This window comes from Sulfitobacter sp. AS59 (genome assembly GCF_038899995.1).
GTDB lineage: Bacteria > Pseudomonadota > Alphaproteobacteria > Rhodobacterales > Rhodobacteraceae > Sulfitobacter.
The window spans coordinates 1-94,436 of sequence record NZ_JBBMQK010000010.1; the positions used below are offsets into that span (position 1 = coordinate 1).

Annotated in this window: 94 protein-coding genes and 1 pseudogene; 50 read left to right on the forward strand and 45 right to left on the reverse strand. The window is 54.6% G+C overall.

Annotation, left to right across the window (positions count from 1 at the left end):
* Nucleotides 1-629 precede the first annotated feature (629 nt).
* Nucleotides 630-1,505: a TIGR01459 family HAD-type hydrolase gene (locus WNY39_RS16480; protein ID WP_342847425.1), complete on the forward strand. Its 876-nt coding sequence runs from the start codon at nt 630-632 to the stop codon at nt 1,503-1,505.
* Between the two features lie 75 nt (nt 1,506-1,580).
* On the opposite strand, the gene WNY39_RS16485 is transcribed toward WNY39_RS16480, so the two are convergent.
* Nucleotides 1,581-2,165, reverse strand: a complete 585-nt coding sequence (locus WNY39_RS16485; RefSeq protein ID WP_342847289.1) for a class I SAM-dependent methyltransferase — start codon at nt 2,163-2,165, stop codon at nt 1,581-1,583.
* Nucleotides 2,166-2,372: 207 nt separating this feature from the next.
* Nucleotides 2,373-3,284 (reverse strand): LysR family transcriptional regulator, encoded by a 912-nt coding sequence (locus WNY39_RS16490; RefSeq protein WP_342847291.1) that lies wholly within the window; start codon nt 3,282-3,284, stop codon nt 2,373-2,375.
* Between the two features lie 881 nt (nt 3,285-4,165).
* Here WNY39_RS16490 and WNY39_RS16495 point away from each other — a divergent pair.
* Nucleotides 4,166-4,609: a GFA family protein gene (locus WNY39_RS16495; RefSeq protein WP_342847293.1), complete on the forward strand. Its 444-nt coding sequence runs from the start codon at nt 4,166-4,168 to the stop codon at nt 4,607-4,609.
* Nucleotides 4,610-4,859: 250 nt separating this feature from the next.
* Entirely contained in the window at nt 4,860-5,945 is a 1,086-nt protein-coding gene (locus WNY39_RS16500; protein ID WP_342847295.1) for an SMP-30/gluconolactonase/LRE family protein, read from the forward strand.
* A gap of 23 nt (nt 5,946-5,968) precedes the next feature.
* On the opposite strand, the gene WNY39_RS16505 is transcribed toward WNY39_RS16500, so the two are convergent.
* Nucleotides 5,969-7,153, reverse strand: coding sequence for a PQQ-dependent sugar dehydrogenase (locus tag WNY39_RS16505; RefSeq protein ID WP_342847297.1), 1,185 nt, complete (start codon nt 7,151-7,153; stop codon nt 5,969-5,971).
* A 134-nt stretch (nt 7,154-7,287) separates the two neighbouring features.
* Between WNY39_RS16505 and WNY39_RS16510 the strand changes: the two are divergent.
* Nucleotides 7,288-7,476, forward strand: a pseudogene (locus WNY39_RS16510) (VOC family protein); the annotation flags it as partial.
* 112 nt (nt 7,477-7,588) lie between these two features.
* Here the strand turns inward: WNY39_RS16510 and WNY39_RS16515 are convergent.
* A complete protein-coding gene (locus tag WNY39_RS16515) occupies nt 7,589-8,518 on the reverse strand; it encodes a LysR substrate-binding domain-containing protein (RefSeq protein ID WP_342847299.1) in 930 nt (309 codons plus the stop codon).
* Nucleotides 8,519-8,630: 112 nt separating this feature from the next.
* Here WNY39_RS16515 and WNY39_RS16520 point away from each other — a divergent pair, with 112 nt between their 5' ends.
* The 5 genes from WNY39_RS16520 to WNY39_RS16540 all read left to right on the forward strand — a co-directional run bounded on the left by WNY39_RS16520 (nt 8,631) and on the right by WNY39_RS16540 (nt 12,810).
* Entirely contained in the window at nt 8,631-9,464 is an 834-nt protein-coding gene (locus WNY39_RS16520; RefSeq protein ID WP_342847301.1) for a transporter substrate-binding domain-containing protein, read from the forward strand.
* A gap of 98 nt (nt 9,465-9,562) precedes the next feature.
* Nucleotides 9,563-10,294, forward strand: coding sequence for an amino acid ABC transporter permease (locus WNY39_RS16525; protein WP_342847303.1), 732 nt, complete (start codon nt 9,563-9,565; stop codon nt 10,292-10,294).
* Nucleotides 10,294-11,163, forward strand: a complete 870-nt coding sequence (locus tag WNY39_RS16530; RefSeq protein WP_342847305.1) for an amino acid ABC transporter permease — start codon at nt 10,294-10,296, stop codon at nt 11,161-11,163. The genes WNY39_RS16525 and WNY39_RS16530 overlap by 1 nt, the downstream gene beginning before the upstream one ends.
* Nucleotides 11,164-11,168: 5 nt before the next feature.
* Nucleotides 11,169-11,924: an amino acid ABC transporter ATP-binding protein gene (locus WNY39_RS16535; protein WP_342847307.1), complete on the forward strand. Its 756-nt coding sequence runs from the start codon at nt 11,169-11,171 to the stop codon at nt 11,922-11,924.
* 19 nt (nt 11,925-11,943) lie between these two features.
* Nucleotides 11,944-12,810, forward strand: coding sequence for a D-amino-acid transaminase (locus tag WNY39_RS16540; RefSeq protein ID WP_342847309.1), 867 nt, complete (start codon nt 11,944-11,946; stop codon nt 12,808-12,810).
* A 15-nt stretch (nt 12,811-12,825) separates the two neighbouring features.
* Here WNY39_RS16540 and WNY39_RS16545 read toward each other — a convergent pair whose 3' ends face one another.
* The 9 genes from WNY39_RS16545 to WNY39_RS16585 form a co-directional block, all read right to left on the reverse strand.
* Complete coding sequence (locus tag WNY39_RS16545) at nt 12,826-13,617, reverse strand: creatininase family protein (RefSeq protein WP_342847312.1); 792 nt, start codon at nt 13,615-13,617, stop codon at nt 12,826-12,828.
* Complete coding sequence (locus WNY39_RS16550) at nt 13,614-14,540, reverse strand: 2-oxoglutarate and iron-dependent oxygenase domain-containing protein (protein ID WP_342847313.1); 927 nt, start codon at nt 14,538-14,540, stop codon at nt 13,614-13,616. The genes WNY39_RS16545 and WNY39_RS16550 overlap by 4 nt, the downstream gene beginning before the upstream one ends.
* An 18-nt stretch (nt 14,541-14,558) precedes the next feature.
* Nucleotides 14,559-15,158, reverse strand: a complete 600-nt coding sequence (locus WNY39_RS16555; RefSeq protein WP_342847315.1) for an NAD(P)H-dependent oxidoreductase — start codon at nt 15,156-15,158, stop codon at nt 14,559-14,561.
* Between the two features lie 2 nt (nt 15,159-15,160).
* Nucleotides 15,161-15,730: an NAD(P)H-dependent oxidoreductase gene (locus WNY39_RS16560; protein ID WP_341235689.1), complete on the reverse strand. Its 570-nt coding sequence runs from the start codon at nt 15,728-15,730 to the stop codon at nt 15,161-15,163.
* A gap of 26 nt (nt 15,731-15,756) precedes the next feature.
* Nucleotides 15,757-17,163: an FAD-binding oxidoreductase gene (locus WNY39_RS16565; RefSeq protein ID WP_342847318.1), complete on the reverse strand. Its 1,407-nt coding sequence runs from the start codon at nt 17,161-17,163 to the stop codon at nt 15,757-15,759.
* Nucleotides 17,160-18,440: a cytosine deaminase gene (locus tag WNY39_RS16570; RefSeq protein WP_342847320.1), complete on the reverse strand. Its 1,281-nt coding sequence runs from the start codon at nt 18,438-18,440 to the stop codon at nt 17,160-17,162. The genes WNY39_RS16565 and WNY39_RS16570 overlap by 4 nt, the downstream gene beginning before the upstream one ends.
* Nucleotides 18,440-19,291, reverse strand: a complete 852-nt coding sequence (locus tag WNY39_RS16575; protein ID WP_342847322.1) for an ABC transporter permease — start codon at nt 19,289-19,291, stop codon at nt 18,440-18,442. The genes WNY39_RS16570 and WNY39_RS16575 overlap by 1 nt, the downstream gene beginning before the upstream one ends.
* The gene (locus WNY39_RS16580) at nt 19,288-20,094 is read right to left on the reverse strand and encodes an ABC transporter ATP-binding protein (protein ID WP_342847324.1); all 807 of its coding nucleotides are present in this window, start codon (nt 20,092-20,094) and stop codon (nt 19,288-19,290) included. Before WNY39_RS16580 ends, WNY39_RS16575 begins: the two co-directional genes overlap by 4 nt.
* A 66-nt stretch (nt 20,095-20,160) precedes the next feature.
* Nucleotides 20,161-21,156: an ABC transporter substrate-binding protein gene (locus WNY39_RS16585; RefSeq protein ID WP_341235684.1), complete on the reverse strand. Its 996-nt coding sequence runs from the start codon at nt 21,154-21,156 to the stop codon at nt 20,161-20,163.
* Between the two features lie 250 nt (nt 21,157-21,406).
* On the opposite strand from WNY39_RS16585, the gene WNY39_RS16590 reads away from it, so the two are divergent.
* From WNY39_RS16590 to WNY39_RS16600, 3 genes are all read left to right on the forward strand, one after another.
* Nucleotides 21,407-21,802, forward strand: coding sequence for a RidA family protein (locus WNY39_RS16590; RefSeq protein ID WP_342847327.1), 396 nt, complete (start codon nt 21,407-21,409; stop codon nt 21,800-21,802).
* Nucleotides 21,803-21,956: 154 nt separating this feature from the next.
* The gene (locus tag WNY39_RS16595; RefSeq protein ID WP_342847329.1) at nt 21,957-22,427 is read left to right on the forward strand and encodes a MarR family transcriptional regulator; all 471 of its coding nucleotides are present in this window, start codon (nt 21,957-21,959) and stop codon (nt 22,425-22,427) included.
* Nucleotides 22,424-23,137: a deiodinase-like protein gene (locus WNY39_RS16600; RefSeq protein WP_342847331.1), complete on the forward strand. Its 714-nt coding sequence runs from the start codon at nt 22,424-22,426 to the stop codon at nt 23,135-23,137. Before WNY39_RS16595 ends, WNY39_RS16600 begins: the two co-directional genes overlap by 4 nt.
* A 47-nt stretch (nt 23,138-23,184) precedes the next feature.
* On the opposite strand, the gene WNY39_RS16605 is transcribed toward WNY39_RS16600, so the two are convergent.
* The gene (locus WNY39_RS16605; protein WP_342847333.1) at nt 23,185-23,649 is read right to left on the reverse strand and encodes an SRPBCC domain-containing protein; all 465 of its coding nucleotides are present in this window, start codon (nt 23,647-23,649) and stop codon (nt 23,185-23,187) included.
* 108 nt (nt 23,650-23,757) lie between these two features.
* Here WNY39_RS16605 and WNY39_RS16610 point away from each other — a divergent pair, with 108 nt between their 5' ends.
* Entirely contained in the window at nt 23,758-24,078 is a 321-nt protein-coding gene (locus tag WNY39_RS16610; protein ID WP_342847335.1) for a helix-turn-helix domain-containing protein, read from the forward strand.
* 129 nt (nt 24,079-24,207) lie between these two features.
* On the opposite strand, the gene WNY39_RS16615 is transcribed toward WNY39_RS16610, so the two are convergent.
* On the reverse strand, nt 24,208-24,354 hold the full coding sequence (locus tag WNY39_RS16615) for a hypothetical protein (protein WP_342847337.1): 147 nt from the start codon (nt 24,352-24,354) through the stop codon (nt 24,208-24,210).
* A 53-nt stretch (nt 24,355-24,407) separates the two neighbouring features.
* Nucleotides 24,408-25,175: a class I SAM-dependent methyltransferase gene (locus WNY39_RS16620; RefSeq protein WP_342847339.1), complete on the reverse strand. Its 768-nt coding sequence runs from the start codon at nt 25,173-25,175 to the stop codon at nt 24,408-24,410.
* 122 nt (nt 25,176-25,297) lie between these two features.
* Here WNY39_RS16620 and WNY39_RS16625 point away from each other — a divergent pair, with 122 nt between their 5' ends.
* Genes WNY39_RS16625 through WNY39_RS16635 form a run of 3 tightly spaced genes read left to right on the forward strand, consistent with a single transcriptional unit; the run spans nt 25,298 to nt 28,326 of the window.
* Nucleotides 25,298-26,434 carry an ABC transporter substrate-binding protein gene (locus tag WNY39_RS16625; protein WP_342847341.1) on the forward strand — a complete coding sequence of 379 codons (1,137 nt, stop codon included), beginning with the start codon at nt 25,298-25,300 and terminating at the stop codon, nt 26,432-26,434.
* 60 nt (nt 26,435-26,494) lie between these two features.
* Complete coding sequence (locus WNY39_RS16630; RefSeq protein WP_342847343.1) at nt 26,495-27,562, forward strand: iron ABC transporter permease; 1,068 nt, start codon at nt 26,495-26,497, stop codon at nt 27,560-27,562.
* A complete protein-coding gene (locus tag WNY39_RS16635) occupies nt 27,556-28,326 on the forward strand; it encodes an ABC transporter ATP-binding protein (protein WP_342847345.1) in 771 nt (256 codons plus the stop codon). Before WNY39_RS16630 ends, WNY39_RS16635 begins: the two co-directional genes overlap by 7 nt.
* A gap of 100 nt (nt 28,327-28,426) precedes the next feature.
* Here the strand turns inward: WNY39_RS16635 and WNY39_RS16640 are convergent, their stop codons facing one another.
* A complete protein-coding gene (locus WNY39_RS16640; protein ID WP_342847347.1) occupies nt 28,427-28,996 on the reverse strand; it encodes a TetR/AcrR family transcriptional regulator in 570 nt (189 codons plus the stop codon).
* Nucleotides 28,997-29,203: 207 nt separating this feature from the next.
* On the opposite strand from WNY39_RS16640, the gene WNY39_RS16645 reads away from it, so the two are divergent.
* From WNY39_RS16645 to WNY39_RS16655, 3 genes are read left to right on the forward strand one after another with little or no spacing between them, the layout of a single operon-like run.
* A complete protein-coding gene (locus WNY39_RS16645) occupies nt 29,204-29,728 on the forward strand; it encodes a PaaI family thioesterase (RefSeq protein WP_342847349.1) in 525 nt (174 codons plus the stop codon).
* A gap of 4 nt (nt 29,729-29,732) precedes the next feature.
* Entirely contained in the window at nt 29,733-30,884 is a 1,152-nt protein-coding gene (locus WNY39_RS16650) for an MFS transporter (protein ID WP_342847350.1), read from the forward strand.
* A gap of 28 nt (nt 30,885-30,912) precedes the next feature.
* Nucleotides 30,913-31,764: an alpha/beta hydrolase gene (locus tag WNY39_RS16655; RefSeq protein ID WP_342847352.1), complete on the forward strand. Its 852-nt coding sequence runs from the start codon at nt 30,913-30,915 to the stop codon at nt 31,762-31,764.
* Between the two features lie 136 nt (nt 31,765-31,900).
* Here the strand turns inward: WNY39_RS16655 and WNY39_RS16660 are convergent, their stop codons facing one another.
* On the reverse strand, nt 31,901-32,452 hold the full coding sequence (locus WNY39_RS16660) for a YaeQ family protein (protein WP_342847353.1): 552 nt from the start codon (nt 32,450-32,452) through the stop codon (nt 31,901-31,903).
* Between the two features lie 250 nt (nt 32,453-32,702).
* Nucleotides 32,703-33,761 carry a prolyl oligopeptidase family serine peptidase gene (locus WNY39_RS16665; RefSeq protein ID WP_342847354.1) on the reverse strand — a complete coding sequence of 353 codons (1,059 nt, stop codon included), beginning with the start codon at nt 33,759-33,761 and terminating at the stop codon, nt 32,703-32,705.
* A 293-nt stretch (nt 33,762-34,054) separates the two neighbouring features.
* Between WNY39_RS16665 and WNY39_RS16670 the strand changes: the two genes are divergently transcribed.
* Entirely contained in the window at nt 34,055-34,921 is an 867-nt protein-coding gene (locus WNY39_RS16670) for a helix-turn-helix domain-containing protein (protein ID WP_342847355.1), read from the forward strand.
* A 105-nt stretch (nt 34,922-35,026) separates the two neighbouring features.
* On the opposite strand, the gene WNY39_RS16675 is transcribed toward WNY39_RS16670, so the two are convergent.
* Complete coding sequence (locus WNY39_RS16675; RefSeq protein ID WP_342847357.1) at nt 35,027-35,524, reverse strand: lactoylglutathione lyase family protein; 498 nt, start codon at nt 35,522-35,524, stop codon at nt 35,027-35,029.
* 98 nt (nt 35,525-35,622) lie between these two features.
* On the opposite strand from WNY39_RS16675, the gene WNY39_RS16680 reads away from it, so the two are divergent.
* Entirely contained in the window at nt 35,623-36,513 is an 891-nt protein-coding gene (locus WNY39_RS16680; protein WP_342847427.1) for a LysR family transcriptional regulator, read from the forward strand.
* 94 nt (nt 36,514-36,607) lie between these two features.
* On the opposite strand, the gene WNY39_RS16685 is transcribed toward WNY39_RS16680, so the two are convergent.
* Together WNY39_RS16685 and WNY39_RS16690 are read right to left on the reverse strand one after the other, a co-directional pair.
* On the reverse strand, nt 36,608-37,501 hold the full coding sequence (locus tag WNY39_RS16685) for an MBL fold metallo-hydrolase (protein WP_342847359.1): 894 nt from the start codon (nt 37,499-37,501) through the stop codon (nt 36,608-36,610).
* A 26-nt stretch (nt 37,502-37,527) separates the two neighbouring features.
* Nucleotides 37,528-38,169, reverse strand: a complete 642-nt coding sequence (locus WNY39_RS16690; protein ID WP_342847361.1) for a DsbA family protein — start codon at nt 38,167-38,169, stop codon at nt 37,528-37,530.
* 96 nt (nt 38,170-38,265) lie between these two features.
* Between WNY39_RS16690 and WNY39_RS16695 the strand changes: the two genes are divergently transcribed.
* The 8 genes from WNY39_RS16695 to rlmF all read left to right on the forward strand — a co-directional run bounded on the left by WNY39_RS16695 (nt 38,266) and on the right by rlmF (nt 47,435).
* Nucleotides 38,266-39,174 (forward strand): LysR family transcriptional regulator, encoded by a 909-nt coding sequence (locus WNY39_RS16695; protein WP_342847362.1) that lies wholly within the window; start codon nt 38,266-38,268, stop codon nt 39,172-39,174.
* 153 nt (nt 39,175-39,327) lie between these two features.
* A complete protein-coding gene (locus tag WNY39_RS16700; RefSeq protein ID WP_342847429.1) occupies nt 39,328-40,275 on the forward strand; it encodes a LysR substrate-binding domain-containing protein in 948 nt (315 codons plus the stop codon).
* Between the two features lie 139 nt (nt 40,276-40,414).
* A complete protein-coding gene (locus WNY39_RS16705; RefSeq protein WP_342847431.1) occupies nt 40,415-41,926 on the forward strand; it encodes an amidase in 1,512 nt (503 codons plus the stop codon).
* Nucleotides 41,910-43,214 (forward strand): TRAP transporter large permease, encoded by a 1,305-nt coding sequence (locus WNY39_RS16710; protein ID WP_342847364.1) that lies wholly within the window; start codon nt 41,910-41,912, stop codon nt 43,212-43,214. Before WNY39_RS16705 ends, WNY39_RS16710 begins: the two co-directional genes overlap by 17 nt.
* 23 nt (nt 43,215-43,237) lie before the next feature.
* Nucleotides 43,238-44,212 (forward strand): TRAP transporter substrate-binding protein, encoded by a 975-nt coding sequence (locus tag WNY39_RS16715; protein WP_341235414.1) that lies wholly within the window; start codon nt 43,238-43,240, stop codon nt 44,210-44,212.
* A 60-nt stretch (nt 44,213-44,272) separates the two neighbouring features.
* Entirely contained in the window at nt 44,273-44,800 is a 528-nt protein-coding gene (locus tag WNY39_RS16720; RefSeq protein WP_342847365.1) for a TRAP transporter small permease subunit, read from the forward strand.
* Nucleotides 44,801-44,871: 71 nt separating this feature from the next.
* Complete coding sequence (locus WNY39_RS16725; RefSeq protein WP_342847367.1) at nt 44,872-46,263, forward strand: FAD-linked oxidase C-terminal domain-containing protein; 1,392 nt, start codon at nt 44,872-44,874, stop codon at nt 46,261-46,263.
* A gap of 242 nt (nt 46,264-46,505) precedes the next feature.
* Complete coding sequence (gene rlmF, locus WNY39_RS16730) at nt 46,506-47,435, forward strand: 23S rRNA (adenine(1618)-N(6))-methyltransferase RlmF (protein ID WP_342847368.1); 930 nt, start codon at nt 46,506-46,508, stop codon at nt 47,433-47,435.
* Between the two features lie 90 nt (nt 47,436-47,525).
* Here the strand turns inward: rlmF and WNY39_RS16735 are convergent, their stop codons facing one another.
* The gene (locus tag WNY39_RS16735; protein ID WP_342847369.1) at nt 47,526-48,647 is read right to left on the reverse strand and encodes a pyridoxal phosphate-dependent aminotransferase; all 1,122 of its coding nucleotides are present in this window, start codon (nt 48,645-48,647) and stop codon (nt 47,526-47,528) included.
* Nucleotides 48,648-48,688: 41 nt separating this feature from the next.
* Between WNY39_RS16735 and WNY39_RS16740 the strand changes: the two genes are divergently transcribed.
* Entirely contained in the window at nt 48,689-49,447 is a 759-nt protein-coding gene (locus WNY39_RS16740) for an N-acyl homoserine lactonase family protein (RefSeq protein WP_342847370.1), read from the forward strand.
* On the opposite strand, the gene WNY39_RS16745 is transcribed toward WNY39_RS16740, so the two are convergent.
* Both WNY39_RS16745 and WNY39_RS16750 read right to left on the reverse strand, forming a co-directional pair.
* Nucleotides 49,444-50,178, reverse strand: coding sequence for an SDR family oxidoreductase (locus WNY39_RS16745; RefSeq protein ID WP_342847371.1), 735 nt, complete (start codon nt 50,176-50,178; stop codon nt 49,444-49,446). The two genes, WNY39_RS16740 and WNY39_RS16745, sit on opposite strands and share 4 nt — an antisense overlap.
* Before the next feature lie 133 nt (nt 50,179-50,311).
* Nucleotides 50,312-50,800, reverse strand: a complete 489-nt coding sequence (locus tag WNY39_RS16750) for an efflux RND transporter periplasmic adaptor subunit (RefSeq protein WP_342847433.1) — start codon at nt 50,798-50,800, stop codon at nt 50,312-50,314.
* Between the two features lie 616 nt (nt 50,801-51,416).
* Here WNY39_RS16750 and WNY39_RS16755 point away from each other — a divergent pair.
* From WNY39_RS16755 to WNY39_RS16780, 6 genes are all read left to right on the forward strand, one after another.
* On the forward strand, nt 51,417-52,175 hold the full coding sequence (locus WNY39_RS16755) for a ParA family protein (RefSeq protein WP_342847373.1): 759 nt from the start codon (nt 51,417-51,419) through the stop codon (nt 52,173-52,175).
* Complete coding sequence (locus tag WNY39_RS16760; RefSeq protein WP_342847374.1) at nt 52,168-52,779, forward strand: hypothetical protein; 612 nt, start codon at nt 52,168-52,170, stop codon at nt 52,777-52,779. The genes WNY39_RS16755 and WNY39_RS16760 overlap by 8 nt, the downstream gene beginning before the upstream one ends.
* A 432-nt stretch (nt 52,780-53,211) precedes the next feature.
* Nucleotides 53,212-54,273 carry a replication initiator protein A gene (locus WNY39_RS16765; RefSeq protein WP_341235626.1) on the forward strand — a complete coding sequence of 354 codons (1,062 nt, stop codon included), beginning with the start codon at nt 53,212-53,214 and terminating at the stop codon, nt 54,271-54,273.
* A 105-nt stretch (nt 54,274-54,378) separates the two neighbouring features.
* A complete protein-coding gene (locus WNY39_RS16770; RefSeq protein WP_342847375.1) occupies nt 54,379-54,939 on the forward strand; it encodes a hypothetical protein in 561 nt (186 codons plus the stop codon).
* Nucleotides 54,936-55,646, forward strand: coding sequence for a hypothetical protein (locus WNY39_RS16775; protein WP_342847376.1), 711 nt, complete (start codon nt 54,936-54,938; stop codon nt 55,644-55,646). Before WNY39_RS16770 ends, WNY39_RS16775 begins: the two co-directional genes overlap by 4 nt.
* A complete protein-coding gene (locus tag WNY39_RS16780) occupies nt 55,630-56,379 on the forward strand; it encodes a protein phosphatase 2C domain-containing protein (RefSeq protein WP_342847377.1) in 750 nt (249 codons plus the stop codon). Before WNY39_RS16775 ends, WNY39_RS16780 begins: the two co-directional genes overlap by 17 nt.
* A gap of 39 nt (nt 56,380-56,418) precedes the next feature.
* On the opposite strand, the gene WNY39_RS16785 is transcribed toward WNY39_RS16780, so the two are convergent.
* From WNY39_RS16785 to WNY39_RS16805, 5 genes are all read right to left on the reverse strand, one after another.
* A complete protein-coding gene (locus WNY39_RS16785; RefSeq protein WP_341235729.1) occupies nt 56,419-56,925 on the reverse strand; it encodes a ferritin-like domain-containing protein in 507 nt (168 codons plus the stop codon).
* 372 nt (nt 56,926-57,297) lie between these two features.
* On the reverse strand, nt 57,298-57,957 hold the full coding sequence (locus tag WNY39_RS16790) for a metal-binding protein ZinT (RefSeq protein ID WP_342847378.1): 660 nt from the start codon (nt 57,955-57,957) through the stop codon (nt 57,298-57,300).
* Between the two features lie 139 nt (nt 57,958-58,096).
* Complete coding sequence (locus tag WNY39_RS16795; RefSeq protein WP_342847380.1) at nt 58,097-60,181, reverse strand: ATP-binding protein; 2,085 nt, start codon at nt 60,179-60,181, stop codon at nt 58,097-58,099.
* A gap of 303 nt (nt 60,182-60,484) precedes the next feature.
* On the reverse strand, nt 60,485-61,543 hold the full coding sequence (gene ugpC / locus WNY39_RS16800; RefSeq protein WP_342847382.1) for a sn-glycerol-3-phosphate ABC transporter ATP-binding protein UgpC: 1,059 nt from the start codon (nt 61,541-61,543) through the stop codon (nt 60,485-60,487).
* 13 nt (nt 61,544-61,556) lie between these two features.
* On the reverse strand, nt 61,557-62,342 hold the full coding sequence (locus tag WNY39_RS16805) for an IclR family transcriptional regulator (RefSeq protein ID WP_342847383.1): 786 nt from the start codon (nt 62,340-62,342) through the stop codon (nt 61,557-61,559).
* Between the two features lie 182 nt (nt 62,343-62,524).
* Here WNY39_RS16805 and WNY39_RS16810 point away from each other — a divergent pair, with 182 nt between their 5' ends.
* The 10 genes from WNY39_RS16810 to WNY39_RS16855 all read left to right on the forward strand — a co-directional run bounded on the left by WNY39_RS16810 (nt 62,525) and on the right by WNY39_RS16855 (nt 74,521).
* On the forward strand, nt 62,525-63,784 hold the full coding sequence (locus WNY39_RS16810; protein ID WP_342847385.1) for an ABC transporter substrate-binding protein: 1,260 nt from the start codon (nt 62,525-62,527) through the stop codon (nt 63,782-63,784).
* A gap of 110 nt (nt 63,785-63,894) precedes the next feature.
* Nucleotides 63,895-64,827: a sugar ABC transporter permease gene (locus WNY39_RS16815; protein WP_342847387.1), complete on the forward strand. Its 933-nt coding sequence runs from the start codon at nt 63,895-63,897 to the stop codon at nt 64,825-64,827.
* Nucleotides 64,827-65,675, forward strand: coding sequence for a carbohydrate ABC transporter permease (locus tag WNY39_RS16820; protein WP_342847389.1), 849 nt, complete (start codon nt 64,827-64,829; stop codon nt 65,673-65,675). Before WNY39_RS16815 ends, WNY39_RS16820 begins: the two co-directional genes overlap by 1 nt.
* A gap of 6 nt (nt 65,676-65,681) precedes the next feature.
* A complete protein-coding gene (locus tag WNY39_RS16825; protein ID WP_342847391.1) occupies nt 65,682-67,763 on the forward strand; it encodes an alpha-galactosidase in 2,082 nt (693 codons plus the stop codon).
* On the forward strand, nt 67,760-69,469 hold the full coding sequence (locus tag WNY39_RS16830) for an IlvD/Edd family dehydratase (RefSeq protein WP_342847393.1): 1,710 nt from the start codon (nt 67,760-67,762) through the stop codon (nt 69,467-69,469). The genes WNY39_RS16825 and WNY39_RS16830 overlap by 4 nt, the downstream gene beginning before the upstream one ends.
* Nucleotides 69,469-70,239, forward strand: coding sequence for an SDR family oxidoreductase (locus tag WNY39_RS16835; protein ID WP_342847395.1), 771 nt, complete (start codon nt 69,469-69,471; stop codon nt 70,237-70,239). The genes WNY39_RS16830 and WNY39_RS16835 overlap by 1 nt, the downstream gene beginning before the upstream one ends.
* 3 nt (nt 70,240-70,242) lie before the next feature.
* The gene (locus WNY39_RS16840; RefSeq protein WP_342847396.1) at nt 70,243-71,166 is read left to right on the forward strand and encodes a 2-dehydro-3-deoxygalactonokinase; all 924 of its coding nucleotides are present in this window, start codon (nt 70,243-70,245) and stop codon (nt 71,164-71,166) included.
* Entirely contained in the window at nt 71,163-71,771 is a 609-nt protein-coding gene (locus tag WNY39_RS16845; protein ID WP_342847398.1) for a 2-dehydro-3-deoxy-6-phosphogalactonate aldolase, read from the forward strand. The genes WNY39_RS16840 and WNY39_RS16845 overlap by 4 nt, the downstream gene beginning before the upstream one ends.
* A complete protein-coding gene (locus WNY39_RS16850; protein ID WP_342847400.1) occupies nt 71,768-72,613 on the forward strand; it encodes an SMP-30/gluconolactonase/LRE family protein in 846 nt (281 codons plus the stop codon). The genes WNY39_RS16845 and WNY39_RS16850 overlap by 4 nt, the downstream gene beginning before the upstream one ends.
* Before the next feature lie 6 nt (nt 72,614-72,619).
* A complete protein-coding gene (locus tag WNY39_RS16855) occupies nt 72,620-74,521 on the forward strand; it encodes a beta-galactosidase (RefSeq protein ID WP_342847401.1) in 1,902 nt (633 codons plus the stop codon).
* 50 nt (nt 74,522-74,571) lie between these two features.
* Here WNY39_RS16855 and WNY39_RS16860 read toward each other — a convergent pair whose 3' ends face one another.
* From WNY39_RS16860 to WNY39_RS16875, 4 genes are all read right to left on the reverse strand, one after another.
* On the reverse strand, nt 74,572-75,858 hold the full coding sequence (locus WNY39_RS16860; protein ID WP_342847402.1) for a malonyl-CoA decarboxylase: 1,287 nt from the start codon (nt 75,856-75,858) through the stop codon (nt 74,572-74,574).
* 13 nt (nt 75,859-75,871) lie between these two features.
* Complete coding sequence (locus tag WNY39_RS16865) at nt 75,872-77,266, reverse strand: M20 family metallopeptidase (RefSeq protein WP_342847403.1); 1,395 nt, start codon at nt 77,264-77,266, stop codon at nt 75,872-75,874.
* Nucleotides 77,253-78,854, reverse strand: coding sequence for a gamma-glutamyltransferase (locus tag WNY39_RS16870; RefSeq protein ID WP_342847404.1), 1,602 nt, complete (start codon nt 78,852-78,854; stop codon nt 77,253-77,255). The genes WNY39_RS16865 and WNY39_RS16870 overlap by 14 nt, the downstream gene beginning before the upstream one ends.
* 375 nt (nt 78,855-79,229) lie before the next feature.
* A complete protein-coding gene (locus tag WNY39_RS16875) occupies nt 79,230-79,886 on the reverse strand; it encodes a GntR family transcriptional regulator (RefSeq protein WP_342847435.1) in 657 nt (218 codons plus the stop codon).
* Nucleotides 79,887-80,034: 148 nt separating this feature from the next.
* Between WNY39_RS16875 and WNY39_RS16880 the strand changes: the two genes are divergently transcribed.
* Nucleotides 80,035-80,598 carry a hypothetical protein gene (locus tag WNY39_RS16880; RefSeq protein WP_342847406.1) on the forward strand — a complete coding sequence of 188 codons (564 nt, stop codon included), beginning with the start codon at nt 80,035-80,037 and terminating at the stop codon, nt 80,596-80,598.
* 10 nt (nt 80,599-80,608) lie between these two features.
* On the opposite strand, the gene WNY39_RS16885 is transcribed toward WNY39_RS16880, so the two are convergent.
* From WNY39_RS16885 to WNY39_RS16905, 5 genes are all read right to left on the reverse strand, one after another.
* Nucleotides 80,609-81,457, reverse strand: coding sequence for a DMT family transporter (locus tag WNY39_RS16885; protein WP_342847407.1), 849 nt, complete (start codon nt 81,455-81,457; stop codon nt 80,609-80,611).
* Between the two features lie 82 nt (nt 81,458-81,539).
* Nucleotides 81,540-82,958: a HAMP domain-containing sensor histidine kinase gene (locus WNY39_RS16890; protein ID WP_342847409.1), complete on the reverse strand. Its 1,419-nt coding sequence runs from the start codon at nt 82,956-82,958 to the stop codon at nt 81,540-81,542.
* On the reverse strand, nt 82,955-83,611 hold the full coding sequence (locus WNY39_RS16895; protein WP_342847411.1) for a response regulator transcription factor: 657 nt from the start codon (nt 83,609-83,611) through the stop codon (nt 82,955-82,957). The genes WNY39_RS16890 and WNY39_RS16895 overlap by 4 nt, the downstream gene beginning before the upstream one ends.
* 113 nt (nt 83,612-83,724) lie before the next feature.
* The gene (locus WNY39_RS16900; RefSeq protein WP_341235419.1) at nt 83,725-84,126 is read right to left on the reverse strand and encodes a diacylglycerol kinase; all 402 of its coding nucleotides are present in this window, start codon (nt 84,124-84,126) and stop codon (nt 83,725-83,727) included.
* On the reverse strand, nt 84,123-85,787 hold the full coding sequence (locus tag WNY39_RS16905) for a phosphoethanolamine--lipid A transferase (protein ID WP_342847414.1): 1,665 nt from the start codon (nt 85,785-85,787) through the stop codon (nt 84,123-84,125). Before WNY39_RS16905 ends, WNY39_RS16900 begins: the two co-directional genes overlap by 4 nt.
* Nucleotides 85,788-86,410: 623 nt before the next feature.
* Between WNY39_RS16905 and WNY39_RS16910 the strand changes: the two genes are divergently transcribed.
* Entirely contained in the window at nt 86,411-88,153 is a 1,743-nt protein-coding gene (locus WNY39_RS16910; protein ID WP_342847416.1) for a sulfotransferase, read from the forward strand.
* A gap of 409 nt (nt 88,154-88,562) precedes the next feature.
* Here WNY39_RS16910 and WNY39_RS16915 read toward each other — a convergent pair whose 3' ends face one another.
* The gene (locus WNY39_RS16915) at nt 88,563-88,877 is read right to left on the reverse strand and encodes a hypothetical protein (protein ID WP_342847418.1); all 315 of its coding nucleotides are present in this window, start codon (nt 88,875-88,877) and stop codon (nt 88,563-88,565) included.
* Between the two features lie 199 nt (nt 88,878-89,076).
* Between WNY39_RS16915 and WNY39_RS16920 the strand changes: the two genes are divergently transcribed.
* Entirely contained in the window at nt 89,077-89,511 is a 435-nt protein-coding gene (locus WNY39_RS16920; protein WP_342847419.1) for a thioredoxin domain-containing protein, read from the forward strand.
* Between the two features lie 135 nt (nt 89,512-89,646).
* Nucleotides 89,647-90,129, forward strand: coding sequence for a bacterioferritin (locus WNY39_RS16925; RefSeq protein ID WP_342847420.1), 483 nt, complete (start codon nt 89,647-89,649; stop codon nt 90,127-90,129).
* Between the two features lie 215 nt (nt 90,130-90,344).
* Here the strand turns inward: WNY39_RS16925 and WNY39_RS16930 are convergent, their stop codons facing one another.
* The 5 genes from WNY39_RS16930 to WNY39_RS16950 all read right to left on the reverse strand — a co-directional run.
* On the reverse strand, nt 90,345-90,905 hold the full coding sequence (locus WNY39_RS16930) for a rhodanese-like domain-containing protein (RefSeq protein WP_342847421.1): 561 nt from the start codon (nt 90,903-90,905) through the stop codon (nt 90,345-90,347).
* A 414-nt stretch (nt 90,906-91,319) separates the two neighbouring features.
* Nucleotides 91,320-91,448 (reverse strand): hypothetical protein, encoded by a 129-nt coding sequence (locus WNY39_RS16935; RefSeq protein ID WP_342847422.1) that lies wholly within the window; start codon nt 91,446-91,448, stop codon nt 91,320-91,322.
* A gap of 107 nt (nt 91,449-91,555) precedes the next feature.
* Nucleotides 91,556-92,377, reverse strand: coding sequence for a phosphocholine cytidylyltransferase family protein (locus WNY39_RS16940; RefSeq protein WP_341235671.1), 822 nt, complete (start codon nt 92,375-92,377; stop codon nt 91,556-91,558).
* Between the two features lie 35 nt (nt 92,378-92,412).
* Nucleotides 92,413-93,180: a CDP-alcohol phosphatidyltransferase family protein gene (locus WNY39_RS16945; RefSeq protein ID WP_342847423.1), complete on the reverse strand. Its 768-nt coding sequence runs from the start codon at nt 93,178-93,180 to the stop codon at nt 92,413-92,415.
* Nucleotides 93,177-94,436, reverse strand: a 1,260-nt coding sequence (locus tag WNY39_RS16950) for an aminotransferase class V-fold PLP-dependent enzyme (protein ID WP_342847424.1), incomplete at its 5' end; no start/stop codon positions are given. The genes WNY39_RS16950 and WNY39_RS16945, both read right to left, overlap by 4 nt.

Below are 94,436 nucleotides of genomic sequence, written 5' to 3' on the forward strand. Positions count from 1 at the left end.
TCCAAGATTAGGTCATGCTCCAACGACACCATGGTGAAAGCCATGAGGTCGGCACGCCCATGATACGTCAGTGCACGGGAACCGGGCAGGGACATCGAGAGGGCACAAATCGAGTTCGAAAGAGCAGCCATCACGTGTGGCTGTTGGTACGTCGTCCGAAAATTGAACGCTTGCAGGCAATATCCAAGAACGCCTGATCCCGCCATATATGAGGTATCAGACGTGCATCATGCGCTGAAAACAGCATCTGATCGGTAATGCGTGTGTTCGAGCAAATTTTCAGGTCGCAAAGAGTGATCAACGCACATTGATCTGGCTGGCGTTGGGTTTTGTCCGAAAATTTCCAGAGAACGGTTCAGACAACCTGATCAGCCACGGTTGACCTTAGAAAAGCTGTCGCGCGCAGGTGTGAAGCGCCCGAAGATAAATCCTTATGGAACAGCGCCTCGAATAGCAAGACGTGGGTTCAATACGCACCATTCGGACCATGCGCTATAGCGTGGTTTGCCTCCTCGCGGCGGGTAACTGAACAATTGTATCAGTGAGCAACGCCGCTGGTAAGGGACAGCTTGAACAATGGACAACAGCGGGCTACGCACCAAGGTCTCATGGAAAAACCTGATCAGCCGATGGATACGTCAAATGGGCTAACCCCATTAAGCGAACTTGTAGATCATTACGACGGTCTGATCTGCGATATCTGGGGTGTCCTCCACAATGGCGTCGCTGCATTTGACGGTGCCGTCGACGCCTTGCGCAAAGCCCGTGCGCAGGGATGTTTTGTTATTCTGGCCACCAATGCCCCGCGTCTGTCCAAGGACGTCTATCCGCAACTGGCGCGTCTTGGCGTGCCGCGCGATGCATTTGATACCATCATTACCTCTGGTGACGTGATAAAAACATTGATTGCAGACCAACCCGACGCCCCCCTTTTTCATTTCGGTCCCGCACGCGATCATTCTGTTCTGGAGAACTTGCCGAACCCGATTGTCGGTCTATCGGATGCCCGGCTTTGCCTTTTGACAGGACCGCTTGATGATACGATAGAAACGGCAGAGATTTATCAGAATGATTTGCTCGAAATGCGCGACAACGCGGTCAGGATGATTTGCGCAAACCCCGACTTGGTTGTTCGAAGTGGGGATCGGATGGTTATTTGTGCCGGATCGATCGCAAAGCTGTATTCTCGGTTAGGGGGGCAGGTGATTTTTGCCGGAAAGCCTGAAGCCGCAATTTACACCGAGGCCTTAGACCGAGCAAAAACAATAGCAGGCCGGGACATAAAAAAGAGCCGATTGCTGGCGGTAGGCGATGGACTGCCAACAGATTTCAAAGGGGCTGCTGATAACGGTTTCGATGCGTATTTCATCGCGGGTGGTATCCATGCCATAGAATTTAATGAACTGGGTGCAGAAGGCGGCGTTAAAATGGCGATCAACACAATCAAAAGCCGATATTCGAACCTGAACCTTGTTGGCGTATGCGATCACTTGCGCTGGATATGAGGTTGCCGAAGTCTGATCACCGGCAAGTGGTTTACGATTGGATCTACCTAGACGCCAACGGGGACGAGATGTTCCTTAACCAGTCATAAAAACATCATATCGTGTCGTTTTGCCACGGATTTGGTGCGAGCATTTCTGAATACCTTCAATCGGATCAGCCTTAGCAGGCCATTTAAGAACCACCCGCTTACTTGCATGTTTGATCGCCAATCGCACCAAATCACCGGCGTCATCGTCGGTGCCGACGATGGCGCGGACCTGACGCAAGTCCTGTCTCACCAGCGCTGAATTTTTTCGTTCAGGATGCATTGGATCAATCAGAATTGCTTCGCCATGAAGATCAGGGATCAAATCCTTGGCGTCTCCTTTCAAGAGTGTCATGCGGCCGATAATCTCGCGAAAATGACCTCCCTCTCGTTCCGCGCGCTCCATCCCTTGGGTCAACAACATATGCATTTCTTCCGAGCGCTCGATCAAGGTCACTTGGGCGCCGAGAGACGCCAAAAGAAATGAGTCCCGTCCCAACCCCGCTGTCGCATCAATAATCATTGGCGTTTTGCCCGCACGCAGGCCCATTGCTTTCGCTAAGTCTTGGCCACGACCGCCACCAAACCGAAGTCGATGCGCTACTGTACCTTCGACGAAATCAACGCGTAACACTGCGGTAGCCCGCTTCAAACTCTATTCATTTTCAATCCCAGATGAGCACCATGCTCATGTTGCTCAAGCAATACAGCTTTTCTGGTTGAACCGCAGCCCCATATTATCAAGGGGTAAAACAACGCGCTGGCGCTGCTGCCATGCTGCACTGTCTTGTTCAGCAATGCTTTGCAGGTGCTGAGTAAAGCTTCCCACGCTTTTAGAGTTTCAAAAAGATGGTTCGAACTTTCTCGTGTGAGGGGCGTCTCGCAGTCCATTATTGGTCAACGGGCTGAAGGCATCGCGCAATGTGGCAATCATAGCTTCGATCGCTGGTGACGATCCTGCTGGGTTACGACGCAGCACCACGCGGGCATTGTCGATGGGCATAAACCCGTCCTCATCCGTCAATTCGCGACAGCCCGGCGGGATGGAGCTTCGCGCCAAGGGCGCGATGGCAATTCCGTTGATGACCGCGCTGCGCATGTTGGCGGACGTGTCGCATTCAAATGCTGGGTGATACGAGACCCCAATCTGATCCAGCGAATGCAAGGCGTAGTCGCGGCACCAGTCTGAACTGAAATAGATCGAAATCGGCAGCGGCTTGCGTAAATGCTGGGCGTGGGCGATGGACGTCACCCAGACAGTTGGATCGACAGCGAGCACCTCCACCTCGTCCGCGCTGTAGCCCTCATAAACCACCGCGAGATCGATTTTATCCGCGTTCAGCGCAGCAAGTTGCGGCGCGCTGAAATCGCAACGGATGGTCACTTGTGTGTCGGGATGGCGTTGCGCAAACGACGCAAGCGCGGAGGGCAGAATACTTTGCACATATTCATCGGGAATGCCGACGCGGACGGGCCCCGACAACGGCTTTTCCCGCAGGGCGGTCGCGGCTTCGTCCAGCAGGCCGACAACACGTTGCGCATAGGGCAAAAGTTGCTTGCCTCTTTCGGTCAGGCTAACGCCCCGTGGTTCGCGAACGAAAATACTCTGGCCCAGACTTTCCTCAAGTTTGCGAATTTGCATGGAGACAGCCGACTGTGTACGCCCCAACTGATCGGCCGCTCGGGTCACGGAACCCGTATCGACGACAGCTAGAAAGCCGCGCATCAAATCACTGTCGAGTGGCGGGAGCATGGTGGCCTCGTATCAGAATTTCTTATGCCATGCATAATTACTATTGGTTTGATTGATGTCAACTAATCGCCGATGCCTGTCCTATCGATTGGAAAGGCAGGCAGAGCATGATTTGGAAATTTTGGAAGCGCTGGCATGTCTTGCGGCGCCAACGGCAATCAATGGGCTGGATGCTGAGACGTAAGGACGACCGGTGGCTGAACGATATCGGGTTAACGCGCAACGATCTACGCAATCTGCTCGAAGAGAGGGAAGCCGAATGTGCGGCACCAGTGGTTAGAATTTGCCATAGCACTCGCAAGTAGCGGACCAGCAAAGCGACCGTTTCGCTGACCCGCTTATTTTATCACATCAGGCGTTGGCTGGCTTATTCCTAATATTAGTTTCGTATTTTTGCCAACGCTCTGCCAGATTCTCGCCGACTTGAGTATCTGACTGCACAGCCTCGAGACCTTCTGCAGACCGAAACAGCCAGTCCATAGAGATATCCATTTCGTCACAAAGCTTGATAGCATTCTCTATTCCGATGCTTTCACCAGCGGCCCATCTTCAGATGGTGCGCTCACTTACGTCCATCGCTGCAGCAAGAGAGGTGAATTTGTTATAGCCACGTTTCGAAATCGCCTTTTTTAGCTGACCACCCCAGTGCTGATCCATTTTGCAAACTCCCACTGCAAATAGGAAATTTTGCGCGCGCTATGGAAGTCTCGAAAGTGGCATTCGAAGCATTTGTGCAGTTATAGGTTATATTTTCGGTGTAAGGTTTTCCCAGATTCCTAGACATCTGATGCCTCTGCGGCTGAAGCTTGGATTTACAAGTGACGGTAGCCAGCCGCCCTATTCCAAAATATAAAGCTATTCAGGACCGGGGAGGAAGGTTCATGAGCGATGTAACAGGATGTCTTGAAGGACACTGTTTGTGCGGCGATGTACGGATCCGCATTGATGGTTTGCACGACCCCCGACCGGGTGTCTGCCACTGCCGCATGTGCCAGCGATGGTCAGGTGGCGTTTTCTTGTGCTTTTATGCGTCCAAAGACGCCGTTTCTATTGATGGCCCAGTGACGCGATTTGCCTCGGCGGATTTCGCTGAACGTGCCTTTTGTGCGACCTGCGGGTCCCATCTCTGGATGCGAAACTTAAAGAGCGACGATCAAGGCTACGACTTGATGCCGGGTTTGTTCGATGAGGCACGGGATTGGCCTCTGCGCTCAGAGATATACACTGACCGCGCGCTGGCTTCGATACGGCTGAAAGGCGATCACAACCGTGCCACACGAGCCGAATATGAAGCCAAGAACCCTCACATTAAAGGAGATGGCTAACGGCTGTATGAGGTGGGGGCATGGGGGAAACCCAAAATAGAATGTGCCCCCCGGCGACAAAATACATCCTGTAATCAATCTTATGTTATATGTATCGCAGCAAGCCGTAGATAATGTACCGTATAATGCAGCACGCTTAGCAAACCGACAAACCCCCACCCACGCATGCTCTTGCTCTGCGTAAACATATCGGCAACCTTGTGATCCGGTCGTGCCTCTTGTGGGCTGTCGTATACGAGGAGACGTGGAAGTGAGAAACACCCTTTGGTTTATAGGATTAGCGATCGTCTGCTTGATCGCCTATCTCGCTTTGTGGCCTGTGTCGGTGCGCCCTGTCGCTTGGGAAGCGCCGGAAAATGCGGGTTATACTGGGGATTTCACACCGAATAATCGCCTGCAAGCGCTTGAGCTGGTCGAACTGGATGGGCGGACGGGCCCCGAAGACGCAGATATCGGGCCAGATGGCCTGATCTATGTCGCGACCCACGACGGAGAGATTTTGCGCATTGGGAAAGATGGCACGGTTTTACCTTTTGCTCAGACACACGGGCGCCCTCTGGGCCTTGAATTTGCTGCGAACGGAACGCTCTACGTGGCGGATGCCTACCGCGGGTTGTTGGCAGTTGACGGGACGGGTCAGGTCAGCTTGCTTACCAACCAAGCGGAGGATGGGAGCCCTATCCACTATGCGGACGACGTTGATGTTGCCGCAAATGGCACCGTTTATTTTTCAGATGCCTCAACCCGATTTGGTGCACAAACAAATGGCGGGACGTTAGCTGCGTCAATCTTGGACCTTGTTGAGCATTCCGCGAACGGCCGTATTTTGAAATATGACCCTACTTCGGGCAAGACGACGGTTTTCGCCGATGGACTGAATTTTGCCAACGGCGTTGCCGTCGACGAGGTGCGCGCTGCGGTGCTTGTGATTGAGACAGGCGCGTATCGCGTCTGGCGCTTCCCTATGGATGGCAGCCCCGGGCAGGTCATTTTGGACAATTTGCCAGGCTTTCCAGACAACATAAACAATGCAGCTGATGGCACATTCTGGGTAGGCCTTGTCAGTCCGAGAAATGCGATCATGGACAAGCTGTCCGGCACTCCATTCCTAAGGCGCGTTATCATGCGGCTGCCGGATACGATGAAACCCGCGCCGACGCGCTATGGCTTCATTCTGCGTATAGACGCTGACGGCCGGGTGCTAGAGACGCTTCAGGATCCCACCGGAAGCTACGCGCTCACCACCGGTGCCGTCACGCTTCCAGATGGAAGTATTGCAGTGACATCATTAACCGAACCGGTTTTAGGCTTACTCCAGTATACCTCGGGTGATTGACGGCATTTGACGGCCGGCGTGCTCTACTTGGCAGGCGTCACCCGGATTAATGCCCCGTTTTCTGCATCAGTGAGGATCACGACCGAACCATCGCTAGCGACATCGACGTCGCGCACCCGGCCCTGCCCTTGAAGGTACCGCGCCTCGCCGGTCACCAGCCCATCCTCCAGCGTCAGCCGCACCAGTGCTTGACTGGCAAGACCGCCTACAAGGATACTACCTTGCCAGCCCGTGAACATGTCCCCATCGTAGAAATCCATACCGCTGGGCGCGATCACCGGGTCCCAATAGTAGACGGGCTGCTCCATCCCTTCTGATGCGGTGATACCGTTGCCGATGGGTCGCCCGCTGTAATCCTCGCCGTATGTGATGACCGGCCAGCCATAGTTGCGGCCGGGCAGGATATGGTTCAGCTCATCCCCGCCTCGCGGGCCATGCTCGATGGCCCAAAGCTCTCCATCAGGCCCGAGAGCTGCTGCTTGTACGTTGCGATGGCCCCAAGACCAGATTTCCGGTGCGGCGCCTTCAATATCCGGATTGCCGGCCGCCGCACCTCCCATAGGGTCGATCCTTAATATCTTGCCAATGTGTGTGGTCACGTCTTGCGCCAGCCTGCGCGCCCCTGGTAGCGACCGCTCGCCCGTGGTGACAAAAAGTGCGCCATCCGCGCCCCAAACCAACCGCGATCCGTAATGCATGGTCGAGGCCCAGCCGGGCATTTGCTGAAATATGACCTGCACGTCGGTCATTGTCCTGCGGTCCTCGGACAGTACACCTGTGGCAACCGAAGTGCCGTTCAGCCCGTTGCCGCGCGGTTCTGCATAGCTCCACCAAACGCGGCTGGTGTTGTCGAAACCGGGCGCAATCAAAACGTCGAGCAGCCCGCCCTGACGTCGGGCGTCTACTTCTGGCAGACCGCGAATAGGCGCGGAGAGAACGCCCGCGGCCGAGACAATCCGCATCCGTCCGGGGCGTTCTGTGATGATCCAGCCACCATCGGGCAGCTGGTCCAGCCCCCAAGGGTTTTGCAGCCCGTCTGCTATGACGACAGATGCCAGAGCTACGTCGTCAGCAATCTCTGGTGCACGGGTCTGTTCTGCGAAAGACGGCCTTTGGTGCGGTGCGTTAGGCGGGGCATCATTAAAGGATTGGGCGCTTGCGGAGCTGGCAATTGCAAGTGCGGCGGCGCTGAGAGTTAGCATCTTCATGTTTTATGTCTCCTCAACGCCATTCGATTTCTGGGTTTACCGACAGCCTGAACCCTTTGCCGGTTTATATAATGAGAATGAAATAGGAGCTAAGCCGCTGGAAGCCAACGTCAAGTCCGGAGGACCTGTGTGAAGCACCTGGAAACTGCGTTCCTGTTTTTGGAATCGCCGATCTGGACACTGCTCGGCAGACGTTAGAGCACGCCAAAGTGAAGTTTGATGGTGAGACAGACGTGGTGGAGGGCATGGTTAAGACGGCAACGTTTTTTGATCCCGATGGCAACGCCCTCATGCTCGCCGAAGATTTAACGGGCGGGTCGTAATGATCCCCAAGGTTTCTTTACGACATCGGCGCCGTTCATTCGCCGACGCCACCGTTATTATATCGTCATGCCGTAATTTTTTGACCGTTCTCAAAAGGTCAAAAAGCTGCCGCTAGGAGATAGTGGCCCCAAAATCTGGGCCGTCTGCCGCGATATCCCATATTTTTTGCATCAGTGCTGAACCCGTGACGGGCTTGCGGACCAGAACAACATCCAGTTCAAGGACAGCACTGCTTTCAGTCAAAATCTGCAGCGTATTTTGCTTCAATTCATCTGCGATCACACTTTTGGGCAGCCACCCAATCCCTTGACCCAAGAGGATCATTCGCTTGAGGGTCTCAGACATCGAACTCTCAAAAACAGTGTGAAACACGACGCGATTTGCAAGGTAATGTTTCGTCAGTATTTCCTGCATCTTTCCGAGAAAACACGCCGGTGAATAGGCAACCAGTGGCAATGTTTCGCCCTCTGTCGGTTGGCCCAATGCCTGCCCCATGCGGTCTGCAATCTGTGGTTTTGCCACCAAGACAAGGGGGTCTTGCATAAGCGTCAGCGTCTCGAACTGCCCAGAGTTCAGATATTGCGGGCCCAGAATATGGGAGTAACAAATGGCCAGCTCGCTTCGGCCCAGTGTGAGGCTTTCGATGCAATCATAGTAATCCGTCGCATTCATTCGAGTCGTGAACGGCCCAATCGATTCTTGCAGTTTTCGGGCGTAGGATGGGTATATGCTGAGTGCTATGGAATGCAGCGCACTGATGCTTAATGTATCAGCGCTTGGGCTATAGAGTTCTCGGCATTCATCGCGCAGCCGATACATATCTTGTGACATCGTGCGCGCATTTTCTAGAACGACTTCACCCGCAGGTGTCAGCCTTACCGGATAGGTACTGCGGTCGATAAGTTGCGTTCCAATCCAATTTTCTAAGGCTTTTATGCGTCGACTGAAGGCTGGCTGCGTAATATGGCGTGCGGCCGCCGCAATCGAAAAATTGCGCGTTGCATCAAGTTCGATCAAGTCTTCAAGCCATGTAATTTCCACACGTTATGCCTTTTTTGCATACCCTATCAATTATCAGCATTAGATCACTTTTGCGTTTCCTGCCAGCATTCTCGGACAAAATTCAAAAAGCACTGCCCAACAGGAGATACGAATGAAAAATGTAACAACACTACTGACAACAGTCGCCGTCATCGCGTCATCGACAAGCAGCGCGTTTGCCGCTTGTACGAACGATACCTGGAACAAGATCATGGACCGCGGCACCATCGTCGTCGGCGTCAAAGCTGATACGAAGCCATGGGGCTTTCTGGACAGCACCGGCGGTTTGGTCGGCATGGAAGCTGATATGGCTGCCGATGTTGCCGAAACGATGGGTGTCGAACTGGAATTGGTCGGCGTCCAATCGTCAAACCGTATGCAGTTCCTAGAACAAGGTCGGATTGACCTGATGATCGCGACGATGTCGGATCGTGCGGATCGTCGCGAAATCGTCGGTGTCGTCCAGCCGAACTATTACACGTCTGGCACAAACATCATGGCCCCAAAGGCGTTGGGCATCACCGAATGGTCCGAACTTGAAGGAAGGCCAGTGTGCGGCAAGCAAGGCGCCTTCTACAACACGATCGTCGAAGAACGCTATGGTGCTGAAATCATCGCCTTCACCGGCAACGCAGAAGCAAAGCAAGCTCTGCGCGACCGTCGCTGCGTTGCGTGGGTATACGATGACAGCTCAATCGCGGCTGACCTTGCATCAGGTGAATACGACGACTTCGAAATGCCACTGAAAACCGAAGACGACAACCCATGGGGCCTTGCTGTCCCGTTGGGCGAAGAATCCTGTGTCTTTGGCAACTTCATGTCAGGGATGCAGTACAACTGGCTCCAATCCGGTCGTCTGCTCGAGCTTGAAGAAAAATGGGGCATCCAGCGCAGCGCATTCCTTGAGGCGCAACAGGACCGGTTCTCGGACTGGCTCGCTGAATAATATAGTCTGACTTGGCGGGTGCTTTGTTACGAAAGCGCCCGCCTTTTATGTCACCCGAGGACCCAATGATCGCATATATTCAAGAATTCTTCCGCAACATGGCGGAGACCTACCCAAAGTGGAATTTTATCTTTTTCCACGACCCGACCCAATGGGAACGTCTGGTCAGCGGGTTGATGGTGACCATTCAACTGTCTGTTGTTTGTGTGATCCTCAGCGTCGTCATCGGCATTATTGGTGCTTGGGCACAAGGGTCGCCGTCGCGCATTTTACGGTGGTGCGTGCAAGGCTATATTCAGTTCTTCCGCAACACCCCACCAATGATCCAACTTTTGTTTTTCTACTTTGCCCTTGGTCAGTTCACGCCAAGCGTTACCGGGGCCGATGGCTGGACACTCCAACCGCTGATCACCAATGTTGGCTGGGCGATTATCTCGCTCTCATTCTTCGCGGGTGCCTTTAACGTCGAGATCTTCCGGTCGGGTATCGAAGCCGTCCCTGATACCACCCTCGAAGCCGCTGAATCCTTAGGTTTCAGCCGGATGAAGACCTATTTATACATCACCTTCCCGCTAGCCTTGCGAGTTAGCTTACCTGCGTTGACGAACAATCTGATCAATCTGGTCAAGACAACGACGCAAGCCATCGCCATTGCGGTACCAGAACTACTGTATGAAATGGTATCGATCTGGAACGACCACTCCTCGGCGCAGAATGCCGCGATGACGGTTCTGTTCTTCACCTATATCGCACTGGTTGGCATCCTTGCCTTTGGGATGCACCGCTGGGAAGCGAAGCTACACGTTCCTGGTTTCGGGAAGGCAAGCTAATGACACATCTCACACGTACCACCACCGATCTGCCGGTCATGCTGGAACCGACATATCATGAGCCCGATACATTGGGGTTCTCGCGCTGGCTGGCGAGTATGCCGGTATGGGTTCTACCTGCCGGCTTGGTCCTCCTGTTCGCATGGCCAACCGTCGTTCACGCACAAACAGTTTATTCTGCTGAGCGGATTGCCGCGATCATGACCAAATGGTTGCCGTTGCTGGTTACCAAAGGCTTTCTGCTGAATGTCATCATTAGCTTTTTCACGATGTTCTTTGGAACAATAGCGGGTCTTTTCTTGGGCTTGGGGCGTGTGTCGAACATCAAGCTGATCCGTGCCGCCTCTTGGCTGATAGTTCAGTTGTTCCGCAATTCACCTTGGCTGGTGCTGCTTTTCATCGTCATGCTGACACTGCCGTTTGAGATCGAAATAGGTGGCACCTATATCCCGGTACCCGATTGGATGAAGGCGGTCTTTGGCCTCAGCCTTCCGATCATGGCCAACCTTGCTGAAATCGTACGTGGTGCGATCCAATCAGTGCCCTCCGCCCAATGGGAAGCAGCTGAAAGCCTTGCGTTCACGCGGCGTCAAATTCTGTGGCAAATCATCCTGCCGCAGTGTTTTAAACGGATGATCCCACCCTGGATGAACTGGTACGCGATCATGACGATGGCCACGCCACTTGTCTCGCTGTTGGGTGTTGCGGAACTTGTGACACTGTCACGCCAAGCGATGGAAGCCGAAGGCAACAACCCCTCGCTTCTGGTTCCGTTCTATGGCTTCGCGCTGATCATCTTCTTCGCATATTGCTACCCAATTGCACGTCTGACGATGCGGTTGGAAAAGAAATTCGCTGTAAAGGGCTAACACGCATGTCAGAGCAAAACTGGACCGACGACCAGCCGATCGTATCGATCAAGGACGTCTATAAATCTTTCGGAAGCCTAGAGGTGCTCAAAGGCATTTCGATGGATATCATGAAGGGCGAGGTGATTTGTATCATCGGGCCATCGGGATCAGGCAAGTCGACACTGATCCGTTGCATCAATGCGTTAAACGACATCCAACGTGGCGCTATCACACTACAAGGCCAGGATGTGCACGATCCAAAGCTCGATAGGCTGGAATTGCGCAAAAAGGTCGGGATGGTGTTCCAACAATACAATCTGTTCCCGCATAAAACCGCGCTAGAAAACGTGATGATGGCGCCGCTTAAGGTGCTCAAAGAACCTAAGGCAGACGTCGAAGTGCGCGCCCGCGCCTTGATTAAAAAAGTGCGTCTCGAAGGTAAGGAAAACAGCTACCCCGGAGAGCTTTCGGGGGGACAGCAACAGCGCGTGGCGATTGCCCGCTCTCTGGCGATGAACCCCAACGTGATGCTGTTTGACGAAGTCACCGCCGCGCTTGACCCGGAAACCGTGAAAGAAGTGCTACTGACCATCAAAGAACTCGCTGCCGATGGCATGACCTGTATCCTTGTCACACACGAAATGGGCTTTGCACGCGAAGTCGCGGACCACATCTATTTTACCGACAAGGGTGTCATCGTCGAACATGGTGCGCCGGACACATTCTTTGACAACGCGTCTGACCCACGTACCAAGGAATTCCTTGGCCAGATCCTCTAGCTTAAACAAGGTGGCCCCTATGCGCACAGTCTATGTTAATGGCGTTTATCTACCCGAAGATCAGGCGCAGGTTTCCATATTCGACCGCGGATTTTTGTTCGGGGACGCCGTCTATGAAGTGACGGCTGTCATGAATGGGCAGATGGTCGACTTTGATGCGCATATGGATCGCTTGCAGAGATCCATGTCGGAGTTGGACATGAAAAACGGATATGACCGCAAGGATTTGCTGACGATCCAAAAAAAACTGATCGAGAAGAACAACCTGAAAGAAGGCCTTGTCTACTTGCAGGTGACGCGCGGGGTCGCTGACCGTGATTTCGACTTTTCCGATCTGGACGTGAAACCGGGTTTGGTCTTGTTCACGCAGGTCAAAAAACTAGAGGCCAACCCTTTGGCCGCTCGTGGCCAAAAGATCGTCTTGGCTGATGATCTCAGATGGGGGCGGTCGGATATCAAGACAGTTCAGTTGTTGTATTCCTCCCTGATGAAGACACGCGCAAAGCGTCAGGGGGCTGACGATGTATGGCTCTGCCGCGACGGCAAGATCACCGAAGGCTCATCGAACAACGCCTATATAGTCACCCATAACAACGAGATCGTCACACGCGAACTTTCAACCGACATCCTGCACGGCATCACCCGCGCCTCTGTTTTGAGAATCGCGAGGCTGCACCAACTCAAGATCGTCGAGCGGGCATTTTCGGTTGATGAGCTTTTGTCGGCAAGAGAGGCATTTTCAACGTCAGCGTCGGGCTTCGTCAATCCGGTTGTGAACGTGAATGGCACAGCAATCAGCGACGGAGAACCCGGCCACGTCACAACGGCATTGCGCGCAAGTTATGTCGCGGAAAGTCAATCCGCCTCAACCCGACAGTCGCTTTAGGCGCATTTTCGCGGCTCAATTGTCCGGGATTGTGCGAGCGTACCCATCTGTCGGTAAGTCACGCAACTTCGCCAACATGTCGATGAAACCAGCCACCTGAAGTTTACAGGCAGCTTTTCCTTTTTGGGCCGTGGCAAGGTGCGCTTCGCCAACGGTGCCGGCCACGTTCAGGTCTTTGGAAACCCAGGCAAGATTAACGGGGCCAATTGGGGAGATGGGCGCAGTCTCTGCGGTTGAACGGAAATCTTTGGCCCGCGCCATGTCCACGAGGTGAGGTTTGAAATGTAGCATCAACGACGTTTCGTAGTCGCCGCCATGTATCCCGAATTTGTTTTCTTGATCGGAAAACATCCCTTCGGGTTTGCCAAAATTGCCCCATTGGCACTTAACCACCATCATTCCCGCCTGCACCCGCAGCTCGCGGCCCAGAATGGAAATCAGATCAAGGTTACCGCCGTGAGAATTGACAATCACCATCTTTTTGATGCCGGCGCGCGCCACGGACAGGCCGATTTCCGTCCATGCGTCCAGCGCCGTTTTTGCTGTATACGTCAGCGTGCCTTTGGCGTGGATGTGTTCGTTAGATTTACCGACAGCCTGAACAGGAAGGATCAGAACAGTGATGTCATCGGGCAAAGTCTCGCGTAGGCGGGCAAGCATCCCTTCGTTGATGAACGTGTCCACCCCTACTGGCAGGTGCGGCCCGTGCTGCTCGATGGCGGCAGTGGGCAAAATTGCGATGGTTTTTTCGGGGTCGAAATCGGCGAATTCTGTTGTGCGGAATTCGGACCAGTCAAGGCGTCTCATTGTGTAGGCTCCGGCTTGTAGGTGGCATCAAGGCGCGCGCGCAGATAGTCCGCGCCCGTTATGGGTGAGTGTTTGGCGGGTCCTGTGCCAGGCAGCGCGGCAATGACGCTGTCGGGGTTAGGATCAAGGAAGAACGCGATAGATCGCCGGGCGGTTTTGGGGGGCAATACGCGGTGTGGCGTCGACACGTAGATGTCGTTGGACCAGCGCATCAGGCAATCACCGATGTTAACTATAAATGCGCCGTTGATATGGGGCACGGACGTCCAATCACCCCCGCGCGGCTTGACCTGCAGGCCAGCAACACCATCGGTCATCAATAGCGTGACCGACCCGTAATCGCTGTGCGCCCCCGCGCCGATCCCCTCGCCATCCGGGGCGGCGGGGTATGACAACACCCGTAAAGTCGCCATAGGTTCGGTGAAATGCGGTTCAAAATAGCCAAGCGGCAGACCCAAGTCCGCCTCGAACGCGCGATGCAATTCACGACCAAGGGTGAGGACGCGGGCGTAATAATCTAGCATGACATCCTTGAAGCCAGTCACGTTGGGCCAGACGTTCACGCCCCGAAACGGATCACCCGCGATCACGCGCGGATCATCGGGGGCCAAGTCGAACCCAACGTTAAAAGCTTCCTTGCGATCTTTCAGACCTGACGTTTCATCCAACGCCTCGCTGCCCAACTGGGCCCACCCGCGATTATGCGGGTTTTTCGATATGGCAACTTCCTCTTTTTCGGGAATGGAAAGGGCAAAGAACTTGTCGGCCATCGCAAAGACATTCGTGATCATATCTTCGGGAATACCGTGACCCTTGATGACGAAAAATCCAGTCTCTCGGCAGGCCTGACCCAAATCAGCCACGACCCCAGCAGGGTTGTCGCCGCTCGTAAAACGGCTCCAGTCTATGACAGGTATGTCCATAGTCAGGTTTCCTGTACGTTATACATGAATAAGTTGGTTAAGGCGGGTTTTGACAACATTCAGATGTGCTGCGCGGGTTTGAAGCGTGGAACTGTCCATCAAAAAATGCGCTGCAAACCTGGTCCTGCACCGTTTTGCCAGCAGCAAACGGACACCACGCAAAAGCGTACGTTTGCCCGGTGCCCCGACAAAGAAGGTAAGCCAACGGGACGCACCACATGTCGTAAAAACGCCCAGCTTTGTGATATGCGTCAAGCCTGGCTTGATTAGTCCGCCATCGGTATCGGGCATGATGAACGACACCCCGGGAACCATCACACGATCCAGCCAGCCCTTTAGCATTGCGGGCAACCCGTACCACCATGTCGGATAGATAAAGATCAGCGCGTCACACCATTCCAGATCACGGCAGTCGCGGTCCACGCGCGCACGGTTTTCGGGAACTGTCTCGTAGACTTCGTGATCATGCGCCGACAACGTTGGATCGAACCGCTCCGCATAGAGATCACGCAAGCGATATTCGACGCCGTTTGTCTTCAACTGTGAAATGACCAAATCGCGGATCGCGGCATTAAATGAACCTTCGCGGGGGTGGCAGTACACAACCAGCGCTTTCATCGCTAAAACGCCTCCATCTCACGGCGGACCCGTTCAAGGTGCGCCTTAAGCGTCGCCTCGGAATTCCGGTTCATATCATAAAGACCGATGTATTTTTTCTGCGGCATTCCACAGGCGTACCATACCGCGCGGGTCACTGTTTTGCGGGGTGGATCTGCATTCTGAATGGCGCGCCAACGGGTGCCACCATATGTCGTGCAGGCATATAGCTTCTTAATGTTGGTCAGGCCGGGCCGCACCTTTCCATCGACCAATTTGAACGAAATTCCGGGTAGAAAAACACGATCCAAGAAACCCTTGAGGATCGCGGGGTACCCAAAATTCCACACTGGAAATACCATCACAATGGCATCAGCCGCTTTGACGCGTTCGACGTAGGGCCGCACCGGCTCTATGTTCTCGGGTTCCTCATGGTACCCACGCCGCTCGACCTCGGTCAGGACAGGCTGAAACCCCTCTTTATTGAGGTCGCAATCATCAACGTCCCAGCCCGATTTGGTCAGCGTTTGCACGACGACGTCATGCACCGCAGCATTAAAGCTCTCGGGGCAAGGATGGGCGAAAAGGACCAATACACGTCCTTTGGGTGTTGCAGCCGTCATTCGACGGCCTCGGGCTTGGCGCGGATGTTTTTGTACGAATACATATCAGCGTAATCGAAATCCGGTTCGTCCCACGCAATCATCTTGCCAGGATTAAGAAGCCCCTTGGGGTCGGATTCGCGTTTGAAATCAAGCTGGCGCATATCCGTGGATTGCCGCCCGCCCTCTTCAAGCGTGTAGCGGTGTGGGTTGAAGATCATGCAATCCATGGCTTCATGCTCTGCGACCAACTGATCAAGCGCATCTTTGTCCATCGGTTCCACAATTGGCAGCCCGGCAAACGAAATGCCCGCACCGTCGCGCATCACCTCAAGGTGCATATGTAGCTTGCCCTTAAACGTCTCGTAGGCGGCCATGACTTTTTCAATGTCGCTACCATAGCGGACCTGCAAATAGGTCAGGCCCTTGTTGAACTTCATTGCCCGCAATGTCGTGTGGTTCCAGCCGAATTCATACATAGGACCGGGATGGCGGTCCCATGTGACGTCGTCAGAACGATAGATCACATTGCCACCTGCAAAGCGTTCGAGCAAAGTCACCAACCCATCCATATTGTGAGGCGCGACCATCAGCCCGACGAGGTGGTCGTCTTCGGTGACATGGGGTTTGACCCGTTGAAAGTAAGCATGTGCAATGGGTGCCGCGTAAACTGACGCGAGCTTAACCAAAATTCCGGGCTCGGCGGTGGCGGCACCTGCAAACTCTGTCGCCGCGCGGAAAGTATCGAACCGCACGAACAATTCCGTCCAGTCGTAGGCAGGGGCTAAGGGCAGTTCCAATTCAGTGATGATGCCGTTGGTGCCATAAGCATGAGACACCCGGTGGAGCTCTTCGCCCGTGAATTCCAGAACCCGTGGTTCAGCCTCCATCGTGACGACGCGCAGGCGCTTGATGTTGCCGATATCGCGCAAGGCACCCCAAGCAGCAGAACCGCACCCCCCCGAACCGCCAGCGATAAATCCACCGATGGTCGCCTGCGAATAGGTTGATGGATACATGCGCAATTCTTGGCCGCTCTTTTCCTTTAACTCGTCGTCGAGTTCTTTGATCACTGCGCCGGGTTCCACCACGACGTAGCCCGCGCCGATTTCCTTGACCTTGTTCATTTTGGCGACATGGATCACGCAGCCCCCCGCAAGCGGCATGGCTTGGCCGTAGTTGCCTGTGCCACCCCCGCGCATGGTCACGGGGACATCGTGGGCGTAGCAGACACGCAAAATCTCGATGATCTCGTCTTCGGATTTTGCATTGATCACAAAGTCAGCTTCAAGGTGATCCATCGCATCCTTCAAAACCGGGGAATACCAAAAGAAATCACGCGACTTGTTCCGCACGGTAGCAGGGTTTTGCTCCATATCCAGATGGGACAGTTCGGCTTTTGCATCGGCGATATTGGGGGTCATGGCTTGCTCACAATCATGTCGAGTTCTGTATAGGACGGTAGGGTGCGGTCGATCGGATCCCCGTTTCGCAACACGATGCGATCCGACTGAGGACGAGAGAAAAACTCCGTCCATGTGCGTGCACTGCACAGGATCAGATCGGCGGGTGTGCCCGCGTTCAGGCTTGGTGCTTCGAAACTGCAGGCACGTGCCGGGTTGGTGACAAAAGACGTGGGCCAGTCGGTTAACCCGTGATCTAGGTGGCAAATCCGCGTGGCTTCGCGCATGACCTCGATCATGTCGAGATCACCATAGGCATAGAACGGGTCGCGGGTGTTGTCTGAAGCAAACGAGACGTTGACGCCTGCCGCCTTTAATTCATGCGCCATTGTGACACCGCGCCAACGTGGTGTGCGGCCGGCTTCGCGGTCTTGCAGGTACATGTTGCACATCGGCAGGGATACGACATGCAACCCTGCCTTGGCGACGAGCGCAATGATCTCGGCAGCGACGTCATCAGGCATCACAGAAATCGAACAGCAATGCCCCACGGTGACCTTGTTTTTGAACCCAAGCCCAAGCACCGTTTCAGCGATTGTGCGCAGGGTGTCTGAAGTCGGGTCGTTGGTTTCGTCCACGTGAAAATCCACGTCGAGGCCATATTTTTGCGCGAAGTGGAAGAAGTCGTTAAGGCGGTCTTGCAGGTCGGGCACCGGATAGGTCACTGCGCCTAGGACATTGCCCGTATCTGCGACAATTTTGGCAACCTCGGGAAAGATGTCCTTGTCGCGGAACACACGGTCAATGGCGACCAGACAGGACGCCTGCAATGCGACCTTGCCGGCCCATTTTTTCTGTAGTTTCGCCACCACGCCAAAGGATGACACTGCAAGGTCGTCGGCGCTGTCGATATGGGTGCGAATGGCCTTGGTGCCGTGGGCATAGGCACACCGCAAGCCGAAATCCATCCGTGCCTCTACGTCTGCCGCCGTCCAGTTCGCATGGTCTTCGCGTACTGTCGTCAACGCCCCCATGAACGATCCGTCAGGGTTGGACGCGCGCGGCCAGATATGCCCTTTGTCCAGATGCGTGTGCATATCGACAAAGCATGGCAAGGCCATTGCGCCGTTCATTTCGATTACAGTTTCGGCCGGTTGCCCAGCGTCCGTTGATGTAATCATACCATCTTTGATGGTGAGGTCAGTGGTTATTAGATCACCGCTTTGACCGATAAGACAGGCCGGTATGGTGACATTTCGAAGTGTCTTCGCGCCGCTGGGCAAAACGCAAAATTCCATTAATTCTCCCGTTTGATGGCACTTTCATGCCATTTGTGCAAAAGCGCGTGGCTAAGTAGTGAGGCCAGTGTGAAAATCACGACCCCGGTGACGGCGATCAATAAAAGCGCCGCGAACATGCGTGGAATATTTAGGCGATACCCCGCTTCAAGGATGCGGAACGCAAGGCCTGAACCGATGCCGCCGGTTCCGGCGACATATTCTGCCACAACCGCACCAATCAGCGACAGCCCGCCTGCAATCCGTAGCCCGCCAAGGAAGTAAGGCAGGGCCGTTGGCAATTGCAGAAACCTCAGGCGTTGCCAGCGTGTCGCACCGTAAATTTTATAAAGGTCGCGCAGGTTGTGATCGGTGGAATTAAGGCCAAGCGTCGTGTTGGAAAGGATCGGAAAGAACGCCACGATCCACGCACACAAAAGCAGTCCGGCAAGGCGGTTGTCGACGTAGATAAAGATCAGCGGCGCAATCGCGACGACAGGCGTTACCTGCAAAATCACCGCAAAGGGATAAAATGCCATTTCAAAATAACGCGACTGCGTGAACAGAACCGCAAGCCCGACACCACCAACAACAGCAACGCCAAGTGCCATAAGCGTGATTTTGAGCGTCACCCAAAGTGCATCTGACAACATCGCCCAATCTTCGATGAGGGTCTGCATCACCAGATCGGGGCGCGGCAGAATATAGTGGGGAATGTCGTTCCATACGACAATTCGGTCCCAAAAAAAGATCGCCAGAAACAGCATAATCGCGGGCAAGGCCCATTTTGCGATGTTTTCACGCTGTTTGGCCCGAGCGTATTGCTGTTCTTCAAGATCCACAATGGGGGGCTGCATATCTGACACGCTCATGCTGATGCCCTTTCGCCATGTTGGTTCATCGCGCCATGCAACGCACCGGATGCTTTGCGGCACAGGTCCGCATAATCAGCAGAGGTGCGGAATTCTTCGGTGCGCGGGTATGGCGCATCGACGGTGACTTCGGCGGACACCCGACCGGGTCGCGCTGCCATCACGACGATACGATCCGACAGAAAGACCGATTCAAACACAGAATGGGTGACAAAAATGACGGTGCATTTGAGCTTGTCGCGCAGCATCAGCAAATCATTGTTGAGCTTGTGACGAGTGATTTCATCAAGTGCTGCAAAGGGTTCGTCCATGAGGATCAGCCGCGGCTGCGTTACCAGCGCGCGGGCAATCGAAACCCGCATTTTCATACCGCCCGATAATTCACGGGGATAGGACTTCTGAAAATGCTCGAGCCCCACCATTTTAAGCGCCCACATAATATCACCGCGCACATCGTCCATGGATTTGCCGCGCAAGCGATGCGGCAGCCAAACGTTTTGTTCAACGGTCGCCCAAGGCATCAGCGTGGGTTCTTGAAACACAACGCCAAGATCGCCTTCGTTCAACCCGCCGTTCCATGTGATCTGCCCCGACGTCTGGCGCATCAAGCCCGCAATCAGGCGCAAAGCGGTGGATTTCCCGCAACCCGATGGTCCAAGCAATGATATGAAATCTCCTTGGTTTACGGTCAGGTTCAGGTCCTTGAGAGCCTCGACATTGCCATTAAAAACCTTGTCGACATTGGACATCTGCAACAGCTCGTCACGCTGCCCCATGGGTGGAATTGAAGAGGTATTGGACATTTCATGCTTTCTTGAGCAGTGACAGGGGCGAAGGATGTCGCCCCTGTCAGTCAATTCGGACGTGGATTAACGAAGGTCCATTCCAACCTTCGCGTTGACGAATTGAGTGTTATAGGCGGACGAATAATCCAGATCGCCTTCGATGACGCCGGCCTCGACCATCTTGCCGTAGAAGTCGCCGATCTTCTCATCCGTCATCGCCCCGATCCCAAGTTCTAGCGCGTCCCCACTGTCGACGATGCCTTCTGAGAGCATCTTTGAAATGGCGAAGTCGATCTTGTCCTGTGTCATGTCAGGGTTGGCGGCGGTGATCATCGCGTCGGCTGCGGAATGATCGTTGTACAGGTAATTGTACCAACCCTTGATCGACCCATCGACAAAGCACGCAACCTGTTCGGGGTGTTCGGCGATGGTATCGGCCATCGTTTCAACCGTCGTCGCGTAGGTGGAGTATCCGGCATCCGCGATCAAGAAGATGTCGGGCACGAAACCGGCTTCCTTTTCGATCACATAAGGTTCGGAAGACAGGTAGCCCTGCATCCCCATCCCTTTATCGGCGACGAATGGCGCGGGGTTAAAAGTATAGGGTTGGCGTTGTTCAACGGTGAAACCGTATTCCGCCATCATCCACTGGTAGTAAGATGCAAACCCGTTGTCGCCGATCAACAACGTCAAATCCTTGAGGTCTGCGAATGTTTTCGCCTGACCTGGATGGGAAATGATAACCTGCGGGTGTTTCTGGAATGTCGCCATAACAGCCACGACAGGAATACCTTCTTTGGCGGCCGTAAAGGCCTGCAACAGATCGCCACCCATGTGATAATCAATGCGCCCCGCCAACATGAGCGCGCGGTTATTCACCTGCGGGCCACCGGGCACGATTGTGACGTCCAGACCGCATTCCGCATAGGTGCCATCTGCTACGGATTGATAAAACCCGCCGTGCTCGGCTTGCGCCAACCAGTTGGTGCCGAATGAAACAGGCGTAAGGTCTTGGGCCATCGCGGTGCTTGCGGTCACGGCGGCCAGCGTTGCGAAGGCAACGGATTGCTTAAGGGTCATAATAGTCTCCTAGGGTGAATTCCGAAGACGACGTTAGTGTGTTGTCCGCATGGGAAGCACAGAGGGATCGACAGGTTTCATAAAGTCGTGAGCCTTTTGGGTTAAATTTTACGCGTTGCCTGCCGAGCCGCCCAAGTAATGGGCAAAAACAACTTAACTCCGCTCTGTTTTAGGCGCGCGCTATACGTGTGTTAGCCATTTATGGCATCACGTGACGACTCAAAATTGGCGCGAAAAGGCATTCCCAACCATGACCACAGCCCTTAATCCGACCAGCATCGCGCCGCCGTTTGGCGATTATAGCCACGGAATCAAAAGCGGCCCTGTGTCCTGTTTCGTCGTCACTTCAGGGCAGCTTGGGCTTGCCCCTGATGGAAGCTGTTCTGCGGACGTGCGCAAGCAGGCTGAACAGTGCTTTGCCAACATCGACGCGATCCTGCACGAGGCGGGCTGTGGCCGCGCTGATATTGTCCGGCTCAGCGCCTTTGTCACCGACCGCGCATTTTTCGCCGACTATATGGCTGTGCGTGATGAATGGCTGGCCGATGTCGCGATCCGCCCTGCCTCCACCCTGCTTATCGTAAGCGGCTTCACCCGCGAAGAGTTCAAGGTCGAAATCGAAGCGACGGCCATAAAGAGAGATTGATCTGGCATTGCCGTCTCGTAAGTCACTATTGATGGCAGTGGTTACAATCGGATTGTCGCCACGCGGCAAGGAAAGCAGAACTCGGACAGCAGATCCCCATCATGACTGATGTCAAAACTTTACTTGCATCAAACAATAGTTGTATAATACAATTATGTTTGATTATGAAGAAATCCCCCTGCATTGGGTGAACCGTCTCGGCTTTCTGACTCGCAAGAAGCTAAGTGCGTTGTTTGGCAAGGCTGGCCACACCGTCGGCCCAGAAGAGTGGGCTATTCTGCTGGTTCTTTGGCAAAAAGGCCCCCAGAGCCCGAGCGCATTGGCTGATGTTACGTTCAAAGACAGAACGACAGTCACGCGCTTGATCGACGCGATGGTGCGCAAAAAGCTTGTCACGCGGACCGAGGACCCGGTGGATCGACGAAGGAGTGTGGTCACCCTTAGCGCACTTGGTTCAAGCCTCGAAGCCAAGTTGGTGCCAACTGCCCAAAAGCTTATCAAGCAAGCGCTAAACGGAATTTCCCCCGCAGACATCGAAATCACAACACGCACCTTACGGATCATGACAGAGAACCTATCCGTCGCGCCGAAAAGTGCTTTGAAGGAAAAGGAAGACGGCAAATGACCAACTATAACTATGACGAGTTCTCGACCGGAGACTATGATTTCGATACGGCGTTCGGCCCTGATGTCGGCGACAAAGCCCCTGACTTTGCGCTAACAACAGCAAGCGGCGAAACCAAGAACCTGCTTGATTTTTCGGGCGCATTCTTGGTGCTGGAAATGGGAAGCATCACCTGCCCTTTATACCAAAGCAGGCGCGGCATCATGGAGACACTGACCCACATAGACGGAGCCAGCTCTGCCGTGCTTTATGTAAGAGAAGCCCATCCCGGAGCCAACATCCAAAGCCATAAGAGCTTTGAAGACAAAAAGGCCTGTGCCACGCGTCTGACCACCGAAGACGGCGAGAGCAGAACCGTTTTTGTAGACGGGCTGGAAGGCAAAGCGCACGCGGCCTATGGCAGCATGCCGAACGCTGTCTTTATCATCAACAAAAACGGATGCGTCGTATATCGCGCCGAGTGGAACAACCCGTCGGCGACGCGCAAGGCGTTGATCGCCCTGCTTGCTGGGCACGCTGTCACTGCAAAGCCTTACTTTCGGCCAGCACTTCCCACGACAGTTTTGAGGACACTGGGCAACGCTGGCAAAGGGTCTGCCGCTGACTTTTTCAAAGGGTTACCGTTCTTGATTTGGACGAACATCATCAAGCGAAATCTGAGATTGTTCTTTGGTCGCGCTAAAACCGGTTCAGGGCGCACAACTTGCTAAGCGCCCAATCTGCATGATGCTGCACTTCGCTCGAATGTCCGCTAGGTTTAGACATGCGGGCTTGGTTCCTCGCCACACAAGAACGACTTCAGGCTGTTCTTGAAGAAATGGTTCCAGCCATCAAGGCAAATCTCCCAACAGTTCAGCGTCGGTGTCAATCCATCATGGGTCATCTTGATCTCGGTCCTGTCTCCAACCGTTTTGAACTCCCAGATAATCTTTGTTCCCAGCCACTCTTGATCGATCTCTTCTGGTTGGCCTTCGACTTTATGATGCGCGTCTGTGCACATCATCTCGATGCGGTTGGGACTTTCGAAAGATGTGGCCTCGAACGTCCAAAACCCATAATCGGGCGGGAAACGCACAGTCACTTTGTCACCAACCCTGTCCAGTCGGCCTTCGGTGAATCGGGTCCACCACTTGTCCATTTGTGTCGTAACGGCCTGGAAACACGCTTCTTGAGGTGCAGACACTTCAATGACTTCTTCATAATTTTTTGACGGTTCGACCACGCTAGGCTCCATTTTGCTGGGTTGATCTAGACTTACTCAACGCATTCGGTTTGAAAAGTAGGCAGTATTTTGATACTTAAGTATCAAACGATACTAATGGAGCTTCAATTGCACGACAAATCCAGTTCGAACCTTTGTCCCGCACCACTTGTCTTCGCGATGATCGGTGGAAAATGGAAGCTGTCGATACTGCAGATACTCATCTTTGATGGGACAAAGAGGTTTGGAGAGCTGCGGAAAGCGATCCCTGAAATCACACAGACGATGCTGACAAAGCAACTACGGGATCTTGAGCGCGACGGTCTCGTTGAAAGAGTGGTCTATGCCGAGGTGCCGCCAAAAGTTGAATACAGCGCCACTGAAGACGGCGTTGGGCTGATGCCCGCATTCAAGGAAATGCACACATGGTGGGAAACACGAGAGCGTTAATCAAAGGTCCCAAAAATACAGCGGTATCGCTGCGAAATATGGTCAGAGATTGAAGAAACCTACCGAAAGCAGATCTTGCCGAAGCCATCCTAAATGGCAGGTTTGTCCGCATAACAGCATTGATGCAACTTAATGCCCCCGGGGGGCCAACGCATCGAGCAGTTCTGGCCAGCGCGGCCCACCTACCAGGTCCAGCACAATGTCGAAGGTGTCTTTAGGAATTGCATCGTTTCGGTCCATCACCGCATCGGCCCCGAGCGTTTTCAGCGTGTCCATTTTGGCCGGGCTCGTGGATGCGGTGCCATGCGTAGCGCGCTGCTTTTGATGTTTTATTCAGGTATTTTGGGCTTGGTCGCGCAAATTGCATAGCGATGTTCGGATCGCCGCAGAAGTGATTTTCGCCAGTCGAAATGTGTGGCCTGTGCGCGATGGATCGGTGCAAGCCGTTTATCGATAGTTATCTCGTCGTATCCACTGGAAGATAGCAATGCAGCCACTTGATCGGCCCGCGCGCCACCGCTGAAATGCACCCTGGCGAGGATATCCTTGTGGCGCTTGGCATTAGCAGCGGAAATTGCACCGTGTGATCCAGTTGGCACCATCCGCTGAAATATCCGGCCCAGCAGACTGCGGGAAACAAAATCGCCATCCACAATCAGCAGTTTCCCTTCCGGCTTGAGCACACGAAACCACTCAGCAAAGGCGGCCATCGGGTCCACCAAGGTCCAGACCAGATGGCGTGTAACGATTACATCCATGCTTGCCGAGGGCAACGTCGTGCGCTCTGCATCGGCCTGTATAAATGTCACGCCCGGCAGTTTTACACGCGCGCGTTCCAGCATCGGTTCCGCCCAATCAAGGCCCGTCACAGCAAAACCCAGCCGCTGGCACAAACGCGAGATTTCCCCTGTGCCTGATGCAAGATCAAGGAGCGCGCGCCCGTCCCCATCGCCAAGCTGAAGCCGAAAGAGAGCCTCCCATGCCGCCATTTCGGCACCGTCATCAATGCGATGGCCGGGGTCATCGTCAAAAGTGGCCGCGCGATCTGACCAATAGTCGCGGATATCGTCGCGCAAATCTCGGTTGGTAGATGTCATGATGTTGCTCTGGTGCTGTTATCGCTGTTTCATTTAGTCGAGTAAAACTGTCAACTTGTTAATTGACTAGAACAGTCGGAAATACTAGGCGGTTTGAAGAGATTATTCTTCAGGAGCTTTACATGACCCTTCGTCCTCTTCTCTGCGCCAGTGCGCTGAGTCTTTTCGCAGCCAGCCTTGTGCAAGCCGATCCCATCACCCTGACCGACATCGCCGGTCGCGAGGTTACGGTCGACGCACCGGTCGAGCGCGTTATTCTGGGCGAGGGTCGGCAGGTCTTCTTTACCGCCGTTTTGGATAACGAAAACCCCTTCAACCGCGTAGTTGGCTGGCGCGACGATCTCCGCCAGGCCTCGCCGGAAAGCTATGATATTTACGCAGAGAAATTTCCGCAACTGAAGGATATCGAGACTTTTGGCGGGTTCAAGGACGGGTCTTTTGATATCGAGCAAGCGGTGTCGTTGAACCCCGATGTATTGATCATGAACCTTGAATCAAAGGCCGCGACGGACGAAGCAGGATACGAGGCCAAGTTGGCCAAGGTCGGCATCCCCATCGTATATGTAGATTTTCGTGAAAAGCCGTTCGAGAACACCACACAGTCGATGAATATCGTCGGCAAGCTCTTTGGCGAGGAAGATAAAGCCGCTGAATTCCAGGCCTTCTACGAAGAACAGCTTGCGCGCGTCACCGACGTTATCGCAGCACAGACGGATCTGAACCGTCCGTTGGTCTTCGTCGAGCGTGCCGGTGGTTATTCCGAGGATTGCTGCATGTCCTTTGGTAACGGCAACTTTGGCCGTTTCGTCGAACTTGCTGGGGGCACCAACATGGGGTCAGAATTTATTCCCGGCACCTTTGGCACAGTGAACGCCGAGCAAGTTATCGCGTCGGACCCGGATCAGATCGTGGTTACGGGCGGCAATTGGGACGCTTATGTGCCCGGCGGCGCATGGATTGGCATGGGGCCTGGCTCGGACATGGCCGAAGCAGATCGGAAACTTGCAGCCCTGATGGAGCGGCCCGCGTATACAGGCGTGAAAGCAGTAAATAACGGTCAAGTACACGGCATTTGGCACCAATTTTACAACTCGCCCTACAGCTTCATCGCGGTACAAAGGTTGGCAACATGGCTTCACCCCGACCTGTTCCCCGATCTGGACCCCGAAGCGACGCTGAAAGAGCTGCATACCCGCTTTTTGCCGGTGGATTACAGCCCAGGCTATTGGGTTTCTCTTGGTGACACAGCCAACAACTAAGTCTGTTTTCATCTAAACTGGGCGGCCCGTAATGGGCCGCCGAATACCATTGGATACACGATGACAACCGCCGAATTAGATCCATCAGAATCCGCAAGCGTACAAAGTTACCGCGGGCTGGTGGCCCGACGCATCGCGATCCTTGGCGGATTGACCGTGGCGCTGGTGTTGTCGGTGGCGGTGGACGTATCACTGGGGCCTGCGCGCTATGCCGTATGGGACGTCCTGAAAACACTTTTTGCGCCGGGCACCGCAGACTTGCAGATACGGGTCGTCGTCTGGGATATCCGGATGCCGATGGCATTGCTTGCTGTTACAGTTGGGGCAAGCCTGTCGTTAGCCGGCGCGCAGATGCAGACGATTTTGGCAAACCCGCTGGCGAGTCCCTTTACCTTGGGCCTTTCGGCAGCTGCAAGTTTCGGGGCGGCCTTGGCGATGGTACTGGGCGTTTCTTTGTTTCCCGGCGCCATTTCTTTAATGGTACCGATCAATGCTTTTGCCATGGCTATGGCAGCGTCTCTTTTGATTTTTGGCCTGTCGACGCTTAGGGGCGTGACGGTGGAAACGATCGTATTATTGGGCATCGCGTTGGTGTTTTCCTTTAATGCAGCGCTGGCCTTGCTTCAATATTTTGCCTCCGAACAAGCACTTTCGGCAGTCGTTTTCTGGACTATGGGAAGCCTGTCCAAGGCCACATGGGGCAAGGTCGCAGTCACAGCGATCATTCTGGCGATCTGCACGCCGCTGTTTGCCCGACGCGCTTGGGCGCTAACGGCAATACGGCTTGGCGAAGTTCGGGCCTCGGCTATGGGGGTACCCGTGAAACGACTGCGTCTTGAGGCCTTGGTGTTGGTCTCGGTTCTTGCCGCGGTGCCAATCAGTTTTGTCGGCACGATCGGATTCATCGGCATCGTCGGGCCCCATGTGGCGCGGCTGCTTTTGGGCGAGGATCAACGGTTTTTCCTGCCCGGTTCGATGCTGTCCGGCGCAGTGATCCTTTCAGCCACCTCAGTTCTGTCCAAGGCAATCCTGCCCGGCGCCGTGCTTCCTATCGGAATTATCACCGCCCTTGTAGGCGTGCCGTTCTTCGCGGCGTTGATCCTGACGAAGGGACGCAAATCATGGTAAGCCTGACCCTAGACAAGGTTGGCGCGCGCTATGGCCGGCGCCAAATCCTTTTTGATGCCTCCGCAAGTTTGCAAGGCGGTATGTTGACGGCGTTGGTGGGGGCGAATGCGGCCGGAAAATCCACCCTATTTCGCCGCATCACCGGACATTTACGTGGTGCGGGTGCCGTTCGATTAGAAGGGGCCCATACCCATGACCTGCGGTATATGCCCCAAGATACCGGCATGACCGCCGCGCTAACGGTCTATGAATCTATCATACTATCCCTGAAGCAGGGCGGCGGTGGCTGGCGGTTGAGCACTGAAGAACTGCGCGCCGTTGACGAAACCGTGCACCGCTTCAACATCACGCATTTGGTGGATCAACAACTGTCGGAGCTTTCCGGCGGGCAGCGGCAGGCGGTTTCAATTGCACAGACGCTCGTGAGCCGTCCAAAAGTCGTTCTCATGGACGAGCCGACCTCAGCGCTGGATCTCAACCGCCAGTACGAAGTGTTAGAGTCATTGCGTCTTTATGCCGAGGAAACGCAAGCGGTGTTGATCTTGGCTATGCACGATTTGAACCAGGTGATGCGCTGCTGCTCTACGACCATAGCACTGGCCGAAGGGCGCACCCTTGCCTGCGGTCCCACCCTCGACGTTTTGACCCCTGCCCTGATCCGTCGCCTTTATGGTATTGAAAGCCGGGTCGAACGTTGCTCACGCGGGAACCCTGTTATGATCGTGGACGGACCTGCTGCGCAGGACATGCGCGGCGCACGGTAGGTTCGAGCCGTCCACATTCAATCATACGCCTTTTCGAAGCTGGTCAATCTAGCGCGAACCAGCATTCTTGACCAAATCCGTTTCCTGCAAAAACCGTTCTCTATTCACTATGGTTCTGGATCGCGGGTAATTTTGCCGCCGTCAGGATCTCTTGCTGCAAGTCTTCGTCGTTGACAGAACGGGCCAAAATCAATGCGCCAATCATCTGCGACATTGTTTGAATGGCCTCTGCCCGACTGTCAGGTTTGTCGCCAAGTGCTTGGGCTAAGAATTCGATTTGCTGCGCGACGGCTGCATTGAAAACGTTCTGCAATGCTGGGCGCTGGCGGTTTGCTTCAGCAGCCAGCGTGGCATAGGCACAGCCCTGCCCGACCGCAGAAAGATGTTGAGGCGACAAGTACCACGCCTTAAGTGCGGCCACCGGGTCGCTCTCCCCTTCTGTCGTCTTGGCCCAGAGATCGAAGTTATCATTCAAGGCCTGCTCGGTCGCTTCACATTCAAGCGCCTCCTTATTCTCGAACTGTTTATAAAAACCGCCTTGGGTCATCCCCGCAGCTTTCATCAGGCTTGCGATGCCGATGCCATCATAGCCGTGCGTGCGAAACTGCTCACTGGCCGTACGCACAACGTTTTGGCGGTTCTTCTTTGCGATCTCGCGGCTCACTCTCATCTGTTTTGCCCCTTTTGTTAACGTGACCCCTGCCCCCGCAGCGGGATTGGCCGCCGGTTCGGCGCGATAAGATATCGAACGACATCTAACGTGACGTAACATAGATTACAATCACACTCTATTATTGACTCATTTAGATTATGATCGCACGCTTAATGCACACCCTCCCACTGGAGGCTCAACCTTTGCCTTACCGAGGACCAAGCCATGCAAGATGTTAAAAACGCCGATCAGAAATTCACCCCAAGTATTATGCCCGACGTCCCTTTCGGAATTGCCCGCCCTGAACAGGTAATCGGGCTTTCAGGACTCGAGGCCATTCGTTCAATCCCAACGGGTGCTTTGCCTGCGCCCCCGATGGCACGGACCTTGCAGCAGTGGATCGAGACTGCTGAAAAAGGCCGCGCGGAGTTTCGCGGCAATCCATCGCAAGAGTACCTGAACCCCATGGGCCTTGTGCACGGCGGCTGGACAATGGCGTTGTTGGACAGCGCAATGGGCTGTGCGGTGCAAACCATTCTGGACGCGGGCGAAATCTATGTGTCGCTTGGCACCGAGGTCAAATTTCTACGCCCCATCACAGCAAAAATGGGACAGGTCCGCGCCATCGGCACAGTGATTGACCGCACACGGCAAACCGCCTCAGCCGAAGCACGCGTCGAGGACCAATCAGGCCGAATTCTGGCAACAGGCACAACCACATGTTTTCTAAGCCTTGTCAAAAAGGGTTAGTTTGATGCCCGTCCTCGCCCTTATGACCGTGCCTTTTGTATTTACTTTGGGTGGGTTCGTCTTTGTCGGTTTGCTTGAACCGATGGCAGCATCGCTTGGCGTCTCAATTGCGAAGGTGGCCACACTTCAAGCAGGGTATGCATTTGCTTGTGCGATATGCGGACCGCTTATCGCTCACGTGACCCGCAATTGGCGTAAAAAACCTTTGCTGCTGGCGACCTTGGCCTTCTTGGCAGTGGTGAACGGATGGTCGGCCATTGCACCGGACTATGCCACTTTGATGGGAACGCGCATATTGATCGGCGGCCTGGGTGCGCTTGCGGTACCGCTGGCCGTTGCAATGGGCGTTGCCGCTGCCCCAGCGGAGAAACGCGCAAAGACCATCGCTGCAATCTATGCAGGTGTTGTGTTGGCGCTGATGATCGGCATTCCTGCGGGATCAGTGATTGGCGGGCTATTCGACTGGCGGGCCAGCCTGTGGATGACATCCACATTCTGCGTCGTTTCCCTTGTACTGGTTGCCATCCATGTCCCAAACTTGGCTGCCAATGTGGTGCCAAAAGGTGCCAGCTCTATGCCTGCGCGGTCTTACGGATATCTTGCTGTCACATTGCTGGCCTTCACCGCCATGTTTTCCATGGTTGGTTTCATCGGACCGGTAATTTCAGCACTGACAGGTTTTGGTGCCTATGGGATCGCCGGTTTACAGGTTCTGATTGGTCTGTCGGGCTTTGTCGGGCTGCGCATTGGGGCCACCCTTGCCACACATCCCACGCAGAAAGGGCTACCGCTGCTCTTTGCCGGGATCGCTTTGGGTTTGGCTATTCTGGTCTATCCGCTCTCGATCGGGACGGCTTCCGTTTACGGGCTTGTGGCAATGGTGTTGAGCATCCTGATCGCGCCCACCTCACAGTTTGGCACTGCCCCGATTGTCCAAAGCCGCCTCGCCCACGCAGCGGGACCAGCCGCAACCTTCGCGCTCGCGATGAACGGGTCCATGGTCTACCTCGGCCAGGGGCTTGGCGTGGCCTGCGGCGCCTTTGCCATCGCGCAATGGGGGCTGGCCGCAGCCCCGGTGACGGGCGCTTTTTTCGCTCTTCTTGGCGTTGCCCTGTCTCTCGGAATGCACCGCGCCACCCGGACACACCCCTCTTGAAACTACACTTCAACCGAAAGGAAACCCTATGTCACTGGACATAAATAAGTCGAATGAAACAAATTTTGCGCAGGTCGGCGATGTACAAATTGCGTGGCGCAGCACGGGCCAAGGTCAGCCTTTACTGATGCTCAACCGCTTTCGCGCAGCCATAGACGACTGGGATCCGCAGTTAATCGCCGCTTTGGCGCGCACATACCAAGTCATCACCTTTGACAGTGCCGGTGTCGCCGCAAGCGGGGGCAATGTTCCAGACACGCTGGAAGGCGCTGCAGATATCGCGATTGGATTAGCGCAAGCCATTGGGCTGGACAGGCCACATGTGCTGGGCTGGTCCATGGGCGGCATGATTGCCCAGATCCTCGCCGCCAAATACGGCGACCAGATCGGCGGCGTTATCCTTGCTGGAACCACCCCGAGCTTTGCATTGGAAGGTACGGTGCCAACGGCTCAGGAATGGCTTGCGACAGCGACAAAGGAGGTAAACACACCCGAAGACATGCAGTTTTTGTTTTATGCCGACACCGAAACCAGCCGCAGCGCTGGCCTGTCATCGCTTGCGCGTATCGGCCAAGGGGATGCAGCCGCAGGCGCAGCGTCCAAAACGACGATGCAAACTGTTGCCGCGCAGGGGGCTGCCACGCGCAAATTCTTTTTCGGAGAGGACGGCGCATTCAAACAGTTGGGTAAAATTAACGTCCCGGTTCTTGTGGCAAATGGCGATCAGGACAGGGCATTCGCAGTCGAGAACTCGATTGCACTGGTGCGCGCAATACCTAAGGCGCGGCTGGCCATCTATCCTGATGCGGGTCACGCGTTCCTTTTTCAGCACGCCGATCAGTTTGCGCAGGACGTGACCCAGTTTCTATCTGAGATCTAAATTAGCTCTAAGCGTGGTGCATTTGCTTTTTAAGGTGGATGCACCATTGTGTGGGATATCTCTGCGCAGTCAACGCCAATGACGGGTTAAGCAACGAAGGTGATTATTCTCTAGTCCGTGGCAGAACAGTCCAACGCTAGTTTTGGTCGCCGCCCTTCCATTTTACGGGGGTGACGTAGACAACGCTGTCATCGACACTCACCATCACGTCGCCGTCCTGAATATTCACCTGCAGCTTCATTGCGCGGCTTGCCAGGTTTGCCAGTGCGCCTGTATCGGTCTCGGAAAAGTTTACCACTTGAAGATTGTCAAAACGGGTGGTGCTGTTTTTGATCTTATCCCACCACATCTCGGCGGTCCTGCCGCCGTAAGAATAGACCACCACCTTGCCGGCTTTACCGCAAGACTGCCGCACCACCTTCTCGCTTGGAAGTCCGAGAGCCACCCACACATCAAGCTCTCCACTCAGGCTCTTTTGCCAGATGTCAGGCTCGTCATCGGTTGAAAGGCCCTTGGTCATTTCCAAGTGTTCGTGGGCATTCAGCGCAAAAGCAACAATGCGGACCATCAGCCGTTCGTCCGTCTCGGAAGGATGCTTGGCCACGGTCAGTTTATGGACCTCGTAATAATGACGATCCATGTCGGAGACTGAGAGTTCAATTTTGTAAATGGTGGCATTTTGCGCCATGGTGTTTCCCAATCTTCTAAAGATTGGAATGCCTACTCCGTCTGGCGACCTTTGGAAAGCTGATACAAAAGTAACGCCTATCTACATAGTGCCTGCACTACGCGGGCCCATGGCGGGCCTTCGTTGAGGGCACCGTGCCACGGGTGAACTTTCCGAAAGCGAACGTTGTTGGATCGCCCAGCATTATGAGACCCAAATGCCCGCAATGCGCGAACCAAACAGCCGTCTGCATTCAGTTTGCCATGGGCTGTTAGATGTGCCCCTCCAGATACGCAACGATGGCATTTGACAGCTCGCGGTGAATCTCCACACGCGGGCGGCCGCCAGCATCATCGCAAAGCGGATCAAGCTCGCCTTCGTCAATCAAGATCTGTGCGCCCCGTGGTTTGCACCGCGCCAGAAAGCTAAAATGGGCCGCGTCCCCGACCACAGTGTAATGCGCCTTGGGTATCAAATCGGACGCCGCGCGCGCGTAAACCCCAACGGGAATAGTTTCCTCATTACCAAGGTTGATCACCAACATCGGGATATCGATCTGTTTAAGGCTTTGTTCCGTCATCGTTTCAACGATACCGGGGTCGATAATGACGGCCGTTGTGATCCGAGGGTCGCGCAAATCCTGTGCCGCTGGCGACAGATCAAAGTCGTGTAAATTGATGCCAAAATGGGCCAGAAATGCGCAATCGGACATGCCGTGATCCGTTTCATCGCAAAAGCCTTGCAACAGGTCAGGATCAACACGCGCACCCGCTGTCGCCATCGTCGTATATCCGCCCGCCGAAAACCCCAAGATCGAGATATTGTCCGTATCGATATAAGGATATGTCGCAGCGTTTGCAGTAATTTCATCCAGAACCGCGGACACATCGGCAGGGCGTTCCCAAACGCGTATCGCGGCTTCGGCAGATGCATTCCCGGTCGTGGTTCCCGGATGGTTTGGCAGAACAACAACGAAGCCTGCTTGCGCAAGTTCTGACGCAATCCAGCCAAACTGGCCTGCATTACCGCCTGCCCCATGCGAGATAATAACCATCGGAAAGCGGCCCGTTTGATGTGGCGCATTGCGGCCGGCGGGCGTGCCATAGAAAACACCGTTCCCACCAACTGTGATGGCTTTGCCGCCCGGTGTTGCGGGGTACCAGATGTTGAATTCAATGTCTGTGCCACGGATTGGCGCGGGCGCGGCACCATAGGTGATCCCGGCGGCCCCATCATAAGCGGGGCGCGTGAGATCGTAGGCCACCCAGCCTGACAATCCGAGGACAGTGGCAAATGCGGCTGCTTTGGCAAGTGTTTTGAATTTCGACATCGGTTTTCTCCTTAGGTGTCGGATGAGTGATGCCGTTGTTGTGACGGAAATGCTTATAACCAGCGTCCTAGAACGCGTTTGAGGTCGTGCTGAAACGCGTTCTAGGATAAATATCACCGCAATAGTTCCCCAGAATGAGCGCGCATTTCATGCTGTTTGTCCCCCTTCCGTTGTTCGCCACTTTGTTTCTGGTGTTGTTGCTGTGCCGTTTTGTGTTGAACCGGGACATGACATTGCGCGCCCATCAGTTATTCGCGGGCCTTTTGGCGCTATACGCAGTGCAGTCGCTTTTGGTGTCGCTGCGTTGGGGCTATGAGATTGAGGGCGTCGCGCCCTACCTGATCGTATTGGCTCCGGTGTTACCTGCCGTGGCTTACCTTTCTTATGCTGCACTTGCAGGGGGCCAGACGGGACGCACGTTATGGCCGCTGGCCGTGATTGGATTGAACTGGGTCGCATTTGCAGTGCTGCCTGTCATTCCAGACCCGCTTATTTTGGTGACCTATCTTGGTTTTGGTTTTCTGCTGCTTGGATTGTGGTGGAAGGGCGCGGATGCGTTATCGCTGTCGCCCATAAACGATGCACGTGAAATCCGTTTCGCGATGTTTCTGACGGGCGCTGCCTTGGTTGTTTCAGGGCTGACGGACATCTTTCTGGTTGTCGATTTCATCCGAAATGAAGGGCGCAACGCGGGGCTGATTTTGACCTTTGTCCAAACCGGGTTTGTTATCGTGATTGGCTTGGCGGCGTCCTTTGGGCGCGCGGCGACTTTGCCGGAGCAAGAAGACGACTCCATTGCGCCGCCCCCCCAGCCGACCGAGCATGACAGCGAAATCATCGCACGGCTCGAAAGGCTTTTTGCTCAAGACAGGCTGCACCGAGATGAAGACCTCAGTTTGAGACGCCTCGCGCGTCGGCTTGGCTTGCCAGACCGTCAGGTATCAAATGCAATCAACCGAGTTCGAGGCATAAGCGTGTCGCAGTTCGTGAATGATTTTCGCATTCAGGACGCCTGTTTGCTTTTGAGGACGACAGACAAACCGGTGCTTGAGATCTCACTGGCTGCAGGGTTCGCAACGAAATCCAACTTCAACCGAGAATTTCTGCGTGTGACTTCGCAAACGCCATCAAGTTGGCGCAAGAAGAACCCATCTCCATAAACCTAAGGCGTTGCTCCCTCACAGCCGCCCTTAGTGAAAGTCGCGACGACTTATAAGGACCCTAAGTGCCGACACTCACTTGCAACGTGAATGCCGGCTTCTGGCTCAGGAGTATGCGCCGTTAGAGTATGTCAGTTCATAGCTATGGCTGTAGAGCTCAAAGACGATCCCAAATGGGTCTTCGATATAAACCATGCGATATGGTTTTTCGTCGGGAAAATATTCGCGAACGGGCATGCGCTGCTTGCCGCCAGCCGCGACGATTTTTGCCAGCAGATCCTCAAGGTTCGGGTCCTGAATAGCAAAGTGAAACGTGCCATGTTGCCTGAAGTTGAGGTTATCATCCGGGGCTTCGTGCCCTTCAAATTCGAACAGTTCAAACCCGATACGATCAGCCGTCGCTAAGTGGGCGATGCGCATGCGCCCCCAACCTTTGCCAAAAACGTCCGAGCACATCTGGCCAATGTCGCTGTCGTCTTCGACAATGACCGTAGGTTCCATAATGACATAGAAGCCAAGAACGTCGCCGTAAAATTTGATCGCCTTGTCCAAATCTGGAACAGACAGACCAATATGAGAGAATGAGCGTGGTGTCGGTTGCATAGTGTTTCCTTTCAAGAGTGTTGAAAAAGAAATAGATGGACTACGCCCGCATTAAAAATTATCATTTCGTATGATTTCCATAACATTTTGAGATGGTGATGCTAAACGCCACGTGGCTGGATACCTTTACGACGCTGTGTGACGTCGGACATTTCACGCGGACGGCAGAGTTGTTGGGGATGACCCAGCCAGGCGTATCGCAACATCTGAACAAACTCGCGTCCCAAGTCGGAAAACCGCTGATATCAAAGGATGGAAAGTCCTTCACACTCACCCCCGCTGGAGAAGCCGTGCTGGCCATTGGCCGTGCACGTCGTCAGCAAGAGCGCGAACTGCAAGACACCATCAATTTTGATGATCCAGACGTCGGCAACATCAGCATTGGGTGTTCGGGCAGCTTTGCCATGTGGCTGTATCCGCATATTCTTGACCGGATGCATCACGCGCCAGAGCTTGTGATAGGTGTTACGGCTGCCCCCCACATGAGCATTGTGACATCCGTTCTGAATGGTGAGTTTGATCTGGGGATCGTCGCTGAACCGATCAACCACCCCCGGCTGGACGCAATTGAATTGGCCCGAGAGGAGTTATGTTTGGTTGTTCCGCGATCCCTCGCCGGACAAGATATTGACCTCCACCGCCTGAACGAGCTTGGATTTGTAGCGCATCCAGACGGGTACGCATATGCGGATGATCTCTTTTCGCTGAACTTCCCAAAAGACTTCAAAGGCGCTGACCGGTTGAGGGTAAGGACCTTCGTCAACCAGATCGGCCAAATCCCCATCCCAGTAGCCGAGGGGCTGGGATACACAATATTGCCAAAATCCGGCGTGGATGCCTTTGCCAGAAAGCAGGAGCTGGCAGTCATTCAACTTCCGAAACAACGCCACCACGATCTATGGATGATTTCCCGCAAGGGTCGGAGTGAAATCGCGCGTGTCGCTGCATTGAGCAACTCTATTCGCGATGCGGCAACTGCTTTGGGGTGACATCTCTTAGAAGAGAGCGGCCAGGCATTCCCGGCCGCTCTCATTTAATTTTATTTTGCAAGTTGCCTGCGCCTCGAAAGGGATCAGGCGCGGGTTATCCCCACTTCATCTCACCGGTCAAAACCTTGGCGCCGACGTTCAATGCAACGCCCATGCCCAGATTGGGATAACGGGCTGTCATTGCAGCGATCAGGTCTTCGGAGCCGTCGGCCTTGTCGAGTTCCTCTTCCAATGCCAGAAGATACCCCTTCGTGAACTCCACGGCTTCAAGGCCCATCGGTGCATCCGGCGTCATGTGACCGGGCACGACAACCTGCGGGTTGCGGGCGATGATGACGTCCAGATTGGCGACCCATGCGGCGCGCTGTTCCTTGGTCGGTGTGTCTGCAGTCCAGACATGGGTGCCGGAAAAGACCATTACGCCACCGAACACGGCTTGCAGATCCTCGACCCAGAGGTAGCGGCGGTTGTCCAGCCCGTCGGCTGGGACAATCTCGATCTCATGGCCATCCACCGTCAGGGTCGTGCTGTCGTCGGCCGCCGGAATGATGACGTCATTAACCGACGCCGGACCGTTTTCGCCCAATTGCGGGCCCCAGGTTTCGACCTTTTTCGCCACATTGGCATTGATGGCCGCGACGGTTTCGCTGGCTGCAATAACGCGGGCCTCGGGGAAGGCTTCGGTGATCGGGCGCAGGCTGAAGTAGAAATCAGGGTCGCTCTGGCTGATATAGATCGTGGTCAGGATCTTGCCCGTTGCTTTGATTTCCTCGGCCAGTGCGCGACCGTCCGGAAGGGTAAAGCCGCCGTCGATCAATACGGCCTCGGTGTCGCCTTGGATCAGAACGGGCGCACGGAAAAAGCCGTTTTCGCCAGCGGGAAAATGTGTCCAGGTCAGGCCGTTCGCATCTGCAAAGGAGATGCCGGGTACAATCAGGGCGGCTGCCCCGGCGGCGGTTGTGAGTTTCAGCATGTTTCTGCGGTTCATTGTATTGTCCTTTCGTTAAAGTGGGATCAGGTCAGCCCGAGGGCGGCGAGCACCGTATCGGGTCCGGAATAAAGTGTGCTGGCGTCTAGCCCGCGGCGGGTGCCATCGACCTCGGCAATCAGGGAGGGCACGCCCTGCATATTGTAGGTCTCCATCAGGTCGCGAGCCTTTGCGGTGCGATCGCGCAGCTGCTCTGCAAGGGCGGCATCGGGGCTCAGAACCCGCGCAGATGCGTCCACAAGACCGAGGTTTTCAAGCAAGCTTGCCACAACAGCAGCGGATGTCACATCCTTGCCGTCTACATAGCGCGCCGTCTGAATAGCGGCCAGCACCTCGATCACCCGTTCCGGCGCTGTGTCGGCCACAGCCGTGACGGCCAGCGTCGCCACGGTGGAATCCAGTAGCGCATCTTCGGCACCCAACACCTTGTTGCGGTAGGCATCGGAGAACTGGCGACCACTCAGCGCGGCAATGCGCTGGTCGTTGGCCCATGCTTGCGCTGCAAAGCTTTTCATTGGCCGCGCGCCGCTGCCGGCGAACAACCCGGTGGCCTGTGGCTGCAGGTCAACATCAGGATGTTTTGCAAGCGTGCCGATGGTTCCCGAGGCACCGTAGCACCAGCCGCAAAGCGGGTCGAAAAGGTAATGCAGTGTCACTGTCTGTATCATGGTGTATCTCCTTGGACATGTATATAGGCGCATCTATTGTCCGCGATAAGACAAACGATTTTGACAGTCCGTATGCCAAAGGTTAACAGTGAGATTATGGCCAAATCACACAACCTCAACCGGCTGGCCTATTTTGCGGCCGTGGTCGAAACTGGGTCCTTTACCAATGCCGCAGACCGCCTTGGCGTGACCAAGGCCGTGGTCAGCAGCCAGGTGACGCAATTGGAACAAGAGCTCAAGGCGACGCTATTGGTACGCAACACGCGCAAGGTCAGCGCCACAGAGGCAGGTCAGCTTTTCTACACACGATGCACGTCGATCCTGAACGAGGCAGAAGAAGCCTTTAGCGAACTGTCGCAACTGTCAGAACAGCCCGTGGGCACATTGCGCATGACGGCCCCGAATGATTACGGCACGGCGATCGTAGCCCCGCTTGTCGCCGCGTTTCGACGCGAATACCCCGATTGCCGGGTCGAGCTGTATCTGGGCGATGGTCATAGCGATCTTATGGCGGGTGATCTGGATCTGGCCATTCGGGTTGGGTGGCTTCGCGACTCGACCCTGTTGGCACGTAAGATGGGCGGTTTCAGGCAGCTTCTTGTCGGCACGAGCGACAGCCCCGGTCAGTTCGATCATATCCACCACCCGAATGATCTTTCGGCTGTATCGTTCGTCGCAAACAAGGCGCTACCCGACCCTCTGAATTGGCTGTTCGAAAACTCTGCCAGCGAAACGGTTTCCGTCAAATTGCAAAGCGACCTTTCAATCGACAGTGCGCCCGCGATCATGGCCGCCGTAAAGGAGGGAGCAGGTCTGGCCATCCTGCCGGATTACCTGGTCCGTGACCATTTGGTGTCGGGCGCACTGACCCATGTGCTGCCCGATTGGCATCTGCCTGAAGGGGGCATCTTTGTGGTTCTTCCTGCGTCAAAGTTCCGCGCCGCGAAGGTGTCTGTATTCACGGAAATGCTGCGGCACGCGGAAAGGAGTCGAGGCAGTGGTTGAGCGGCCAGTCGGCGACCGCATGACTTGACGTGTCCTAAATTGTCGCCAACCCACTTTTCTCAACCGCAGAGAACGCTCAAACCGATATCGATCTGCAAGGCCGTTCTGTGATAAGAGTATATCGTTCAGTCACAAATCCAGCGAGTAACGGCTATTTCAAATAATGATTTCCAGAAGGCCATAACGCTGCGCCACTTGCGCGTAATAGCTGCCTTGTCCGACCTAAAACTGGTTGCGCGGGTGTCGGAGGAGCTTAACGTAACTCAACCCGCTGTCTCCAAGCAGATTGCAGAGCTGGAAAAAATCGTCGGCGTTCCGATCGTGACCCGCGATCGGAACCGCCTTTTCTTGACGGCAATAGGGCGGCGTCTGGTAGACCATGCCAAGCAAGCTCTCAATCAGCTTGATCGGGCTGCCTTCGATATTGAAGCCATGGCGAGCGGGATTTCGGGTGCCGTTACTGTTGGCGTCGTCAGTTCTGTCGCCCCTACCCTTTTGCCCGGCACTATTGCGCTCTTCAAAAGCAGCACGCCGCAGGCAAGCATCTCGGTCAAAGAGGGGCATTTCGTAGAACTTCTTCCAGAGTTGCAAGGTGGCGCGTTAGATTTGCTGATCGCCAGAATCTGGCAGCCCCGGGAGCTCTCTGGCATTGAACAGCTAAAGCTTTTTGCGGAACCGATTGTCGTCGTTGCAGGCCGCAATCACCCGCTGGCAAGGCAGCCCGACATTGAGTGGAGCGAAGTCGTCGATTTCCCTTGGATTATGCCGCAGGCAAATTCGGTTGCTCGGCGGGCGGTCGATGCACTCTTTGCCGAAAGCGGACTGGCACCACCGGCGAATACGATTGCCTCTCTCTCTTTGATGCTGAATCTCGCATTGTTGGATGCAATTCCCGCACTGGGGCTGATGCCGCAACGCCTTGCCCAGTCCCATGCGGCACGCGGAGACATCGTTACACTTCCGCTGGACACGCGGGGATTTCTGTCCGAGGTCCGATGCTTCTGGCGAAGCGGCCAAGAAGAGGCCAATCATGCGTTGTCGTTTTTTCTTAAATGCTTACGGAAAACAACTGAGGATCTAAAAACCATTCCTTTTGGTTAACGTTATAGGTCAATCTTTCATTATTTTTCCTGTCAGCCCCGTATTATCATAACTTCAGTCATTTTCTTGGGAGGGACAAAGTGACTAAGTTGAGTATGCGAGATATGTCATCGGTGCGGGGATGAGTGTGGCCGGATTGATGGCCCTCTCGGCGCGAGATGTCCTCCGACGATTTGCGGATCGCAGGCTAACGCCGACGGATTACCTTGCGGTGTGTCTTGAGCGCATTTCCAAAGTGAATCCCAAGATAAATGCCCTGACAGCTATAGATACGGAACGTGCGGTCTTAGAGGCGGCGCAGGCATCCAGCCGGTGGAACGCTGGAACCCCTAAGGGGCCGCTCGACGGGTTGCCCATTGGCGTAAAGGATCTTCAAGATACCGAAGGGTTGCTAACGAGCCATGGTAGCCCACGAATGCGGAGCTATGTGCCAAAAAGTGATTTTCCGATGGTTGCGCGGCTACGTGACGCCGGAGCGATCATTCTGGCAAAAACAAACGTTCCTGAGTGTGGCGCCGGCGGTAACAGCCGTAATCCGGTTTGGGGTGCCACGGCCAATCCGTTTGACGCCAACCTGATCGCCGGCGGCTCTTCTGGCGGATCTGCGGCGGCGCTGGCGGCAAATCTCTTACCTGTATGCACTGGGTCAGACACTGGTGGCTCGCTCAGATTGCCTGCCGCGCTCTGCGGGATCGTCGGATTTCGCCCATCGGTAGACGTGATTGCGCATCCGACCCGACCGCTGGGGTGGTCAGGTGTTTCGGTTCTTGGCCCGATGACCCGTACCGTGGGTGATCTGACATTGATCTTGAGCACATCACATGGGTACCACCCTGACGATCCGCTATCAGCACACTACCCGGAGGCCAGATTTACGACCTTGCCAAACGTCGACCTTAGCACCTTGCGGGTCGGTTACAGTGAGGATTTCGGGGGCGCACCAGTAGACCCGGCTATTCGGGAAACATTCCGCGATCGGATCGAGAAGATTGCACCCCACGTTCGAGACTGCCGCCCGGTTGATCTCAATCTCGGAAATATGGACCGATGCTTTGACATCCTGCGTGCCGAGAGCTTCTTGGCCGCCTTCGGCGAGGTGACCAAAACCGAGCCCACAGCCTTTGGCCCGGATATTCAAACGAATGTCGAGCTGGGCCGCTCCATGTCTTTGGCGGATCGGGCATGGGCGCATGCCGAGCAAACGCGCATTCTGCGTCGCTTCAACGCGCTGATGCAGGGTTTTGATGTTATCCTTCTGCCGACCGCACCGGTATCCCCGTTCCCTTGGACCCAAGGTCATGCAACCGAGATCGAGGGGCAGAGCATGGATATCTACTATCGTTGGTTGGCCCTGACCTATCGCGGATCACTGGCGGGCGGGCCATCGATCACCCTGCCCTGCGGTCGCGACCCCCACGGCATGCCCTTCGGACTTCAGGTTCTGGGCGCTGTCCGCAGCGACGAAGCGTTGCTGGCTGCGGCCAAATCGCTGGAAACACTCTTTGCGGGAAATCCGGACATGGCGCGGCCCTGCCCTGATATGACAAGCCTCACACCGTCAGGCATAGACTTACGTTCAATCGTAACACACCCGCCGATCATGGACCGAGATGTTCAATCCAAGACGGCCCCCCTTGGAACGGCAGTTTAGCACTATGTACTTTATTCCGATCATCTTCATTCTCTTGCTGATTAGCGGCACTGCCTTTGCCTATCTCATGGGTGCGGTATCCGTTCTTACCTTTGTCGCAGTCGATAAAACGCAGTTTCTCTCCATCCTGCCGCAGCGTATCTTTGCCCAGCTTGATGTCTTTGCCTTTATGGCGATGCCGCTGTTCATCCTGACCGCCGAGATCATGAGCCGCGCGGGCGTCACCCGCAGCCTGATTGATTTTGCCATGTCCATTGTCGGTCGGTTTCGCGGTGGACTGGGCCATGTGAACATCCTGACCAGCGTATTCTTTGCGGGCATCTCGGGGTCGGCCATCGCGGATAGCGCAGCTTTGTCGCGCACATTTGTGCCGGAAATGAAGGCACGCGGTTACGACCCTTACTATGCAGGCGCGATCACGGCGGCCTCTTCGATGATCGGACCGATCATTCCGCCGTCGATCATTATGATTATTTATGGCGGCCTGACCGGTGCCTCGGTTGCGGCACTGTTTATCGCGGGGGTCATACCTGGTCTGGTGTTGGCTGTATCGCTCATGGTGTTGAACGCGATCATTGCGCATATAAAGGGACATCCGGGGGGTGCCTCTGACGATCTACCGCGCTTTTTGCCCAGCTTGTTGAACGCGGCACCGGCCCTGTGCCTACCCATTGTGATCCTTGGCTCGCTTGTCTTTGGATTGGCAACCCCCACCGAAGGATCGGCAATCGCAGTCGTCTTCGCGCTGCTGGCGGGCCAGTTCTATAAAGGACTAAACTGGCGCATGATCTTTGACGCGGTCGAGGCCACGGCCAAGATGACTGGCACGATCTTTATCATTCTCGCGGCGATTTCGGTGTTGGGCTATCTGGCAGGCCAATTAGGTTGGTCCAGTGCGCTGGCCAACTGGGTAGAATCCTTCGGGCTGACCGGTACGAAATATCTGTTCTTCCTTGTGGGTATCTTCTTGATCGCAGGCATGTTCATGGACACCCCCGTGGCCCTGACCCTGCTGATCCCGTTGTTCGCCCCCCAAGCGATGGAGCAAGGCATTAGCCCGATCCACCTTGGCATCGTGCTGTGCTTCAATCTGTGTGTCGGCCTGATCACGCCACCCTTGGGCAAATGCCTTGTGGTCGTATCAGCGCTGACCAACCTCAATTACTGGCGGCTGGCCTATGCGGTGCTGCCCTTCATTCTTGTTCAGGTGCTGCTGTTGCTGGCGCTGGTCTACTGGCCGGCACTCAGCCTCACGCTGCCGCGCCTGTTCGGATTTTCTGTGAATTAACTAAACCAAAGGGAGGAAAACCAATGAAACTCAAGGCACTTACACTGGCGACGCTGCTCGCCATGGCCACATCTGCATCCGCAGAGGTCAAAATTGCATTAGACGGGAAACCAGACCTCGAACAATCAGGGTCCTACAACTGGTCTTTTGCCTTTGCCAAGGCGTTGAACGAAGGCGGCATGGAGACACGTGAAATGCCACGTGGTTCCGTCGGCAACGAAGCCGAGAAATTCGATCAGGTCTCAACCGGTCTGCTGGAAATCTCGATGTCCGACGTGCGCGCCGTCGCACAGGTCGAACCGTTCATCTACGGCATCCGTTTGCCTTATGTCTTCGACAACATTGAACATATGGATCGGGCTTTGGCGGCGGGGGATGTTTACACCCGTGTCAACGAAAGCCTCGCTGCGCAAGACGCGATCCTGCTGGCGCTGGCACCGCTTGGACCAGCTTCGGGTGTGATCACCACAACGCAAGCCGTGCGGTCGCCGTCCGATATGTCCAGCCTGCGTATGCGGGCCTTGGATGATGCACAAATCGCGATGTACGAAGCATGGGGTTCAAGCGGTACAATCGTGCCTTGGGGCGAAGTGCCTGCCGGTCTGCAAACCGGCGTGATTGACGGCTATCTGAATTCGCCCTTCGTACCTGTGATGTTTGGCCAGACCGATTTCGTCAAAAACTTTGCCACGGCTGATGTGATCTGGCCACTGCGCGCCGTTATCGCATCAAAAGACTGGTACGATGGTTTGTCCGATGCAGACCGCGCGACTGTGGATGCGGCTGTTGTGACCGCAGACGCTGCAGCGCGCGCATGGTTGGGCGAAGCTGCCGAAAAAGGCCTGACAGCGCTTGAGGAAAAGGGCGTGACAGTTCAGCGCCTGACGGCAGAAGAACGTGCCGTGTTCCGCGAGGCTTCCTTGCCCGTGTACAATACGGATCTGATGTCTGCAGAAGACACCGCGCTGTGGAAAAAACTGTCTGACGAGAACCGCTAATCCAACGGGCGGGACGCTATACCTGCGCCCCGCCCAAATCAAAAACCAGAGAGAAAAAACATGCGTCACTACATCATCAGCATCAGTGATCGTTTGCATCAGCTCATGCGCCGCGTTTCCGTATTTGCGGTATGCCTGATGTTCCTAACGGTGGTTGTGCAAATCATTGCACGCTATGTTTTTTCATCCCCACCTGTCTGGACTGAAGATGTCGCCCGCTATGCGATGGTCTGGACCGGATTGATGGGGGCCACGCTGTCGTTCAAAACCCAAGCCGATGCGGTTTTGATGGAAAGCGTGTTTCCAAAGCCACCGCATGCTCTGGCGGTCTTTTCAAAAGCCATCCAAAGTGCCGCGGTTCTTACCTTTATCCTGCCGGTGATCTATTTTTGCTTCATCGGACTAAGGGGTGGTTTTGCAAAGGGATACCTTGCGCGGCAATCTGGTCTGACGGCAGATACCCTCGGGATTCCGATGGTATGGATTTCCGTGGCCGTGCCAATCTCTATGATTATCATTTTGCTGCACCTCTTTGCCAGATGGGCTGGTGATGAAACCGCAGAGCCCGCCAATACACAACTGGATTGAGCCGGCACGGATAAGAAGACGGCTGCGCGCGCGCAACGCGCCCAAATCTGATGGAAATCAAGGACACCAATATGACTACGGACCACACCGATCTTGCACTTTCTGCCTTGAAGGAAATGCTGGGCGAGCGGCTTTCAACTGGCGAGTCCATCCTCGAACTTCATAGTCATGATGAGGCGTATTCCGAACCTGCCCTACCCGACGCTGTAGCCTTTCCTGAGACCACCCAAGAGGTGAGCGAGATCATGAAGATCTGTTCCCGCTATGGTGTTCCGGTCGTCCCTTTCGGTATTGGCACCTCGCTTGAAGGTCACGTGATTCCAATTCACGGGGGAATTAGTGTGGATACCAGCCGCATGAACAAGATTTTGGAAATTCACGAAAGCGATCTGGATGCAGTCGTTCAGCCTGGTGTGTCGCGATCAAAGCTTAACGAGGAGCTGCGCGCGACCGGGCTGATGTTCACTGTAGACCCTGGCGCGGATGCAACACTTGGTGGCATGGCCGCCACGCGGGCGTCCGGCACCAATACAGTGCGTTATGGCACCATGCGCGAGAATGTTCTGGCACTCGAAGTTGTGCTACCGGATGGCACAATCATCCATACCGGATCGCGCGCCCGCAAATCCTCGGCGGGATATGACCTGACGCATCTGTTTGTCGGCTCTGAAGGTACTCTTGGTATCATCACGCAGTTGACGGTACGACTGTTCGGACAGCCCGACACAATTCTCGCGGCAACCTGTTCGTTCGAGACTGTCGATAACGCGGTGAATTCCGTGATTATGGCCATCCAGATGGGTATCCCGATGGCGAGGATAGAATTGCTGGACGAAGTTCAAATGGAAGGGATGAACATATTCAATCCCGATCTGAACCTGCCAGAAAAACCACATCTGTTCCTTGAGTTTCATGGGTCGCAAGCCGGTGTAAAGGAACAGGTTGAACTGTTTGAAAGCGTTGCCGAAGAATTTGACGTGGGCAGCTTTCAGTGGGCAACCAAGGCCGAAGATCGCAATCGGCTGTGGACCGCACGTCACAACGCTTATTATGCTGGAAAATCCCTTAAAAAGGGCTGTGAGGGCCTCATCACCGATTGCTGTGTGCCAATTTCAACTTTGGCCGGCTGTATCGCCAGATCAAAGGAATTGGTCGCAGAGTCTGGGTTGATTGCCCCGATTGTAGGTCATGTAGGTGATGGCAATTTCCACCTGATGATCCTGTTCGACCCGAATATTCCCGACGAACTTACTGCGGCGAAATCGCTGGCCGCAAAGGTGAACCATGTCGCGCTGTCATATGGCGGCACAGTCACGGGAGAACACGGTGTAGGCACCGGTAAGAAGAGCTATATGGCTAAGGAGCACGGTGCGGCTTACGCGCTTATGGCGGTCCTGAAACGTGCGGTTGATCCCGGAAATATCATGAACCCCGGCAAGACTGTCGAGGTTACTGACGCATAGCTGGGCCTTTCCAGCGCAATATCCAGAACCCTCACACTGAGGGCATGGCCAGTGGCATAGCAAGTCGAGGGGCAACCTGCGCCACGCGGCAGATCGGTTCGACCCCGCAGACATCTTTTTGCGACTTCGTCGAAGGTCGGTTTTCCCTGTTACCCTATTAATTTTGCTATTTATAGATAAGGGTTTAAATTCAACACGCGGTCTGGCAAGTCACCTCAACCAACTTTAACAAAGGCTTTCCCATGGCCAATAAAACCAAGCTGCACCCTCGCAACCGACACAGGGACGGCTACGATTTTGCGCGGTTGGTGGCGGATTCACCTGAACTTGAGGCTTTTACGGTCAGTAACCCTGTCGGTCAGACGACAATTGATTTTCAGGACGCGGGGGCGGTGCGTATGCTTAATCGGGCGCTGCTAAAGACCTATTACAGCACTAATTATTGGGATATCCCTGCCAATTATCTATGCCCTCCAATCCCCGGTCGTGTCGACTACATCCATTATCTGGCGGACCTTCTTGCCTCCAGCAACAACCAAGAAATCCCGCGCGGGCCTAATATCAAAGCGCTAGACATCGGTACCGGTGCCAGCTTGGTATACCCCCTTACAGGCCAGAGCGAATACGGCTGGCACTTCACTGGCGTCGATATTGATCCGGCCGCTCTCAAATCGGCGCAGCAAATTTGCCAATCCAACAAGTTAAACGTCACCCTGAGACAACAAAAAAACCGCGAGGACATCTTTCGAGGTGTGATCAAACCCGACGATGTTTTTCACGTCACCCTATGCAACCCGCCGTTCCATGCATCTATCGAAAAAGCGACGAGAGGCACCCAACGCAAGTGGAGTAATCTTGGCAAAGGGCAGTCCAAAAAGCTGAATTTCGGCGGTCAAAATGCCGAGCTTTGGTGCCCTGGTGGCGAGATCAAGTTTATCGCCCGCATGGTTGAACAGAGCATGGAGTTCGCCGACCAATGCCTTTGGTTTAGCTCACTGGTATCGAAAAAGGACAACCTCCAGCCACTTCACAGAATTTTAGGCAAAGCCAAAGTCGCTGACTTTAAAGTAGTCGAAATGGCACAAGGCCAAAAAACGAGCCGTTTCATTGCTTGGACTTACATTAAGAAAAGCCAACGATCTTTGTTCCTGAAAGGGAGTAAGCCAAGATAGCGGCCCCAGTGGGGAGCAGGTCAGTGGAAGCGCGCAGTGAGGCCGATCATCTGCATCGGCCGCTGCGCTCTAAAAGAGCCTATTTCCGTATCACCATTTAGCAAGCAACTCTGACATACGGGAAAGTCCAAGTTCAAGCTTGGCTGAGGCCCCTCCCCCAACCCCCATCCTGATGTGGTTCGAGAGCCCATATGCGCTGCCCGGAAGTAAAAACGTCTTGTAAGGCTCTGCAAGAAGGCGTTTCGCAAATAGATCTCCGTCAATACCTGCTGACAGTCTTGCCAACCCTATCAAACCGGCCTCTGGCCGATGCCAGGACAGTTTCGGTTCAGAGGTGATGTAACGATCCAGATACTCAAGCGTCGCGATGCTGTCACGGCGTGCGTCGTCCAATGCTTTGCTTAGCCGGTCTGGGCGCAGTGCAACTTCGGCTATCACTTCGCCCATGACGTTCATGATCTCGCTACTGTTTTCACGCAGGATGATCGCATCCATCACCATGTTTTTATCTTGGCAAACAAGCCAACCAGTGCGCAAGCCCTGCAGCCCCAGTGCCTTTGAAACGCTGCCGGTCGTGATCCCGCGCTCATAAATACCGGCGATTGATGGGGCTCTGTCTGCGGTCCACTCGAGCCCGGCGTAAACCTCATCGATAATCAGCCAAGCCCCGACCTTGTCAGCCATCTGCGCAATCCGGCGCAGATCCTGTGCGCTCAGCAACTTTCCAGTCGGGTTGTTTGGATTGGTTAGAAAAATCAGTTTGGTATTTTCAGTGATCAGGTTTTCCAATTGATCCAGCGGCAAATCCCAGCCATTTGCCTCGTCTCTTTTCACCAGTTTGACCTGCGCCTGCCGCGCCTTGGCCAATACCTCAATCTGCGGCCAGCCAGGTGTTTCAGTGATGATCTCGTCCCCTGGCTGAACAAGCTGCATAAACGCCAAATAGTTCGCTTCTGCGGCCCCAGCGGTGATCACAACGTCATCTGCTGTACACAGCCCAGCCAACCCCGCCTGATCAATGACCCGTTGCCGCAACTCAGGTAAACCCCGAAAGGATTTAAGGTTCCAGTCAAGCGACATGTCTGGATCAAGATCATCCAGAAAGTCACCTAGCTTCGGCGGTTCAGCCAGCGAAAAGCCGATGAACGCTTCAGGATCAGCCTGAGTCGTATCAAGCAGGTATTGGAACAATGTGTGAATCTTGACTTTCATCTGGAACCCATGCTGCATGAATAAAACATGAGGTGAACCCTATGCCCGCCAAGAATTTTTTAAAAGGACGCCCTGTTTCCCTGCAAGTTCTGGATTACGGGTTGTTCAAGGTGCATGCGAACGATCGGATCATCGGCATTTGTGGGTTTTTGATCCAGACAGACGCCGGTGAATCCGTTTTGGTTGATACGGGATTTCCTGAAAAATATGCCAAAGACAAAGAAGCGGCGACCAACGAGGATAGGTTATATGAGTTTGGTGAAGTTCTAGAATGTGAAATGACAAATATGCCGGCGCATCAGCTTAATCTCGCAGGGGTTAAGCCAAATCAGGTTGACCTGCATATTCTGACCCATACCCACATCGACCACGTCGGCGGTCTGGGTGATTTCCCGCAGGCACCGATTTTGGTTTCTGGTGCAGAACGGCGTTTACCCAAGCCGTTGTATTGGGGCAATGTGCAGCCGCTTGAATGGCCTGATCAGGACTATCTGGTGATTGAAGATGATATCCAGATCGGCCCCGGATTTCGCGTTCTGACTGTGCCAGGTCATGCACCAGGTCAGTTGGCACTCCTGCTGGAACTGCCCGAAACCGGCCCAGTATTACTGACCAGTGATGCCATCTCTCGCCCTGCAGAAATCGAAGGAAAATTTGTCGGCTCTTGGGATGAGCCTAAGGCGATTGCCAGCGCTGACCGTTTGATGCAATTGGCCAACGATACCGGAGCATTTGTGATCTATGGCCATTCTCCTGAGCAATGGCCATCGCTCAGGAAATCGCCAGAGGCGTACTATTAACGCACATCCCGCCCTTGGTTGAGAATAATGATATTCCCGCTGGAAATGTCTCCGGCAGATGAAATCAGAAACCCAACCCAGTCGGCAACTTCACTCGGTTCCATCGCTCGCCCGTGCGGCATCTTAGAGATCGCCTGCTGCAACACATCCTCTGTCAGCACATCGAACAACGGTGTGACGGTCATTGCCGGAGCAATGGAATTGACGGCAATTTTATCCGTCGCATAGCGGCGCGCAAGATCCTTGGTCAACGTGTCCATTGCCGCTTTGCTGGCGCGATAATGTGGTGGGTCGAAGGCGTCAAAATTATAGGCCCCGTTGGATGAAATGTTTACGATCTTGCGAACGCCCGCGCGGCCTATCATCAAAGGAATGACTTCTTGGCAGCAATAGAACATCGAGTTGAAGTTAATCGCCATCTGGCTGTCCAGTTCCTGCGCCGGGATATTTGGAAAGTCTGACATCAGGCAGGTACCGGCATTATTAACCAAAGCGTCCACGCCCCCATGCTGAGTTTTGATAGCGGAAAACGCTTCCGCTACTGCGGAGGGATCAGTCAAATCTACTGTTAGATCACTGAAATTTGGGCCTACAAAATGCGCAGTTTCTTCCAACCGCTCAGCGGAGACATCCAATCCTATTACCGTCAAACCGTCTTGTATCAGCTTGTGGCAAATCGCACGCCCCATTCCGCCGCCGGCTCCTGTGACGACTGCGACTTTTTCTGTCATGATGATCTCCGACCCCGATTTTTATAGTTAAAAACGTTAGGTTTGGGCGGCCAGATTGTAAAGGTGACAGGCACATCGGGACACCGTGGTAGAGGGTTTCGCTACGATCATAGGAGTTCTCTTAGGGCCGTCCTTACAATCCGCCGATCTCGATTTTGCAATCAATACCCGCGACCAATTTCCCCTCGGGGTTATCCAATCTCAGGCGCACGCCAAATGTATCACTTGCCGCGTCAAATACGCGGTCGATCACAATCACTTCGGCTTCGTACTCTCCGCCGATGGGGGCGGCGGGTTTGACCTTGGCGATCTGGCCAACCTTTACGTTTTTGAAAAGCTCAGTGGGCAAAAACACCTCGATATGCAGCGGATCGATGCGGGCAATTTGGATAATCGGGGCCTGCGCAAATACGTATTCGCCGGGCCCAATCATGCGAGTGATGACAATCCCGTCGACGGGCGCGTGAATGTCACGTCTTGCCAGTTGCGCGGCGACGCGGGTTTCATCCAAGGCGGCGAGCCGTTTTTCAAATTCCGCCTGACGCAGTTCAAGGATCGCCTGTTGATGTTGGCTGACGGCTGAATCGACGATGGATTGCGGGACTAGGTTTTTAGCCCCCAGATCTTAAATTGCCGCCATGCACCGGCCTTCGCCGCGCGGCGATGCAAAGATGCGCTGACATCAGACATAGCGGTCTCGGCTTATCGATGTTATGATTTTAAGACGCCCTTCTCGAACCAAAGGGACAAGAATTGAGCATTTTCTTGGTGCACCGAATCTAGACACTTTGATTTTGACCGGATTTGGAAGCGACGGTGTCGTCAGATCCATCGGTTTGGGGAAATTTCCGTGGATTCGGACACCTCACGTAAGATGCGGGGAGTATCTTGCGCTGAACTATGCCTCATAAGCTCCATAACGATCCTTAAGATGCCGTCTCAATCCAAAACTACCATGTGGGTACCATCACAAGTTATGGTTTTTATATGGACACAATTATTTACACATCAACAGATATGCAAAACTACAAACCGGCACTTCAACACATTGCAGACTTACAACTCAGCACATTTACAACTCGATAACGTACACTTTTACGCAAATACATTATGCACATCTACATTCTCACATTTTGCCATATTGCTTTCGTACACACTTACACGTAATACTGTTTACAAGCCTTCATTCTTACAGAAAGGCATTGCAGCAATTTTACATATTTACATGAGGCATCGAAATGCTGGTCATCACCTTGATCAATCAAAAAGGCGGCGCAGGAAAATCGACGATTGCCCGCGGTCTGCTGAGCGCGGCGAGCGCGGCAGGGATTTCTTGCGGGTTTCTGGATACAGATAAGACCGAAAATCTTGTGCAGTGGGCAGGGCGCGCGACAGTCGCTGGCAACTGGAGCGATAAAGTTGAAGCTTTCAAAACGCTTAACCCGCAAGAAGCCCGCGAAATGGTTCTGGATTTGGAAGACGAAGGCGATCTGGACCTTTTCATCGTCGATACCCCGGGCGACGCAAACGAGCTGCATGATCAATTGGCCACTGTGTCCGATTTGATTCTGTGCCCCATTCAGCCATCCACCAGCGATCTTTCTACTGCCGTCGGTACGGCAAATTGGATGTACCGGATGCGGACCAGGGTAGAGGACCCGACTGCGCTTCCTCCGTTCCGGGCGGCGATTAACCGCGTTGGTTCAAAACCGACGAAAACAGAATCCGGGGTGATGTTGCATGCTCGGGCGAATAAGCTGGTCGGGGACGGTAAATCCCCGCCTGTTGAAAAGCTTAAGTTCGTGCCGCGCTACGTACAGCAGCGCGACGCATATCGCCGGATGGACGAAGAAGGCTTGCTGGACCGCATGATCCAGACCGAGAAAACGCGTAAAGAAAGATATTTTAAGAACCCCAAGCACTTGCAAGATGCCTTGGACGAGATGACCGAGTTTTTGGATCTTTGTCTTGAGATAGCGGAGGCGAACAATGGTTAAACGTAAAAGAGTTCCACTGCAGCTTAAGGGAACCGATGAACAATATTTTCGGACCAAAGAGATTATCGGCAAGCCCGACCCAGTAGAAGAGGGCAGGGCGGTTGAACCTGAAAAACCCGTTGAGAAACAAACACCGGCCAAGGCTGAGCCGGCAAAGAAACCAGAACTGGTCAAGCGCGCTGCCCCTTCGAAACCCGCGCGACCCAAGCCCAGCTTAAAAACTGAGCAGGATGAAGATCCTTCAAAGGGTGAAATTGTCAGCCGGATTATCCACTTGGGTGTGCCACTGACCAAACGCCTACATGATACGGCCGAGAAATTCGGTGTCCCAATTGATGATCTTTTATATGCCGCCCGAAAAAAGACCATCGCAAATTTCCGCCGCCGTATTGCAGTGACCAAGAAGCCCACGGTTGATGAGTTTGAAAAAGGTGGGGAAACCTTGAGGGTCGCTGTGTCGCTTTCTCAAGACGAGATGGACCGCCTGCGCAACTGGTATGATCCCCTTGATATCGGATTGGCGACCAAAGTCGTATCGCCATTGATGACAGCCTCTTTCCGAGCCGAAGTTAAAGTCATCTGTGATGGGGCGGATGCCGACTAACTTTCTTAGCCCTGTGGTTCGGTTAGTCTGGATGGATTCGCTTGCTTGTTTATGCGCAGCCTTATTTCATTGCATATCTATGGGATATCAAAGGCGGATAAGCCTAAATCTGTAGAGTGTTATATATGTGTTATAAAGGGTGTTAGGGCTCTGAATTGGTATGGTAACTAATTGAGATCAAATACCTATTCAAAACATGGCGTGTGTGAAGTCACGATTATATGTGTGTGAACTCACAAAACTACGTGTGCGGAGTCACGACGAGGCCCAATGTGTGGGTGAAATCACGAAAAACCTTGACCCCGTGTGTGAAATCACGAAATCTGTGACTCGATTCGACTCTTTCTATTGGTAACACGATTCTTAGCAGGGTGTGTGTGAAATCACGAAAGTGTAGGGATTTGTGTGTAAAAACACGAAAAGGGAAATAGTGTGGGTGAAATCACGAAAGAAATCAGATCACCGCTTTTGCCAGATCGGCAGGAGCAGGGGGACTTCTTTGTCTGCGATATCTTTGATGCGGCTCCCAAGGGCGATATGGCATCGATGGCGCACCCTATTTTTTCTCTCTCTACAAAACCTGATCACCGCGTTCGCAGATATGAAGATGAGACAGGAAAGAACTATCTTGAGGTAAAACCCTCGAGCGAGGGTGTGGCGACGATCCATGACAGGGATGTCCTGATTTACTGTATCAGCCAGATTATGGCGGCCCTTAACGAGGGCAGGCAGGTGTCGCGGACCGTACGATTGCGTGCGTTTGACCTGTTAAAGGCGACAAACCGCGTCACGGATGGGCGCGGATATGATGCTTTGAAAAGCGCGCTTACCCGCCTGCAAGGCACGCAGATCGAAACGAATATTGTCACCGGTGGCACGGAACAGATGGACCTGTTCAGTATTATCGACCGCGCCCGCATCGTGCGCCAAACCCGCGATGGCCGGATGCAAGAGATCGAAGTGCAATTATCCGATTGGGTTTTCAACGCGATCCAAGCCCAAGAGGTGCTGACCCTTCACCGGAATTATTTCCGGCTGAGGAAGCCGCTTGAAAGACGTATCTATGAAATTGCGCGCAAGCATTGCGGGCGTCAGAAGTCTTGGCGTGTATCTTTGGAAGTGTTGCAGCGGAAATGTGGGTCGACCTCCACGAGCCGCGAGTTCAAACGCCTTGTGGGCAGCATCGTTGCCCAAGACGAAAGCCATGATCACATGCCAGACTATGCGGTACGTCTGGATGGGAATTTCATGGTTTTCCAAAATCGGGGAACCATGGTTAAGGAAGGGCCGGTCAATGATGAAATCAGCAGCATCAAATTATCGCCTCAGGCATATGAAGCCGCGCGTGAAGCCGCACCAGGGTGGGATGTCTATCACCTCGAGCAGGAGTGGCGCACTTGGATGGATGACGGGGGTTTGGATGCGCCCAAGATCCCAGACAAAGCATTTGTCGGCTTCAGTCGGAAGTGGTTTGAAAAGCGCGGGCGTCCGTAGGTTGATGTTGCCGGGAACGCGCTGCGGGTACCCCCTTTGACAGAAGGATCAGTAGTGTGCTTAACTGTCCGCAGTCCATGGACAAGGGACGCATAAGGGTACCGCATGAAAAGCCAGGACATTGTCATACTGCTCAAGCTCGTGAGCCTTGAAGAACAAGAACGCGCTTCCAACCGCGACGGTCCATCCTCGCGAGAAGACCCGTATTCTGTCCGCAGCCTTGAGGCGTCCCTTGGTATCAGCAAGTCCGAGGTGAATGCCTCGATCAATCGCAGCTGTGCATCCGGGCTTGCCCTCAAAGGCGGTCCTGACGGACATGCCAAACCAAATCGCCGCGACCTATGTAGCTTTATCATACATGGTCTGAAGTTTGTGTTTCCAGCCAAGCCCGGCGCGATGACAAGAGGTATCCCAACCGCCTTTTCAGCCCCGATGCTTGAGCCGTATTTGGTGGCGGGTGGCAGCTATATTTACGTCTGGCCATATGCCTATGGCAAGGAAATGGGACAAGCAGTTGACCCCCTTTTCAAATCCGTACCGGATGCCGTTCAAGAAGATGAAAAACTGTACGAATACCTCGCACTCATTGATGCGATACGATTGGGCCGCCAACGGGAGGCCAAGCTCGCATCTGACCGTCTATCAGAAAAGTTATTGAGCAGATGACAACCGTTCACGGGCAATTGCGAAACATGCTTGAAACGGTCGCTGTGGCGCTTGGCCCCGAGCTGCGAAAACGTTTTGTTTTTGTGGGCGGATGCACAACGGCGCTGTTTATCACCGACACCATAACTCTTGAGGATGTCAGAGCCACGGATGACGTTGATCTGATTATCGACCTGGCCGGTTACGGAGAATGGGCGCAATTGCAGACCCAGTTGCGCGAAAAGGGATTTTCAGAAACCCATGAGGACAATGTCATTTGCCGGATGCGCCTGGGCGAGCTGAAGGTCGACTTTATGCCTGACGACGAAAAAATACTGGGGTTCAGCAACCGGTGGTATGCGAAAGGTATCGAAACAGCAGTTGCGTACCCTCTGACGGATCAGCTGGAAATCAAACACCTTGTGCCAGAACTGTTTCTCGCCACAAAGCTCGAAGCATTCTTGGGGCGCGGGGATGACGACCTGCTGATGAGCCGCGATATCGAGGATATTCTGCTGGTTGTGGACGGGCGCGAGACGTTGGTGGGCGATGTGAGGAATGCTGATGCAGACATCCGGTCTTTCATTGCTGAACAATGCCAGGCGCTGCAGCGACATTGGGATTTTGATGGCTTCGTCGCGGGAAATATAAGAGGGCCTGAGGGGCGCGCCGATATCGTTCGGAAACGTTTTGCGGCTTTGGCCGCGGCCGATGATGGGCATATGTGAAGTGGGTGTTGAGATAAGCTGGCGCAGTGTTAGGGGCGACGGCACAGATACAAATCAGGATTACTGCGGCATCGGCCTGCGGGATGATACGGTGCTGTGCATTGTGCTAGACGGGGCAACCGCAAAACCGCAAAGCGGTGAGCTGGCACAATTGATCGCGCGCGATTTGGTCGATTGGTTCACCTCTGCGAAAACACGTGTATCCGCCAATGACATCGTCGATCAGCTGCGGCAGATTCATATAAAATGCTCGAGGGAACTGCGATGGGCGTCGGCAAGCTATCTTGTGGCGCTGATCGAGCCCAAACGCCCGATAGAAATTCTTTACGCTGGTGACTGTCTGATCGGACGTTTCCGTACACATGCCGCGATAGAGTGGCTGATAAAACCACACACATTAGCCAACGCGATCAAGGATATGCCCCTAGATGAGATCATAGGCTCACCGCTAAGGAATAGGCTGACACGCAGTTTTCGGGCTACGGAATTCATTGCCCCTGATATCTTGACCCTTCAGGGTGAGGACGCCGCGCCGCTTGTTATCGCCACGGATGGCTTTTGGGCCGGAATGGACGATGATGCACAACGCCGTTTCTTGGAAAGCACGGATATGCCGCCAAACGGCATCGTGGACGATTGCAGCACCCTCATGATCCGGTTGCTTGCGTCAGACAAACCCGCTCTGATCAGGCCAAGTGCGGCTGAAAATCTCTATATTGTTCAATCTGATTGACGGGCAGGGGCCAGCGCACCCCGCCCGCCGTCCTCAGCCTTAGGCGTTTTCTGGCGCTTTTGCTGAATCATTCACTGTTTTATCGGCAAGTTTGGTAAGATCCTCGTCGGTCTTCCATTCTTGCTGCAATGTTTCATTCAACAGCTTGGCCGCGTCCTTCATGCCCAGCTCTTTCGCCCAGCGATGCAGGGTACCGTAGCGGGTTATTTCATAATGCTCGACAGCCTGCGCTGAAGAGATCAAGCCAGCATCAAGGGCCGGAGAGCCTTTGAATTCGTCCATGATTTCTTCTGCTTCGGCGATAATGCCTTCGATGGCGTCGCAGGTCTTGCCACGGGCGGTCTTGCCCATGCTTTCAAAGACCTTTTGCAGCCGTTCGATCTGCTCTTCTGTCTCGCTGTGGTGCTTTTCAAAAGCCTGGGCCAGCTTTTCGTTTGTCGCCGCGCGCTTCATCTTGGGCAATGCCTTTAGAATTTTGCGCTCTGCATAGTAAATGTCTTTCAGGGTATCTAGAAAAAGGTCTTCAAGCGTCTTCGTCTTGGCCATCGTTACGTCCTCTTTACTGATAAGAAAAATGTGGGTCACGACACTGCTGTATCGTGACGGATGAACGTTGGATTTCACAAACGGTTCCCGCGTCTCGTTGTGCTTTTAAAAAGCTCGGCGGCTTTCCGCGCCATCGGGTCTCCGCCGCCGTGGAGCGGGTTTGGGTCTCGCGGGGCAAGGTGGCACTAAATCCTTCACCGGTTTGGACCGCATTTTTGGCCTGACCGATGACGTCATCAGTGTTACTTCGGGGTTCGGGATCACCTCTTCGGTTTTCTTTGTACTTGTCGCTTCGGGATATGCGTTTGCGCGGGTGGTTCGCACTGAAAGCAGGCATGCCGAGTGAGTTTCACCCGCCATGCCTGCGCGATATTAGTGTGCTTGCATCGCGTCGGCGATTTCAGTCCCGCTTAGGTTGGCTGGATAATACGTCGGCCAGTTGGTGACTTCATTTAACAACGCGGCGCGGTCGTTACCCCAATAAAGGTGGTAATGGTCGGCTTTGGCTGGCGCGATACGGTGGTCGCTGAACTGGAAGTATTGAGGCGCATCGGCGTCGCCGCTTACCTTTTCAAAGATATAGCGTACGCCGCGGTTTCCTGCTGCATAAGTCAGTACTTCGTAGCCGTCATTCTTGTATTCGCCCTGAAGCGGAACGCCATTGCGAAAGAAGGTTGCGGTGTTGCCTTGAAACAGGATGCGTTCCACATCCGTCGCGTATCCGATGTCATAATAGGCTTTGTATTCACTGGCGGTGCGTTCGCCATGCTCTGCCTTATGCACCATCACCTCATCCAACGTTCCATCTTTCAGGAAAGGATAGACGGACTGCCAGTCACCCTCCCAATCTGACAACTGCCGCGGTTTGATTTGGTCGTCTTCGAAAATCCCGCGGTAAATGTCATCGGCTGTATGCGCATGCGTGTGCGCCTTGTCGGTGGCTTGGTTGGTTTGTGCGCTTGCTGGTGCGGTCAGTGCGACAAACGCGCAGACAATGAATGTGCTAAGGTTTTTTGCGGCTGTGAAATGCATGTGTGATCTCCATTCGGTTGGTCACCGGGTGTTTGATAAGTTATGTTATAACATAACGAATCAAGATTTAGCTGATCGCGTCGGCATCAGCAACACGCATTTCCAAGCAGGAGTGTTGAGACAGGTAGCTAGCTAAGAGCTACGTAAAGACTTTGCTGGCGGGCAGGGTCAGTACAAAACAGCTGCCCTTTCCGGCTGTGCTGCTTACGGTGAGGCGGCCATTCTGCAGCTCGGCTAGGCTTCTTGAAATGGCCAGTCCCATGCCTGTGCCCCCTGCGCGCCGGGTCGCCGTTGAATCGACCTGATAGAAGACATCAAAGATACTTTCGAGCTGGTCCTTGGGTATGCCCATGCCGCTGTCGTGAACCTCAAATCTTACCATATCGCCGTCCGTCTTGACGATAAGACGGACAAATCCGGCATCGGTAAATTTGATCGCATTTCCAATCAGATTGAACAAAATCTGGCGTGCTCTGACTTTGTCGGCAAATACCGTTTCGGCGTCTTGTACGACCTCGAAATCAAGCCCCTTTTTAACGGTGAGCGTCTTAAGCTGCTCTGCGACCGGGTTCACGATATCGCTAATTTGACAAAGCTCCGGCTCGATAATCAGGCCACCGGATTCAATTTTGGTAATGTCCAAAATCTCGTTAATCAAATGTAGAAGATGCTCGCCGGATTGGGTCATCCGCGCCATTAATCCGTCAAGTTGATCGTATAGCTCGTTAAGCAGCGCTTTGGCGTCTTCCGGTTTAACGTCGCCTTGGTCGTAGGCAGATGACAACTCCTTTGACTTACTGAGCTCCCGAGTATTCTTTAGGATCTGTGCAACGCCCATTATAACCGTCAACGGGGTTCTAAGCTCGTGGCTGAGGACACCCATAAAATTGGTCTTGGCCTCGCTTGCTGCTTCGGCGGCTTCTTTTGCTTGGCTTAATTCCGTTACATCGACACGCAGACCCACATAGCCGCCGTCTTTCAGGGGGTGGTTTGATGCTTTGACCACGCGCCCATCAATAAGATGCGTTTCTATCTCAATGTGATCTCCGGAACGATGCAGCCGAAGCCGGCGTTCGATCCAGTCAGACTGATCGGGGGTACTGGGTGGGAACTGCCGGCTCTCGACACCTGCCATTATGATGTTGCGGTACGGGGTGCCGGGTTTCAGAACCTTCTCAGGAAGGTCATAGATTTTGCGATATTTTGAGTTGCTCAGTATCAGTCGGTCATTGTCATCGAACATAACGAAACCATCCTCCAATGCCTCAATCCCCATATTCAGCAGCAATTCGGCACGCTTGCGCGTATGAGAAAGCCATAGGATGTAAAGCAAGGTGCCCAGCAGTACCAAACTTGCCAATAGCATGATGTTTCGCTGCCGCCATTGGTCGGGAGAAGTTTCCGGCCACCCGCCTTTTGTTATAGCGTGTAAAATCCAATCCTCGAATTCAAAGTCAAATGCCAGGTTTACGGTATCCTGTCCGACCAATGATTGATCGCCATATACAAAGGAGCCTTGGCCCCCGTCTGGGTTTTCGGCAATATCAATCAGGAGATCATATTTTTCTTCTGCTTCGGCGATGCCGGATTCAATTAGAAACTGATCGTAGTCCAACACCAACGATACGATGCCCCACGGCTCTCTGAGCGATTGGGCGGTGTCGTCGTCGTCGGTGTTATCAGCATCAGGAAGATAGACAGGTGCGCGCAGAATAAGCCCCAACCCCCCCTGAACCAGATTGACCGGTCCCGTGATCAGTTCGTTTCCGGTTTCTATCATCCTCATCACGGCTGGAAGCTGCTCGGCGTTCTCGCGATAGTTAAGCCCCAAGGCACCCTGATTTTCCTCGGCTGGGTAGATGAGCGAAACAACCATATCAGGGGCAGCAGCGATATTGATCATCAAGTCGTCCAAGCCGCGAATGTTCTTTACGCGTGCCGCAAACTCATCCTGGCTGACGCCCGGATTTTCACTGATAAATGTGGCCAGTTCTCTGAGGACAAGGGATTGAGAATGAGTGATTTCTTCAAAGCTTTCCCGAACTTCGAGTAGCTCAAAATATGTGTCGGATCGCACTTGCTGAATGTATGATGAATACAAAAGGCGATCAAATCGATACGCTGTGATCAATATGAGCAGGATAGCCGCGCATAATACCCCGAAAGCCCAGATACTGCTGATTTTTGTCTGCTTCGAAAAATTAAATTTCAAAATACCATCCACTAGCTACGCCTGTTGGGGTCGTGGGCTTAAAGCGCACATGACACTTCATATCACGCGCTCGCTATGGTTGTCTTGTTGGTTTGTTGCCCTTACCATAGGTATTTAAAGAAATATCTTCCACATGCCCATACCTGCGGGCAAAAGATTCATAATTAGCGGGGTCGAACCCGCAGAAATACAGCGCGGGCCGATTTGCACTGCGGCTTGCGCGCTGAAAGGCGCAAGGTGCTGGGTGTTTCAGCCGCCAAATCAATATTTGCTAAATAGATGTAGAGTGGACGCCTACTTCGGCGTAAATTGCCACTATCTCAGGCGTTTTTCCGTTTTGGCGTCAAACAACATCGCACGGTTCAGCGGTATCTTCACGCCAACACGCGCGCCCTCTTTCGACCGCTCGTCGCCGCGTTCTTCGATGATGATTTTTGTGCCGGTATCGGACAGCAGATGAACATAGGACACACCACCCAGTGCTTCGGTCATCTCTACCGTGAAACTGTTCCCGCTGGGGTCGATTTCGATGTGTTCGGGGCGGATGCCGAATATAACGGCTGTGCCTTTCTCAGGCAGTGCTATCGGCAGGGCGTAGGTACCGTCGAGGCCAGCAAGCGTGACGGCGTCACCTGTTGATGTGCCGTCGATAAAGTTCATCGCAGGCGATCCGATGAATCCGGCCACAAATTTATTGTCCGGGTTTCGGTAGAGATCGAGTGGTGCGCCGACCTGTTCGATCCTGCCTTTTCTAAGCACTACGATTTTATCAGCGAGTGTCATCGCCTCCACCTGATCATGGGTCACATAAACCATGGTGGCACCGATTTCCTTGTGAAGCCGCGCGATTTCAACGCGCATCTCCACACGCAGCTCGGCGTCAAGGTTCGATAGCGGCTCGTCAAACAGGAACACCTCGGGGCCGCGCACAATCGCGCGCCCGATCGACACACGCTGTCGCTGCCCGCCCGACAGGGCAGCCGGTTTACGGTCAAGATACTCTTCAAGTTTTAGGATCCGCGTGGCTTCGGCGACTTTCTGAGCGATTTCCACTTTGGGGTGGCCGTTCATCTTGAGGCCGAAACCCATGTTGTCGCGTACGGTCATATGGGGATAAAGCGCGTAGGTCTGGAAAACCATCGCCACGCCGCGCTCTGCCGGGTCCATGCGGGTCACGTCCCTGTCCCCGATGCTCATGCTTCCCTCGGTCGTCTCCTCCAACCCGGCGACCATGCGCAGCAACGTCGATTTGCCACAGCCCGACGGCCCGACAAAAACGCAAAACTCGCCGTTTTCGATTTCAAGGTCGATCCCGTGGATCACTTGAACTTCGCCATAGCGTTTTACGACATCTTTCAGGACGACACCGGCCATAAGGGAATTCCTTTTATGAAGGGACGGAGGGGGATTGCCACGATTGCGCCTCGGCCCCGATAAGGGCGGCACAGTCAAGCAGGGCAGGGCGGAAAGCATTCAGCCCATCCAGTGTATGGCGGTTTGTGGCAGTCGCGATCGACACAGCACCCACAACACGGCCTGCATCGGTCAGGATGGGCGCTGCAATGCTGATGATGCCAACCTCGTGCTCTTCGCGGTCAAAGGCGACACCCTCGGAATGAATTTGCTCAAGCTCGCGCAGGAGTGTCTCAGCGCTGGTATGGGTTGCATCGGTATATTTAAGGAACGCCTGCTGCCGCAGCGCTTGGGCTTGTTCTTCTTTCGGAAGATGGGCGAGGATGGCCTTGCCGACCCCGGTGCAATAGGCGGGCGCAACCTGACCGGTGCGCGCCAATGTTGCAAAGCGGTTGCTGGCTTGTCGTTTGTCGACGAAAACAACCTGGCCATTGTCGAGTTGGGCAAGGTGGATCGCCTCGCGCAAACTGGCACCAAGCGCACTGATATGGGGGGCCGCAATCGGGGCAAGCGACGCTTGCGACCATGCGGAATGGGCAAGGCTGACCAACCGGATACCGGGGGCATAGGTTTGCTGTTCTTTATCATAGCTCAGCATGCGTTGGTTCGTCAGAGTTTGCAGCAATCGGTATAAGGTCGGTTTTGGAAACTCGGACGTTTCAAGCAGTTCGCGCATTCTGACAGGCCGCCCCATCGCGGTTACCTGGTCAAGCACACTTAGCGCTTTTGCGACGGTGCCATCGCTGGTCACAACATTCATATCACTCTCCGCCGTCCCTCGTCTCTGTGCATTTTGGCATCAAATATACCGTATTTCCCGCAGTCATGCACCGCACCAAACTGTTGACAAGGCTAGCGAGCTTGCCGTTATATATCAATATACAAAACTAAGTTTCAAATAATGAGACGGTTTTGAATTGCGGAAGCATCAGGGAGGATACCATGCATTCCATTCTTAAGGCGTCACTTGCGGCCGTCGTCGCGGCGAGTTTTTCAACATCGTTTGCTTTTGCAGACGGGAACCAGTTGTCCGGTGATCTCAAGATCATGTCGGACATGTCGAACCCCGCACCCCGTGCCGTGATGGAGGGGCTTGTTGCAGGGTTCCAAGAGTTGCATCCGGATCTGGATATCGAGTTGACGATTGTTGACCGTGAGGCATGGAAAACACAGATCCGCAATGCGTTGGGTGCGAACCCCCCGGATGTGATCAACTGGTACGCTGCCAACCGTATGGGGCCTTATGTGTCTGCCGGTTTGTTCGAAGACATCTCTGACATGTATGCCAATGGTGATCTGCCGGGTCTGGAGTCCGTCAAGGGTGCCCTGACCATGGATGGCAAGCAGTGGGGCGTTCCCTATACGTATTATCAGTGGGGCATGTATTACCGCGAGGACATCTTTAAAGAACTGGGTCTAAGCGAGCCGGCGACCTTCGAAGAAGAGCTGGCCAACTGCGAGAAAATCGTGGCATCGGGTCGTGCCTGTTACGCCATCGGGACCAAGTTTCTTTGGACGGCAGGCGGTTGGTTCGATTACCTGAACATGCGCACCAACGGTTTTGATTTCCACATGCAGCTTGCCCGCGGCGAGGTGGAATGGACCGATCCCCGCGTCCGCGAGACATTTGCAAACTGGCGCAAGCTGATCGACATGGGCGGCTATATCGCCGACCACCAGTCGTATTCTTGGCAAGAAGCGTTGAACTTTATGATCGACGGCGAGGCGGCATCTTATCTGATGGGCAACTTTGCGGTTGCGGCGATGCGTGAAGGCGGGCTGACCGACGAGCAGATCGATTTCTATCAGTTCCCGAAAATCGCGGATGTCCCACAGGGTGAGGACGCGCCGACCGACACATTCCACATCCCGTCAGGTGCCACAAACAAGGAAAATGCCCGGGCATTCCTTCAGTATGTGACCTCTGCCGATGTGCAGACCAAGATCAACGCGGGCGATGCCTTGGGCCAGCTTCCTGTCAACGCGGCCTCCTCCGTTGATGCGGACGAGTTTCTGGAGCAGGGTTTCGAGATGCTGACAACCAATGCCAAGGGCGGCGTTGCCCAGTTCTTTGACCGCGACTTTAGCGCGGAAATGGCAAGCGTCGGCATGGAAGGCCTTCAGGAGTTCATGGTCGTGCCTGACAACCTTGATGACATCCTTGAGCGTCTAGAAGAAGCGCGCCTGCGCATCTACCAGTAACTTAAATTTCTGCGCCCTCCCGCCTTGGGTGGGCGCACCCCATTTTCAACCTATCCGCAAGCCTGATGTTCCGGGGTTTTCGCATGCGTTGATTTTCCGGAGGCCACGGCATGTCATCAATGACAACACGCACCAAGCGCAGTTGGTACAAGCGCAACGAGATTGCGCTGACGCCGTGGCTGTTTCTGTTCCCTGCGATGCTGTTCTTTGCGGTTTATGTGATCATTCCCATCGGTCAGAGTTTCGCAATCAGTTTTCACGAGTGGGATGGCCTGGGTGAAAAGACTTATGTCGGAACAGCAAACTACGAACGTCTGTTGGGCATTGGCGATCAGAAAATGGATCGCAAATTCGAGACGTCGTTCTGGAATAACCTCAAATGGCTTGTGCTCTACATGCTGGCGGTACCTGCGGGTCTGTTCATCGCGCTTTTTCTCAATCAGACGGTGCGCGGAATTCGTTTATATAAATCGCTTTTTTTCTTTCCCTTCGTGATTTCTCAGGTGGTGGTCGGTTTGGTCTTCTCATGGTTCTACCTGCCACGCGAGGGGCTTTTGAACGCGATCCTTGCGGTATTTGGGGCAGGGCCGGTGAACATTCTGGGCGATCCGACAACAGCGACCTACGGGATTATTGCCGCGGGGCTGTGGCCCCAGACCGCCTATTGCATGATCCTGTATCTTACCGGGCTGAATGCGGTTGATCCTGAACAAATCGAGGCCGCGCGTCTGGACGGGGCGAAGGGGCGCAAGATGCTGTGGTATATTATCCTGCCCCAGCTCAAGCCCGCGACTTTCATCGCCTTTGTGGTGACGATCATCGGCGCGCTGCGGTCGTTTGATCTGATCAGTGTAATGACCAACGGCGGGCCGTTCGGCTCAACTCGCGTGTTGTCCTTTTACATGTTCGAGGAATCCTTATCCGAGTTCGGGTTCCGCATGGGGTACGGTTCTGCCATTGCGGTGATCCTGTTCCTGATCATGCTCGGGTTTATCGCCTACTTCCTTTATGCCATGTGGCGTGACGAGCGGGGGGCACACTGATGTTTCCAACACCCATCGCAAAACGGTCGCGCCACTGGCAGCTGACCTATCAGGCACTGTTGCCTTTTGCGTTGATCCTTTGGTTGCTACCGCTGATCGCCGTTGCAATGTTTTCCATCAAACCTGCGGCTGATTTTGCGAATGGCAATTATTGGGGCTGGCCTTCGAGTTTTGAGGGGTTCGCCAACTACGGCAAAGTCTTCTTCGAGAGCAACATGCCGCGCTATCTGTTGAATTCCGTCTTTATTACTGTGCCGACGGTTCTGGGGGCGATTGCGCTGTCCAGCATGGCAGGATTTGCATTGGGACTGTACCGATTCAAAGGAAATCTGCTGATCTTCTTTATGTTCATCGCCGGCAATTTTGTCCCCTTCCAGATTTTGATGGTGCCGGTGCGCGACCTTACGATCAGCTTGGGGATGTACGACAGCATTCAAGGTCTGGTGCTGTTCCACATCGCGTTTCAGACAGGATTTTGCACGCTCTTCATGCGCAACTTTATCCGCGCGCTGCCCTTTCCGTTGATCGAGGCAGCACGTGTTGAAGGGGTGGCCGAATGGCGGATATTCTTCTTTGTCGTGCTGCCCCTGATGAAGCCTGCACTTGCAGCGTTAGCCGTGCTGATCTTTACCTTCATCTGGAATGATTATTTCTGGGCGGTGGTGCTGACCCAAGGGCCAAGCGCGCAACCTGTAACGGCGGGCATAACCGAGTTTAACTCCCAATTTCGCGCCGCCTATCACTTGATGAGCGCGGGGTCGATCGTGGCGGCCTTGCCGCCGGTTGCGATGTTCTTTCTGATGCAAAAGCACTTCATTGCCGGCCTCACGCTTGGCGCTGTAAAGTAGATAGATATGACAAAGACTTACCGCCTAGATGACGGGCGTCAGACGCTTGTTCTGGCCTCGGAAAATGACCGGCTGCCGCAGGTCGTTTATTGGGGCGGAAGCTTGCCGTCAGGTGAAAACCTCGGCGCGCTATGCGCGGCCCATCAGATTGACGTGACGGGTGGGATGCTAGACGAAAACCCCGCAGTGTCGCTCTGCCCCGAGGCTGCGCGCAGTTTTCAAGGGCAGGCGGGTCTGATGCTAAGCGCCAGCGATGGTAGGCCATTGCTGCCAGAATTCCGCTTGCACAGCGTGGAGGAGGGGGATGCCCTGCGTTTCGTCTGTCAGGATGCAGGCAACGGTCTCACGCTCACGTTCGAATTTGCTGTCGATGCGCAGACGCGTATTATCACCTGCCAAACCAAGCTGGACGCGACGCAGCCCGTTCGGCTGCATTGGCTTGCCGCACCTGTGATGCCCGCCCCGCAGTTGGCGATGGATATGATTGATGTGTCGGGCCGTTGGTGCGGTGAATTTCAGCTGAATAGAACGCCATGGTCCGCAGGTATCCGCACACGCGACAACCGCACGGGGAGTACAGGTCACGAGCATTTTCCCGGCCTGATGGTCCCCGTGACCGGGGCCACGAATACGCAGGGTGAATGCTATGGCTTTCATTACGGCTGGTCGGGCGGTCACACGATGATCGCAGAAGAGTTGCAGGATGGCCGCCGTCAGGTGCAATGGGGCCACGCAAAGGACTCCGAGATTGCAGCGGCCACACGTTTTGAGACTGCACCGCTTTATCTCACATATTCTGATACCGGGCTGAATGGTTGCGCCGTCAGCTTTCAGCGCCATTTGCGCGAGCGGATTGTGACATGGCCCAAGCCCGATACCCCGCGCCCTGTGCATTACAATTGCTGGGAAGCTGTCTACTTCGACCATAAATGGCCTGTCCTCAAAGACATCGCAGAGCGCGCAGCGCATTTGGGGGCAGAGCGTTTTGTGCTTGATGACGGGTGGTTCGGCCTGCGGGATGATGACACGAGCAGTTTGGGCGATTGGATCATCGACGCTCGCAAATACCCCGACGGTTTAACGCCGTTGATTGATCACGTTCACAGCCTTGGCATGACGTTCGGCCTGTGGTTCGAGCCCGAGATGATCTCGGAAAATAGCGATGTCTACCGCGCCCATCCTGACTGGGCGCTAGGGCCGCAGGACCAGATACTGGGGCGGCAGCAAAAGGTGCTGAACATGGCGCGGCCGCAGGTCCGTGATTTCCTCTATGACCGTATTTCAGCGATTCTGCGCGACAATCCTATCGACTACATCAAGTGGGACCATAACCGCGTCTTGCCGACACCCGATGCGGCCCAAACGCGTGGCACCTATGCGTTGTTGGACCGCCTGCGCGCGGATTTCCCGTTGGTCGAGATTGAAAGCTGTGCCTCTGGCGGCGGGCGTATCGACTTTGGCATTATGGCGCGGACCCAGCGGGTGTGGCTGTCCGATAGCAATGATGCGCTTGAGCGGTTGCGCATCCAGCATGACGCCGCATTGTTCCTGCCTTCGGCTGTCACTGGCAGTCACGTCGGACCGCGCCACTGTCACACCTCTGGTCGTACGCTGGATATTACCTTTCGCGCGTGGGTCGCCGCACAGCGCCACATGGGGTTCGAGATGGATCCGCGCGAGCTGGACACCCGTGAAACGGAAGTTTTGATGCGTGTGACGCAGTGGTGGAAAGATAACCGTGCGTGGATGCGTACCGCCGATATTCTGCGCCTCGATAGTGCCGATCCCGCCGTCATCGCAGAGCAGCAACAAGACCCCGCAGGCGCACGGTTTGTCGTCTTCGCAGGCAAGGCCGCTACCTCTGCCCAAATCTCACCGCGCCCGCTAAGGCTTACGGCGCTTGACCCCGCCGCGATGTATGAAATCACCCTTGCCAACCGCGACGAGTTGGCAGGCCTGTCACGCGGCACAACCGCCTTAAAAGAGCGTGATCTTGTGCTGTCGGGTAAATATCTCATGAACCATGGCGTGACCCTGCCATGGTCGTTCCCTGAACGTATGTGGGTCGTTGAAGGAACTCGGCTATGACAAAAGAAAAACGCAACCGCGCATGGTATGGCAAGAATGATCGTGACGGGTTTATCCACCGCAGCTGGATGAAAAACCAGGGTTTCCCCGACCACGTTTTTGATGGCCGCCCGATCATTGGCATCTGCAATACATGGTCCGAACTCACGCCCTGCAACTCGGGCCTGCGCGATCTGGCCGAGGGTGTGAAACGCGGCGTTTGGGAGGCTGGCGGTTTTCCGGTCGAGTTCCCGGTAATGAGCCTTGGCGAGACGCAGATGAAGCCCACTGCCATGCTGTTTCGCAACCTGCTGGCGATGGACGTTGAGGAAAGCATCCGCGCCTACGGTATCGACGGGGTGGTGTTGCTGGGGGGCTGTGACAAGACAACCCCGGGTCAGTTGATGGGGGCTGCAAGCGTTGATTTGCCGACCATCGTGGTCAGCTCTGGCCCCATGTTGAACGGCAAGTGGAAGGGCAAGGATATCGGCTCTGGTACGGACGTTTGGAAATTTTCCGAAGCTGTGCGTGCGGGGGAGATGACCCTGCAAGATTTCATGGCCGCTGAATCCGGCATGAGCCGTTCAAAAGGGGTCTGCATGACCATGGGCACGGCCTCGACGATGGCGAGTGTGGTCGAGGCGATGGGCATGTCCTTGCCCACGAATGCCGCGCTGCCTGCGGTGGATGCACGGCGTATGGCGCTGGCGCATCTGACGGGTAAACGGATTGTCGAGATGGTCGAGGAAGATATCAGGCTGTCGCAGGTCATCACCCGCGCCTCGATGGAAAACGCGATCCTTGCCAATGCGGCTGTGGGCGGGTCGACCAATGCGGTTATCCACCTGCTTGCGATTGCGGGACGGGTTGGGATCGAACTGTCGCTGGATGACTTCGAGCTTGGCTCGGACATTCCCCTGCTGGTCAACTGTATGCCCTCGGGCAAATACCTGATGGAAGATTTCTGCTATGCGGGTGGGATGCCTGTCGTGCTGTCGCATTTGCGTGATAAATTGCGCCCTGCAAAAACGGTGATGGGCGGTGATATCCTCGCCTATGCCGAAGGCGCGGAATGCTACAACGAGGATGTGATCCGCCCGCTGGACAATCCGTTGCGCCCTGCCGCAGGGCTTAAGGTGCTGCGCGGCAACATCGCGCCCAACGGTGCGATTGTGAAACCTTCTGCCGCGACCGATGCGCTGTTGGAGCATGAGGGCGAGGCCTACGTGTTCGAGAATATCGAGGATATGAAAGCCAATATCGACCGAGAAGATTTGCCTGTGACGGCCGATACCGTGCTGGTTCTCAAGGGATGTGGCCCCAAAGGATACCCGGGCATGCCCGAGGTCGGCAATATGCCGATCCCTGCGCGCCTGATCAAAGAGGGGGTGCGCGATATGGTACGTGTGTCCGATGCGCGTATGTCTGGCACGGCCTACGGTACGGTCATTCTGCACGTTAGCCCGGAATCGAACGCGGGCGGTAATCTTGGGCTGGTCCAAACGGGTGACCGCATCCGCTTGTCGGTGGCTGACGGCACGCTTGATGTGCTGGTCTCGGACGAGGTGCTGGCGACACGCCGTGCCGCATGGATGCCGGAACCGCCGCATTACGTGCGCGGCTACGCCAAGCTTTATATCGATACGGTTTTACAAGCCGACCAAGGCGCGGATCTTGATTTTCTGGTGGGCAAAGACACCCGCCCTGTCACACGGGAAAGCCACTGATGAACACACACGCCACTTTCCCCGATCTGCGCGGACGTTCCGTTTTCATCACCGGCGGCGGTGCCGGTATTGGCGCATTCCTGACCGACGGCTTTATGGCGCAGGGGGCAAAGGTCAGCTTTGTCCAGCGCAGTGATGCCTCCGCATTTTGTGACGAGATGGAAGCAAAACACGGCCAGCGCCCCTTTGCCCAGACCTGTGATATCTCTGACATTCCCGCGCTCAAGCGATGTTTGGCCGCGGCGGCCGACGCGCACGGCCCTGTCAACATCCTCGTCAACAATGCCGCCAATGATGCGCGGCACTCAGCAGAAGAAGTGACCGAGGAATTCTGGGACCAATCCCAAGCGATCAACCTCAAATCCTATTTCTTTGCATGCCAAGCCGTGATTGCGGGCATGCGCGCGGCGGGGGGCGGTGCAATTGTGAACATGAGCTCGATTTCCTACATGATGGGCAACGCGGGCTACCCTTCCTACACAACCGCAAACGCGGGGATTAACGGCATGACCCGATCGCTTGCGCGCGAGTTTGGACCCGACAAAATCCGCCTCAATGCGCTGGCACCCGGTTGGGTTCTCACTGATAAACAGATCGAGAAATGGGTCACACCCGAAGCGCTTGCTGCACATATCGACCGGCAATGCCTCAAGGATACGCTAAAGCCCCAAGACATCGTGGACACGGTGCTGTTCTTGTCCTCAACCTCCAGCCGCATGATGACGGGTCAGCTGATCGCCGTTGATGGCGGCGTCGTGGTCACGGGATAGGGAATGGACACCGTGCAACAAAGCGCTGAATGGATTGCCGTTGATTGGGGCACGTCAAACCTGCGGGTCTGGATGATGGGCCGTGATGGTCTGCCTTTTGCGCAAGACAGTTCTGAAAAAGGGATGGCTGGTCTGGCGCGTGACGCGTTTGAGCCCGCGTTGTTGGAGCTGGTTGAACCCTATCTCGCGCCTGACCGTGTGACGCCTGTCATTTGCTCAGGCATGGTCGGCGCACGCGAAGGGTGGATGGAAGCGCCCTATGTCGCGACGCCCTGTGCCCCACCAAGCGGGCAGGCCGCTGTCATCCCCGCCAGCACTGATCCGCGACTGGCCGTGCACATCCTGCCGGGGGTCAAACAGATGTCCCCCCCTGATGTGATGCGCGGTGAGGAAACCCAGATCGCTGGTGTGCTAAGCGCTCAGCCCGATTTTGACGGTATTTTATGTCTGCCCGGTACCCACACCAAGTGGGTACATATCAGCGCAGGCGAGATTGTCAGTTTCCAGACCTGTATGACGGGCGAGATGTTTGCGCTTTTGTCCCAGCATTCTGTGCTGCGCCATTCGGTCACCAGTGATGGCTGGGATCAGGACAGCTTTTTGGCGGGGGTGGCCAGCGCGATGGACCGTCCGCAGGCTTTCGCCGCGCAACTGTTCGGGACGCGCGCCGCTGGGTTGTTGCTGGGGACCACTGCCGACGCAGGGCGGGCGCGGCTGTCTGGGCTGTTGGTCGGTTTGGAGTTGGCTGGCACAAAGCCTTATTGGCTGGGGCGTCATGTTGCGATCCTTGGTGCCGATGCTGTTGCCGTGCATTACCAAAGCGCATTGGCCGAGCAGGGCATTCAAGCCGAGATGCTGGAGAGCGCAGATTTGACGCTTGCCGGTCTGACCTCTGCATATAACCTAAGAAAAGGGGCCTCGACATGAGCCGGAATATCATCGCCATCCTGCGTGGCATCCAGCCGCATGAAGCTGCCGAAATATGCGCAACGCTGATCGCAGAAGGCATTACTCGGATCGAGGTGCCGCTGAATTCGCCCGAACCGCTTAAATCGATCGAAGCGATGGCGCACAACCATGGCGCGGAAGCGATGATCGGGGCGGGGACCGTGCTGGACGTGCAAAGCGTCACGGACGTTGCGAATGCGGGCGGCAAAATGATTGTATCCCCCAACGCTGACACGGCTGTTATCGCTGCCAGCAAGGCGGCAGGCATGAAGTCCTATCCCGGTGTGATGACCCCGACCGAGTGTTTTGCGGCCCTCAAGGCCGGGGCGGACGGGCTGAAGCTCTTCCCTTCGTTCTTGCTGGGCATCGAGGGTTTGAAAGCGATCAATGCGGTTTTGCCCGCAGGAACCGAGACCTATGCCGTAGGCGGTGTGGGCCCCGCCAATTTTGCGGAGTGGCTGGCGGCAGGCGTCACTGGATTTGGTCTAGGGTCAAGCCTGTATAAACCGGGTTACAGTGCTGCCGATGTTGGAAAAAACGCACGTGAAGCAGTGGCGGCCTATGACAAAGCGTTGCGCCAGTGACCGCTGAGATTTTCGATGCCCGTGCGTGTACCTTGGGAGAGGGGCCATTGTGGCACCCCGAGCGCGCGCAGCTGTTCTGGTTTGATATTCTTGGCAAGACGTTGTTGTCGCAACACGATGGTGAGGTCCTTTCGTGGAACTTTGACGAATGTGTCTCTGCTGCTGGATGGATTGATGCAAATACGCTGCTCATAGCCTCGGAAACCGGTCTTTGGCAGTTTGATCTGATCAGCGGTGAACGGGCGTTGGTTGCGCCGCTTGAAGCGGAGCAGCCGCTGACCCGTTCAAATGACGGGCGCGCGGACCCTTGGGGCGGTTTTTGGATTGGTACCATGGGGTTTGATGCAGAGCGTGGAATGGGCGCGATATACAGGTTCTACAAAGGCGAATTACGCAAGCTGTTTGGGGACATCACAATCTCGAACTCCATCGCCTTTTCGCCTGACCGCCGCTTTGCCTATTACACGGACACACCGACGCGGCAGATTATGAGGGTTGCTCTCGACGCGGAGGACGGCTGGCCCGAGGGTGATGCAGAAGTTTTTGTGGACCTCAAGCAGAGCAAAAGAAACCCCGACGGATCGGTTGTGGATAGCGAAGGGTGCTTGTGGAACGCGCAATGGGGTGCGGGGCAGGTTGTACGATACGGCCCTGATGGCACATTGATGGGGACCTATGACGTTCCCGCAGCGCAGGCCACATGCCCCGCTTTTGGGGGTCCTGACCTTAAGACCGTTTTTGTAACCTCGGCTGCGCAAGGGCGCGATGGCGCGCAGGATGGCCAAACCTTTAGCTTTGCGGCTGGGGTCAAAGGCCAGCGGGAATACCGGATAATTTTGTGAGGCATGATGAAACGAACCCTTGGGACCTGCTATTACCCTGAACAGTGGCCTGTCGAGATGTGGGAGAGCGACGCTCGCCGTATGGTCGAGGCCGGTTTGACATGGGTGCGGATCGGGGAGTTCTCATGGAGCAAGCTAGAGCCTAAACCCGATGAGTATCACTGGGACTGGCTTGATCTTGCGATTGAAATATTGGGTACGGCCGGACTGAAAGTCGTGTTGGGCACGCCCACGGCGACCCCGCCGCGCTGGATGTTGAAACGTCACCCCGATATGCTGGCGGTGGATGTCGAGGGACGGCAGCGCAAGTTCGGGTCGCGCCGACACTATTGCTTTAGCCACGAAGGCTACAAGAAAGAATGCGTAAAGATCGCCGAGCTAATGGCGCGCCGCTATGGCACCAATCCGCATGTTGCTGCGTGGCAGATCGACAATGAATATGGCTGCCACGACACAACAATTTCTTACAGTGATGCAGCGGCTGCGGCGTTTCGCATCTGGCTGGAAAATCGCTATGGCACCATCGCACGGCTGAATGCTGAATGGGGGAACACGTTCTGGTCGATGGACTATGACTGCTTTGACGATATCGATCCGCCGAACCTGACCGTAACCGAAGCAAACCCGGCGCACAGCTTGGCCTTCCGTCGTTTCAGTTCGGATCAGGTGGTGCTGTTTAACCAGCTACAGCTTGACGTGATCCGACGTCACAGCGCCGCGCCTGTCAGTCATAACTATATGGGCAGGATCACAGACTTCGATCATTTCGCCGTGGGCGAAAATCTGGATATTGCCACATGGGATAGCTACCCCTTGGGTTTCTTGGAGGACAGGGTCGGTGCCGATGCCGCGCACCAGCATAAGTTTGCGCGCCAAGGCGATCCCGATTTTCAGGCGTTTCATCACGATCTCTACCGGGCCGTGGGCCGCGGCCGCTGGTGGGTGATGGAGCAACAGCCCGGTCCGGTGAATTGGGCACCGCACAACCCCGTGCCCTTGGCAGGCATGGTGCGGCTGTGGTCATGGGAGGCGTTCGCCCATGGGGCAGAAGCGGTGTGCTATTTCCGCTGGCGGCAAGTACCATTTGCCCAAGAGCAGCTGCATGCAGGCCTGCTGCGCCCTGACAGCAAAGATGCGTTTGCGATGGAGGAAGTCCGGAAAGTGAGTGCAGAAATGCGCGACGCCCCGGATGTTGTCAGCGGGCAAGCCCCCGTTGCCATTGTGTTTGACTATGACGCGGATTTTGCATGGGCAACCCAACCCCATGGCCGCGACCTAAGCTATTTCGGGTTGGTATTTCATACGTATAAAGCGCTGCGAAGACAGGGTTTATCAGTGGATATTCTGCCTTCCACCACGCGCAATTTTGACGGCTACAAGCTGATCATGGCCCCCGGTTTGATGTTCATGCAAGACGCGCTGAAACACGCGCTCGCAAGCTGCGATAGTGCTGTTGTCTATGGACCGCGCACTGGGGCGCGTAATGGGGAAATGGCGATCCCTGTGCCGTTGCCGCCAGATATTTCCGGTCTGGATGTCACGGTCGCCCAGATCGAAAGCTTGCGCAGCGATATCTTTGTTCCGCTACAAGGTGGGGGGCGGGTCATCTGCTACCGCGAGGTGTTGGAGGGCAGCGCGCAAGTTACCCTGCGAAGCGAAGCGGGTGAGCCGGTTGCGATGTGCCAGGGCAATCAAACTTATTTGGGTGGCTGGCTGGATGATGAAGCGCTCGACCAGTTTATCGTGACGACCTGTGCCGTGGCACAGATCAAGACCCTTCCCATGCCCGACGGTGTCCGCATTCGCACAACAAAAGCAGAGCGGTTCTGGTTCAATTACACAGACCAAAGCGTTGCATGCCATGGGATAGAATTAGAACCTGCCGGCGTGTTGCGCGTCACCATGTGAGCGAGGTTGTCATTGGTGTCTGTGCCATCCTAATCCAGTTCGCGGGGTGGTCATTTTGTGGGCGCTGCCTTTTGCATTGCGACAAAGGCGGCCGCCTTGGACGCTATGGGTTTGGACGTGGCAATCGTCTGGCCATGGACAAATTGTTCATGATTTTTCTCAATCCGCTTCAGGTCATAGAGATAGTTCACCATTGCGCCGCTTGATTGCTCGCGACCTTTTGCTGTCAGGTCGGCGTTCGCGTGAACTTCGTGCAGGATCGCACCGTTGCCTAGGTGAAACCGTGCCACGGGATCACGGGGTTTTCCGCCCGGGCGCTTGGCGTTGACCAGATAATGTGCTGCAGCCGTTTCGACTTCCGTTTCAGACGCATCACCCGCGATAATACGTTGTGCGATCGGGGTGTCTGTCTGCGCCGCGAGCCAGTCATTGAACCCCGGAATGGGCGACAGTGTGACAAAGGTATCAAGCTGCGGCAACTGCTGGCTTAACTCATCAACGACCTGCTTGATCAGCAGGTTACCAAAGCTCACGCCCTGCAGCCCGTCCTGACAATTCGAGATGGAATAGAAAACGGCGACATTTGTATCGGCGGCTTGATACGGCGTGCGGTTTTCAGCCAGCACGTGCTGGATCGAGGATGGCACAGACTTCATCAGCGCTACCTCGACAAAGATCAACGGCTCGTCCGGCATTGTGGGATGGAAATATGCGAAACAACGGCGGTCCGAAGGATAGAGCCGGCGCCGTAAATCTTCCCAATCATTGATGGCGTGGACGGCTTCGTATTCTACAATCTTTTCGAGTATGCTGGCCGGTGTCTCCCAAGAAATCTGACGCAATACCAAGAAGCCCCGATTGAACCAGCTGCGCAGCAGATGCAGGAAATCAAAATCGCACCGTTTGAGCTCAGGGTGGTCTCTCAAAAACCCGAGCAGATCGACCCGCATTGAAACCAATTGCGCCGTCGCGCCAGCGGATTGGTTCAGCCGACGCAACAATTCCTGCCTGCGCGGTTCGGCAGCGATTGTGATGGCACGGTAATCCGCGACGCTACCTGTATCGAGATAGGCCTGCGTCAGGTCACACAAATTGCCAGCATCCATTTCCAATGTGTCGTTCAGGAAACGAAAAAATTCCAGCTTCTGGGCGGTGCCAAGCTCCGCGTAGCGGTCTAGGATCGCCTTAGCGAGATAAATACCAGACACCTCGCCCGCGGATGCCAAAAGCGACAGGCACATTTCTTCTATCGGGCGGGTATCGCTGCTGGTGCTGGTGTTGCGGCGACGCTCGAACAACGAAGTCAGCATATCCCCGAGAAAACTTGTCTGAACCATGTTTTCGTTCCTCTCACTGTAACTTCAAGTTTGAGCTCTGTGCGGAAAGGTCGGCAAACAGACCGGTCATCGCCACCAACGCCTGACGCGACAGGCTTTTGAGCACGTGTTCGTCGGGGGCATGTTGCGAACACCCGGCATAGGAATGGGGAACCCAGATTGTTGGTAGCCCCAGCACTTCGGCAAAGCAGTCATTGGGGAGCGAACCGCCGAGATTGGGCAGGATATCCGGCGCAACACCTATGCTGTTTTCAATTGACGCACTTGCAAAACGAACCATCGGGTGATCGGGGGCCAGCCGCGTCGCCGGAAAGCTGTTTTCGCCGTGTTCGACCACTTTGACCTTGTCGAAACCGGCGCGGTCCAGATGGCGGCGCAGGGCGGGCAAGATATCGTCCACGTCGGTCCCAACCACAAAACGCAATTGACATGTCGCCCGAGCAGAGCCCGCAATGGCATTCAGCGGCGCTTCTGGCACCCCGGCCTTCATCGCCAGAATGGTAAAGCTGTTCCAACCGAAAACCCGTTCGGCGGGGGTCAGGTCTGCTTCGCCCCAATCGGGGTCCAGCGCGATGCCGGTGTCATGCGCGGGCAGGGCGGCCAGAATTTCGCGGATGCGGGAGGTCAGACTGTCGGGCCGCCACTCGGCAATCTGGATTTGGCCGTGGTCGTCGGTGATACTGGCCAAGGCATGGGCAAGGATCATCGCAGGATCGGCCAGCAAACCCCCAAAATTTCCCGAATGGTTTGCCCCATCGCGCAGGTTGACCTCTAGATCAAAGCTGACCCCACCGCGTGATCCGGTAAAGATGGTTGGTGCTCCCGGTCGCAGCCGCGGCCCGTCCGACGCAATAAAGACATCAGCCTTCAGCAAGTCCTTTTGTTGGGCGCAGAACTCTTTCAGGCCCGGCGATCCGGCCTCTTCGCCCATTTCAATGATGATCTTGGCGTTGAAACCCAGATGCCCTTGGGCGGCAATGACTGCGCGCATCGCCCGCAGATTGATCAGGTGCTGTACCTTGTTGTCAGCGGCGCCGCGCCCATAAAGACGGTCGCCTTCCTCAATCAACTCAAAGGGGGTCAGCCCCTCGCGCCACTGGTCTTCTTGCGCGCGTACGACATCGCCGTGACCATAGCTAAGCACTGTGGGCAGGGTCGCGTTTTCGATCCGCTCGGCTGTCAAAATCGGGGGGGCATCGGGCACAGGATTGTCGTGAAACCGGCAGGTAAAGCCCATCTCTTGCAGCATAGGGGCGATGTCTTCGTGCAGATAGGCATGCAAATGCGGCTTGCCGCGCGGGTCCTGGCTTTCGGTTGGGCGGGCCACCAAAGCGGCCAATTCGGTCTGAAACGCGCCAGTGTCGAAATAGGACTCAATATTGGCGTATGCGGCGTCATGTAGGGTCATGGGGGTCCTTTGTGCTTTCGGGCTCTGCGACGCCATCGCCCCAAGGGGACATTGTCTCGGTCGTGCCGGAATTTGTGGTGCCGTGGCGCATGACAGCTGCGGGGCAGGCAAAGGCATAGGGAAATGGCAAACGTTGGGCCAGAGCCAGCGGGAATTTCGCGGCCAACGCATCCGTCACAGGGCCAGCAAGACGGGTATCGGCCAACACCTGCGCACCGCCTGAAACATCCAGGCGCGGGGCCTCGATTGCATCTTGCAGGGTCATGTCTTGCTCCATCAGATAGCTGCTGATCTGGGCCACTGCCGGCATGATCTTGCGCCCGCCCGACGCCCCCAAGGCAAAGCGACCGGTCGCGGTTTCACCAATTACGGGGCAGACGTTCATCAGACACGCTTTGCCCGGGGCAAGCGAATTGGGTTTGCCGGGTTCAGGGTCGAACCACATGACGCCGTTGTTCAGCATCAATCCGGTGCTGCCCGACACGACCTTTGAGCCGAACACAGACAAAAGCGTCTGGGTCATGGCAACCATATTGCCGGCGCGGTCCACGATCGAGAAATGTGTCGTGCACCCCGGAGCACGTGCGCTTTCATGATCCCCCATCGACGATAGGCGGTGCGCATAAGCACGGTGCAGCCCGTCGGCCCGGGCCAGATGCCCGGACGGCGCTGCAGCTTCGGCCGCGTCATAGCCATCTTCCCAGTGGCCCATCGCATCGGCCAGTGTCGGCCCCGCAGTGAGGCCGGGAACAGCATGCACAACGCCGTCGCGAAACCGGAAGGACAGCGGATCGGACCACGTCACGCGATAGTCGCGCATATCTGCAATCGACAGAAACCCGCCCTTGTCGGTCACATCGCGCACAAGGGCGCGGGCGATGTCGCCATGATAAAAGGTCGCCGCGCCTTCTTGGGCGATTTGGTCCAGTGTTGCGGCCATCGCGCTTTGGTCCAGACGCTGATCAGCCTGCGCAGTCCAGCCGGACCCCTTGGGCCAAACCCCGTCATCGAGGTAAATCGCCGCTGCATCCTGATCGCGCGCCAGATCCCGCGCGCTGGAGGCGATGATCAGCGCTGCATACCAATCCACATGCAAACCGCGCTTGGCCAGCGCGACAGCGGGTGACAGCAGTGACGACCACGGCATCCGGCCATACCGTTCATGGGCGGCTGCAATGCCCGCCATGGTGCCGGGAACAGCCACGGCCGTGGCTCCTGTCACGTTGCGGTCGTCAACCACAGCCTCCCACGGGAACAAGTCAGATGCCTTGCCCGCGCCAGATAGGGGGTACTGCGCCAGATCAAGCCCGGCTGAAGAGCGCATCCCATAGTTCAGGGCAACGGCGCGGCCTTCGTCCTCGCGCCACAGCATCATCGCACCGCCACCCATCGGGCCGGACATCCAGGGCTCCAGCACGCCCAAAGCAAAACTGACGGCGACCGCCGCATCAACCGCATCACCGCCCGCGGCCAACACGTCGGCACCGACCTCAGCGGCCTGAACATGCTGGGCTGCGACGACCCCCCCGGATGTTGCCGTGACCCCGGGTTTACGGGTCGATTGACTGCGTGAGAACGACCCGCTCATGCGACGGCCGCGGGCAGGAGGGACACGTCGGGCGCATTCCATTCCTTGCCGGCAAATGCGGATGATGCGGCGATCAGGCCAAGGACCGTACCGGTGATCAGTGCTTTGATAGTCATCCAGTCCTCACTGTTGGTGATAGATTATTTGTATTTGTATTTTAACTTATTGTATACAAGACTGGCCATTTATGACCCGTCAAGCAATTTATAAATATGTCTTTGCCTCTTTCAGGGCCGGGATATTGCTACCCAAGTACGATGCACAACTGAACAAGCCCTGCCCATCGAGTGAGGGCTGGGAACATTTTTCGTAACGTTTAAGATGCTAAACTGGGCACCACTTAAATATGCAGGGGGCAGATTTTATGTCAGGGCCTTAGCTTGCAGCGGCGCTAAGCCCTGTCATCAGGCTGTGAAACCGTTCGCCCTGAACGCTGACATGATTACGCAGGGCGTTGGCCGCTCCTTCTGAATCGCCAGATACCAGCGCATCAACAATGGCCTCATGTTCGGCCATAGACTGTGCCATACGGCCACGCAAACGCAGCTGCTGCCGCCGGAAAGGGCGCAGACGTTTTTGCAGTTTCAGGCTTTCCTGCTCAAGAAAGCTGTTGCCAGATTCGCGATATATGGTGGCATGGAAAGTTTCGTTTTCGTCGTAATAGAGGTCGGCATTCTGAGCGTCCGATGCCGCTTGACACCGCGCATTTGCTGCGCGCAATTCATCAAATGCTTTGTCTGAAATCCTCCGCGCGGCCAATCGACCGCAGACCGCTTCAAGCTCGGCCATCACTTCGAACATCTCAAACAGTTCTAAGGGGCCCGGTTGACGTACAAAGGCGCCGCGCCGCGGGATCAACGTGACAAGTCCAGAACTTTCCAGTCGCTGTAACGCTTCTCGAAGTGGTGTGCGTGAGACGCCAAACTGTTCGGCCAAACGCACCTCGTCGAGCCTGTCACCATCGGCAAAAGTCGCGTTAAAGATCATTTTCTCAAGAGAGTTTGCTATATTGATAGCACTGCGTTGTTCCATAGTAAGAACGTTAGCCCTCGTGCGGAGAAAACGCAATTACTACCGTGTTGTATACAAAATATCGATTTTTGAGACTTTGAAGCGGCCCTTGTTTGGGCATAGGACCAAGGGTAGGGATACGAGACAGGGATTTCCGAGGTTGGATAAGATGACACCGCATACGTCTGCGCACGCGACAACTGCTGAATGTAACGCCGCGCTGGATCACATTCTGGCAGCACCTAAAAGCGGTGCCACAATTGGGCAATTGTGCTTTCGACCTGATTACGGCCTTCGGACTTTCCCTGACACGCTAGAGATGGCCGTCGAGCGCGGGATTATCGGTGAAAGATGGACCAAAAAGCCGTGGTTAACACTGCCCGACGGCGAACCCGATCCCAGAATACAGGTATCCATTCTCGCGCAGCGGGTCATGGATCTGTGTTGGCGTGATCGTACAAACACGGTTCATCCGGGCGATCCGATCGTTGTCGACATGAACCTTGGTGCCGCGAACCTACCTGTGGGCGCACGGTTAAGTGCTGGTTCCGCGATCCTAGAAGTCAGCGATAAATTCAATACCGGTTGCATCAAGTGGCATGAGCGGTACGGGAACGATAGTCTACGCTGGATCAACAGGCGCGAAAATCGCGATCTTCGATTGCGCGGAATTCTTTGTAAAATCGTGCAAGACGGAACCGTCAAAGTTGGGGATCAGCTGATCAAGCTCTGATGTATCTCGGCTACCTTGCCAATTTCCCGCGCCAAAGAATGAAAAGCCCCGAAAATACGATCAAACCGGAACCCAGTATCATCGTCGGACTCAGTTGCTCGTTGAACAGTACAACACCCAATGTGATCCCGAAAAGCAGCCTTGTGTATCGGAACGGTGTGACGGCGGATACCTCACCGGTCCGCATTGCCTTCATCAGACATGAATAGGCGACGACACCCGCCAAGATCGCACCCAATAAGTAAAACCACGTCCCAACATCTGGGCCTACGAAAGGCACCCCTTGCCAAACGGCAAAAAGCGCACCAGCCGCGACAATTGCCAAGAAACCATACAGCCCAAGAATGACTGTGCTGAGTGTTGCCGGTGCAGCACGGCTTGCCAGGTCGCGCCCCGCAAATCCTATCATGCCGATAACCGCCAAAATCGATAGGGCCGAAAAACTGTCCGTTCCAGGTTGAACGATGACAACGACCCCAATCAAACCAATAAAGATCGCAAACCACCTGCGCCAACCAACCTTTTCGCCAAACACCAATGCTGCACCGGCGACCACGACCAACGGAGTGGCTTGCAAGATGACGGTTGCGGCAGACAATGGTGTTAACGCAATGGCGAGGACATAAAACAGCCGGCCTGCAATCTCGAACACCACCCGGATGCGCATCGGCAGGGATAGGATATCCGGGACAAACAAAGGTTCATTATTCAGACGCGCCAAGCATGCGAACAGCGCAGCACCGCCCAAGCCGAAGATCATCAGGATTTGACCGACAGGCAGCACCGTTGACGCCGCTTTTAAAAATGCGTCTTCGACGGCGAAAATGGCCATCGCAGCAATCATCCAAATACTGCCCATCAGGTTTGCCCTGCGATCAATTGGAATCATTGTGGGCATATTTGTTCCAATTCAGATGTCAGATTTTGGGAGAATTGCAGCGTTACAATTCAATCTCAACGCTTTGTGGATCGATGCCGTAAACACCCTGATCTGTCAATCTGGACGCATGAAGGCTGGTTGTATCTGGCAGGTGCAAAACAGCGGCAAAACCGCGAGGGCTATTTTTCCGGGGCACATAGATTTCAAGTCTACATCCGGACTGGTTACACAGATCCTGAACAATCGTCAGACCAAGTCCGTATCCGTTTGACAGCAAGTCGCGCCGGATGAATCGCTGTTTGATGCGGTCAAGGTCTGCGCGGGATAACGGGTCGCAATCGTTCGAGACCGCAACATGCCCTGATTGGCTGGCGTCCACAATTGTTGGCGAAGGGCCGCGGGCGTGCTTCAGGGCGTTGTCGAATATGTTGTTCAAGATGATACCAAGCGCATCTGGATCAACGCGGGTTAAAAAGCGTCCTTCGGGGAACTTCAACTGGAGCTTGTCTGGATTGGGGCTTCGGGTGCGCATTTCAGACATAAGGAGTGCGATCACAGGATTTACGTCTGTCATTACCGCATTTAGGCCCAGCCCCGATTGCGCCCTCGACAGTTGCAGAAGGCGTTCGATAAGGCGCTCCAGTCGCTTCAGAGCGGTTTGAATTTCGACAATGTTTTCGATTTGAGCGGGCTCATCGAGCTTTGCCCGAAGTCGTTGCGCCTGTGCCTGACAAATGGCAACGGGGGTTCGCAATTCGTGTGCGGCATTTGTGGCAAAGGCACGTTCTGCATTCATCGCGCGGTCAAGTCGCGCCATCAGCGCGTCGAGTGTGTCAATCGCAGGGGTGATCTCGGAAAATACATTCTCGCGATCAATCGGGGACAGGTTGTGTTCGTTCTTTTCAGCTATGTTGCGGCTGAGTTCGGCAATCATGGCGACCGATCGTCGAACCGCCCAGAAGGAAGACAGACCAAAAAGCATTCCTAGCATGGCAAAACCGGCAATGACGCCGATCACCACATCGGTTATCGCTTCGTTGCGTTCGACCATCGGCTCGGCTACCACGACGCTGCCCGTCCCAGGCTGATCTGAGCGTAGCATGATGAAGCGATGCCCGCGCGTGGTGCTAAGTCCTGGAACCAGTGACGCGGGAAGCGCGAAACCTCCAACGGTCTTTGACTGCGCATAGACCTCCCCATCCCTATCGAGATACCACATCAACGCGCGCTCATCCGGCTTTCGCAGTTTGCTTTCAAAATTTAGTAGGCGGCCCACGTCGAAATCGGTGGAGCTTTGGGTGGTTTCGATAAATTCCAACACCAGGTGCGCCTTGCCGATCAGGCTGGCATCGAGCAGCTCGTCATACTCTTCTTTGAAAACATGGTGGACGATCAAAACGCTGATCACCATCACGGCCAGCCCGGGCAAAAGCAAAGAACCAAGCAGCGACTGAAACAAACTTTTACGGCGGAGTGTCATGAGGTCAAAGCGTATCCCATGCCGCGGTGCGTGACGATCAGGTCTTTGCCCAATTTAGTGCGTAGACGGCTGATGTGTGCTTCCAGCGCATTGCTTTCAACTTCTTCACCATAGGCATAGATGGCCGCTTCAAGGCTCTCCTTTGGCACAATCTGAGACTTACGGCGAAGAAGCGTCTCAAACACGCCCCATTCTTTAGCCGTCAGTCGCACGGGTTCCGCAGCGCGCGTGACGGTGTGATCGGACAGATTCACCACCAAATCACGCAGATGAACGGTTTGCGCAATCTGGTTGGCGCTGCGTCGACACACGGTATGGATACGTGCCTTAACCTCGTCCAAATCGAAGGGCTTGATCACATAGTCATCGGCACCCCGGTTCAATCCGTCAATCCGGTCCGAGACTTTGTCGCGAGCGGTCAAAATGAGGATCGGCGTGCGTAGCGCCTTCGCCCGTAGTTCGCTGAGAAATACCAACCCGTCGCCATCAGGCAGGTGCAGGTCCAGAAGCACCACATCATAATCCAGTGTACGCAGCGCGGCGTCTGCCTCGTCCAGCGTACAGAACCATTCGACGATGTTATGATCATCTTCCAGATGCTCTTTCAGCGGACGCGCCAGAGCTTTTTCGTCCTCAATCAGCAATATGCGCATTGTGCTTCTATCCAATTACTTGACGAGCTTTGGCCAGTTCGGCCCCCGCTGACATCATCACGCTTTTTTGCATAAAGCATTCTATTTTAGTTGATCTGTTCATCGGACTTCCTTCACCCCATGCCGTAAAAGCGCAAGATCACCGCGCCCAGGAAAACGCCATTGGCGAAGAGCAAACACATCGTCGCAAGTGACCCCAGATCCTTCGCGTCACGGGCGAAAACCTCCCATTTTGGTGCTAAGTGGTCAACGATGCATTCGATCGCCGTATTCAGAGCCTCGACCGCAACGAGGCCCGAAAAAAGGATCAACAGGACAAGGAAATCTGCGACACCCGCATCCATGACGTAGAGGAGCAAACCACAGAGCGGCAGAGCAACGACGATATGCCTGAACGCAGTTTCCATCCAAAGCCGTCGGATGCCCCCGATCGAATAGCCGGCAGCGGCAAATAAATGTGCTGCCCCCGTGACCCGCGCAGGTTTTTCACGTGGGTTTGTTATGTCGGGCTTCATATCTTGGCCACCTGAATGTTTGTTTTGCAGGATGTAAAGATATCCAGATCGGGATTGCGCTCTGCTGTGTGGATATCAAGCAGCCCAAGCAAGGAATGGAACAGATTGTCATGCGACAGCGCCTTGTCCTTCTGTTTGGCCACACAGCTTTCATCAATGCCAAAGCGGGATTGGAATGCGTCAGACATCCAAAGTAACATCGGCACATGGGTCTGTGTTTCAGGTGCCATGAAATAGGGTGCCCCATGCAAATAGAGCCCGCGTTCGCCAAGCGATTCACCGTGATCAGACACATATAATAGCGACGTGGCCAATCCCTCATTTGCTGCCAGCATGTTAATGGTTCGGGCGAGCATCTGATCCGTATAGGCGATTGTGTTATCGTAGGCGTTGGTGATTTCCTTCGGCGTGCATTTCTTGAACTCTGCGGTACGGCATGCGGGTTTGAAGCGTTCAAATTCTGCTGGGTAACGCTGATAATAGGTCGGCCCGTGACTGCCGATCTGGTGCAGAACCAATACCGTGTCCTTGTTGACCGATGCTATGTATTCTTTTAGCGGTTCGAGAAATATGCCATCGATACATTCACCCGTTGCACAGAATTCTGGGTTCTTGAGATTGGTCAATGTGCGTGTGCCGAACCGCGCGGCAATCGTTTTGTCGCCGGTGTTGTTGTCCCACCATTCGACGTGCAGCCCTGCATGTCCCAACACATCCAGCACGTTCTCAGTCGACGTGCCCTTTTCAAAGGTATAGCTGTCTCGGCTGAACTTTGAAAACATGCAGGGCAGCGACACAGCTGTGGCAGTGCCGCACGAATGAGTGTTACTGAAATTGATGATAGGCAGCTTGGATAATTCTGGGTTGGTGTCGACATCATATCCGTTCAGGCTAAAATTCTGGGCCCGCGCGGTTTCACCGGCAACGACAATTGTCAGCATAGGCTTTTGCGGCGCGTCATACGCAGAACCGGCCCTTGCGTCCAAACCTGTGCTGGTAAGGACCAAGTTGGCCGAACGCGACATCATTTTGGCATATCGGATTGCGCCCACCAGCGGCGCGCCGGGCTGGTAACTGCTCATGAAATCTTTCCGTTCGCGCAGGATCGATGAATAGGATTTCAGATCTGCCATCAGCAACCCTGTCGCCAAAGCAAGGCTGAGAACACACGTCAGTATCGGCGTCACAGCAGCCTTGACCCGTCGCTGCGGCGCAATGCGCACCCACATCACAAAGAGCGAGGGGAAAACACCAAAGACAACAACATGGGTCACGTAGCCAAGCGTTATCAGATGCCTGGATTCAGCTACGGTGGTGACCATGACATTCTGGATCATGTCGCGGTCAACTATGATGCCCAGCGTATCGACATAATACGACGTCATGGCGGCCAGTATTAGCATTGAAATTAGAAATGGTTTGACCGTCCACGGAAATGCGAACAGGCTGAAGGCCCCCAGCGTCAGGCAGAACACAGCCCCCATATAACCGATAAGAGAAAGTAAGTGGCCCGAGAAGACGTCGCTGGCGATGTACCAGAACGTGCTATTGTCGACACTGAACACGAACGCGATGGCAAGAACGGTCAGTATGACCGGAGAGATGCTTATCCGTTCGCGCAGAATGGACGATCGGAATAAATGGGGCTTAACAGAGGGCATAGCAGAGCTTTCGCAGGATTATTTGCGTGCTCATGACCAGCGTAAGCTTACGAGAAGCTTACGAACTGATCATTTTCTTTTTGGAAGGCGCGTTTCTTGGGTTTCTCAGAGATAACCTAAGCGAGATTGCCGTGTGATCGCGATCTTCAGAGAGGTTCCTTGATATGCGGCAAGAAGCTTGGTGTCCAAATGCCCGCTGTTGGCCAGAAGCGACACTGGTCGCGAAGGGCGGGAATCGGGAGTTCAATGCGTTTTGTACCGAGGTCTGCAACGCGGGAGATTTGCGTTCCATATCTCCCTTGTAGCGAAGGACCACCATCCCGCCGTAAGCCGACTTTAGACGTGGTCCTAACGAATTTCAGCTGCCGCCGTCAGCCGCAGCCATCCACGACAGGCAGGGAGTTGCCTATTTCTGCAGCGTTCACAAAGGTTTGTAGTGCGGATGGCACCGCCGTTCAGCAATACCATTTGAATGTCAGAATTTACCATGAAATTGATTCTAAGACTCTTCACACGCAGATGAATTGCCAGCCGTACGAACCCTAGTGGGTTCGCTACAGGGCAATTGCGGCAGCTACTTGTGCAAAAGGTCTTGCCAGGACTGTAATTAAGGAGCGACCTTTTTGCTATCAGCCGTATCGAATATTGTGCTGGCCCAACAGGAGCTCGCGCAGCGCCGATTCAAGAACGTTTTAAAATATACGCGCAAGGCGCAAAAGGAAGCGCCGGGGTCCCCTGTCCCCGATAATCTGGCCGGCATAGCACTCAGCGCAATGTCGCGCCCCGGCGAAGCGGTCAACAGTTTCAAGCGGGCCATTCTCTTGGACCCCAGCTATGCAGAAGCTCGAAAGAACTTGGCTCAAACCTACTTGCTTATGGGACAGTACGAGAATGCGCTTCTCGCCCTGCATGCCGTGCCTGAAACACCTGATGTCCTATATTTGAAAGCACAGGGTCTAGCGGCTCTGAATAGAAAACAGGAAGCTCTGGCGGCAGCAATGCGATACATTGCAGGCAATCAAGAGGACAAAACAGGCTACAAGCTTAGGGCATTCATTAGGCTTCAGTTTGGGTTGATCGCTGATGCATTGGAAGACTACGAAAAAGTAATTTCAATCGATCCGCAGGATGCGGAGACGCTGACGCGCATGAGTTTGCCGCTGGCGCGCCATCTGAGGTTCGATGATGCGTTGAACACTGCCCTGCGCGCTGTGGAGATTGATCCCGGCAACATAAGCGCGCAGCTGCGCCTCGCGGCGCAATTTTCAGAGATGGGGAAAACGGAGCAATCAATTGCCCGATATAGGCATGTGTTGAGCTTGGAACCCTCTCAGGCCAGCGCGTTGAAAGCTTTAAGTGAAATGCTGAAGGGCGAAGACTTGGCTGAATTGGAGCCACAGGTTGCCGACGTGCTATCCCGTGTTGGCAAAGGTTCGGAAGACGAAGCCTTTCTGCTTTTCGCTCGTTTTCATATCCTTTCGGGCAAGGGCGCGCGTGAACAGGCAGATCGAGATATTATCCAAGCAAATAAATTCTTCGCCAACCGCAGCCGCTATAATGCGAAAGCCGAACGCGAGGCCGCTGAGGGTATACTGAAACGTTTTCCCAATGCTCTGCCACCGAAACAGGAAACCTGTACCGCACCGACGCCGATCTTCGTTTTTGGCCTGCCAAGATCGGGTACTACTCTGGTGGAGGCGATGCTTGGACGCCACGAGAAGGTCGTTCCCTTGGGTGAACGCGGCACGATCGGCTTTCTTCTCGAAGAGACAATCCATCGCGGCCTGCCATTTACTGCGCAGGAGATCGAAGAGCTGAGGGCCGAGGACGTCCGGTTGCTCCCTGAACTGCCTATTCATGCACAGGCCTATGTCGATAAAATGCCTGCAAACTTCAGGATTGTTGGCTTCCTCAAGTCAATATATCCCGAGTCTAAAATCGTGAACGTCCGGCGGGATCCGCGCGATATCGCCCTTTCGATGTTCCAGGCCCATTTCTCAAGCTCAGCGCTGAATTATACCTATGATCGGAAGGCCATGTCCGATTACTTCAATCTATACGCTCGCATGATGCAACATTGGCATAGGGTATTCCCGGGGCAAATCTACGATATCCGCTATGAGGCTTTGGTTGAGGGCGTTGAAGGCGAAGGTCGCAAGCTTGCCGAGCATTGCGGGATCGAATGGAACTCTCAAATGGCATCGCCGGATCAAACGACGTCCCAGGTCCTGACAATGAGCGCCAATCAGTTGCGTACGCCTATTCACAAGCAATCTATTGGAAAGTGGCAGGATCGCCGAAAGTTACTGGCCCCTTTTCTGCAGGGCCTGGATCACGGGCTTTGGCCTGAGGTCGAAACAGATTAAGCTAGTCCACCCGAGATTTATCGGTTTATTTAAGGTCTGTCCGGTCGATACCATGCATGGTTTTTATATGTTGGGCTCGAAGACTACTCTCGTGTTGGTTTTCAAGCAAAGCAGATATTGGCGCAAACAGTAACGCATATCTGATTTGCGCCGTTTGTGTTGAGGAACGCAATGGGCTCAATCCTGCCGTGCTTTACGACGTGGCCAACATTCGCTTCGGGCCGTAAGCTGCCGCCTTTACCAAGGGCGGGAGGCTGCTGTTCGCCGCCGAGTGTACGAACCTCGGCTATCGGGGGCTTGCCGGGGCTGAGTTGGTGCGCGAGAACAGGTTGTCAAAGTGTTGAAGGCAGTGGACATCTGACCATAACGCGACAACTGGCAGGCCGTTCGTCAGCAGCCGGATGCCTAGTCAGGCCTTCTTGAGATGAGATCCAAGCGCAGCACGGTCCAGCCCGCCTTGTTTGGTGGGTGGGCGTCGATCCGAGTCGATATCAGGGACCAGCTGGTGCAGAGCTTGCAAGACCTGATAGAGTGTAATGCCATCAGTATGGGCCATACCTTCTTCTTCAGCGACACTAACCTCGCTTGCATCGTATTCCCAACGACGAAGAACCTCGATTATCTGGGTGTCGGTTAGGTCAGGATCGCTCAGAACATCATTGGGGGTTTTGTAAAAGTCCTGTGGATCAAGGAGCGCACCAGCGAGTTTGGTTTCATGTGTCATCATGTGCCTCCTAAGCCGTGTGATGCGCAAGCTGCGCTATTATATGTAACGCAGTATATCGATACCGAGCGTTGGCGGTTTGATGAAAGTCAATCGTTCGCGCATTTGTATATCTAAGGGTAAAGGATAGTCGGAAACGACGAATATTATCTTATCGAGACGGCGCGGGTGCCTGGTCGAAAAGTAGAGGATCTTGAGTATGGAAAACGCAGTTTTACTTACTTGCTTATCGTGTGGGCAAGTAAACCGAATTCCTTCGGCTAAGCTTCAGGCCGGGCCCAAATGCGCGACGTGCGCAGCGCCTCTGGTCGCGGGTAAAGTAGGGGCGGTTGATGTGTTGATCCATGACAAAGCCACTCGGTCTGACGATATGCCGCTCATAGTGGATTATTGGGCACCGTGGTGCGGACCGTGTAAAATGATGGCCCCGGAATTTGCCAAGGCTGCTGAAGCGCTTCGTTATGAGTGCCGTTTCGCCAAGATTGATACGGAGCAGTTTCCGGCAGTGTCCCAGCGTCTACAGATCCGCGGCATTCCACTTCTAATACTATATTCTAAAGGACGGGAGGTTGCCCGACTTTCGGGCGCACGCCCCGCAGCCGACATCAAAGCATTTGTAAAGCAGCACGTTTGAAGCCCCGCCGACCGTCGACGCGATCCTGCTGGCTGGATACTGGTAGGGGTTGATGTAGATCAACGTACCGTCGCTTAGATCGTGTTCATATTCACATTACTGAAAGTGTATAATCTTTGAAAATGGAGCGAGAAAATGTCCGACATCGAAACAATGGATTATCTACAAAAAGCACTACACATGGAATTGACAGCTGCTCATCAATATCAGTTGCACGCCCATGTTCTCGATGATTGGGGCTTGGATAAACTTGCGGCCCAAATGCGAACAGAAATGCAAGAGGAGTTGGGACACTCTGACTTGTACATTGCAAGAATTATGTTCTTCAACGGAAAGCCTGATTTAGACTTTTACAAGAAACCTGTTCAAGCCGACTCCCTTGTCGATATGTTCAAATCTGATTTGGCCGACGAGGAAGAAGCAATTGAGTTTTACACTCTTGCTGCCCAACATGCGATGAAGACTGGTGATATTGGTTCTCGGACTCTCTTCGAACAGATCGTGCTTGATGAAGAGGGGCACAAAAGCTGGCTTGAGCTTCAACTGAGCCTCATTGAGCGTCTCGGTGAAAAGTCATTTAGCGCAAAATATGTTTCGGGTGCGGCCTCTTCAGAATAAGCGCCATTATCTGGGTCTCAACTGCCTGAGATCCTATATAGGGGCGCAGTCATAAATGGCTTTGCAGCATTCCGGCAAGATGGGCTGTCATCTACCGTTTGCTGCAAAGCGCCATTGTTCTCAATTGGAAGTCCGCATCGATCAGTCTGTACTGAACTCGGAGAATGTCGCCGAAACGAACGCCTCACGATTTTCCACGACAGCGATGCAGTGTATCAGGAAGCACCCGGTATGACGGTCAGCCCCAACATGTTCCAACTTTGCATGCCGCCTCGGTAGTAATAGATTTTCTCTGCAGGAAAGCCTGCTTCGATCATACGACGCGCTGCGGTTGGTGACTGGCCGCACCAAGGGCCGTTGCAAAATAGCACGACCGCAGGAACTTCAGCCTCGCAAATCCAACCATCGAAATCGATCTCGCACCCAAACTCGCCCAGCCTGTCGGCAGCTTCGGTATAGGGTACAGAGATTGCTCCCGGAATAGTGCCCTGCTCGTATTGCGGGCGTATGCGTCCGTCGACGAGCACGGCATCACTGGACTGCAGGAACTCCAGCACCTCCAATTCTCCAATCGTTGTCACGCCAGGGGCAGGGCTCATCGGTTGGATGCAGAAATTGGGACAGGGCCGTGAGGTTCTGACCCAAGGCTCACCCAAACGCGCTTCGGTATCCTGGTTGCGCATGATCTCGACGGGACCGTTAACTGTTTGAACGGTGACGCTCATGGTGTCCGCGGAAATACCGACGTCGTCCGCCGCAGCGGCTGTGGCGATCATTACCAACAAAGGCCCCCAAAAAAATCCTCGCATCTGCGTATCCTCCTCACGTTGTGATTAATCTCATCTTACAGATCTTCAGTCGACGGGTCGAGAAGTGCGGACAAGGTCGGCTCTGGGCCGTTCGTGTTGATTGACCCTAAGGGTGGAAGCCTGGCCTTCGCTACGTAAATCGCGAACGGCAGCTACGCACTGGTCTGCACTGTCCGAAATACTTCTTACGCTATAGATTATACCAATAATCTAGGCCTCGGTAAAACGACTCTGTCACATTTGTTTGCTCCTTCTAAAGCTGAGCAAACTCTACATTAAAGTGAGGAAAGTCTATGAGGGCAGGTCAATGCGCCCTAGTTGAATGGATCGCTCAACTAGGGCGTATGGTTAACCTGATAATTAGGGGAGCAGTATCGGCGGTTACTTCACTTTTTTCCCGCCAATCGCTACCGTCGGCTTACCCGTCAGAGAATTTGCCGTCGCTAAAACCTTGGCCTTTTCTTGCTTTGGTTTCTTGACCTCTTTCTTACTGTTCTTGCCTTTAGCCATGGGATGTCCTTCCGGTATGCAGCGATCCGGTGCCGGAATGGCAGGGGCATTGCTGCGGTCGTATACCTTTGCCTGTCTTGGGCAAAAGTGGTCTTGATCTGACAGGCCTACGTTAGCTTAACCGCTTTTTTGGGCGCTTCGTCTATCGCCCTTTGCTGGCCGCGCGAAATGGTTATGACCGGGGATCCAAACATTGCGTTTGCCGCCGCGAAATCTTCGGCGGTATCGATCTCTGTCCAGTTCAGGCCCGTAATATCAAGAGCGCGGAAAACCACGCCTTGCCCTACCAGACGTGCATAAGCTGCCTCGTAATATTCTTGTAGGTTCGCGTAGTTTTCCATCATTTTTGCGAGTTCGGCAAAAAGAAGAGGACCGGTCTGAGAGCTGATCTTTTCGATCCCGATGGATTCACCCAATGCCAACTTCGGATCTACAGTTTTCCCGACTTCAAGGACCTGCAGGTCGTCGTCTGTGATGACTTTAACTTCTTCATCCTCAAGTGCGATGTTCCGGTCGATGCACAGCACGTTTGGCTGATTAGTATCAACAAGCTGGCGTAAGATTTTGACGTCAAATACGACGTCAGCATCGAACTTGATAAACTCGGCCGCGCCAATGGCGGGCGCGGCCAGCATCAAAGAGTAGCCTGTGTTCGTGTCGCGGTACCGTTCGTTGATCACATAGGTGACGCGGATACCCCTAAAAGTTTTGTCGATGAACTGTTTAATTTCGTCCGCCCGATGGCCAAGCACCAGAACAAACTGCGACAGACCACAGCTTAGGCAGTGACGGATCATTCGTTCCAGAATGACGGACCCGCCGACGGACAGCAGGCTTTTGGGACAATTATCCGTCAGAGGGCTAAGCCGTGAACCGATGCCAGCTGCCAGAATTACGGCCATAGGGGGGCGGGTAATTTCGTGATTCATGTGATGTTTTCCTATTCGTGCCGGGGTGAGAAAGATTATTTTTCGAAGCGATGTTTGTGGCTTTCGCCAATGTTTTTACCCCTGAGCCAGGACTTGTAGGTGCCCCAGAAAACTTGGCTTGCCGCAAAGACCAAAAGCATCGGGACGAGTTGATCGAAGATCAGGCCGACTGAGAGCATGAAGATGAAGACGCCTTCATCAAAGGCGAGTATTTTGCGTTGCTCCCTCAGGAACCACGACCAGTTTTCCTGGAGGGAAAAGCCCAGACCCGCTGTGATTTCGACCTGTTTTAGCCCCGCCATTCGTGTGGGGTAATCGGGATCGCTAGCGGTTTCGATTTCGAGTGAGACATACTTTGCGTAGCCCCGCAAATTATAGAAGCCAATGCCAATCATAGCGAGGAATACGGGGATCACGCTGGCTGTTTGCACATAAGCGGCGTAGCTCACGGCACCGAACCACAGCATGACCTGCACTTGGTCTGTAAGACGATCATAGTAGCTTCCGATGGGGGAGGACACCTTTCGATACCGGGCCATCTGCCCATCCATACAATCGAGGATATGGCTAATGTGGATTAGGACGGCCGCTGCGATGAACCATCCGGTGCCGCCGATAATAATCCCGATCGCCGCGACCACCGCGACCAGAAAGGATGCCGCTGTTACGCGGTTCGGCGTAATCCAAGGGATGCTAACAGCACCGTAATTGGCGATGATGGCGAGGGGCGATGTAACGAATGATGACCACCATTCATCGTCGCGGGTTTTTGTGGCCCAAAGTCTTGTTAGTTTAACTGTCATGATACCACCTTGGCGAACACGCGGTCAGGTTTTGGCAGCAAGATCAGGTTCGCGTCTTTTGGACGGACAGGTGTTACGATATCGGCCACCTCGGCCTGCAATGTCACCAACACATCTTTGAGCGTGGCAAGAAAGAACCGGATGTCATAGTCGGACAACTCACCGATATTTCCGACTTGAAAAACCTTGCCAGTAAAGCAGCCTTTGCCCTCGTATATGATGATGGATTTTTCACGTAGACGTTCACGCAGGTCGCGGACTGATAAAGTCAGCGGCATACGAACCGTTGTCAAAATCGAGCACATGTCACCTTCGTCAATCAAAAAGTCGAGATTGAGCCGACGCATACCCACACGTAGCTGATCAGCCCGTGCCTTGATGCGCGCATAACGCTTAATGACACCTTCGCGCAGAATATCTGTCAGTGCCTGTTCCAGTGCAAAGAACAATGGGACAGCGGGTGTATTGGGCGTCTGGCTGTGATTTCTCAAGAAAGCATAGAAGGTCGCAAGGTTCAGATAGGTCGTTTTCGCAGCATGTCTTTTCAGTCGTTTGAAGTGCTTTTTGCGCCCAACGACAAAGGACAACCCCGGATAGGAGCCTATGGCCTTGGAGCTTGAGCTGGACACGAAGCCGATGTGGCAGGCCTCCATGTCGATGACCTCTGCGCCAACAGAACTGACACCATCCACTACGAACAACGCGCCGTTCTTTTTGGCCAAAGCGCCAATTTGGGCGAGCGGGTTCAACATGCCCGAACAGGTCTCGTGATGGACCATGGCGACGACATCAATTTTATGCGCTGCCATGTAGGTTTCGATTTTCGACACATCGAAGGGCGTGCCCCACGGCATTTCGAGGAAATGGGTGCGCTTATTGTGGATCAAAGAGGTTTTGTGCAACCGCTCGCCAAATTCACCGTTCGACAGGATCAAGATCGCGCCTTTGCCTACGACAGAAGACAATATTGCCTCGTTTGCTGCCGTGCCAGAGCCTGTGATCACCACGGCACGATACCGCGCCCGGTTTCTGATCTGAAACAGTGAAATTAATTTATGTTCGATGCTTCTAAGAAGGTTATCAAAATCGGGTTCACGATGACAGATATCTTCCTTGCTGATCGCGGCACGCAAAGTCTGGGCCACATTCACAGGGCCAGGGGTGAAAAGCAGGTATTTGTCCAAGATTAGGTCATGCTCCAACGACACCATGGTGAAAGCCATGAGGTCGGCACGCCCATGATACGTCAGTGCACG

Excerpts from the sequence above, each read along its gene's own strand:
- WNY39_RS16480 (WP_342847425.1), top strand. The coding sequence starts at position 630 with ATGGATACGTCAAATGGGCTAACCCCATTAAGCGAACTTGTAGATCAT.
- WNY39_RS16490 (WP_342847291.1), bottom strand. The coding sequence starts at position 3,284 with ATGCTCCCGCCACTCGACAGTGATTTGATGCGCGGCTTTCTAGCTGTC.
- WNY39_RS16495 (WP_342847293.1), top strand. The coding sequence starts at position 4,166 with ATGAGCGATGTAACAGGATGTCTTGAAGGACACTGTTTGTGCGGCGAT.
- WNY39_RS16505 (WP_342847297.1), bottom strand. The coding sequence starts at position 7,153 with ATGAAGATGCTAACTCTCAGCGCCGCCGCACTTGCAATTGCCAGCTCC.
- WNY39_RS16520 (WP_342847301.1), top strand. The coding sequence starts at position 8,631 with ATGAAAAATGTAACAACACTACTGACAACAGTCGCCGTCATCGCGTCA.
- WNY39_RS16525 (WP_342847303.1), top strand. The coding sequence starts at position 9,563 with ATGGCGGAGACCTACCCAAAGTGGAATTTTATCTTTTTCCACGACCCG.
- WNY39_RS16530 (WP_342847305.1), top strand. The coding sequence starts at position 10,294 with ATGACACATCTCACACGTACCACCACCGATCTGCCGGTCATGCTGGAA.
- WNY39_RS16535 (WP_342847307.1), top strand. The coding sequence starts at position 11,169 with ATGTCAGAGCAAAACTGGACCGACGACCAGCCGATCGTATCGATCAAG.
- WNY39_RS16540 (WP_342847309.1), top strand. The coding sequence starts at position 11,944 with ATGCGCACAGTCTATGTTAATGGCGTTTATCTACCCGAAGATCAGGCG.
- WNY39_RS16545 (WP_342847312.1), bottom strand. The coding sequence starts at position 13,617 with ATGAGACGCCTTGACTGGTCCGAATTCCGCACAACAGAATTCGCCGAT.
- WNY39_RS16550 (WP_342847313.1), bottom strand. The coding sequence starts at position 14,540 with ATGGACATACCTGTCATAGACTGGAGCCGTTTTACGAGCGGCGACAAC.
- WNY39_RS16555 (WP_342847315.1), bottom strand. The coding sequence starts at position 15,158 with ATGAAAGCGCTGGTTGTGTACTGCCACCCCCGCGAAGGTTCATTTAAT.
- WNY39_RS16565 (WP_342847318.1), bottom strand. The coding sequence starts at position 17,163 with ATGACCCCCAATATCGCCGATGCAAAAGCCGAACTGTCCCATCTGGAT.
- WNY39_RS16570 (WP_342847320.1), bottom strand. The coding sequence starts at position 18,440 with ATGGAATTTTGCGTTTTGCCCAGCGGCGCGAAGACACTTCGAAATGTC.
- WNY39_RS16575 (WP_342847322.1), bottom strand. The coding sequence starts at position 19,291 with ATGAGCGTGTCAGATATGCAGCCCCCCATTGTGGATCTTGAAGAACAG.
- WNY39_RS16580 (WP_342847324.1), bottom strand. The coding sequence starts at position 20,094 with ATGTCCAATACCTCTTCAATTCCACCCATGGGGCAGCGTGACGAGCTG.
- WNY39_RS16585 (WP_341235684.1), bottom strand. The coding sequence starts at position 21,156 with ATGACCCTTAAGCAATCCGTTGCCTTCGCAACGCTGGCCGCCGTGACC.
- WNY39_RS16590 (WP_342847327.1), top strand. The coding sequence starts at position 21,407 with ATGACCACAGCCCTTAATCCGACCAGCATCGCGCCGCCGTTTGGCGAT.
- WNY39_RS16595 (WP_342847329.1), top strand. The coding sequence starts at position 21,957 with ATGTTTGATTATGAAGAAATCCCCCTGCATTGGGTGAACCGTCTCGGC.
- WNY39_RS16600 (WP_342847331.1), top strand. The coding sequence starts at position 22,424 with ATGACCAACTATAACTATGACGAGTTCTCGACCGGAGACTATGATTTC.
- WNY39_RS16615 (WP_342847337.1), bottom strand. The coding sequence starts at position 24,354 with ATGGACACGCTGAAAACGCTCGGGGCCGATGCGGTGATGGACCGAAAC.
- WNY39_RS16620 (WP_342847339.1), bottom strand. The coding sequence starts at position 25,175 with ATGACATCTACCAACCGAGATTTGCGCGACGATATCCGCGACTATTGG.
- WNY39_RS16625 (WP_342847341.1), top strand. The coding sequence starts at position 25,298 with ATGACCCTTCGTCCTCTTCTCTGCGCCAGTGCGCTGAGTCTTTTCGCA.
- WNY39_RS16630 (WP_342847343.1), top strand. The coding sequence starts at position 26,495 with ATGACAACCGCCGAATTAGATCCATCAGAATCCGCAAGCGTACAAAGT.
- WNY39_RS16635 (WP_342847345.1), top strand. The coding sequence starts at position 27,556 with ATGGTAAGCCTGACCCTAGACAAGGTTGGCGCGCGCTATGGCCGGCGC.
- WNY39_RS16640 (WP_342847347.1), bottom strand. The coding sequence starts at position 28,996 with ATGAGAGTGAGCCGCGAGATCGCAAAGAAGAACCGCCAAAACGTTGTG.
- WNY39_RS16645 (WP_342847349.1), top strand. The coding sequence starts at position 29,204 with ATGCAAGATGTTAAAAACGCCGATCAGAAATTCACCCCAAGTATTATG.
- WNY39_RS16650 (WP_342847350.1), top strand. The coding sequence starts at position 29,733 with ATGCCCGTCCTCGCCCTTATGACCGTGCCTTTTGTATTTACTTTGGGT.
- WNY39_RS16655 (WP_342847352.1), top strand. The coding sequence starts at position 30,913 with ATGTCACTGGACATAAATAAGTCGAATGAAACAAATTTTGCGCAGGTC.
- WNY39_RS16660 (WP_342847353.1), bottom strand. The coding sequence starts at position 32,452 with ATGGCGCAAAATGCCACCATTTACAAAATTGAACTCTCAGTCTCCGAC.
- WNY39_RS16665 (WP_342847354.1), bottom strand. The coding sequence starts at position 33,761 with ATGTCGAAATTCAAAACACTTGCCAAAGCAGCCGCATTTGCCACTGTC.
- WNY39_RS16675 (WP_342847357.1), bottom strand. The coding sequence starts at position 35,524 with ATGCAACCGACACCACGCTCATTCTCTCATATTGGTCTGTCTGTTCCA.
- WNY39_RS16680 (WP_342847427.1), top strand. The coding sequence starts at position 35,623 with ATGCTAAACGCCACGTGGCTGGATACCTTTACGACGCTGTGTGACGTC.
- WNY39_RS16685 (WP_342847359.1), bottom strand. The coding sequence starts at position 37,501 with ATGAACCGCAGAAACATGCTGAAACTCACAACCGCCGCCGGGGCAGCC.
- WNY39_RS16690 (WP_342847361.1), bottom strand. The coding sequence starts at position 38,169 with ATGATACAGACAGTGACACTGCATTACCTTTTCGACCCGCTTTGCGGC.
- WNY39_RS16695 (WP_342847362.1), top strand. The coding sequence starts at position 38,266 with ATGGCCAAATCACACAACCTCAACCGGCTGGCCTATTTTGCGGCCGTG.
- WNY39_RS16705 (WP_342847431.1), top strand. The coding sequence starts at position 40,415 with ATGGCCCTCTCGGCGCGAGATGTCCTCCGACGATTTGCGGATCGCAGG.
- WNY39_RS16715 (WP_341235414.1), top strand. The coding sequence starts at position 43,238 with ATGAAACTCAAGGCACTTACACTGGCGACGCTGCTCGCCATGGCCACA.
- WNY39_RS16720 (WP_342847365.1), top strand. The coding sequence starts at position 44,273 with ATGCGTCACTACATCATCAGCATCAGTGATCGTTTGCATCAGCTCATG.
- WNY39_RS16725 (WP_342847367.1), top strand. The coding sequence starts at position 44,872 with ATGACTACGGACCACACCGATCTTGCACTTTCTGCCTTGAAGGAAATG.
- rlmF (WP_342847368.1), top strand. The coding sequence starts at position 46,506 with ATGGCCAATAAAACCAAGCTGCACCCTCGCAACCGACACAGGGACGGC.
- WNY39_RS16735 (WP_342847369.1), bottom strand. The coding sequence starts at position 48,647 with ATGAAAGTCAAGATTCACACATTGTTCCAATACCTGCTTGATACGACT.
- WNY39_RS16740 (WP_342847370.1), top strand. The coding sequence starts at position 48,689 with ATGCCCGCCAAGAATTTTTTAAAAGGACGCCCTGTTTCCCTGCAAGTT.
- WNY39_RS16745 (WP_342847371.1), bottom strand. The coding sequence starts at position 50,178 with ATGACAGAAAAAGTCGCAGTCGTCACAGGAGCCGGCGGCGGAATGGGG.
- WNY39_RS16755 (WP_342847373.1), top strand. The coding sequence starts at position 51,417 with ATGCTGGTCATCACCTTGATCAATCAAAAAGGCGGCGCAGGAAAATCG.
- WNY39_RS16760 (WP_342847374.1), top strand. The coding sequence starts at position 52,168 with ATGGTTAAACGTAAAAGAGTTCCACTGCAGCTTAAGGGAACCGATGAA.
- WNY39_RS16770 (WP_342847375.1), top strand. The coding sequence starts at position 54,379 with ATGAAAAGCCAGGACATTGTCATACTGCTCAAGCTCGTGAGCCTTGAA.
- WNY39_RS16775 (WP_342847376.1), top strand. The coding sequence starts at position 54,936 with ATGACAACCGTTCACGGGCAATTGCGAAACATGCTTGAAACGGTCGCT.
- WNY39_RS16780 (WP_342847377.1), top strand. The coding sequence starts at position 55,630 with ATGATGGGCATATGTGAAGTGGGTGTTGAGATAAGCTGGCGCAGTGTT.
- WNY39_RS16785 (WP_341235729.1), bottom strand. The coding sequence starts at position 56,925 with ATGGCCAAGACGAAGACGCTTGAAGACCTTTTTCTAGATACCCTGAAA.
- WNY39_RS16790 (WP_342847378.1), bottom strand. The coding sequence starts at position 57,957 with ATGCATTTCACAGCCGCAAAAAACCTTAGCACATTCATTGTCTGCGCG.
- ugpC (WP_342847382.1), bottom strand. The coding sequence starts at position 61,543 with ATGGCCGGTGTCGTCCTGAAAGATGTCGTAAAACGCTATGGCGAAGTT.
- WNY39_RS16805 (WP_342847383.1), bottom strand. The coding sequence starts at position 62,342 with ATGAATGTTGTGACCAGCGATGGCACCGTCGCAAAAGCGCTAAGTGTG.
- WNY39_RS16810 (WP_342847385.1), top strand. The coding sequence starts at position 62,525 with ATGCATTCCATTCTTAAGGCGTCACTTGCGGCCGTCGTCGCGGCGAGT.
- WNY39_RS16815 (WP_342847387.1), top strand. The coding sequence starts at position 63,895 with ATGTCATCAATGACAACACGCACCAAGCGCAGTTGGTACAAGCGCAAC.
- WNY39_RS16820 (WP_342847389.1), top strand. The coding sequence starts at position 64,827 with ATGTTTCCAACACCCATCGCAAAACGGTCGCGCCACTGGCAGCTGACC.
- WNY39_RS16825 (WP_342847391.1), top strand. The coding sequence starts at position 65,682 with ATGACAAAGACTTACCGCCTAGATGACGGGCGTCAGACGCTTGTTCTG.
- WNY39_RS16830 (WP_342847393.1), top strand. The coding sequence starts at position 67,760 with ATGACAAAAGAAAAACGCAACCGCGCATGGTATGGCAAGAATGATCGT.
- WNY39_RS16835 (WP_342847395.1), top strand. The coding sequence starts at position 69,469 with ATGAACACACACGCCACTTTCCCCGATCTGCGCGGACGTTCCGTTTTC.
- WNY39_RS16840 (WP_342847396.1), top strand. The coding sequence starts at position 70,243 with ATGGACACCGTGCAACAAAGCGCTGAATGGATTGCCGTTGATTGGGGC.
- WNY39_RS16845 (WP_342847398.1), top strand. The coding sequence starts at position 71,163 with ATGAGCCGGAATATCATCGCCATCCTGCGTGGCATCCAGCCGCATGAA.
- WNY39_RS16855 (WP_342847401.1), top strand. The coding sequence starts at position 72,620 with ATGAAACGAACCCTTGGGACCTGCTATTACCCTGAACAGTGGCCTGTC.
- WNY39_RS16860 (WP_342847402.1), bottom strand. The coding sequence starts at position 75,858 with ATGGTTCAGACAAGTTTTCTCGGGGATATGCTGACTTCGTTGTTCGAG.
- WNY39_RS16865 (WP_342847403.1), bottom strand. The coding sequence starts at position 77,266 with ATGACCCTACATGACGCCGCATACGCCAATATTGAGTCCTATTTCGAC.
- WNY39_RS16870 (WP_342847404.1), bottom strand. The coding sequence starts at position 78,854 with ATGAGCGGGTCGTTCTCACGCAGTCAATCGACCCGTAAACCCGGGGTC.
- WNY39_RS16875 (WP_342847435.1), bottom strand. The coding sequence starts at position 79,886 with ATGGAACAACGCAGTGCTATCAATATAGCAAACTCTCTTGAGAAAATG.
- WNY39_RS16880 (WP_342847406.1), top strand. The coding sequence starts at position 80,035 with ATGACACCGCATACGTCTGCGCACGCGACAACTGCTGAATGTAACGCC.
- WNY39_RS16885 (WP_342847407.1), bottom strand. The coding sequence starts at position 81,457 with ATGGGCAGTATTTGGATGATTGCTGCGATGGCCATTTTCGCCGTCGAA.
- WNY39_RS16890 (WP_342847409.1), bottom strand. The coding sequence starts at position 82,958 with ATGACACTCCGCCGTAAAAGTTTGTTTCAGTCGCTGCTTGGTTCTTTG.
- WNY39_RS16895 (WP_342847411.1), bottom strand. The coding sequence starts at position 83,611 with ATGCGCATATTGCTGATTGAGGACGAAAAAGCTCTGGCGCGTCCGCTG.
- WNY39_RS16900 (WP_341235419.1), bottom strand. The coding sequence starts at position 84,126 with ATGAAGCCCGACATAACAAACCCACGTGAAAAACCTGCGCGGGTCACG.
- WNY39_RS16905 (WP_342847414.1), bottom strand. The coding sequence starts at position 85,787 with ATGCCCTCTGTTAAGCCCCATTTATTCCGATCGTCCATTCTGCGCGAA.
- WNY39_RS16915 (WP_342847418.1), bottom strand. The coding sequence starts at position 88,877 with ATGACACATGAAACCAAACTCGCTGGTGCGCTCCTTGATCCACAGGAC.
- WNY39_RS16920 (WP_342847419.1), top strand. The coding sequence starts at position 89,077 with ATGGAAAACGCAGTTTTACTTACTTGCTTATCGTGTGGGCAAGTAAAC.
- WNY39_RS16925 (WP_342847420.1), top strand. The coding sequence starts at position 89,647 with ATGTCCGACATCGAAACAATGGATTATCTACAAAAAGCACTACACATG.
- WNY39_RS16930 (WP_342847421.1), bottom strand. The coding sequence starts at position 90,905 with ATGATCGCCACAGCCGCTGCGGCGGACGACGTCGGTATTTCCGCGGAC.
- WNY39_RS16935 (WP_342847422.1), bottom strand. The coding sequence starts at position 91,448 with ATGGCTAAAGGCAAGAACAGTAAGAAAGAGGTCAAGAAACCAAAGCAA.
- WNY39_RS16940 (WP_341235671.1), bottom strand. The coding sequence starts at position 92,377 with ATGAATCACGAAATTACCCGCCCCCCTATGGCCGTAATTCTGGCAGCT.
- WNY39_RS16945 (WP_342847423.1), bottom strand. The coding sequence starts at position 93,180 with ATGACAGTTAAACTAACAAGACTTTGGGCCACAAAAACCCGCGACGAT.